Consider the following 110,476-nt stretch of genomic DNA (forward strand, 5'->3'; position numbering starts at 1 on the left):
GTGATCATGTTTTTAACATAGTCGGCGTGGCCCGGGCAGTCTACGTGTGCGTAGTGGCGAGTCGGGGTGTCATATTCAACGTGAGAAGTGTTGATGGTGATACCACGCGCTTTTTCTTCTGGTGCGTTATCGATCTGGTCGAATGCACGAGCAGCACCGCCGTAGGTTTTAGCCAGAACGGTAGTGATTGCAGCAGTCAGGGTAGTTTTACCATGGTCAACGTGGCCGATAGTACCAACGTTAACGTGCGGTTTTGTACGTTCAAATTTTTCTTTAGACACGGCTATATTCCTTACTATAGTGCTCTCCCCTTCGGAGAGAGCACGGGACTTAGGTTTTAATCCTGTGGATTACTTACCACGGGCTTCAATAACGGCCTGAGCAACGTTGTTAGGCGCATCATCATACTTCAGGAATTCCATGGTGTATGATGCACGACCTTTGGTCAGAGAACGCAGCTGAGTTGCATATCCGAACATTTCAGACAGCGGAACTTCAGCGTGGATCTTAACGCCAGTTACTTCAGATTCCTGACCACGCAGCATACCGCGACGACGGCTCAAGTCACCGATAACGTCACCGGTGTTCTCTTCAGGAGTTTCTACTTCAACCTTCATGATTGGCTCAAGCAGAACTGGTTTTGCTTTCTTAAAGCCTTCTTTAAAGGCAATAGACGCAGCCAGTTTAAACGCCAGTTCAGAGGAGTCAACGTCGTGGTAAGAACCGAAGTGCAGACGGATACCCATGTCAACAACTGGGTAGCCAGCCAGAGGGCCCGCTTTCAGCTGTTCCTGGATGCCTTTATCAACGGCTGGGATGTATTCGCCAGGAATTACACCACCTTTGATGTCGTTGATGAACTCGTAACCTTTCGGGTTAGAGCCCGGCTCCAGTGGGTACATGTCGATCACAACGTGACCGTACTGACCGCGACCACCAGACTGCTTAGCGTGTTTACCTTCAACATCGGTAACTTTCGCGCGAATCGCTTCGCGGTAAGCAACCTGAGGTTTACCCACGTTCGCTTCAACGTTGAATTCACGCTTCATACGGTCAACGATGATGTCCAGGTGCAGTTCACCCATACCAGCGATGATGGTCTGGTTAGATTCTTCATCAGTCCATACGCGGAATGATGGGTCTTCTTTCGCCAGACGGCCCAGAGCCAGACCCATTTTTTCCTGGTCAGCTTTGGTTTTTGGTTCAACCGCGATGGAGATTACCGGCTCTGGGAATTCCATACGCTCCAGAATGATCGGGTGATCCGGGTCACACAGGGTGTCACCAGTGGTCACGTCTTTCAGACCGATAGCTGCAGCGATGTCGCCCGCACGAACTTCTTTGATCTCTTCACGTTTGTTAGCGTGCATCTGTACGATACGGCCAAAACGCTCACGCGCCGCTTTCACGGAGTTCAGGATGGTGTCACCGGAGTTAACCACACCAGAGTAAACGCGGAAGAAGGTCAGGTTACCCACGAATGGGTCGGTAGCAATTTTGAACGCCAGTGCAGAGAACGGCTCGTCGTCGCTTGCGTGACGCTCAGCCGGAGTATCTTTACCGTCGTCCAGGATGCCGTTGATCGCAGGAACGTCAACCGGGGATGGCAGGTAGTCAACTACCGCATCCAGCATCGCCTGAACACCTTTGTTCTTGAACGCAGAACCACAGGTTACCAGGATGATTTCGTTGTTCAGAACACGCTGACGCAGAGCTTTTTTGATCTCTTCTTCAGTCAGTTCTTCACCACCCAGGTATTTCTCCATCAGCTCTTCAGAAGCTTCAGCAGCGGATTCGATCAGGTTCTGGTGCCATTCGTCAGCCAGGTCCTGCATCTCAGCCGGGATGTCTTCGTATTCGAAGGTCACGCCCTGGTCTGCGTCGTTCCAGTTGATGGCTTTCATTTTCACCAGGTCGATAACGCCGGTGAAGCCTTCTTCAGCACCAATTGCCAGCTGCAGCGGAACAGGGTTCGCGCCCAGACGGGTTTTGATCTGACCAACAACTTTCAGGAAGTTAGCACCCATACGGTCCATTTTGTTAACGAACGCGATGCGTGGAACTTTATATTTGTTCGCCTGACGCCATACGGTTTCAGACTGTGGCTGAACACCACCAACTGCGCAATAAACCATTACCGCGCCGTCGAGCACACGCATGGAACGTTCTACTTCGATGGTGAAGTCAACGTGCCCTGGGGTGTCGATGATGTTTACGCGATGCGGTTCGTACTGCTTAGCCATACCTGACCAGAATGCAGTAGTCGCTGCGGAGGTGATAGTGATACCACGCTCCTGCTCCTGTTCCATCCAGTCCATGGTGGCTGCGCCGTCATGAACTTCACCGATTTTATGGTTTACACCGGTGTAGAACAGAATACGTTCGGTAGTAGTGGTCTTACCGGCGTCGATGTGCGCACTGATACCGATGTTACGGTAGCGTGCGATGGGTGTTGTACGAGCCATTTGATTCCTCGTTTGTTTCTTTAGGCGTTCAGTTAAGTTACCCAGAGCGGGCGGCTTCTCTGAAGCGCCCGCCTGGTGACTAATACTCCGAAGGGATTACCAACGGTAGTGTGCGAACGCCTTGTTGGCTTCTGCCATACGGTGAACGTCTTCACGTTTCTTAACTGCAGTACCTTTGTTTTCTGCAGCATCAGAAAGTTCGTTCGCCAGACGCAGAGCCATGGATTTATCACCGCGTTTACGAGCAGCTTCAACGATCCAACGCATTGCCAGAGCATTACGACGAACCGGACGAACTTCAACTGGAACCTGATAAGTAGAACCACCAACGCGGCGGGACTTAACTTCTACAGTTGGGCGAACGTTGTCGAGAGCGACTTCGAAAGCTTCCAGTTCATTTTTACCAGAACGCTGAGCCAGGGTCTCAAGCGCGCTGTATACGATGGCTTCTGCAGTAGATTTTTTACCATCTACCATCAGGATATTTACAAATTTTGCCAGCAGTTCTGATCCGAACTTCGGATCTGGAAGAATTTTACGCTGACCAATGACGCGACGACGTGGCATGGGAATACTCCGTTGTTAATTCAGGATTGTCCAAAACTCTACGAGTTTAGTTTGACATTAAGATAAATCAGTTTGGCCTTACTTAACGGAGAACCATTAAGCCTTAGGACGCTTCACGCCGTACTTGGAGCGAGCCTGCTTACGGTCTTTAACACCTGAGCAGTCCAGCGCACCACGAACGGTGTGGTAACGAACACCCGGAAGGTCTTTAACACGACCGCCACGGATCAGGATCACGGAGTGCTCCTGCAGGTTGTGACCTTCACCACCGATGTAGGAAGTCACTTCGAAACCGTTAGTCAAACGCACACGGCATACTTTACGCAGTGCGGAGTTTGGTTTTTTAGGAGTGGTGGTATATACACGAGTACATACACCACGTTTCTGCGGGCAGGCTTCCAGTGCAGGCACGTTGCTTTTTGCAACTTTGCGTGCACGTGGTTTGCGTACCAGCTGGTTAACTGTTGCCATTAAATAGCTCCTGGTTTTAGCTTTTGCTTCGTAAACACGTAATAAAACGACCTCATACAATATGAGGACGCGAAATTTTAGGGCTACGTCGAAAAGGTGTCAAGAAATATACAGCGATCTCGGATCACCAGTTCATTTGACTGGCGTGCGTCACAGTAAGATTGACGAAATCAGTATAGCCAACCACGTCGATTTTGGCTGAAATTTGACCAGAAAGACCTCGCGCGTCCAGATCGTCCTTCAGCGCAGAGACTGTTATGGGGGCATTCGTGAGAATTTCAACGAAACGACTGCCTTCCAGAGCGGCAAGCACGCCGTCCTGAATGAGCAGCAAATCATCACCTTCGCGCAGCATGCTCAACAGTGTGTCGATATCACATTGCCACGGTGAGTGGCTCAGAATATGGAGCATGGTGGCCTCAGAACGTCAAAACGGTGTCGTAGTGGGAAAGGTGTTCACGCAGATCAGAGGAAGGTAAGATCGTCACATCCAGCATAAAAGACGACTTATCACTCAAACCGCGCGCCGTTAAGGAGTCGGCACAGACATAGCTGGTTTCGATATCGTAAAGCGGCAGCACTTTGAAGGTCGCGATGTAATCGCGCGCCAGGATGGCCTGAGGCTGTTGGCCCGCGAGCAGTTGAAACACCCCGTCCCCCAGAAAGAAGACGCCGATATCTTCTGTTAATGCCGATGTCGCAAGTAACGCATCCAGCCCTTCGCGGCCCGAGGCGCTACCGTGCGGTGCAGAAGTAAAAACAAATGCCACGCGCTTCATCAGAATTGCACCACTCTGTCGCAGGTTAGCGCCGCCTGAGCCAGCTCGCCCAGACCACTCAACGAAAAGCCAGGCTGAAGGTTAGCGCCCGATAACCCCAGGCGATCGGCTTCGGTTGCATCCGTCACGCCGCGACGCAGTGCCGCCGCCACGCAGATGTTCAGCTTAACGCCCTGCTTTTCATTTAACGCCTGCCACGCGCGGACCAGATCAAACTCATCGCTCGCCGGTGACGTGAACTGGTTCGCGTTATACACCCCTTCCCGATAGAAAAAGACGCTCGCCAGTTCATGTCCGGCCGCCAGTAGCGCATGCGCAAACTGCAGCGCGCTGCTGGCCTGCTGAGTGCCGTACGCCGGGCCTGTCACCATTAACGCAAAACGCATTACTTATCTTGCCCTACGAAGTCGCCGCTTTTGAACTGGCGGATGTAGAGGTAGACCGTATGCTTGGAGATATTCAGACGATCGGCCACCTGGTTAATGGCGTCTTTGATATCAAAAATCCCTTTCTCGTAGAGATTGAGTACGATCTGACGATTCTTGGCATTGTTCGAGACGTTGCGATCGGCATTCACCTCTTCAATCGTAAACTCAAGCGTTTGAGTCACCAGATCTTCTACGGAGGAGGCAAAGTTAACGGAGGAGCCAACGTCTGGCGTTTCAGGCGGAATAAAGGTGCTCATGATCTGCGAGAAAGGCACATCAAGGTTCATGTTGATGCACAGCAGCCCAATCACACGATGTTCGCGGTTTCGAATCGCGATAGTTTCTGATTTCATCAGCACGCCGCTTTTGGCGCGGGTGAAATAACATTTGGAGACGCTGCTGTCCGCGCCGGTCATGTCATGCAACATACGCAATGCAAGGTCGGTGATTGGCGAACCAATTTTACGGCCGGTATGCTCACCATTAGCAATGCGGATGGCGGAACACTTCAGATCTTGCAGGGAGTGCAATACGATTTCGCAGTGGGAACCAATGAGCATCGCTAACCCGTCCACCACCGCCTCATAGGATTTAAGAATATCGAAGTCGGTCTGGTCAAAAGGACGTTGATCCAGCAAATCAAGTTCACTGGTTTCGTTGGTTAAAAGCGACCTGGACATGAAAAAAACACTCCTTTTCAGGAGCCTGTCGTTAGGTTTTCAGGGCAGGCTCATTATCTACACGGACAACTAAATTAATACAGCGTACCAGACGCTTTCCAGTGTTAATTATATCTGCCCCGCAATAAAAAAACCGCCGCCTTAAAGGCGGCGGTTTTCATTACATTACTTCTTAGCGTCTGTCGCAGCTTTCTGATCTGCCTGCGCTTCCGGTTTCGCATCCGCTTTCGGTGCTGGTTTAATGTCCAGCAGCTCTACGTCGAAGACCAGCGTGGAGTTAGCCGGGATACCCGGAACGCCCGTTTTGCCGTAGGCCAGATCCGGTGGAATAACCAGCTTGATCTTGCCGCCTTTCTTGATGTTTTTCAGGCCTTCAGTCCAGCCAGGAATCACACCGTCCAGACGGAAGGAGAGCGGCTCACCGCGGGTGTAAGAGTTATCGAACTCTTTACCGTCGATCAGCGTACCTTTGTAGTTTACGACAACAGTATCGCTGTCTTTCGGCGCATCGCCGGTGCCTTCTTTCTCAACTTTGTACACCAGGCCAGTAGAGGAGGTCTTCACACCCTTCTCTTTAGCAAAGGTATCGCGGTAGGCTTTGCCTTTCGCTTCGTTGTCTTTCGCGTCCGCTTCCATCTTGGTCTGAGCGGCACCCTTCACGCGTGCTTCGAACGCCTGCAGCGTCTGCTCAATTTCCTGGTCAGACAGCTTGCTCTTATCCGCAAATGCGTCTTGTACGCCTGCGATCAGCTGGGCTTTATCCAGTTTGATGCCCAGTTTCTCTTGTTCTTTCAGAGAGTTTTCCATGTAACGACCCAGAGATGCGCCCAGTGCGTAGGCGGATTTCTGGTCGTCATTTTTGAACGCCGCTTTGCTGTCTGCAGTGGCAGCAGGCTTCGCAGCAGTATCAGCAGCGAATGACAGCGGCGCGTTCAGCGCAACAGCCATCGTCGTCGCCAGCAGCGTTACTTTAAACAGTGATTTCATCCATATCTCCAGGGCCTGGGGACTCTCACCCCAGCGTTAAACGTAAATGAGTGACGTACTATAAAACGTTGCAGAAGAAATCTACAGACAGACACTCCCAATTCTCACCACTTTTCAGACTATTTTTGTTTAAATAAGTTTCTTGCCAGCGGGATAGAGACTGCACTTAAGGATAAACTCAGTTAAACTGCGCCGCCGCTGGACCATCAGGTAAATCAGACATAAACGAGGTGAATGATGAAGGATACAACGATAGAAGCGAGAATGGCTGAGCTGGAAAGCCGCCTGGCTTTTCAGGACATCACCATCGAAGAGCTAAACCAGACCGTCACAGCACATGAACTCGAAATGGCGAAGCTGCGGGATCACATGCGTCTGCTGACGGAAAAGCTAAAGGCAACGCAGCCGTCAAACATTGCCTCTCAGTCTGAAGAGACACCACCACCTCATTATTGAGGCGTAAAAAAAGCGGGGTTCCCCCGCTTTTTTTATTTTCCGCTTAGCGGAATTAGTGGCAACCGCAGCCGCCGTTACCGCAACCACCTTTGCCATGGTCATGACCATGGTCGTGATCGTGGCCGTGACCACCGCAGCAGCCGTCGTGGCCGTGATCGTGGTCATGGTCGTGACCGTGCGCACCGTGAACGTGGCCATGAGCCAGCTCTTCTTCGGTCGCTTCACGGATCGCAACAACTTCTACGTTGAACTTCAGGTTCTGGCCAGCCAGCATGTGGTTGCCGTCAACCACAACGTGGTCGTCTTCAACTTCAGTGATTTCAACAGGCACTGGACCCTGGTCAGTTTCAGCCAGGAAGCGCATGCCAACCTGCAGTTCGTCAACGCCCATGAACACGTCTTTAGGAACGCGCTGAACCAGGTTGTCGTCATACTGACCGTAAGCGTCGTTCGCGCCGACAGCAACGTCGAATTTGTCGCCAACTTCATGACCTTCCAGCGCAGTTTCCAGGCCGGAAATCAGGGAACCGTGGCCATGCAGGTAGTCCAGCGGCGCACTCACCGGAGACTCATCAACCAACACACCGTCTTCTGTACGTACCTGATAGGCCAGGCTGACCACCAGGTCTTTTGCTACTTTCATGATATCTCCTGAGCGTGGGAAAATTGCTGGCGCAGATTGTAGCGGAAATCTGCACCCGTGTACCCTTTAGCTTAAAAAAACTCAGGGCATATCGCTAGTCCGGATGAAAAATGCCGATCACTTGCTCTTCTTTGCGAACATGATCGCGGGCCTCTTTATCGGCCTCACGCATCTGGTGACCACACTTAACACACTCAACGATATCAATATTATTTTCTCGCCACATCGCCAGAGTATCTTGCGCCTGGCAGGACGGGCATTTTGCACCTGCGATAAAGCGTTTACGGACAGCCATCTTTCGTTACCCTTCATTCAAATTCATCCCAGCCATCAAGCTGGCGTCGTTCCTGTTGCATCTCTCGCTGGAAGATCTCCTCCAGCTCGCGACGCGCTTCCCGCACGCGGGAGATCTGCGCCGTGTCGGTATGTACCGGCATCAGTTCGCGCAGCATTCGCATATCCAGCCGACGGAAGTGCATCTGGGCACGTTGCGCCTGATGAGGATGCATGCCCAGCGAGATCAACGCCTTACGGCCTAACTCCAGCGCACTGGAGAACGTCTCACGGGAGAAGTGTTTCACACCCGCCTGCAACAATTCGTGAGCTTCAACACGTCCCCGGGCACGCGCCAGTATATGCAAGTGCGGGAAGTGCTGTTGACACAGCTCCACCAGTTTCATCGTGTCTTCCGGATCGTTACAGGTGATCACGATGGACTCGGCGGCCTCAGCGCCCGCCGAGCGCAGCAGCTCAAGCTGGGTCGCGTCGCCGTAATAAACCTTGTAGCCATATTTACGCATCAGGTTAACCGCACTGATATCGCGTTCCAGCACCGTAATGCGCATCTTATTCGCCATCAACAGGCGACCAATCACCTGCCCGAAGCGGCCAAAGCCCACCACTATCACCTGGGGTTTATCGTCTTCTACCCATGGCGCTTCATCTTCATCGTCCGTCGGGTTTAAGCGGCGCGACAGCAGTTTATCCACCAGCTTCATCAGCAGCGGCGTGGTCATCATCGACAGCGTCACCGTCACCAGCAGCAGCGCCATCTGATCGTCCTTAAACAGCTTCTGAGAGGACGCGGCGGAAAACAGCACAAACGCGAACTCTCCCCCCTGGCTTAACACGCTGGCAAACTGCATACGTTCCGAACTGCGCAACCCGTAAATACGCGCCATGACGTACAGCACCAGCATTTTCACCGCCACCAGGATGGCGACGCTGACCACAACCCAGAGCAGATGGGTATAAAGCACACCGAGATTGAGCGCCATCCCCACCGAAATAAAGAACAACCCTAACAGGAGCCCTTTGAAGGGATCGATGGCAATTTCCAGTTCGTGACGATACTCGCTCTCCGCCAGCAGCACCCCGGCGATAAAAGTACCCAGCGCCATTGATAGCCCCAGCGCGTCCATAAACAGCGCCGAGCCAAGCACCAGCAACAGCGTCGCAGCGGTAAACACTTCACGCACGCCCGATGCGGCAATAAAGCGGAACACCGGACGCAACAAGAAGCGTCCGCCAATCAGCATGCCCGCAAAAGCCAGCACCTTCATGGAAATCTTTGCCCAGTCGAAGCTATCGTCGCCAGAACCCGCCAGCAGCGGCACCAGCGCCAGCGCCGGGATCACCGCTAAATCCTGAAACAGCAGCACCGAAAAGCCCAGCTGCCCGGCTTCATTGCGGTTCATCCCTTTGTCGCGCATCAGCTGCAACGCCATCGCCGTCGACGACATGGCGAGACCAATCCCGCCAATCACCGCGGCCTGCCAGGAAAAGTGGGTCAGCATTAGCAGGCCAGCCAGAATCGCGGCGCTGAACAACACCTGCGCGGCACCCACGCCAAAGATAGAGCGTCGGAGCTGCCACAATTTAGAGGGATTCAGTTCCAGACCGATGATGAACATCAGGAACACCACGCCTAGCTCGGAGAAATGGAGAATTTCATCCACATCGCTGATGAATCCCAGTCCCCAGGGACCAATGGCGATCCCCGCGAGCAAATATCCCAGTACCGCACCGATGCCGAGACGGGCGGCAAGCGGAACCGCGACGACGGCCGCAAATAAAAACAGTACCCCGGCGAGGAGCAAATTCGATCCTTCCATTAACGACCTCCTGCCGGAATCGGCGATGCCAGCCACTCGCCATAGGCTCTGGCGTGGCTGGCCAGTTCTTTCGGATCCTGACGCCGTGCCCAGTAGACAATGATCGGGCTCATCCAGTGCATACGGCACATCGCCGCCGTCAGCTCGAATGGCCGCAGGATATCGCTCATCGGATAACGGTTCAGCCCGTCGTGACGGTAAGCACTTTCGGGTTCACCGGTGGTGATCACGCTGCGCCAGTACTTTCCCGCCAGCTGGTTTCCCCCCACCCCACTGGAGAAGCCGCGGCTCAGCACGCGGTCCAGCCACTCTTTCAGCAGTGCCGGACAGCTATAGGTATAAAGCGGGTGCTGGAACACAATCACGTCATGCTGACGCAGCAGTTCCTGCTCGTACGGAATATCAATAAAGAAATCAGGATAGTGCGCGTAGAGATCGTGCACCGTAACGTTACTGAGCTGTGTGGCCGGCTTAAGCAGCACCCGGTTCGCCACCGAGTCCTGAGATTCCGGATGGGCATACAGCAGCAGCACTTTCGCTGTCTGAGACATCATTCCCCTCCCGGTCGTGTTTCTGTTTTTGTGTATCGTTGTTGTTTTGGGCTACCATGGCGGCCCGGTGCGGAAAATGGCCCACACCTTACATTATCATAATGACAAATTAACATAGTCGGAACATACGGCGCTTCTATGATTGTTTTCTCCTCGTTACAAATTCGTCGCGGCGTGCGCGTTCTGCTCGATAACGCCACTGCTACCATCAACCCGGGCCAAAAAGTGGGTCTGGTCGGCAAAAACGGCTGTGGCAAATCCACGCTGCTGGCGCTGCTGAAAAACGAGATTAGCGCGGATGGCGGAAGCTTTACTTATCCGGGAAACTGGCAGCTCGCCTGGGTGAACCAGGAGACGCCTGCCCTGAGCGAACCGGCCCTCGACTATGTTATCGACGGCGACCGTGAATACCGCAAACTCGAAGCGGAACTCCACGCCGCCAACGAGCGCAACGACGGTCACGCCATCGCCACCGTTCATGGCAAGCTGGACGCCATCGACGCGTGGACCATTCGCTCCCGCGCCTCCAGCCTGCTGCACGGCCTGGGCTTCAGCAATGAACAGCTGGAACGCCCGGTCAGCGACTTCTCCGGCGGCTGGCGTATGCGCCTCAACCTGGCGCAGGCGCTGATCTGCCGTTCTGATCTTTTGCTACTTGATGAACCGACTAACCACCTCGATCTCGATGCGGTTATTTGGCTGGAGAAGTGGCTTAAGAGCTATCAGGGCACTCTGATTCTGATCTCCCACGACCGCGACTTCCTCGATCCGGTGGTGGATAAAATCATTCATATCGAACAGCAAACGATGTTCGAATATACCGGCAACTACAGCTCTTTCGAGCGCCAGCGCGCGACGCGCCTGGCCCAGCAGCAGGCGATGTACGAAAGCCAGCAGCAGCGCGTGGCGCACCTGCAAAGCTTTGTGGATCGCTTTAAGGCCAAAGCCTCTAAAGCCAAGCAGGCCCAGAGCCGCATCAAGATGCTGGAACGCATGGAGATGATTGCCCCGGCGCACGTCGATAACCCGTTCCACTTCAATTTCCGCGAACCGGAAAGCCTGCCGAATCCACTGCTGAAAATGGAAAAAGTGAGCGCGGGCTATGGCGATCGCATTATTCTCGACTCCATCAAGCTCAACCTGGTGCCGGGTTCACGTATCGGTCTGCTGGGGCGTAACGGCGCCGGTAAATCAACGCTAATCAAACTCCTGGCGGGCGAACTTAACCCGGTCAGCGGCGAAATCGGCCTGGCGAAAGGCATTAAGCTTGGCTATTTCGCTCAGCATCAGCTGGAATTTTTACGCGCGGATGAATCGCCTATCCAGCACCTTGCGCGTCTGGCACCGCAGGAAATGGAGCAGAAGCTGCGCGATTACCTCGGCGGCTTCGGCTTCCAGGGCGATAAAGTCACCGAAAACACAGAGCGTTTCTCCGGCGGTGAAAAAGCCCGCCTGGTACTGGCGCTGATCGTCTGGCAGCGCCCGAACCTGCTGCTGCTCGATGAACCGACCAACCACCTGGATCTCGACATGCGTCAGGCGCTGACCGAAGCGCTGATTGAGTTCGAGGGCGCGCTGGTGGTGGTCTCGCACGATCGTCACCTGATCCGCTCCACCACAGACGATCTCTACCTGGTGCATGATGGCAAAGTTGAACCGTTCGACGGCGATCTGGAAGACTACCAGCAGTGGCTGACGGACGTGCAGAAGCAGGAAAACCAGCCGGACGAGTCGGCGAAAGACAATGCCAACAGCGCCCAGGCGCGTAAAGACCAGAAGCGCCGGGAAGCGGAGCTGCGCACCCAGACTCAGCCGCTGCGTAAAGAGATTGCCCGTCTGGAAAAAGAGATGGAGAAGCTCAACGCCACGCTTGCCACCGTTGAAGAGAAGCTGGGCGACAGCGGCCTGTACGATCAAAGCCGTAAAGCGGAGCTGACGGATTGCCTGCAAACGCAGGCAAAGACCAAGTCGAGCCTCGAAGCGTGCGAAATGGCATGGCTGGACGCGCAGGAACAGCTGGAAGCGATGCTGCAGGCCGACTAACACACCGGGAGGGTTATGCGTTTCGATACCACGAGCGAGATTACATTCCGCAAACTCAGCATCTTCATGACCTTCATGGAGAAAGGGAATATCGCCCGTACCGCCGAAACGCTCGGGCTGAGCGGTGTCAGCGTGCACCGCGCGCTGCACACGCTGGAAGAGAACGTGCGCTGCCCGCTTTTTACCCACAAGGGGCGCAATCTGATTGCGCTGCCTTCCGCCTGGACGCTGCTGGAATATTGCCAGGAAGTCATGCAGGTGATGGAGCGCGGGCTGGAAGAGTCGCGCAAAATCGCCGGTATCGGCCAGGGTCGGTTGCGCGTCGGTACGCTCTACTCGCTCACCCTGGAAACCGTACCGCGCCTGATTATGGGCATGAAATTACGCCGTCCGGATCTGGAGATGGATCTGACGATGGGCTCTAACGACACGTTGCTACACATGCTGGACGAAGGGTCGCTGGACGCCATATTGATCTCCATCTCCGAAAGCGATATCGACCGTAACAGCCTCGAAGTACTGCCCCTGTTTCACGACGACATTTTCCTTGCCGCGCCCGCGTCCGCCACGCTGAACGCCCATGGGCCAGCGGATCTTCGTGATTACAAACACCAGAAATTTGTCTCGCTGGCAGAAGGGTTTGCGACCTACGCCGGGTTTCAGGAGGCGTTTCATATCGCCGGATTCGAACCGGAGATCGTCACTCGCGTGAATGACATTTTCTCAATGCTGAGCCTGGTGCAGGCGGGGGTCGGTTTTACGCTGATGCCGGGGAGGATGAAGAAAGTGTATGAAAATTCGGTGCAGCTACTGAAGCTGGCGCAGCCGTATCAGATGCAGCAGTTGATCGCCATCGTCTTTGCCCGCAACCGCGAGCAGGATCCCAGCCTGCGCGCACTGGCCGCCGAAGGGCGGATGTATGCGCGCAGCTTGCAGGAAGGTGCCTGATGTTATTGCCCGGTGGCGGCTGCGCCTTACCGGGCGAAAAATCTACGCTCGAATCCGACCCGCCAGATGCACCGCCACATCCACCCCGCTGCGTTCCAGCGATATAGACTCCCCTTCCCACGCCGCCTGTCGCGTTAAGCAGGTCAGCACGCCGCCGGGCGGCATCTCAATAGCCAGTCGCGCGTCGCGTTCGTTGGCGGAAATGACTGCCTCCTGCCAGCGCACGGTGCGGGCCATATTCATCGCCAGATCGTCGGCGATCTTCTCCGGCTGCCACAGCACGCGGCCGGTGCTGCCGCTAAGATACGCTAAGCGTGGGCGAGAGAGCGTCACTTTTTCAAACGCCGCCACCAGCTTCTGCGCCGGCTCCGCCAGCAGCGCGCAGTGCGATGGTACGCTGACCGCCAGTCGTTTGGCCTTGCTCGCCCCTTTCGCCAGCGCGCGCTCGGCTACCTGCGCCATCCCGTCATCGCGTCCGGCGATCACAATCTGCGTTTCGGCGTTCAGGTTCGCGATATACGTGCCCGTGCCTTCGATAAGCTGTTCCACCTGCGACAGGGCCAACCCCATAATCGCCGTCAGGCCATAGCCGTGCGGATATGCCTGCTCCATTAAATCGCCACGCAGCGCGACCAGCCTAAGCGCGTCGGTGAAATCCAGCGCGCCCGCGATAACCGCCGCCGGGTATGCGCCAATGGACAGCCCGCTGACGATATCCGGCGTCACGCCGCGACGTTCAAGCTCGCGTGCCCAGGCCACGCCTGAAATCAACAGACAAAGTTGAACCGCGCGGGTGTGGCGTAACGAGGCTGCACTGTCCAGCGTATCGACTTCGCTTCCCAGTACCTTACGCGCCTGAGCCAACGCCGTTCCCGGCAGGTTATGCAGCATACCTTCATGCTGCGTGCCCTGCCCCGGAAAGGTAAACAGTATTTTCATTACTCCTCCCTGCGCCACGGGTCCGTTACCAGACGCGGTCCGCGGCGCGTTTTCAGCAGCGTTTTGCCGTCGCGCAGCCACTCCGCCAGCGCAAATCCCCCTTCGGGTGTATCGACCTGCGTATCCGCCCGGCACAATGCGCGGCTCAACTGCGACTGCCATGCGGTAAACGCATCAGGGGAAATCGGCTGAGGGGCGCGGATCACCAGGTCGAGATCGCTGTCGGCGTGGATAACCGGAATACCGGTCGCCAGCGCATAGCCAGTGCTGCCGGTAATGCCCCACGACCATGGCCACAGCTGCTGAGAAAGTTGTAGCGCCACCTGTACCGGTGGCTGCGTCACAAAGGGCGAGCGCAGCAGATCCGCCGTTACGCTCAGTGATTCGGGTGACACCACACGCGTTACGTGTTCTGGTTTCACCCATCCGGCTGCCCGCTGGTCGCGGCGCAGGCCGCGCACGCCAACGGGAATACGGCCAGCGTTATCAACATCACGCCGCACTACGACCGGCAAACCGGTATGCCAGGCCGCCTCCACCCAGTCGTCGGTGATGCCTTCCAGCGCGTCTCGCGCGGTAAGCCAGATGAGGTCGTGGGGGCGTAATGTTATGGTCATGATTACATTCCTGAGGTCAGCGAGATAAACAGCGGCAGCGACAGGATACACAGTACGGAGCTTAACAGCAGTACGGCTTCCGCATCCGGAGACTGCACGCCAAAGCGGTTACCGAACACCACACCGAAGAAGCCCGCAGAAAGCGCAATCATCAGGATAGCGGTGATCGCCACGGAACCGTGCAGACCAAAGAGTAAAACGATACCCCAGGCAATCGCAGGCTGAATCAGCAGCTTGGCGATAGTTGACGTGATCACCATGGTGTTGATCTGCAGCTTACGGGCAGAGAGGATCACCCCGGTCAGGAACAGCGCTGCAGCGGTCGCGGACAGCCCCAGCGGTTTAATCGCCGCCAGCACCAGTTCCGGCATTTTGATACCGATGGCGGACAAAATGACACCCAGCAGCGGGCCCATCACGATCGGTTTTTTAATCGAACGCCACATCAGCACCGGCAGCATGGAGAGCGTTGAGCCAGAGTTATTCCCTTCGGTGCGCGCTTTTTCACGTTCCAGAATGAGCAGGCAGAACGGGGTCATCAGCACCGAACCGCAGGCGATGGAGACCGCAACAGACAGTGATGTCGATGAACCTTCACCCAGCACGCTGCCCAGAATAGGCAGGCCGAGCGCCGCATAGTTTGGCAGGGCGACGGTCAGCGTCAGCACGGCGGCATCCTGCGGCGATTTTTTAAAGACGCCGGTGGCGAGGAAGTAGATGGCCGCATAGGTTATCCACATCGCCAGGGTCAGTACCAGAATCAGCGGCGACTGGGCCACAATGCCGGTCCACGGCGTTTGCACGGTGGCGCTGAACAGCGCGGCAGGCAGTGCAAAATCCATCACGAAAATATTAAGCAGGGAAACGTTTTTGTTATCGACCATCTTTGCCTTACCGGCCCAGAATCCCAGCAGCATGATGACGAAAATCGGTGCAAGAGCATGAACAATTACGTAAGTCATAATTCACCTGTAGTAAAAAAGTTTAAGCACTGGCGCGATGATTATTATTTTCAGGATGCAGGTTCCCGCGCGGACGTAACGGTTACGTCCGCGGTGTCGTGCATCTGGCAGGTCTCTTTTTACTTACCAGCTTGCCCGCATGCGTTCGCGTACGAGGGCAGAGCTGCGGCGGTTGTCAGCACCCAGACGATTGTTCAACGTGGTGTCCTGACGAGCGTCACTGATGGCCTGTTGCAGGGTGGTTTTCACCTGCGCCAGATCGTTATCGGAGGGGGCATCCGGGTTGCTGATGTCCAGCAGGTTTGAAAGCAGCCCCAGGGTGGCGTAGTTGCTGATGTCATAGGCCATCGGCGGAATGGTGGCCGCCAGTTTTTCCAGCGCGTCGACGGTTCGCAACGTAATGCGCGCCGCAGACTCTTTACCCATCGCGTGGATCAACACCCCTTTATCGTTGAAAGCAATCAGGCGATTAGCCTGGTAGCCATGCGCCAGAAATGCGCCGGACATCGCTTTACCGACGATAAGCCCAATCACCGGATGACCGGCCAGACGCGCATTCGCATACGCGGCGGCAGCCCCCGCCAGCGCCTGGTGGATACCAAACGCCTCTTCGCGACGGCCATAGGCCTGGCTTGGGACGTCAATCACCGCCACAATCGGACGCTTCATGGACTTACTGGCATCCTCGGCCACGGTTTCGCTCACCACTTTCGCCAGCGTCCAGCCCTCCAGCAGACCAACTTCCCCTTTCGCCGCGCGCGGGAAATGGTTGTGGGCATCCGGCACCACGGCAACAAAACGCACCGCCTCACCGTTCAGTTCGCCGTCTGCCGCCTGCACGGACGGGCAAAGCCCTTCCACACGTTTTACATTCGGCGCGAGCAGAGTCATCCAGAGTTCGCCACGGCTTATTGCGTTAGTCATCATTTCACCTCCCGGGCAAAAAGCGCGTTAATTTGTTCGGCATCGGCCTGTTTGCGGGTGTCGAAATTCGTCAGACGGTTCAGGTAATCGTCGTAGTTATCGGTGCGGTGTTTCGCGGGTACGCCCCTGGCAATCGCGTCGTTCATCGCCGCTTTCACCGCGTTGATACCGTCACCGACCAGCGCGTCAACCAGCCCGCTTTGATAGCGCACTTCGCCACCGGTCATGCTCCAGATAAACGGACGGTCACGGGAGTCGTACTCTTCAATCCCCGCTTCCTGCTCGATGACCTGCGGACCGTTCAGTCCGAGACGCGCTTCGCGGGTCACAATCAGGTAGCTGCACAGCGCCGCCGCGATGGACATCCCACCGAAGCAGCCCACGGTCCCTGCGACAATCCCGATAACGGGCGTGTAACGACGCAGGTCAACAATCGCCGCGTGGATATCGGCAATGGCGGCCAGACCCAGGTTCGCCTCCTGCAGACGAACGCCGCCGGTTTCGAGGCACAGCACAGCCTGAGTCGGAATGCCGTTGCGGTTATCTTCTGCCGCCAGCTCCAGCGCCGCCGCCATTTTGGCACCGGACACTTCACCCATGCTGCCGCCCTGGAACGCACCTTCAATGGCGACCACAACGGCTGGCTGACCGTTGATCGTGCCTTTCGCCACCACCATGCCGTCGTCCGCCTGCGGAACAATGCCCTGTGGCCCAAGCCACGGAGAGATAATGCCTTCAAACGGATCCAGCAGTTCGCGATAGCTACCCTCATCGAGCAGGGCCTGCGCACGCTGGCGTGCTTTCAATTCGATAAAGCTGCTGTCATCACGCATGGCTCACCCCCTCAAAAACCTGTTCGATACGAATGCGAGCCACGCCCGGCGTCGCGCCGAAATCATGAATGGTCAGTTTTCCTGCTGGCAGGCTACTGACCGTTTGCAGGCGGTTGAACAGTGCCTCCCAGCGACCCCGGCTGTTGTCGACGGAGGTGGTGATATCAATGGTTAACGTCTGGCCCGGTTCGGCGTTGAAGAGCACCTCCATATCCCCGGAACCGACTACCCCTGCCAGGGCCCTGCCGCTTAACGCGCGGCTGGCTGGCACGGTCAATGTGATTTTTTCCATAACATCCTCTTAATGCTTTGAATAAGGCGTTTCGACGCGATCGAGAAACAGCGTGGCAGCAAGCAGGTCAGCAGCGCCGCCTGGGGAGGCGTTTAGCGCCAGCATCTGACGGTCTAAGTTCGCCAGCGCCTGCTGGCCTGCAGCCGTTGCACAACCTCCGGCGTTCAGTACCGCACGGGCACCGTCCTGCATGGCGTCCAGCCCCTCCAGCCCGGCGCGCGACAGCACGCAGGTGTCGGTAAGCGACGTCATGATCGCCATCAGCGCGTCAAGCCTGGCGTGCGTTTCACTGCTGCCGTTGAGACGGCTCAGGCGAAGCTGCGGCAACGCGCGCTGCATAATGTGCGGGAACGCCTGCTGAGCCTCTTCGCGTGCACCCGGTACGCGGTAGCGGTGCGTGGCGCGAAGGCCTTTGCTGAACACTTTCGGCGCCGCCTCGTCAGGGAGTTTCGCCAGCTGCGCGGCGGTGCGGGCGACGTCGTGCGCCCTGGCTTCCCCGCCCAGCATCGCCACCGCGCTGACCAGCAACCCCAGCGCCCAAATCGCGCCGCGATGGGTGTTTACGCCACACGTTGCAGCCATCATCTGCTGCTCGCCTTCGCGACCAAGACGGCCAACGGTTTGCCGAAGCGCAATATCTGCCGGACGCAGCCAGCTTTGCTGCGCCAGCGCCTGAAACGTCGGGGTCAGGCTGCGCGCGGAGCGCTCCATCAGCGCAAGGGATAAATCGTGGTGCGCACCGTTCCCCCGACTGTCCACCAGACCGGGTTTCGGGCTTAATCGTGCTTCGTCAATCAGACACTGCGTGGCGGTTCGCGCCAGCCATTCGGCACCGCCTTCAACCTGAATCTGGGGCAGAAGTTTCATTACCAGCTCCGGAATTTCGCAGGTGGGTTGTACAGACCGCCGGACCATTCAACGAGGTCTGACACGCTGCCCGCCGCCAGCTGAGAGCGGGTGGCGTCGGTGCGGCGAATACCCATATCTTCCGGATAAACAACCTTGCCGCTCTGGCGCAGTTCCGCCACGCGTTTAGCATCCACGCCCAGGCCGATATCGGTAATCCCCGCCACAGCGGCGACCATGGCACGACGCTCCTCAAGATCTTTGGCGCGATAGAGGTAAGCAATCCCCTCTTCCGTCAGCACGTGCGTCACGTCGTCGCCGTATATCATGACCGGCGCCAGAGGCATCCCGGACGCTTTTGCCACGTCAACAGCATCAAGCTTTTCCACAAAGGTCGGCTTTACGCCCGCCTGGAAGGTTTCCACCATCTGCACGACCAGTTTTTTACCGCGCTGCATCGGGTCAGGTTCGGTGATCATGTTCAGCCAGGCCGGTGTAGCGTGGCGACGACCATGTGGGTCGTGCCCCATGTTTGGCGCACCGCCGAAGCCGGAAAGACGACCGCGTGTCACCGTTGAGGAGTTGGCGTAACCATCAACCTGCAGGGTTGAGCCGATAAACATATCGACCGCATACTGACCGGCCAGCTGACAGAACGCACGGTTGGAACGCATGGAGCCGTCGGCACCGGTAAAGAAGATGTCCGGACGGGCGCGGATGTACTCTTCCATCCCCAGTTCGCCGCCGAAGCAGTGCACGCTTTCCACCCAGCCGCTTTCAATTGCCGGGATCAGCGTTGGGTGCGGGTTCAGGGTCCAGTGCTTACAGATTTTGCCCTTCAGGCCGAGCTGTTCACCGTAGGTCGGCAGCAGCAGCTCAATCGCTGCGGTGTTAAAACCGATCCCGTGGTTGAGGGACTGCACCTGATGTTCCGCGTAGATGCCCTTAATCGCCATCATCGCCATCAGGATGTGTTCCTGTTTGATCAGGCGCGGGTCACGGGTAAACAGCGGTTCGATAAAGAATGGCTTGTCGGCAACGACAACATAGTCAATCCAGGAGCCCGGAATATCGACGCGCGGCAGGTCGCATTCGTCGTCCACCAGTTCATTCACCTGCGCAATCACAATCCCGTCGTGGAAGGCCGCGGCTTCCACCAGTGCCGGAGTATCTTCGGTGCTCGCCCCGGTGTAGAGGTTGCCTTTGCGGTCTGCTTTAAACCCCGCAATCAGCGCCACGTTGGGCGAGAGGTCGACGTAGAGGCGTGAATAGAGCTCGATATAGGTATGGATAGCGCCGATTTCGAGTTGACCATCTTCCAGCAACTGGGAGATTCGCAGGCTCTGCGTCCCGGAGAAGGAGAAGTCCAGCTTGCGGGCGATGCCTTTCTCAAAGATATCCAGATGCTCGCTACGGCCGACGCTCGGCATGATCATATGCAGATCGTGGACAATTTGCGGGTTCACTTCAGCCAGCGAGCGTGAAAGGAAATCGGCCTGCTTCTGGTTGTTACCTTCCAGAACGACCTTATCGCCAGGGGCGATCAGTTTTTCCAGCATGGCGACAAGGTCGCCGGTTGGCAGTACCTTGCCCTGCACCGGTACGGACGCCAGACGACGCGCTTTTTCGCTGCGTCGCGTGTTCCATTGCCGGGTGGGTGTTTGCCCAGATAACATTATTAACCTCCTGATTCAGCTAATCATTTTGATTTGCTTAACGTTGAGTAAAGTGTGCGCTCTGGTGGGAAAGGCATCAATTAAGCGTAGAGCGGAATCATTAGCCTGAGAGTAATAATCACGGTAAAGATTTGTGATCGGGATCAGTTCATGTTTCGGAAAACCAGGCTAAACGGGGTACAATTCGGAAAGTATCGTTAATTTCCGACAAGAATCAGCATCGCGCTTATGACCCAAATCATTCCAACAGACTTCGACATTGCAGCCGAAGACAGCACCGAGTTCGTGCCCATGCGCGGTGTGTCCAACTGCCATTTGCAGACCATGCTGCCACGGCTGATCCGCCGTAAGGTTCAGTTCACGCCGCACTGGCAGCGGCTTGACCTGCCAGACGGTGATTTTCTGGATCTCGCCTGGAGCGAAGACCCCGAGCAGGCACGTCATAAGCCGCGTCTGGTGGTTTTTCATGGTCTGGAAGGGAGTCTGCACAGCCCTTATGCGCATGGATTGATTGAGGCAGCAAAAGCGCGCGGCTGGCTCGGGGTGGTGATGCATTTTCGTGGCTGCAGCGGCGAGCCAAATCGTCAGAAACGCATCTATCACTCGGGTGAAACCGAAGACGGAACCTGGTTTTTACACTGGCTGCGGGAAAACTATGGCACCGTGCCAACGGCGGCCGTGGGGTATTCGCTGGGCGGAAATATGCTCGCCTGCCTGCTGGCCAAAGAGGGCGACAGCGTACCGCTCAATGCCGCAGTGATTGTCTCCGCGCCGTTTATGCTGGAGCAGTGCAGCTACCATATGGATAAAGGGTTTTCCCGCGTCTATCAGCGCTATCTGCTCAACCTGCTGAAAGCCAACGCCGCACGTAAGCTGAAGGCTTACCCGGATACCCTGCCGGTCAGCCTGCGCCAGTTGAAAAAGGTGCGCCGCATTCGTGAATTCGACGATCTGATCACCGCAAAAATTCACGGCTTCGCCGATGCGATCGACTATTACCGTCAGTGCAGCGCCATGCCGTTGCTCAGCAAAATCACCCAGCCGACGCTGATTATTCACGCCAAAGATGACCCCTTTATGGATCATCACTCTATTCCCGCGCAGGAATTCCTTCCCGACAATGTTCACTATCAGTTGACTGAACATGGCGGCCACGTTGGGTTTATTGGCGGGACGCTGCGCCGCCCGAAAATGTGGCTGGAGGCGCGTATTCCTGACTGGCTTACTCCTTATCTGGACGGTGCAAAATGATCATCCCCTGGCAGGATCTGTCTCCCGGAACGCTCGATAATCTGATCGAAAGCTTTGTATTACGTGAAGGCACCGATTATGGTGAACATGAACGCTCACTCGAGCAGAAGGTCAACGATGTTAAACGCCAGCTGAAAAGCGGCGACGTGGTGTTGGTGTGGTCAGAACTGCATGAGACGGTCAACATCATGCCCCGCAACGCGTTTCACGGCTGACCTTCCAACCTTTTCAGTCAGGGAGTTGCTATGTCTGCCAGACATCCCATTATTGCCGTTACGGGGTCGAGTGGTGCGGGAACGACCACCACCAGCCTCGCGTTTCGTAAGATTTTCGCCCAACTGAATCTCCGGGCGGCGGAGGTCGAAGGCGACAGTTTTCACCGCTATACGCGACCTGAAATGGACATGGCGATCCGTAAGGCGCGCGATCTGGGTAAACACATCAGCTATTTCGGTCCCGAAGCCAATGACTTTGGCCTTCTTGAGCAAACCTTCCTGGAGTACGGTCAGAGCGGCAAAGGGCAATCGCGTAAGTATCTGCATACCTATGATGAAGCTGTGCCGTGGAATCAGGTGCCGGGCACCTTTACCCCCTGGCAGCCGCTGCCGGAACCCACCGATGTGCTGTTTTATGAGGGATTACACGGCGGCGTAGTCACCCCACAGCATGACGTGGCGCGTCATGTGGATCTGCTGGTTGGCGTGGTGCCTATCGTAAACCTGGAGTGGATCCAGAAGCTGACGCGCGACATGAGCGAGCGCGGCCATTCGCGCGAAGCGGTGATGGATTCGGTGGTGCGCTCCATGGAAGACTACATCAACTACCTCACGCCACAGTTCTCCCGCACGCACATTAACTTCCAGCGCGTGCCGACGGTGGACACCTCTAACCCGTTCGCGGCGAAAACCATTCCGTCGCTGGACGAGAGCTTTGTGGTAATCCACTTCCGCAATCTCGAAGGCATTGATTACCCCTGGCTGCTGGCGATGCTGCAGGGCTCGTTTATTTCGCACATGAATACGTTAGTGGTACCAGGCGGAAAAATGGGGCTGGCGATGGAGCTCATCATGACGCCGCTGGTGGAGCGGTTGATGGAAGGGAAGCAGATTGCGTGAGTTGTTCTGCCCGGTGGCGCTGCGCTTACCGGGCCTGGGTTCATGCTTTTGTAGGGCGGGTCAGCGAAGCGCCACCCGCCAAAAGATTAAGCCTCGATCACTTCATACGAATGCGTGATTTTTACCGCTTTCTCCAGCATTAACGCCACAGAGCAGTATTTTTCCGCAGACAGATCCACCGCACGCGAAACCGCCGCGTCTTTCAGCGCTTTACCGGTGACCACAAAGTGCAGATTAATGTGGGTGAACAGGCGTGGCGCCTCTTCGCGACGTTCTGAGGTGAGTTTAACCTCGCAATCCGTCACGTCATGACGACCTTTTTGCAGAATCGACACCACGTCAATCGCGCTGCATCCACCCGCCGCCATCAGCACCATTTCCATTGGGCTGGGGGCTTTATCGCCGGAGTTACCGTCCATCAAAATCTGGTGCCCTGACGCGGATTCGCCCAGGAACGTTAAACCTTCAACCCATTTCACGCGCGCTTGCATATTCTTTAACTCCAACGTTGCATTTTCGGTGACAGATTACGCGTGCGTTACATTTCTCGCAACGGAAGGCGACCTGCATCATGCTGAAGCGAGACACCAGGAGACACGCGGCGAAAGCTATGCTAAAACACTCAGGATGCTACAGTAATACATTGACGTTACACATGTATGCAGAGGACATCAAACTTTACTGGCTGCGAAACGTTACGACAGCCGACTTCCCAGGGTATGGGTAAGAATTCGATTGCAACCCCAGAGTCCGGATGCATCTGATGACTCTGGTGACAGCTTATAACAGAGGATAACAGCGCATGGTGCTTGGCAAACCGCAAACAGACCCGACTCTCGAATGGTTCTTGTCTCATTGCCACATTCATAAGTACCCATCGAAGAGCACGCTGATTCACCAGGGTGAAAAAGCGGAAACGTTGTATTACATCGTCAAAGGCTCGGTGGCAGTGCTGATCAAAGATGAGGAAGGGAAAGAGATGATCCTTTCTTATCTGAACCAGGGCGATTTTATCGGTGAACTGGGCCTGTTTGAAGAAGGCCAGGAACGTAGCGCCTGGGTTCGTGCAAAGACAGCATGTGAAGTGGCTGAAATTTCTTACAAGAAATTCCGTCAGTTGATTCAGGTAAACCCTGACATCCTGATGCGTCTTTCTTCCCAGATGGCGCGTCGTCTGCAGGTCACATCCGAGAAAGTGGGTAACCTCGCCTTCCTGGACGTCACCGGTCGTATCGCGCAGACCCTGCTGAACCTGGCGAAACAGCCAGACGCCATGACCCACCCGGACGGCATGCAAATTAAAATTACCCGTCAGGAAATTGGTCAGATCGTCGGTTGCTCCCGCGAAACGGTGGGTCGTATCCTGAAAATGCTGGAAGATCAGAACCTGATCTCTGCCCACGGTAAAACCATCGTGGTCTACGGAACGCGTTAATTCCGCTCAAACGGCGTGCCATCGCAAGGTGTCACGCCGTTTTTGTCTCTATTCCCCATGTGGCGCAGGCTGATCTATCACCCGGAAGTTAATTACGCACTGCGACAAACGCTGGTGTTGTGCCTTCCTGTGGCCGTGGGCCTGCTTCTGGGACAACTCCAGCAGGGTCTGCTGTTTTCTCTCGTTCCCGCCTGCTGCAACATCGCCGGTCTGGACACGCCGCATAAACGCTTTTTCAAACGCCTGATCGTTGGCGGTTCGCTGTTTGCTGGCTGTAGCCTCGCCGTGCAGCTTTTACTGGCGCGCGATATTCCGCTGCCGCTGATCCTAACCGTACTGGCGATGAGCCTCGGTGTTACCGCAGAAATCAGTTCCCTGCACGCCCGCCTGCTTCCCGCTTCACTGATTGCCGCCATCTTCACACTGAGCCTCGCCGGGAATATGCCGGTGTGGGAGCCGCTGCTGATCTATGCCCTCGGCACGCTGTGGTACGGGCTGTTTAACTGGTTCTGGTTCTGGCTGTGGCGGGAACAGCCGCTGCGTGAATCTCTGAGCCTGTTGTATGTGCAGCTTGCGGATTACTGCGAAGCCAAATACACCTTGCTGACCCAGCATACCGACCCGGAAAAATCCTTACCGCCGCTGCTGACGCGCCAGCAAAAGGTGGTGGATCTGATAAGCCAGTGCTATCAGCAGCTGCATATGCTCGCCGCCAACAAGAATCACGAATATAAACGCCTGCTGCGCACTTTCCAGGTGGGGCTGGATCTGCAGGAGCATATCTCCGTGAGCCTTCATCACCCACAAGAGGTGCAAAAGCTGGTCGAGCGCAGCCACGCCGAGGCGGTGATCCGCTGGAATGCGCAGACCGTCTCCGCGCGCCTGCGGGTGCTGGCGGACGACATTCTCTATCACCGCTACCCCACGCGCTTTAACATGGATAAACAGCTCGGCGCGCTGGAGAAAATTGCTCGTCAGCATCCGGATAACCCGGTCGGCCAGTTTGCCGCCTGGCACTTCAGCCGCATTGCCCGCGTGCTGCGCACCCAGCGCCCGCTGTATCCCCGCGACCTGATGGCGGATAAGCAAAAACGTCTGCCGCTCCTGCCAGCACTCAGAAGCTATCTCTCGCTTAAGTCTTCTGCCCTGCGCAATGCCGCGCGGATTAGCGTTATGCTCAGTATCGCCAGTCTGATGGGCATGGCGCTGCATCTGCCTAAACCGTACTGGATCTTAATGACCGTGCTGTTTGTCACCCAGAACGGCTACGGCGCCACGCGGGTACGTATTCTGCACCGGGCAGGCGGCACGATGGCGGGGCTGATTATTGCGGGCGTAACGCTACACTTCCACGTTCCCGAGGGGTATACCCTGGCAGGGATGCTGGTGATTACGCTGGTGAGTTACCTGATTATCCGCAAAAACTACGGCTGGGCGATGGTGGGCTTTACGGTGACGGCGGTATATACCCTTCAGCTGCTTACGCTAAACGGCGAACAGTTTATCGTTGCCCGCCTGATCGATACGCTGATTGGCTGTCTGATTGCCTTTGGTGGCATGGTCTGGCTGTGGCCGCAGTGGCAAAGCGGATTGCTGCGCCAGAACGCCCACGACGCGCTGGAGGCTGACCAGCAGGCCATTCGTCTGATCCTGAGCGACGACCCGCAGCCCTCCCCGCTGGCGTATCAGCGGATGAAAGTTAATCAGGCGCACAACGCCCTGTTTAACTCGCTCAACCAGGCGATGCAGGAGCCAGGCTTTAACGCGCACTATCTGGCGGACATGAAGCTCTGGGTCACGCATAGCCAGTTTATCGTCGAGCATATTAACGCCATGACCACCCTGGCGCGCGAGCACACGATGCTGACGCCGGATCTGGCGCAGCGTTATTTGCAGTCGTGTGAAATCGCCCTGCAGAGGTGTCAGCAGCGTCTGGAGTATGACGCGCCGGGTGAGTCGGGGGATTCGAACATTCTGGAAGCGCCGGAAACGCTGACCCACGGGCCGATGAGCACCCTGGAGCAGCATTTGCAGCGCGTGCTGGGCCACCTGAACACCATGCACACCATTTCGTCGGTGGCATGGCGTCAGCGTCCGCATCATGGCATTTGGTTAACGCGCCGGTTAAAACGAACCGAGTATTAGCCTTTAACGATCTTCGCGACCGCCGCGGCAAAGCGGGTTAACCCGTCTTCAATGTCTTTATCTTCCACCACCAGCGACGGTGCGAAACGCATCACGTCTGGCCCCGCATTCAGCACCATTACCCCTTCGTGGGCGGCAGCATGCAGAAAATCGCGGGCGCGGCCTTTGTACTGTGGCGTGAGCTCGGCACCCATCAGCAGACCCATGCCACGGATTTCGCTGAACACATCATACTGGTCATTGATCTTTTGCAGATGTTTTACGAACAGCTCACGCTTCGTGTTCACGCCGTTCAGCACTTCCGGGGTATTGATGATATCAAATGCCGCACCCGCCACGGCGCTCGCCAGCGGGTTACCGCCATAGGTTGAGCCGTGCGAACCGACATGAAACGCAGAGGCGATCTCCTGAGTCGTCAGCACCGCACTCACCGGGAAACCACCGCCGAGCGCTTTGGCACTGGTCAAAATATCCGGCGTCACGCCGTAGTGCATATAAGCGAACAGATCGCCGGTACGTCCCATTCCGCACTGCACTTCATCAAACACCAGCAGCGCCTGATGCTCATCACACAGCGCGCGCAGCCCTTGCAGGAATTCCGGGGTGGCCGCCGTCACGCCGCCTTCGCCCTGAATTGGCTCCACGACTACCGCGCAGGTGTGGTCGTCCATCACCGCTTTCACCGCATGCAGATCGTTAAACGGCACATGGACGATGTCGGCCGGTTTTGGGCCAAAGCCGTCGGAATACTTCGGCTGGCCGCCGACGGAGACGGTAAAGAACGAGCGCCCGTGGAAGGCGTTGTGGAAGGCGATGATTTTGGTTTTGTACGGGCTGTGACGTGTCGTCGCGTAATAGCGCGCCAGCTTAAAGGCGGTTTCGTTGGCTTCGGTGCCGGAGTTCATAAACAGCACACGCTCGGCAAACGTGGCATCAATGATTTTGCGGCCCAGACGCAGCGCCGGCTCGTTGGTGAATACGTTACTGGTGTGCCACAGGGTTTCGCCCTGGGTTTTCAGCGCCTCCACCAGCGCAGGATGGCAATGACCCAGCGCCGTGACCGCAATACCGCCCGCGAAATCCACATACTCTTTTCCCTGCTGATCCCAGACGCGGCTGCCTTTCCCCTTAACCGGGATAAACTCAGCCGGTGCATAAATCGGCAGAATCACTTCATCGAATGTTGCGCGGGTAATTGCTGGTTGTTCAGTTGCCATGTCATGCCCATCCATTTTATGTCACATTGATTGTGAAAATATAATCACAAAATATGCATAAAAAATCACAGCAAGGCAACAGATATTCAGCGATGGAAGAAATTAGCCAGCAGGTCATGCCCTTGCTCGCTAAGGATACTTTCCGGATGGAATTGCACGCCCTCAAGATCCCACTCGCGGTGGCGAATCCCCATGATCTCCTGCGTATCGCTCCAGGCGGTCACCTCAAAACAGTCTGGCAGCGTCGGCGGGTCAATCACCAGCGAATGGTAGCGCGTCACGGTTAAGGGATTATTGAGCCCCGTGAATACCCCGGTACTGGTATGCGTGACCGGCGACGTTTTTCCGTGCATCACTTTCGCGGCACGCACGATGGTGGCGCCGAATACCTGGGCAATGGCCTGATGGCCCAGGCAGACGCCCAGAATGGGCAGCTTGCCAGCATAGCGCCGGATAACATCCAGAGACACGCCCGATTCCGACGGCGTGCAGGGGCCGGGTGAAATCACAATTTTCTGCGGAGCCAGCGTCGCAATATCGGCCAGAGTCACGTCATCGTTACGGCGGACAACCACCTCTGCTCCCAGCTCACAAAAATACTGGTAAAGGTTCCAGGTGAAGGAATCGTAGTTATCAATCAGCAGAATCATGGCGGCTCCCGAAAAAAATGCCGCCCTATTCTACTCAGATTCCCGCGCTTCGCTCACTACTTTGGCAAAGACAGCGTTCAGCGCAGTCAAATCGCCCGTGGCGCCGCTTCGGTTCGCCGCCACCCACTGCTCGGGATCGATACCCCGCCAGTCCAGCATATACCCGGCATGAATGGCCAGCTGCTCAAAGAAGACCCGTTGGGCAATACCATTGCCGCTCATAAAAGGATGCAGCATATTGATTTCACAGTAGTAGTGACTAACTCTGTTCACAAAGGTTTCTTTCTGAAGACCCACCAGATACTTTTCGCTTTCCAGGTCCGCCATCAATTCATTGCCCATCTTCTCGATGTACTCGAAGTGGCAGAAAGGAATGTCACCTTTAAAAATATCGTCGGTACGGTATTCGCCCGCCCGCTTCAGCTCTTTGCGATACAGATGGCGGTGAATAAGGCAAAGATGGGGTAAACCGGGCGCGGAAGGCCCGAGCTCCAGCGTCTCAATATGGGGTTCTGAAGGACCATGACCTTTTTCAAGGAGACAACTGGCCTGAAGATTGACGTTACGCTGCTGCTCCCAAATACGGGATTTTTGCTTGTCGGTGAGTTTTTTCACTTAACGCCTCCCTGAATAGTCCGTTTGCCACAAGTATAAGCAGCAAAACGCGCTTTCGCAGGGAGGGGGCATTACACGGGCGAGCGCCGCCCGTGTCAAAGAGGGTTACGGCAGTACTTTTGCGGAGAGGATCACGACCGGTTTGGACGGCACATTCTGGTACGGGCCGACGTCATGAGTAGGAACCTGAGAAATCTTATCCGCCACGTCCATCCCTTTCACAATTTTACCGAAGACCGCGTAACCGAAGTCGCGCTGGCCGTGGTCGAGGAAGGCGTTATCCGCCACGTTGAGGAAGAACTGGCTGGTGGCGCTGTCTTTATCCGCCGTACGTGCCATGGAAATCGTGCCGCGCTTGTTCAGCAAGCCGTTGTCCGCTTCATTTTTGATCGGCGGGTTCGGCTGCTTCTGCTGCATCTGCTCGTTGAAACCGCCGCCCTGAATCATGAAGCCAGGGATCACGCGGTGGAAAGTGGTGTTGTTATAAAAACCACTGTTCACATAGTCGAGGAAGTTTTTCACGGAAACCGGAGCTTTCTGGCTATTCAGTTCCAGCTCAATATTCCCGGCAGAGGTGGTCAGCAGAACGTGAGGGTCCCCTTTGGCTGCCAGCGCAGCAGGGGAAACGGCAGAAAGAGCAAACACAGCTGCGACAGCCGCCAGTGTTGATTTGAGCATGAGAATTCCTTAACAAAGCGCAGTATAAAAAGCGAATGGCTTGATTCTAAAGAGCAGTATGAACGGAGACCAGCCTTTTACCTAATTTTACGAAATTGAAACAGTTGTAACCACGCAAACGATTGGTTATGGCGTCTTTTTATGTGATAGAGATCACATAAAAAACTGCAATGAAGTTTAAATTTCTTTGAAAAGGTATGAATGGATCACTTTAATGTCTAAAATCTGCCCGCTCTCAGCGCCTTCCGGGCGCTTTTCTTTTTTTGAACAGGCCAGACATGACTAACAGCAATCGCATCAAGCTCACATGGATCAGCTTCTTCTCCTACGCCCTGACCGGCGCGTTGGTGATCGTCACCGGGATGGTGATGGGGAATATCGCAGACTACTTCCAGCTGCCCGTCTCCAGTATGAGTAACACCTTTACCTTCCTCAACGCCGGTATCCTCATCTCTATCTTCCTGAATGCCTGGCTGATGGAAATCGTGCCGCTGAAGACGCAGTTGCGTTTTGGTTTTGTGCTGATGGTCGCCGCCGTGGCGGGTCTGATGCTGAGTCACAGCATCGCGTTGTTCTCCGCCGCCATGTTCGTGCTCGGCCTGGTCAGCGGGATCACCATGTCGATCGGTACGTTCCTGATTACCCATATGTATGAAGGCCGTCAGCGCGGCGCGCGCCTGCTGTTCACCGACTCCTTCTTCAGCATGGCCGGGATGATTTTCCCGATGGTGGCCGCCGTTCTGCTGGCACGCAGCATTGAGTGGTACTGGGTCTATGCCTGTATCGGTCTGGTTTACGTAGCAATCTTTATTCTGACCTTCGGCTGTGAATTCCCGGTTCTGGGCAAAAAAGCGCAAACCAGCGCAGAACCCGTCGCGAAAGAGAAATGGGGCATCGGCGTACTGTTCCTCTCCATCGCCGCCCTGTGCTATATCCTCGGCCAGCTGGGCTTTATCTCCTGGGTACCGGAATACGCGAAAGGCCTGGGCATGAGCCTGAACGACGCGGGTAAACTGGTAAGCGATTTCTGGATGTCTTACATGTTCGGCATGTGGGCGTTTAGCTTCATCCTGCGCTTCTTCGATCTGCAGCGCATCCTGACGGTGCTGGCGGGCCTGGCAACCGTGCTGATGTATCTGTTCATCAACGGTTCCCCGGACAATATGCCGTGGTTCATTATGACCCTGGGCTTCTTCTCCAGCGCGATTTACACCTCTATCATCACGCTGGGCTCCCTGCAGACCAAAGTAGCTTCGCCGAAGCTGGTTAACTTCGTGCTGACCTGCGGTACCATCGGCACCATGCTCACCTTTGTGGTGACGGGGCCGATCGTTGCCCACAGCGGCCCGCTGGCGGCGCTGCACACCGCTAACGGTCTGTATGCCGTGGTGTTCATCATGTGCTTCGTGCTGGGCTTCGTGACTCGCCACCGCCAGCACAACGCGGTAGCGTCTCACTAACCTTCACGCCCCTTTGCGCTACGCAGAGGGGCTGTTTCTGGCAAAGCTGACCTCTTCACCCCCGATATCCATCTGGATCCACGTCTGCGCCAGCTGCGTCGTGGCAATCACCCGCCCCTGACGAATCGACCAGCGCACCGGCACCTGACAGCGCACCGCTTCGAACCCGCTTTCCGCAGGCAAAATCACCAGATTCGCCGGATTGCCCGTGGCAATACCGTAATCGCTCAGGCCAAAGGTACGGGCGCTGTTATGGGTGATCAGATCCAGGCCGCTGTCGATTTGCGGATAGCCCATCATCTGGCAGACGTGTAACCCCATGTGCAGCACCTGGAGCATATTGCCGGTTCCCAGCGGGTACCAGGGGTCAAAAACATCGTCATGACCAAAGCAGACATTAATGCCTGCTTCCTGGAGTTCCTTCACGCGCGTGATGCCGCGGCGCTTAGGATAGTCGTCAAAACGCCCCTGCAGGTGGATATTGACCAGCGGGTTAGCGACGAAGTTAATCCCCGACATCTTCAACAGGCGGAACAGGCGCGAGGTGTACGCACCGTTGTAGGAGTGCATGGCGGTAGTATGGCTGGCGGTCACGCGCGGACCGATGCTGGCCTCGTAGGCCAGGGTAGCCACCGTCTCGACAAACCGCGACTGTTCGTCGTCAATTTCATCGCAATGGATATCCAGCGGACGGTCATATTTCTTCGCCAGTGCAAAAGCAATATGCAGCGACTGGACGCCATACTCCCGGGTGAATTCGAAGTGCGGGATCGCCCCCACCACGTCGGCACCCAGTTTTAACGCCTCTTCCAGCAGCGCCGCGCCGTTCGGGTAAGAGAGAATACCCTCCTGGGGGAACGCGACGATTTGCAGCGTCACCCATGGGGCCACCTCCTGCTTCACTTCCAGCATGGCCTTCAGGGCGGTGAGCGTCGGGTCGGAGACATCCACATGGGTACGGACAAACTGAATGCCGTTGGCGATTTGCCACTTCAGCGTTTTCCAGGCGCGCGCTTTGACGTCGTCATGGCTGAGTAACGCTTTGCGCTCCGCCCAGCGTTCAATGCCCTCAAAGAGCGTGCCCGACTGATTCCAGTTCGGCTCGCCTGCCGTCTGGGTGGTATCAAGATGGATATGCGGCTCGATAAACGGTGGGATCGCCAGCCCACCGCGCGCGTTCAACACTTCATAACTTTCAGCGCGGGTGTCGTCCATTGGGGTGATGTCACCAAATCGCCCGTTCTCAATGGCGAGTTGCCATAGTCCTTCCCGGCCCGGTAAGCGAACATTCTGAACAAGCCAAAGCGGTGTTGTAGACATTTCTTATCCCCTGATCAACGCAACGTTGTTTAAGCATATTTTTGTTCAAAAATACGCCATTGCTTTGTACACAAAATCGACGCCCCCGAAAAGCCTGCGATTTCCATAACTTATAAAAATCCTGACAAATCAGCTGCATACCACCTAAGGAGTAGGCGAAGACGTATTTGATTTACATCAATAAGCGCCCCTGCTGAATCGTTAAGGTAGGCAGTAATAGAAAAGAAATCGAGGCAAAAATGAGCAAAGTCAGACTCGCTATCATCGGTAACGGCATGGTCGGCCATCGCTTTATTGAGGATCTTCTCGATAAAGCCGGTGCCGACCAGTTCGATATTACCGTGTTCTGTGAAGAACCCCGCAAGGCGTACGACCGTGTGCACTTGTCTTCCTACTTCTCCCATCATACCGCCGAAGAGCTCTCTTTAGTGCGTGAAGGTTTCTATGAGAAGCATGGCGTAAAAGTGCTGGTGGGCGAACGCGCCATCACCATCAACCGTCAGGAAAAAGTGATCCACTCCAGCGCCGGGCGTACGGTTTTTTACGACAAGCTGATCATGGCGACAGGCTCGTATCCGTGGATCCCGCCTATTAAAGGTTCTGAAACTCAGGATTGCTTCGTTTACCGTACGATTGAAGACCTCAACGCCATTGAATCCTGCGCACGCCGCAGCAAGCGCGGCGCCGTTGTCGGCGGCGGTCTGCTGGGCTTAGAAGCCGCGGGCGCGCTGAAAAACCTCGGCGTAGAAACCCACGTCATCGAATTTGCCCCGATGCTGATGGCCGAACAGCTCGACCACATGGGTGGCGACCAGCTTCGCCGTAAAATCGAAAGCATGGGCGTGAAAGTTCACACCAGCAAGAACACCAAAGAGATCGTGCAGGAAGGCACCGAAGCACGTAAAACCATGCGCTTTGCTGACGGCAGCGAGCTGGAAGTAGACTTTATCGTCTTCTCCACCGGTATTCGTCCACGCGACAAACTGGCAACCCAGTGCGGTCTGGCCGTCGCGCAGCGCGGCGGGATCATGATTAACGATACCTGCCAGACCTCCGACCCGGATATCTACGCGATTGGCGAATGCGCCAGCTGGAATAACCGCGTATACGGTCTCGTGGCGCCAGGCTACAAAATGGCGCAGGTCGCCGTGGACCATATTCTCGGCAGCGAAAACGCCTTCACCGGCGCGGATATGAGCGCCAAGCTGAAGCTGCTGGGCGTGGACGTGGGCGGTATCGGCGATGCGCATGGCCGCACGTCTGGCGCTCGCAGCTACGTCTATCTCGACGAAAGCAAAGAAGTCTACAAACGTCTTATCGTCAGTAAGGACAATAAAACCCTGCTCGGCGCAGTACTGGTAGGCGATACCAGCGACTTCGGTAACCTGCTCCAGCTGGTGCTCAACGCCATCGAGCTGCCGGAAAACCCGGACGCGCTGATCCTCCCGGCGCACGCCTCAAGCGGTAAACCGTCCATCGGCGTGGATAAACTGCCGGACAGCGCGCAGATTTGCTCCTGCTTCGACGTCACCAAAGGCATGCTGATCTCTGCCATCAACAAGGGCTGCCATACCGTAGCCGCGCTGAAAGCCGAAACTAAAGCCGGTACCGGCTGTGGCGGATGTATTCCACTGGTGACTCAGGTGCTGAACGCCGAGCTGGCGAAACAGGGCATCGAAGTGAACAACAACCTGTGCGAGCATTTTGCTTACTCTCGCCAGGAGCTGTATCACCTGATCCGTGTGGAAGGCATTAAGTCCTTCGACGAACTGCTGGCGAAACACGGCCAGGGTTACGGCTGTGAAGTGTGTAAACCGACCGTCGGCTCCCTGCTGGCCTCCTGCTGGAATGAATACGTGCTCAAACCCGAGCACACGCCGCTGCAGGATACCAATGACAACTTCCTGGCGAACATTCAGAAAGACGGCACCTACTCCGTCATTCCACGTTCCGCCGGTGGCGAAATCACGCCGGAAGGGCTGGTCGCGGTGGGCCGGATCGCCCGCGAATTTAACCTGTACACCAAAATTACCGGTTCACAACGTATCGGGCTGTTTGGGGCGCAGAAAGACGACCTGCCAGAAATCTGGCGCCAACTGATTGAAGCAGGCTTCGAAACCGGCCACGCGTATGCCAAAGCGTTGCGTATGGCGAAAACCTGCGTGGGCAGCACCTGGTGCCGCTACGGCGTGGGCGACAGCGTCGGCTTCGGCGTGGAGCTGGAAAACCGCTACAAGGGCATCCGTACCCCGCACAAAATGAAGTTCGGCGTCTCCGGCTGTACCCGTGAATGTGCCGAAGCGCAGGGTAAAGACGTGGGTATTATCGCCACCGAAAAAGGCTGGAACCTGTACGTCTGCGGTAACGGCGGGATGAAACCACGCCATGCAGACCTGCTGGCAGCGGATCTTGACCACGACACGCTGATTAAGTACCTCGACCGCTTCATGATGTTCTACATCCGTACCGCCGATAAGCTGACCCGTACAGCGTCCTGGCTGGATAACCTGGAAGGCGGCATTGATTATCTGAAAGCGGTGATCATCGACGACAAGTTGGGCCTGAACGAGCATCTGGAAGCAGAGATGGCTCGCCTGCGCGAGGCAGTGATCTGCGAGTGGACCGAAACCGTGAATACCCCTGCGGCGCAGACACGCTTCAAACACTTTATCAACAGCACCCAGCGCGACCCGAACGTGCAGGTGGTGCCAGAGCGCGAGCAGCATCGCCCGGCAACACCGTATGAACGCATTCCAGTCACGCTGGTGGAGGAAAACGCATGAGCCAGTGGGTAAACATTTGCGAGATTAACGACATTCTGCCTGCCACCGGCGTGTGTGCGCTGCTGGGTAACGAGCAGGTCGCGATTTTCCGTCCCCGTCACGATGAACAGGTTTTTGCCATCAGCAATATCGACCCGTTCTTCGAGGCCAGCGTGCTCTCCCGTGGCCTGATTGCCGAGCACCAGGGTGAACTGTGGGTCGCCAGCCCGCTGAAAAAGCAGCGTTTCCGTTTAACCGACGGACGCTGCATGGAAGATGAAAGCGTCTCCGTGAAGCACTATGACGTCCGCGTGAAGGACGGCAAGGTGCAGCTCAAAGCGTAACCCCCCGCCTTTTCAATAGGAAAGGCTTATGACCCCTTATGGGTAACGGCAGGAAAAACCGTATATTTTCGGCGATTCCTGCTGTTATCCTGACGTCAATGCTTACCCCCTCCTTGAATGCTGTGAGGTATCGTCGTGGACCACCTGCCGATTTTTTGTCAATTACGCCATCGCGACTGCCTGCTTGTGGGCGGCGGCGATGTGGCTGAGCGCAAGGCGCGCCTGCTGCTGGAAGCGGGGGCCCGACTGACCGTGAATGCTCTCACCTTCACCCCGCAGTTTGACGTCTGGGCCCAGGAAGGGATGCTCACGCGGGTACAAGGAGAGTTTGATGAATCCCTGCTGGATACCTGCTGGCTGACCATTGCCGCAACGGATGACGATGCCGTGAATCAGCGCGTCAGCGATGCCTGCGAAGCGCGGCGTATCTTCTGCAACGTGGTAGATGCGCCGAAAGAAGCCAGCTTTATCATGCCGTCGATTATCGACCGCTCACCGCTGATGATTGCGGTGTCATCCGGTGGACGCTCTCCTGTTCTCGCCCGCCTGCTGCGGGAAAAACTGGAAGCCGTGCTGCCGCAGCATCTTGGTCAGATTGCCCACTATGCCGGACAACTTCGTTCCCGCGTGAAGCAAACCTTCGCGACCGTAGGGGAGCGCCGTCGCTTCTGGGAAAAGTTCTTTGTGAACGACAGGCTGGCGCAGTCGCTGGCGAACCAGGACACAAAAGCGGTGGAAGAGACGACCGAACAGTTACTGAACGAACCGCTGGATCACCGTGGTGAAGTGGTGCTGGTCGGCGCGGGTCCTGGCGATGCAGGCTTACTGACGCTGAAAGGCCTGCAACAGATCCAGCAGGCGGATATCGTGGTCTACGACCGCCTGGTCTCCGATGACATCATGAACCTGGTGCGTCGCGACGCCGATCGCGTCTTCGTCGGCAAGCGCGCGGGCTACCACTGCGTACCGCAGGAAGAGATTAACCAGATCCTGCTGCGCGAGGCGCAGAAAGGTAAGCGCGTGGTGCGTCTGAAAGGCGGCGATCCGTTTATCTTTGGTCGCGGCGGCGAAGAGCTGGAAACCCTGTGCAACGCAGGTATTCCGTTCTCCGTGGTGCCAGGGATTACGGCGGCGTCCGGCTGCTCAGCCTACTCCGGCATCCCGCTGACCCACCGCGATTACGCGCAGAGCGTGCGTCTGGTGACGGGCCACCTCAAAACCGGCAGCGAACTGGACTGGCATAACCTGGCCGCTGAAAAGCAGACGCTGGTCTTCTACATGGGGCTGAATCAGGCCGCCACCATTCAGGCGAAACTGCTGGAGCACGGCATGGAGGCAGATATGCCCGTTGCGCTGGTTGAAAACGGTACCGCCATTACGCAGCGTGTTGTCGATGGTGTGCTGACTCAACTCGGCGAGCTGGCGCAGCAGGTTGAAAGTCCGGCGTTGATTGTGGTGGGTCGCGTGGTTGAATTACGCGATAAGCTGAACTGGTTCTCGAATCACTGACACATATTTTTCCTTCTTCGAGTAGTCCTTAAGCGGACTACTCCCCTCTAACGGCTACCGCTAACATACCGCCCGCATAGTGGAACTTTTCCATTTATTCCCTCGTATTACATCCAATTTTTTAGACAAGGAATGCGTATGTTCAAGCTGGCAAAAGCCGCCGTTCTGGTTGGCCTGTTATCGACCCTGACGGCCTGTACCGGTCACGTTCAAAACACCAAAAATAACTGCAGCTACGATTATCTGCTGCACCCGGCGATCTCCATTTCGAAGATCATCGGTGGTTGCGGACAGGCGGCACAGCAGTAAGCCGTTTTCAGGCGTAAAAAAACCGGGATTTCCCGGTTTTTTAGTTTTGGGAAGTGCGGCCTGATGCCCTCACCCTTACCCTCTCCCACAGAGAGAGGGAACAAACCCTAAAAACGGTAACGTGGTTACCGTTTTGCTTTGTACCTATGGTTTACCCACAAATCCAATCGCTTCATACACCGCTTTGAGGGTTTCTGACGCGCGCGCGCTGGCTTTTTCCGCGCCGTCTTTCATCACCTTCTGCAGGAAAGCTTCGTCGTTACGGTAGCGGTGATAACGCTCCTGCAACTCGGTCAACATGCCGGAAACGGCGTCTGCCACTTCACCTTTCAGGTGACCATACATCTTGCCTTCGAAGTGCTGCTCCAGCTCTGGAATGCTCTGGCCGGTGACACCGGAGAGAATATCCAGCAGGTTGGAAACGCCCGCTTTATTCTGCACGTCGTAGCGCACCACTGGCGGCTCGTCGGAGTCGGTCACCGCACGCTTAAGCTTTTTAACCACGGATTTCGGATCTTCCAGCAGGCCGATAACGTTGTTGCGGTTATCGTCTGACTTGGACATCTTCTTGGTCGGTTCCAGCAGCGACATGACGCGTGCGCCCGATTTCGGAATAAACGGCTCTGGTACTTTAAACACCTCGCCATAAAGCGCGTTGAAGCGCTGGGCGATATCGCGGCTCAGCTCCAGGTGCTGTTTCTGGTCTTCGCCGACAGGAACCTGGTTGGTCTGGTACAGCAGAATGTCAGCCGCCATCAGCACCGGATAGTCAAACAGACCGGCGTTGATGTTTTCAGAATAGCGTGCGGATTTATCCTTGAACTGGGTCATGCGGCTCAGTTCACCGAAGTAGGTGTAGCAGTTCAGCGCCCAGCCCAGCTGTGCGTGCTCTGGTACATGTGACTGAACGAAAATGGTGCTCTTCTCAGGATCGATGCCGCAGGCCAGATAGAGGGCTAGGGTGTCCAGGGTGGCTTTGCGCAGCTTCTCAGGATCCTGACGCGCAGTGATAGCATGAAGGTCCACGATGCAGTAAATGCAATGGTAGTCATCCTGCATGCTGACCCACTGACGCAACGCACCCATGTAGTTACCAATGGTCAATTCACCTGACGGCTGTGCGCCACTAAATACGATGGGCTTAGTCATTATTCAATTCCTGATGTTCACTGTGCGAAAGCCCGAGTGCGGGCAACAAATCTTTGAAGTGGTCGAACACAACATCCGGCTCACTCAGCGTAATGGCCTCACCGTAGTTGTAGCCATAGGTCAATCCGACGGAAGGACATCCTGCCGCGCGGGCAGCCAGAATATCATTGCGGGAATCCCCGACAAAGAGCAGCTCCGCAGGTGTTAAGGATAATTTTCCTGCCACCAGCAACAGCGGTTCCGGATGCGGCTTTTTGTTTTGCACATCATCGCCGCCCACAATCACGGAGAAATATTTCGCGATATCCAGCGCGTCGAGAAGAGGGGCAACAAACGGCGTGGGTTTATTGGTCACCAGCCCAAGCGGGATGCCTTTGGCATGCAGCGCGCTCAGGGTTTCCTGGACGTCCGGGAAGAGAAAACTCCCCTCTTCAACGGTCTCTTCATAGAAACGATTGAACAGTTTGCGCAGAATACGCAGCTGCTCATCCTGAGGGATATCCGCGTGATCGACGCTCGGTTTGCCCTGCGCGGAACGCTGCGACGCGCGCTCCTGACGAGCCCACGTTAACGCGCGCTCCATCAGCACATCGGCACCGTTGCCAATCCACGTCACAACACGTTCTTCGCCCGCAACGGGCAGCTCAAGGGCATACAGCGCCTGATCCACGGCGCTCGTTAAGCCCGGCGCGCTGTCAACCAGCGTGCCGTCGAGGTCGAACGCTACACCCCGAATTGCCTGCAATTTATCCATGACTTACCTTCGCCAGCTCGCGGCGCATTTCATCAATGACTTTTTTGTAATCCGGTTGGTCGAAAATGGCCGACCCGGCAACGAACATATCCGCGCCCGCTGCCGCAATTTCACCAATGTTATTCACTTTCACACCGCCGTCCACTTCCAGGCGAATATCGTAGCCTGACTCATCAATACGACGGCGCACTTCGCGCAGCTTGTCCAGCGTATGAGGGATGAACGACTGACCGCCAAAGCCCGGGTTAACAGACATCAGCAAAATGACGTCCAGTTTATCCATGACATGATCGAGATAGCTCAACGGCGTGGCCGGGTTAAACACCAGACCCGCCTTACAGCCATTCTCTTTGATCAGCTGCAGGGTGCGGTCCACATGTTCAGAGGCTTCCGGATGGAAAGTGATGATGCTGGCCCCCGCCGCGGCGAAGTCTGGCACGATTCGGTCGACCGGCTTCACCATCAGGTGAACGTCGATCGGCGCGGTGATGCCGTAGTTACGCAGCGCCTTGAGCACCATTGGGCCAATCGTCAGGTTGGGGACATAGTGGTTATCCATAACGTCGAAATGGACGACATCTGCGCCAGCCGCGAGAGCTTTAGCCGTGTCTTCACCCAGGCGGGCAAAATCGGCCGACAGAATTGAGGGAGCAATCAAAAACTGTTTCATCCGCATCTCCTTGAAATGTGTTTACCGGCGGGCAAAACGGCTCAGGGGCGATAAAGAGCCAGGAGTTCGTCCACCTTTTTACGTGTGCCGCCGTTGCTGCTAATGCTACGTCGCACTTTAACCTGAAAATGCTTCGCGGCTTTATACCATTCGCGCGTATCAGGCGTATCGTGATTCGAAATTAACACCGGAATTCTTTTGCTGACCAGCTTTTCCGCCATCTCCGCCAGACGCGCCTGTTCGGCCGGGCTGAAGCTGTTGGTATGGTAGGCGGTGAAATTCGCCGTCGCCGACAGCGGGGCGTACGGAGGGTCACAGTAAACCACCGAATTTACGCCCGCCAGTTCCATACACTCCTCATAGGAGAGACAGTGGAACTCTGCATTCTGCGCTTTTGCAGCAAAGTGATATAACTCGTCCTGCGGGAAGTACGGGCGCTTATAACGACCAAACGGCACGTTGAATTCACCACGCAGATTATACCGGCACAGGCCGTTGTAACCATGACGGTTGAGATAGAGGAACAACAGAGCGCGGCGGAACGGATCCTGGCTCTGATTAAACTCCGTGCGGAACCGATAGTAGACGTCAGGGTTGTTGTTCTCAGGCGTAAACAGCTTACGCGCCTCTTCCACATACTCATCGGTACGCAGTTTGACGATGTTATAGAGGCTGATAAGGTCGCTGTTGATATCCGCGAGGATATAACGAGAAAAATCGGTGTTCAGGAACACCGATCCTGCACCCACGAAGGGCTCGATAAGACACTCGCCTTTTGGCAGGTGCTTTTTAATATCATCGAGCAGGGGGTATTTCCCCCCTGCCCATTTCAGAAAAGCGCGATTTTTTTTCATGCTGACTAACTGATTACACCTTCTCCGGCTGTGGAGAAAGCTCCGACAGCATCCTGCGCTTTAAACATTACTTCAGATCGGCCTGAACCTGATGAATCGGCTTCGCCCATGGGTTTTTAGCCTGAACATCTGCAGGCAGCGACGCCACGGCACGTTTCGCTTCATCTTTGGATGCATAAACCCCGCTAACCAACACATACCACGGTTGACCGTTTCGGGTCGTCTGATAAACCACGTAGTTTTTCAGATTTGATTTCTTCGCCCAACCGTTGAGGTTGTCATAGTTAGACGAACTGCTCAACTGCAGCGTGTAGTTGCTGGATGGCGCAGATTTCAGCGAGCTGACGTTGCCTGCGGTTTTGCCTGCTGTCGTGCTGGAAGCCGTCGCGGCAGGCGCAGTGGTGGCCGCCGGTGCCGTTGTGGTCGCCGTCGCTTTCGGTGCAGTCTGCGTGACTGGCGCTTTGGCCGGCTCGTTCACGGCAGCTGTAGCCGTGTGTTTCGGCTGTGTCGGTGCGGCTTTCACTTCAGGCGCTTTGACTACGGCCTGAGGTTTGGTTTCACGCTTAGGCTCAATCACCGCCTGCTTACGTTCAGGACGTGTCGCCGTTTGCGTCTGACGCGGCTTGGTTTCCGTCGCCGCAGTTTGCGGCTGAGCGTTACCACCGCGAATCGGCGCAACGGTTGCAGGTTCAGTTGGCAGCGTAGAGTTCACCACAACGTTATCAACCTGCTGCTGGTTCTGTGGCTGCGTCAGTGCATTGTTCAGGTCTCCCTGAACTTCTACACGCTGCTGGCCTTCAGGCGTAACGGGAGCCTGGCCCTGAGCTGGGGTTGATGACACAGGCGGCATGGAAACATCCTGCGGCGTCGTGGTGTTGCTGGCAGTCTGCTCAGCGGAAGTGGTGCCCGGCGCTGGCTGCGCACCGTTCGCCTGATCCGTCGCATCGTTACCGGAAAGATTAATGCTCTTCTCAGTAGAAGCCGTCTGCTCGGTTGAGTTCGTTGACGGTGCTTTCAGCGCGGAGCCAATGCCAACAATCAGCAGCACAAGCACCAAAACGCCAAGGCCCATCATAATATACTGGCGGGAAGCCGGTTTCTGCGCAGCGGCTTTTTTACGTTTACGCGGGCGACGCTCTACAGGCTGTTCGTCCATTGAATCTTCTTCGGACTCATAATCCTCTTCTTCTCGCTCATCACGCGCGTTGCGGCTACGCGAAGGGCGACGATCGTCTGCATCCAGTTCAACATCGTCAAAGTTGATCTGCGGCTCGTTATCACGTTCTGAAGATTGACGAGAACGACCAGTACGACGATCGCTGGGATCGGGTTTCAGCTCGTCTTCTGGTTTGAATTCATCCATTTAACACCCCACTCAAAGGCTTATGCCTACGTCTTTGCATTTCGCCTGAAGCTAAACGACCACCGGTAAAAGTGGCCTGACCTTTCTAGTTGTTACGCCTGCTGACAATCAGCGATAGCGCCAAGAACGACATCGTGCGACACTCCGCCGCGCACTTCACTCTTCCCTATTGCAAGCGGGAGTACAAGACGCATCTCACCTGCCAATACTTTTTTATCGCGCATCATGTGGGGTAAATACGCTTGCGCCGACATCTCCTGCGGCCCGGTTACCGGCAAACCTGCACGTTCAAGCAGCGCAATGATACGTGCCGTCTCTTCCGGTTTAAACTGACCCAGACGTTCAGAGGTGCGGGCTGCCATGACCATTCCGGCTGCGACGGCTTCACCGTGCAACCAGTTGCCGTAACCCATTTCGGCTTCAATGGCGTGACCAAACGTATGCCCAAGATTCAGTAAAGCACGTAAGCCGGTTTCACGCTCGTCTGCGGCGACAACTTCTGCTTTCAGTTCACAACAACGACGAATGCAGTATGCCAGTTTTGCTTCATCCAGGCGCAACAACGCATCCATATTCTCTTCCAGCCAGTTAAAGAACTCGCCATCCAGAATAATGCCGTATTTGATCACTTCAGCCAGACCCGAAGCCAGCTCGCGCGTCGGCAGGGTTTTCAGACAGTCGAGATCCACCACGACCGATGCGGGTTGGTAGAACGCGCCAATCATGTTTTTGCCGAGCGGATGGTTGACTGCGGTTTTGCCGCCGACAGAGGAGTCGACCTGTGACAGCAACGTGGTCGGGATTTGAATAAAACGAACGCCACGTTGATAACTTGCGGCCGCAAAGCCGGTCAGATCGCCCACAACACCGCCGCCCAGGGCAAGCAGTGTTGTATCGCGACCATGCGGTTTTTGCAGCAATGCGGTAAAGACGGTATCCAGTACCGTCAGGCTTTTATACTGCTCGCCATCGGGCAGAATCACACTGTCGAATTTAACGCCTGCCTGCTCAAGCAGGTGGCGTACGCGGTCGAGATAAAGCGGAGCCAGCGTCTCATTGGTGACCAGCATCGCCTGATCACCCGCTTTTAGTGGTAAAAAGGAAGCTGGGTCGTTAAACAAACCAGCCGCGATGGTGATAGGGTAACTACGTTCCCCGAGAGTAACTGTAATCCTCTCCATGACGCGACATCCACCTTTAATGCTTTACCCGCAGGCGAGTGTATATAAAGCCAGAATCAGTTGCTTTCCAGCATATGAATAATCTGGTTTGCAACCACTTTAGCGCTCTGATCGTCAGTGCGAATGGTCACATCGGCAATCTCTTCGTACAGCGGATTGCGTTCATCGGCCAACGCTTCCAGAACTTCGCGAGGTGGCGTTTCAACCTGCAGCAGCGGGCGCTTTTTATCGCGCTGCGTACGTGCCAGCTGTTTCTCAATGGTCGTCTCAAGATAGACCACTACGCCACGGGCGGAGAGACGGTTGCGGGTTTCGCGAGATTTCACAGAGCCGCCGCCTGTTGCCAGTACGATGCCCTGTTTTTCCGTGAGTTCGTTGATCACTTTTTCTTCTCGGTCACGGAAACCTTCTTCGCCTTCTACATCGAAAACCCAGCCCACATCAGCTCCGGTTCGTTTCTCAATCTCTTGATCAGAATCGTAAAATTCCATATTGAGTTGTTGAGCTAACTGACGCCCAATAGTGCTTTTGCCGGCACCCATAGGCCCAACCAGAAAGATATTGCGTTTCTCTGCCATTTTATCGGTACTACTAAGACTATTCGTTAATGGTAATCCCCGCTTCGCAGACACCCGGCGTAGCAGGACATGAACTGAAACCTCATATGCAATAGAGCGAGAGTCAGACTAAAAATTATCTCAATACTCCGGCTTGTTTGGCAACTGATTAAATCACCACGCCGGTCGCATAAGGTAATAAGACGTAAGTCCAACTCAAATCGGTACTCCTTGTATGCTAATTCATGCCCCACGTCAAACATCTGCAACAAACTGAATGCAAAATCATTGCGGGGATCGTTACCCGTCAGTGAATAGCCACCAGACGTGGTGTAATAAACACCACTAACTCACGCCGTTCATTGTCTTTTCCATCATGGCGAAAAAGTTGTCCCAGCCAGGGGATGCGGCTAAGCCCGGGTACGCCGTCACTGCCGGTTTTATTCTTTTGCGAGAAAATCCCGCCCAGCGCCAGCGTTTCTCCACTTTTGACCTCCACCTGGGTTTCTATCTCCTGCTTGTCGATGGCCAGCGTTTCACCGTCAGCCTGCTGCAACACCTGTCCCGGCATGTTTTCACTGATGTGTAATTTCAGTCGCACGCGTCCACCGGGCAATACCACCGGCGTGACCTCCATTCCGAGTACTGCCTCTTTAAACTCCACCGAGGTCGCGCCGCTTTCGCCGCTTGAGACCTGATACGGGATCTCACTGCCCTGCTTGATGCTTGCCGGTTGCATATGCGAGGCCAGCAGCCGGGGGCTGGCGATGATATCGACCTGCTGTTTTTGTTCCAGCGCAGATAACTCCAGATCCAGCAGCCTGCCGTTAATCCGCCCGATGTTAAACCCCACATGGCTGGTTGCGCTGGCCACGGACAGATCGCTGCCAAGCGTCGTAATCTGTCCAACCCTGCCCGCCTCGGTAGCGTCAGCGAGATTCCATTTCACGCCCAGCTCACGGAGGCTTTTTTCATTAATGGTGACAATGTGCGCCGCCAGCTCAACCTGCTCGACGGGAATATCCATCTGCAACGCCCACTGCTGCAGCGCTTCCAGCGCGGCCGCGTTATCTCTGACCAGCAGGCGGTTGGTACGTTTGTCGACCGATACACTCCCCTTTGGACTCAGAAGCTTTTCCGCGGCTTTTTGCAGTTCCCCGGCATCCGCATATGAAAAAGGGAGGCTTTGCGAGACCAGCGGTGCATCAAGCTGTCGACGCGCCCGCTCCTGCTCTAAACGTTCCCGCCGATCGCGCAGCCATGCCGGGGTATGAACATAAAAAATGCTGCGCTCCTCGTGCAAAACGAGCCCGGCGCTGGCAACGACCGTCTGCAATGCTTGCCGCCAGGGGACGCCCGTCAGATTAAGCGAGAGCGTGCCGCTGACATCGGGCGATATCACCAGATTACGGTTCTCCTGCGTAACCAGTGCCTGGAGCACCTGGGCCACAGGAACATCATCCACCACCAGCGTGACCGGCTTTGGCGCGGCGGCCCACAGCGGGTGGCTGAACGCCAGCAGCAACAGCACTATCCTTAACGTCATTTGTATCCTTTCCTTCTCGTTGCCACGTCCATTGCCCGGGTTCACATGTCTCCCCCACGGCAATGACCAGTTCCGTTTCATTGATGGCGGTTATCTGCCAGCCCGCCGGAAAACGATCGTGCATTTTCATACGATGCCAGCGCTGTTGCCCGTCCTGTAAAATAGCCAGTCGCTGCTGTCCTGCTACCATTCCGCGGTAGTGCCACTGCGCCAGCTCGCCCGTAGCGCAAGGGTCATCCGGCGGACGAAACGGATCGCGCATGCCGGTCAATAACAGCACGGAACAAACCAGCAGGCACTTCGCGCTATTTCGCATGTTCCAGCTCCAGCCGCAGGCGTAACACCGTACTTTGGGGCGAAATCGTAAAAGCAGCGACCTGCACATCCCGCTGTGCCAGCCGGGAAAAGAGTGCGGGGATCGCCTGCCACGCCGATTCCAGCGCCAGTTCGCCGCCGTTCTGCAACGGCTTCCAGTGCAGGAGCGTTGTTCCTTCACCCTGAAAATCGAGCGGCGAAAATGGCATCATCTCCCGTGCCGTCTGGGTTTCCGGACGAAGCGCTGTCTTACTGGCGGAAGGCCACAGCGACGCGTTAGTCCGCACCTCCTGGACCAGCTGCTGCTGTCGCTCTGTACACTCCCTCTCAACTGGCCGAAGCACCGTGCTCCATGCTGCCAGTCCCACAAGGAAAATCCCCAGACACATGCAGATCAGCCGACACCAGGGGCGGCTATCACACCAGCGTTCTAACAGAGTCTCCACGCGCTACCCCTCGCTTTTCAGGTGCAGAGTGAACATCCAGCGCCCCTGGCTATCCTGCCGAAGCTCCCCTTCAGGCCCGGGCGTAAAGCCGGCGAGTTGTCTCACCCCGTTGCGTAGCGCAGAGAGAGCCGGAAGGGTGGAGGCATACCCGATCATCATCAGCGCGGGAGGCTGATAACGCAGCTCTGTCAGCCAGACCTGTGGGGGCATGGCGCGGGAAAGTGATTCCAGCACCGGTTGCCATGCGTGTCGTTGCAGCGTGCCCGCAGGCTTCTGCGTCACGGTGGTCAGTTTCTGGCGAGACATAAGGCCACGCTGCACGGACTGGGTTCCCACAAGCTGACTTTGCAGCGCGCGCAGCGTTACCTGATGGTTCATTCGCAGACTGAAAACGATCATGAGGATCAGCAGCGACGTGCTGATAAACATGCCGCCCCAGAAACGCAGGCATCGCGCGCGACGCTGCTGACGCCAGGGCAGGAAATTGGTGACGTTCATTCAGGCTCCTCACTCATAGCCAGTGCCAGCGCGACGGTAAAGTCAGCTCCGCATTCGGGGAGAGGAGCATGGCAGCGTTGCAGGGTTTCCCATGGCGTCCGTTGGGTATCAAACAGCGCGATGTCGTTCGGGTTGAGGGCCAGCAGCGCCGCCAGCTCAGTGACGTTTTCTGCTTCCGTGGTGTATCGACGTCCCCACTGGTGGCGCATGGCCCACAGCCATTGATGCTGATCCCGCCAGGCGACGCACGGCGTCGGTGCTACCGCAGGGAGCAGGTTCCCCAGCGCGCTGGCATCCGGGGTGATGGTCGCCAGCCGCAAATGCAGTGTTTTCGCCAGCGCCAGCAGCGTTTCAACCTCCTTGTTTTGTGCGGCAGTGACGTGATACGTATTGCTGAACGTATCCTGGGTGTAATCGAAACAGAGGGTATCTGCGGACATCTCCAGTTCGCGCGAGAGCGACGCGCCCAGCCATGAGAGCTGTTCGCTGTCGCGCAGCGCAACCGCCGGGCGGGGAAGCGACCTTTGCAGAGTGCGCGCGGCTGGGAATGAGAGATAGACCCGGTGATAATGCGGCAGCGTCTTTCGCCAGTCGCGCAACGCATCAACCAGCTGTTCCGGCTGGCAAATTTTGCCGTCACGAATCGTGCCTTCAGCAAGAGTGAATGCCCACCAGCGGCGTAAACACCAGCCGCCTCTCTCCCGGGCCAGCGCCGCAATCAGCACCCTATCCTGTTGAATATGAACGCCCGTTTGCCATGTTTTGAAAGCCATACTTCACGATCTCCTTATCGCCCGTCGCCGTGACGGCTATATCAATGAATCAGGCTTGCCTTTATACTACCGCGCGATTGTTTAGAAACTGCCCAAGTGAAACCAAATGGGAAATCTCCGGTGAAGTTCGTAAAGTATTTATTCATCCTTGCAGTCTGTTGCATTCTGCTGGGAGCAGGCTCGATTTACGGTTTGTACAAATATATTGAGCCACAGCTACCTGATGTCGCCACGCTTCGCGATGTGCGGCTCCAGATCCCGATGCAAGTCTATAGCGCCGATGGCGAATTGATGGCGCAGTATGGCGAGAAGCGTCGTATCCCGCTGACCTTAAACCAAATTCCGCCCGTGATGGTGAAAGCCTTTATCGCCACCGAGGACAGCCGTTTTTACGAGCACCACGGTGTCGATCCGGTGGGGATTTTCCGCGCCGCGAGCATTGCGTTGTTCTCTGGTCATGCCTCCCAGGGGGCAAGTACCATTACGCAGCAGCTGGCGCGTAACTTCTTCCTCAGCCCTGAAAAAACGCTGATACGTAAGATCAAAGAGGTGTTCCTGGCGATCCGTATTGAGCAGTTGCTGAGCAAGGACGAAATCCTTGAGCTGTACCTCAATAAAATCTACCTGGGCTACCGTGCTTATGGCGTGGGGGCTGCGGCACAGGTGTATTTCGGTAAACCGGTGGATCAACTCACCTTAAGCGAAATGGCCACCATCGCCGGTCTGCCTAAAGCGCCTTCTACGTTTAACCCGCTCTATTCGCTCGATCGCGCCACCTCGCGTCGTAACGTCGTCCTGTCACGTATGCTGAGCGAAGGCTATATCAGCCAGAGCGAGTACGACCAGGCGCGCAACGATGTCATTGACGCCAACTACCACGCCCCTGAGATCGCCTTCTCTGCGCCTTACCTGACCGAAATGGTGCGCCAGGAGATGGTGAGCCGTTATGGCGACAAGGCCTATGAAGATGGCTATCGCGTGTACACCACCGTCACTCGCAAAGTGCAGCAGGCGGCTCAGGAGGCGGTGCGCAACAACGTGATGGACTACGACATGCGTCACGGCTATCGCGGCCCGTCAAACGTGCTCTGGAAAGTGGGTGAAAGCGCGTGGGACAGCAAAAAAATCACCAGCACGCTGAGGGCGCTGCCAACCTATGGCCCGCTCCTCCCTGCTGTCGTGACGCAGGCCAATCCTCAGGAAGCCGTTGCGACCCTGGCGGATGGCACTTCCGTCTCCCTGCGTATGGACGGGATGCGTTGGGCACGACCTTACCGTTCGGACACTCTGCAAGGGCCAACCCCGCGTAAAGTCACCGATGTGGTACAGACCGGACAGCAAATCTGGGTGCGTAAGGTGGGCGATGCCTGGTGGCTGGCGCAGGTCCCTGACGTCAACTCGGCCCTGGTCTCGATCAACCCACAGAATGGTGCGGTCATGGCGCTGGTTGGCGGGTTCGATTTCAACCAGAGCAAGTTCAACCGCGCGACTCAGGCACTGCGTCAGGTTGGCTCCAACATCAAGCCGTTCCTCTACACCGCGGCGATGGATAAGGGCTTAACCCTTGCCAGCATCCTTAACGACGTGCCTATCTCCCGCTGGGACGCTGGTGCCGGTTCCGACTGGCAGCCGAAAAACTCGCCTGCGGAATATGCCGGCCCTATTCGTCTTCGTCAGGGTCTGGGACAGTCGAAAAACGTGGTGATGGTACGTGCCATGCGCGCAATGGGCGTTGACTATGCGGCAGAGTATCTGCAGCGTTTCGGCTTCCCGGCGCAGAACATCGTTCGCACCGAGTCGCTGGCGTTAGGCTCCGCTTCCTTTACGCCGCTTCAGGTCGCACGTGGATACTCGGTGATGGCCAACGGTGGCTTCCTGGTTGACCCGTTCTTCATCAGTAAAATCGAGAACGATCAGGGCGGCGTGCTGTTTGAGGCAAAACCGAAAATTGCCTGCCCTGAGTGTGATATCCCGGTCATTTACGGCAATACACCGAAATCCGAGGTGCTTGAAAACAAGGACATGGAAGACCCTGCCGTGTCTCAGGAGCAGCCGAATATCGTTGTACCGCAGCCACAGCTGGAGCAGGCTAACCAGTCGCTGGTTGCACAGACCGGCGCGCAGGAGTATGCCCCGCATGTGATCAACACGCCTCTGTCATTCCTGATCAAGAGCGCGCTGAACACCAACATCTTCGGTGAACCAGGCTGGCAGGGTACCGGCTGGCGTGCGGGACGCGATTTACAGCGCCATGATATCGGCGGTAAAACGGGTACCACTAACAGCTCGAAAGATGCATGGTTCTCCGGCTACGGTCCGGGCGTAGTGACCTCGGTGTGGATCGGTTTCGACGATCATCGCCGTGACTTAGGTCGTACCACGGCATCCGGCGCGATTAAAGATCAGATTTCCGGCTACGAAGGCGGCGCGAAAAGCGCACAACCGGCGTGGGATGCGTACATGAAATCCGTTCTTGAAGGCGTACCAGAGCAGCCATTAACGCCACCGCCGGGTGTGGTCACGGTCAATATCGACCGTAGCACCGGACAGCTCGCTAATGGCGGTAATAGCCGCGCCGAGTATTTCATCGAAGGCACGCAGCCAACCACGCAGGCGGTGCATGAGGTGGGTACAGAGATTATTGATAACGGCGAAACGCACGAGCTGTTCTAAGCATAAAAATGCCCGGTAAAAACCGGGCAAAGAATCCCAGGCCGGGTAAGGCGAAGCCGCCACCCGGCTTTTTTTATGACCTACAACCGCCCCTGCCCCTTCAACCATTCCCGAACCAGGAACAACGCGCTCACGTTGCGGGCCTCGTTAAAGTCTGGGTCTTCCAGCAGATCCATCAGATGCGCCAGCGGCCAGCGCACCTGCGGCAGCGGTTCCGGCTCATCTCCCTCCAGCGATTCAGGGTAGAGATCTTCAGCCACCACAATATTCATTTTGCTGGAAAAATAGGACGGCGCCATGCTCAGTTTTTTCAGGAACGACAGCTCATTCGCACCAAAACCCACCTCTTCTTTCAGCTCACGGTTTGCCGCTTCAAAGACCGTTTCGCCCGGGTCGATCAGTCCTTTGGAGAACCCAAGTTCGTAAGATTCTGTTCCCACGGCGTATTCGCGGATCAAAATCAGATGATCGTCGACGATAGGGACAATCATCACCGCTTCGCGCGAAGAGGGGCGCATACGTTCATAAACACGACGCACACCGTTGCTGAACTCCAGGTCCACACTTTCAACATTAAACAGGCGCGATTTGGCGACAGTTTCAACATTCAGAATGGTGGGTTTTTGTAGTGGTTTGCTCATCTTGATGGGGTCTTAACAGTGTGAACTGGCTTTATTGTGCGATATGCCGCACGGTTTCGGCAATGTCAATCGCTCTTTATTTACATTTATGCAACGTAGCTGGGATCAATCCTCAATTCAAAACAAATGTCAAGAGGTTGAAATGTTTCCAGGAATTTGCTGATATCGCGCCATAAGAGGCTTTGCTATCATCACCGGTCACTGGGATGCGCTTCAGAATGCTCAAGTTCGACTCCATACTTGCCGATAGCCAGCCACAGACTCTCATTCAATGTAAAGGTGCTACTGATTACACCTGTAAGAAGATTAGTAAGATGGGGAAAGCATGAGCACCATTTTGATTGTTCTCGCTGCTATGCTGGCCAGCGCATTGATTGCAGGGTGGCTGTACTGGCGACGCGCACAGCGCCGTTACCGGCTGCCTTTTTTAAATGCCTTCGCGGGTGCGACCACCCGTAAACTCGCGCAAGATGAGCGCGATGCAGTTGAAAACTATCTCGAAACGCTGAACCGTACCCAGTTATCGCCTGGGCCGACGGGAGCCACAGCTGCGCCTGTCGCACTGAAACTTAACGCGCAGAGCGACACCGTGCTCTGCGTGACGCGTTCCATTACTCGCTACGGTATCACAACGGACGACCCCAACAAGTGGCGCTACTATCTTGATTCCGTCGAGGTACATCTGCCCCCCTCCTGGGAACAGTACATTAACGACGAAAACAGCGTTGAGCTGATTCATACCGATTCGCTGCCGCTGGTTATCTCGCTTAACGGTCATACCCTGAGTGAATATCTTCACGAAGCTCCGCGTTTTGCGCTGGAACGCGCGAGTTCAACACAGGCCTCCATTCGTGGCGAAGAGACCGAGCAGATCGAACTGCTGAACATTCGTCAGGAAACGCATGAAGAATACGCCCTGAGCCGTCCGGACGGCATCCGTGAAGCCATTCTGATCGTTGCCGCTTTCCTGCTCTTTTTTGTCTGCCTGCTGACGCCGGACGTCTTTGTTCCGTGGCTGGCGGGGGGCGCTGTGCTGCTTCTGGCTGCCGGACTGTGGGGGCTTTTTGCACCGCCGGCCAAAACCTCGTTGCGGGAGATCCACTGCCTGCGCGGCACACCAAAGCGCTGGGGTCTGTTCGGTGAAAACGATCAGGAGCATCTCAACAATATTTCGCTCGGTATTATCGACCTTATCTATCCGCGCCACTGGCAACCGTGGATCGCGCAGGATTTAGGGCAGAAAACCGATATTGATATCTACCTTGACCGCCACGTTGTGCGTCAGGGACGCTTCCTGTCTCTGCATGATGAAGTGAAAAATTTCCCGCTTCAGCACTGGCTCCGTAGCACGGTCATTGCTGGCGGCGCCGCGCTGGTGTTTATCATGCTGCTGCTTTTCGTGCCGCTGGATATGCCCATCAAATTCACCCTGTCGTGGATTAAAGGCGCGCAGACCATCGAAGCGACCAGCGTCAACCAGCTGGATGAAGCAGGGGTACGGGTGGGCGATACGCTGCGCCTGAAGGGAACCGGGATGTGTAATATCCACAGCCCGGGCGGATGGAACACGCGGCAGAGCTCGCCTTTCATGCCGTTCGACTGCTCGCAAATTATCTGGAACGACGCGCCGCCGCTGCCATTACCGGAATCCGAAGTGGTGAATAAAGCCACGGCGCTGACCCAGACGGTTAACCGCCAGCTGCACCCGAAAGCGGATGACGATTCACGCGTCAGCCCTGCGCTGCGTTCTGCCATCCAGAAGTCAGGCATGGTTCTCCTGGATGACTTTGGCGATATCGTTCTCAAAACCCAGGATTTATGTTCCTCGCAGGATGAGTGCATACGCCTCAAAAACGCGCTGGTTAACCTGGGGAACAGCAAAGACTGGGACTCACTGGTCAAACGCGCCGAAGCGGGACGACTGGACGGTGTCAACGTCCTGCTGCGCCCGGTAAGCGCCGAATCGCTGGATAACCTGGTCGCCACGTCGACATCGCCGTTTATGATGCGCGAAACCACCCGTGCGGCGCAGGCGCTCAACAGCCCGGCACCGGGCGGCTTTGTGATTGTCAGCGATGAGGGCAGCGACCTGGTCGATCAGCCTTACCCGCAGGTGGCGCTTTATGACTATCCGGCACAGGAGCAGTGGGGTCAGTTCCAGCGTCTGGCGCAGATGCTGATGCAAACCCCCTTCAGCGCCGAAGGGATTGTCACCAGTATTTATACCGATGCCAACGGCACCCGTCATATCGGCCTGCACCGGATGCCGGATAGCGCAGGATTGTGGCGATACATTGGCACCTCTCTGCTGATGATCGCCATGCTTATCGCCATTGTCTGGAACGGTATTATGGCGCTGCGCCGCTATCAACGCTCGCGCACCCGTCTTGCTGAGATCCAGCAATATTATGAAAATTGCCTTAATCCCAAGCTGATCCCCTCCTCCGAGAGCCTGATCTGATAACCTCGTTGCGCGACAAGATGTGCTACCCTGTCGCGCACGTTTCTTCTGGCTGGAGTTCCCCCTTATGCATCTTGATATCGACTGGCAGCAGGTCGACACCGTTCTGCTGGATATGGACGGCACGCTGCTCGATCTCGCCTTTGATAACTATTTCTGGCAAAAGCTGGTACCGGAAACCTACGGCGAACAGCAGGGTATCTCCCCGGCAGAAGCACAGGCATTCATTCGTTCGCAATATAGCGCAGTGCAACATACGCTAAACTGGTACTGTCTTGACTACTGGAGCGAGCGCCTCGGTTTGGATATTTGTGCCATGACCACCGCCCAGGGCCCGCGCGCGGTACTGCGCGAAGATACGGTTCCGTTCCTGGACGCGCTGAAAGCCAGCGGCAAGCGCCGTATTTTGCTGACCAACGCGCATCCACATAATCTGGCCGTGAAGCTGGAGCACACGGGGCTGGCATCGCACCTTGATTTATTGCTTTCTACCCACACATTTGGTTATCCGAAAGAGGATCAGCGGTTGTGGCATGCGGTGAAGGAAGAGACCGGCTTGCAGCCGGAACGCACGCTGTTCATTGACGACAGCGAGCCCATTCTGGATTCCGCGGCAACGTTTGGCATTCGCTATTGTCTGGGCGTCACCAATCCTGACTCTGGCCTGGCTGAAAAACGCTATCTGCGACATCCTGGACTGAACGACTACCGCCAGATGATCCCCTCACTGACCGTGAAGGAGACGCCATGAAAGAAAAACCCTCTGACGGGGTAAGACTGGATAAATGGCTGTGGGCGGCCCGTTTTTATAAAACGCGCGCCCTTGCCCGCGAGATGGTTGACGGCGGTAAAGTGCATTACAACGGCCAGCGCAGCAAGCCGAGCAAGCTGGTTGAGCTGAACGCCACCTTAACGCTACGCCAGGGCAACGATGAAAAAACGGTGGTGATTAAAGCCATTACCGAACAACGTCGGCCCGCATCGGAAGCCGCACTGCTTTATGAAGAGACGGCGGAAAGCGTTGAGAAACGCGAGAAGACCGCGCTGGCGCGCAAAATGAATGCGCTAACCATGCCCCACCCGGACCGGCGGCCGGATAAAAAAGAGCGCCGCGATCTGATGAAATTTAAACACGGTGAGACAGAGTAACCCTCACCCGCACGAGAGATGAAAATGGCCCAACACGACCAATTACACCGCTATCTGTTTGAACAATTCGCCGTGCGCGGCGAACTGGTCACCGTATCCGAAACCTGGAAACAGATTCTGGAAAACCACAATTACCCGCTGCCGGTGAAGACCCTGTTGGGCGAACTGCTGGTTGCCACCAGCCTGCTGACCGCGACGCTGAAATTTGCCGGTGATATTACCGTGCAGTTGCAGGGTGACGGCCCAATGACGCTGGCAGTGATCAACGGCAATAACCAGCAGCAGATGCGCGGCGTCGCACGCGTTCAGGGCGATGTGCCTGAAAATGCAGACCTCAAAACGCTGGTGGGGAATGGCTACCTGGTGATCACCATCTCCCCTGAGGAAGGTGAACGCTATCAGGGCGTGGTCGGCCTCGAAGGGGATACCCTGGCAGCCTGCCTGGAAGATTACTTCATGCGTTCTGAACAGCTGCCGACGCGTCTGTTCATCCGCACCGGTGAAGTGGATGGTCAGCCTGCTGCGGGCGGTATGCTGCTGCAAGTTCTGCCAGCCCAGGACGCACAGACCAATGACTTCGAGCACCTGGCGACGCTGACCGAAACCGTCAAAGCCGAAGAGCTGTTTAACCTGTCGGCGACTGACGTGCTGTGGCGTCTGTACCACGAAGAAGAAGTGACCGTTTACGACCCGCAGGCAGTGGAGTTCAAATGCACCTGTTCTCGCGAACGCTGCGCGGGTGCGCTGAAAACCCTGCCAGATGAAGAGATCGACAGCATCATGGCGGAAGACGGCGAAATTGATATGCACTGTGACTACTGCGGTACGCACTATGTGTTCAATTCAATGGATATCGCTGAGATCCGCAACAACGCCTCCCCGGCGGATCCGCAGGTTCACTAACACCCTTCCCTCTCCCCATCCTGTTCTCTCTCCCTGTGGGAGAGGGAACTGGGTGAGGGCAAAAAACCTCGCTTAAGCTGAATCGTTTTCCGTATGTAACTCTTACGTAATTTTCTTACGTGTATGCGATTACATTCACATTCTCTCCGATAAAATCACCAGCCTTTAACCTTTTCGGAACATTTTCCCCAACCAAAAAGCGATTCCTGCGATAATCCGCCTGCACTGTGACTGGAGTCGCAGCGTTTTCCGTTAGTAAGGGTTTTGTCCAGATGCGTAAATCTATGAGCCCCGTCGCGGTTAACAACCCCAGAAAAACCCTACAATTTCAGGCGGTACATATTGGCTAAGGAGCAGTGATATGCGTGTTACTGGTTTAACCCCGCAAGATCTCAAGGCTTATGGTATTCACGACGTCCAGGAAGTCGTCTACAACCCCGACTACGATACGCTGTATCAGGAAGAGCTCAATCCAGCACTGGAAGGATACGAGCGCGGTGTGTTGACGAATCTTGGTGCTATCGCCGTCGATACTGGTATTTTTACCGGTCGTTCGCCGAAAGATAAGTATATCGTCCGAGACGAAACCACCCGCGATACGCTGTGGTGGGCTGACAAAGGCAAAGGGAAGAACGACAACAAACCGCTCTCCCCGGAAACCTGGCAGCATCTGAAAGGGCTCGTCACCCATCAACTTTCTGGCAAGCGTCTGTTTATCGTAGACGCTTTCTGTGGCGCTAACGCCGACACCCGTCTCTCCGTACGTTTCATTACCGAAGTAGCCTGGCAGGCGCATTTCGTGAAGAACATGTTTATTCGTCCAACCGATGAAGAGCTGCAGGACTTCACGCCTGACTTCATCGTAATGAACGGTGCGAAATGCACTAACCCGCAGTGGAAAGAGCAGGGCCTGAACTCCGAAAACTTTGTCGCCTTCAACCTGACCGAGCGTATCCAGCTGATCGGCGGTACCTGGTACGGCGGCGAGATGAAGAAAGGGATGTTCTCGGTTATGAACTACCTGCTGCCACTGCGCGGCATCGCGTCCATGCACTGCTCGGCGAACGTCGGCGAGAAAGGCGATGTGGCGGTGTTCTTCGGCCTGTCCGGCACAGGGAAAACCACCCTCTCCACCGACCCGAAACGTCGTCTGATTGGCGATGACGAACACGGCTGGGACGATGACGGCGTGTTTAACTTTGAAGGCGGCTGCTACGCGAAGACCATTCGCCTGTCAGAAGAGGCTGAGCCGGATATCTTCCACGCAATCCGTCGCGATGCGCTGCTGGAAAACGTCACCGTACGTGCCGACGGCTCTATCGACTTTGACGACGCCTCGAAAACCGAAAACACGCGCGTGTCATACCCGATCTACCACATCGACAACATCGTGAAGCCGGTGTCAAAAGCGGGTCATGCTACGAAGGTGATTTTCCTGACGGCGGATGCCTTTGGCGTGCTGCCTCCGGTATCTCGCCTGACCGCCAGCCAGACGCAGTACCACTTCCTCTCTGGCTTTACGGCCAAACTGGCGGGTACCGAGCGCGGCGTGACGGAGCCAACCCCAACCTTCTCCGCCTGCTTCGGCGCAGCATTCCTGTCGCTGCACCCGACGCAGTACGCTGAAGTGCTGGTGAAACGCATGCAGGCGTCTGGCGCGCAGGCCTACCTGGTGAACACCGGCTGGAACGGGACTGGCAAACGTATCTCTATCAAGGATACTCGCGCCATTATCGACGCCATTCTGGATGGTTCTCTCGATAACGCCGAAACCTTCACGCTGCCGATGTTTGACCTGGCCATTCCAACGTCGCTGCCGGGTGTGGATACGCATATCCTCGACCCGCGCAATACGTACGGTTCGCCGGAACAGTGGCGCGAGAAGGCAGAATCGCTGGCGAAGCTGTTTATTGAGAACTTCGAGAAATATACCGATACACCAGCGGGCGAAGCGCTGGTGAGTGCGGGACCGAAGCTGTAGCCCTTCTCCCTCTCCCTGTGGGAGAGGGCCAGGGTGAGGGCATCAGGCCGCAGAGGTCGCATGTTGTCGGGTGGCGGCTTCGCCTTACCCGACCTACAAAAAAGGTGGCTTTTGCCACCTTTTTTTAACTCTCTTTCACCTGTCCGCGCGTCACCGGCACCGGTAACCAGGCGCGAATGCTCAGCCCACCCCGCTCGCTGGTGCCGATCTCCAGCAATCCGTTATGGTTATCGATAATACGCTGCACAATCGCCAGGCCTAAGCCCGTACCACTGGTGCTGCGCGCACTGTCGCCACGCACAAACGGCTGGAACAGATGCTTACGCTGCTCGGGCTTAATACCCGGACCGTCATCTTCCACCTGGAACCAGGCGCGGTTGAGTTCAGACCCGCTGCTGACTTTAATCCAGCCGTTGCCGTAGCGCGCCGCGTTGACCACCATGTTCGCCACCGCACGCTTAATGGAGAGCGGGTGCATACGGACCTGAATTTCACCGGCCTGAAGGGCAGTATCAATTTCACGTTCATAACCACTTTCCGCGGCCACCACTTCACCCAGCACCGCGTTCAGATCCGCCATCTCCATCGGCATCTCCTGCCCGGTACGGAGATAGTCGATGAACTGCTCAATGATGGCGTTACACTCTTCGATGTCCTTGTTGATGGACTCGGCGAGATAACCATCTTCTTCGCCCATCATCTCCGTTGCCAGACGGATACGCGTCAACGGCGTGCGCAGGTCATGACTGACGCCCGCCATCAGCAGCGTACGGTCATCCGCCAGCTGCTTCACGCCTGCGGCCATGTGGTTAAAGGCCCGCGTCACAGAACGCACTTCCGAGGCGCCATACTCGCGCAGCGGGGGAGGAATAATGCCTTTACCGACCTGCAGCGCAGCGTGCTCCAGGTCGACCAGCGGTCGGTTCTGTATACGGATAAACAGCCAGGCCCCGCCTATCGCCAGCAGCATAATGGCGAGCGTATAGCGGAACAGCGGCGAGAAATCGCCCTGATGGATTTCCGTCAGCGGAACGCGCACCCAGATGTTGGGTGACAGCCAGGTTTTCAGCCAGACGACAGGCGAGCTTTTGTTAACCTCAACGCGGACTTCCGTTGGGCCACCCAGCTGCTGCGCCATCTGCTGGCTAAGAAATTCGTAGTGCTGCGCCCAGCGCAAACCCGCGTCTTCTGCCGCCTCATTCGAGTAGAGCGAAATGCCCAGTTCACGGTAGATTTCACGGCGAAACGCCGGGGGAACGACCAGTTGCGTGCCGTCCTCCAGTTGCAGTTTATCGGTCATTAGCATACGGACTTCGTATGCCAGGACCTTATTAAACTGCTGGAGGCTCGGCAAAATCGCAAAGTTCAAAACCACCAGGTAGGTCGTCACCAGGCTGACGAACAGCAAGGTGACGATCAGTAACAGGGTGCGGGCAAATGAGCTTCGCGGCGAGAAGCGCATTCGCCTCATGCTTTAGAGCCGTCCGGGACAAACACGTAGCCCAGACCCCATACGGTCTGAATATAACGAGGATGCGCCGGATCTTCTTCCACCATGCGGCGCAGACGGGAGATCTGCACGTCGATGGAGCGTTCCATTGCGGAGTATTCGCGACCACGCGCCAGGTTCATCAGCTTGTCACGGGAAAGCGGCTCACGCGGGTGGCTGACCAGCGCTTTCAGCACCGCAAACTCACCGCTGGTGAGCGGCATTGGCTCATCTTCACGGAACATCTCACGCGTACCGAGGTTCAGCTTGAACTTGCCGAAGGCAATCACCGCTTCTTCCTGCGACGGTGCGCCAGGCAGCTCGTTCGCCTGACGACGCAGCACGGCACGAATACGCGCCAGCAGTTCACGCGGGTTAAACGGTTTTGGAATGTAGTCATCTGCGCCGATTTCGAGGCCCACGATACGGTCAACTTCTTCACCCTTCGCGGTCACCATGATGATCGGCATCGGGTTACTCTGGCTACGCAGACGACGGCAGATAGAGAGCCCGTCCTCGCCCGGCAGCATCAGGTCGAGAACCATCAGATGGAAAGATTCACGGGTTAGCAGACGATCCATCTGCTCAGCGTTCGCGACGCTACGAACCTGGAAGCCCTGCTCGGTCAGATAACGCTCCAGCAGCGCACGCAGGCGCATGTCGTCATCCACGACCAGAATTTTGTAGTTCTCTTGCATTGTGTGTACTCCCAAAGGTTCGGATAGTCTTTGTGACAGCGTATTCTAAAAAAGTGCACGTATTCGACCAGCGAAATCTGGTATAAATTCTAGTCGAAATTGTTACAAAGCATATTTAACAGCAGCTTATCTGCTCATTTCATCACATAAATCATTATTAATCCTGTCTGTTACACTGTGTGGTACGTATTGTGCGCCAGACAGAAAACAGGCAGCAAAGGCTTTACCATGAAAACGCCCCTGATCACCCGCGAAGGGTACGAAAAACTCAAAAAAGAGATGGATTACCTGTGGCGAGAAGAGCGCCCTGAAGTAACCAAAAAGGTGACCTGGGCGGCAAGCCTGGGCGATCGCAGCGAAAATGCTGACTACCAGTACAACAAAAAGCGACTGCGTGAGATTGACCGTCGGGTACGCTACCTGACCAAGTGCCTTGAGAACCTGAAAATTGTCGATTACTCCCCGCAGCAGGAGGGCAAAGTGTTCTTCGGCGCGTGGGTGGAGATTGAAAACGACGACGGTGACACCCTGCGTTTTCGCATTGTCGGCTACGATGAAATTTTTGGTCGTAAGGATTACATCTCCATCGACTCCCCGATGGCCCGCGCGCTGCTGAAAAAGGAAGTGGGTGATTTGGCCGTCGTTCAGACTCCCGCCGGTGAAGCCAGCTGGTACGTCAATGAGATCGTCTACGTAAAATAGTCCGAGAGCGCCCTCCCCGGCTGGCATTTTGCCGTGTCAGCCCGTATAACTATCCCCTGATTTTTCGACTCAACAGATGATAAAGCCATGATGAAAGATTCGCTCTGCCGCATTATTGCGGGTGAACTTCAGGCCAGAGCCGAACAGGTAGAAGCTGCCGTTCGCCTGCTTGATGAAGGGAACACCGTGCCGTTTATTGCACGTTATCGTAAGGAAGTCACCGGCGGTCTGGATGACACGCAGCTGCGTAACCTGGAAACCCGTCTGGGATACCTGCGTGAACTGGAAGACCGTCGTCAGGCGATCCTCAAATCCATTGGCGAACAGGGCAAGCTGACCAGCGAACTGGAAAGCGCCATTAACGGCACCCTGAGCAAAACCGAACTCGAAGATCTCTATCTGCCTTACAAACCGAAGCGCCGCACGCGCGGGCAGATCGCGATTGAAGCAGGCCTTGAGCCGCTGGCCGACCTGCTGTGGAATGAGCCGTCCCACCATCCGGAAACTGAGGCGGCGAAATTCATCGATGCCGACAAAGGCGTCGCGGACACCAAGGCCGCCCTCGACGGTGCGCGTTACATTCTGATGGAACGCTTTGCCGAAGACGCCGCCCTGCTGGCTAAAGTGCGTGATTACCTGTGGAAGAATGCGCACATCGTCTCTACCGTCGTGGCGGGGAAAGAGGACGAAGGCGCGAAATTCCGCGACTACTTCGATCACCACGAACCGATATCTACCACCCCATCACACCGTGCGCTGGCAATGTTCCGCGGCCGCAACGAAGGTGTGCTGCAGCTCTCTCTGAACGCTGATCCGCAGTTTGACGAGCCGCCGAAAGAGAGCCACTGCGAGCAGATCATCATTGACCATCTCGGCCTGCACCTTAACAACGCTCCGGCAGACAGCTGGCGCAAAGGCGTGGTGAGCTGGACCTGGCGCATCAAGGTGCTGATGCACCTCGAAACCGAGCTGATGGGCACCGTGCGCGAGCGCGCCGAAGATGAAGCGATCAACGTTTTCGCCCGTAACCTGCATGACCTGCTGATGGCGGCGCCTGCTGGCCTGCGCGCGACCATGGGTCTCGATCCGGGCCTGCGTACCGGCGTGAAAGTGGCGGTGGTTGACGGCACCGGCAAGCTGGTCGCCACTGACACCATCTATCCGCACACCGGACAGGCAGCGAAAGCGGCTGTCGTGGTTGCCGCTCTGTGTGAAAAATACAACGTCGAGCTGGTCGCCATCGGTAACGGTACGGCGTCCCGCGAGACTGAACGTTTCTTCCTCGACGTGCAGAAGCAGTTCCCGAAAGTCACGGCGCAGAAGGTGATCGTCAGCGAAGCGGGCGCATCAGTCTATTCCGCCTCCGAGCTGGCGGCGCAGGAATTCCCGGACCTGGACGTTTCATTGCGCGGCGCGGTCTCTATCGCCCGTCGTTTGCAGGATCCGCTGGCGGAGCTGGTGAAAATTGATCCGAAATCCATCGGCGTGGGCCAGTACCAGCACGATGTGAGCCAGACTCAGCTGGCACGCAAGCTGGATGCGGTCGTAGAAGACTGCGTAAACGCCGTCGGTGTTGACCTGAATACCGCCTCCGTGCCGCTGCTGACCCGCGTGGCGGGCTTAACCCGCATGATGGCGCAGAACATCGTCGCCTGGCGTGATGAGAACGGCCAGTTCCAGAACCGTCAGCAGCTGCTGAAGGTGAGCCGTCTGGGGCCGAAAGCGTTTGAGCAATGCGCGGGCTTCCTGCGCATCAACCACGGCGATAACCCGCTGGATGCCTCCACCGTTCACCCGGAAGCCTACCCGGTGGTGGAACGTATTCTGGCCGCCACCCAGCAGGCGCTAAAGGACCTGATGGGCGATAGCAGTGCCCTGCGCAACCTCAAAGCGGTGGATTTCACCGACGATAAATTTGGTGTGCCAACCGTCACCGATATCATCAAAGAGCTGGAAAAACCGGGCCGCGATCCGCGTCCTGAGTTCAAAACGGCGACCTTTGCTGACGGCATCGAGACCATGAACGATCTGCTGCCCGGCATGGTGCTGGAAGGTGCGGTAACTAACGTCACCAACTTCGGCGCGTTTGTGGATATCGGCGTGCATCAGGATGGCCTGGTTCACATCTCTTCTCTCGCCGACAAGTTCGTTGAAGACCCGCACACCGTGGTCAAAGCGGGCGACATCGTGAAGGTGAAAGTACTGGAAGTGGACCTGCAGCGCAAACGTATCGCCCTGACCATGCGTCTGGACGAGCAGCCAGGCGACACCAACGCGCGTCGTGGCGGAAACGGTGGCGCTCGTGACTCTCAGCGCCCGGCCGCGAAAGCGGCAAAACCGCGCGGGCGTGATGCTCAGCCAGCGGGCAATAGCGCGATGATGGATGCGCTGGCGGCCGCGATGGGCAAGAAGCGCTAAGTGATAAACGCCCGGTGGCGCTACGCTTACCGGGCCTACGGTTTTGTAGGCCGGGCAAACGCAGTGCCGCCCGGCAAGCAGGCCGCAAAGAATTAAAACAAATAGAGTGCATCCATATTTAAACCACTAATTATCACTTCATTAACAAATAACCCTCTTCTCTTTATCTCCGCATTTCAGCAAATATTGAGCAAGGTCAAACAGGCCGTAAATTAATACACCAAACAACATTCCGTCACAGTTTTATTATTGCTGATAAAAACTATTCTCATTATCATCCCATAGTAGATAATTTAACCTTTCGTGGAAGCAGGCGTTATGCAATTCACTCCAGACAGTGCGTGGAAGATTACCGGTTTTACCCGCGAAATTAGCCCGGCCTATCGGCAAAAGCTGCTCTCGCTGGGCATGCTGCCCGGCTCGTCATTCCAGGTGGTGCGCGTGGCGCCGTTAGGCGATCCGGTTCACATTGAAACCCGACGCGTGAATCTGGTCCTGCGTAAAAAAGACCTCGCATTAATAGAAGTCGAAGCCTTATCCCGATAACGAGCCAGCGGTTTCAGTGAGTCTAAAAAATGAAAAAATTAACTATTGGCTTAATTGGCAATCCTAATTCCGGCAAGACCACGCTATTTAACCAGCTCACGGGCGCGCGCCAGCGCGTCGGTAACTGGGCAGGCGTAACCGTTGAACGTAAAGAAGGCCAGTTCACGACAACGGATCATCAGGTCACTCTGGTTGACCTTCCCGGCACCTATTCCTTGACCACCATTTCGTCGCAGACCTCGCTCGATGAGCAAATTGCCTGCCACTACATTCTGAGCGGCGACGCGGATCTGCTGATCAACGTGGTCGACGCCTCCAACCTCGAGCGCAACCTCTACCTGACGCTGCAACTGCTGGAGCTGGGTATTCCCTGCATCGTGGCGCTCAACATGCTCGACATTGCAGAGAAACAAAAGCTGCGCATCGACGTCGATGCCCTCTCCGCGCGCCTGGGTTGCCCGGTAGTGCCGCTGGTCTCAACGCGCGCTCGCGGGATTGATGCCCTGAAGCTGGCGATTGACCGTCACACGGGAAATCACGACGTTGAGCTGGTGCATTACGCCCGCCCGCTGCTGCGCGAAGCCGATCTGCTGGCGCAGGAGATGGACAAAAGCATGCCTGCAAAACAGCGCCAGTGGCTCGGCCTGCAGATGCTGGAAGGCGATATCTATAGCCGCGCCTGTGCCGGACATGCGGCAGATAAACTGGACGCGACGGTGGCCCGTCTCAGCGACGAGCTGGACGACCCGGCGCTGCATATCGCCGATGCACGATACCAGGCCATCGCCTCGATTTGCGACGTGGTCAGTAATGCCCTGACGGCGGAACCCAGCCGCTTTACGGCGGCGGTGGATAAGATTGTACTCAACCGCTTCCTCGGTTTGCCGATCTTCCTGCTGGTGATGTACGTGATGTTCCTGCTCGCCATCAACATCGGCGGCGCACTCCAGCCGATTTTTGACGCCGGTTCCGTCGCGATCTTTGTACACGGGATTCAGTGGGTGGGTTACACCCTGCACTTCCCGGAGTGGCTAACCATTTTCCTCGCTCAGGGGCTCGGCGGGGGCATTAACACCGTTCTGCCGCTGGTACCGCAGATCGGCATGATGTATCTGTTCCTCTCGTTCCTGGACGATTCAGGTTATATGGCGCGCGCCGCGTTCGTCATGGACCGCCTGATGCAGGCCCTGGGTCTGCCCGGCAAATCCTTCGTACCGCTGATTGTCGGCTTCGGCTGTAACGTGCCGTCGGTCATGGGTGCCCGTACCCTGGATGCTCCGCGTGAACGCCTGATGACCATTATGATGGCGCCGTTTATGTCCTGCGGTGCGCGTCTGGCCATCTTCGCCGTCTTTGCGGCCGCCTTCTTTGGTCAGCAGGGCGCGCTGGCTGTCTTCTCGCTGTATGTTCTGGGCATCGTGATGGCGATCCTGACCGGTTTAATGCTCAAGCACACGATTATGCGCGGTGAAGCCTCACCGTTTGTCATGGAGCTGCCGGTCTATCACGTTCCACACCTGAAAAGCCTGGTGATCCAGACCTGGCAACGCCTGAAAGGGTTTGTGCTGCGTGCTGGTAAGGTGATTGTCATCGTCAGCATTTTCCTGAGCGCGCTGAACAGCTTCACCCTCAGCGGTCAGGCAGCAGATAACATCAACGATTCTGCCCTCGCCTCCGTCAGCCGCATCATCACGCCGGTCTTCAAACCGATTGGCGTGCATGAGGATAACTGGCAGGCGACCGTGGGCCTGTTCACCGGTGCGATGGCGAAAGAGGTGGTTGTCGGCACCCTGAACACGCTCTACACCGCGGAGAACATCCAGGAACAGGAATTTAATCCGGCAGCGTTTCACCTCGGTGATGAACTGCTGGGTGCCGTCGAGGAGACCTGGCAGAGCCTGAAAGATACCTTCAGCCTGAGCGTGCTGGCGAACCCGATTGAGGCCAGCAAAGGCGACGGTGAAATGGCGACGGGTGCCATGGGCGTGATGGGCGAGAAATTTGGTAGCGCATCTGCGGCCTACAGCTATCTCATCTTTGTTCTGCTCTATATTCCGTGCATCTCCGTCATGGGAGCGATTGCGCGTGAATCCAGTCGCGGCTGGATGGGCTTCTCCATTCTATGGGGGCTGAATATCGCTTACTCGCTGGCGACGCTGTTTTATCAGACCGTTAATTTCAGTCAGCACCCACGCTACAGCCTGGTTTGTATCCTCGCGGTTGTCCTGTTTAACGTGATGGTTCTCGGCCTGCTGCGCCGGGCACGCAGCCGCGTCGATATCGACCTGCTGGCAATTCGTAAAACCGCCGCGACCTGCTGCAACAGCCCGGCGGGCGACTGTCACTAAGGAGCACACCATGGCGTCATTGATTCAGGTGCGTGACATGCTGGCTCTGCAGGGCCGGATGGAGGCGAAACAGCTGAGCCTCAGCCTACATACGCCCCAGCCGATGATCGATGCCATGCTGGAACGCCTTGAAGCCATGGGTAAAGCCGTGCGGATCCAGGAGGAGGCAGAGGGTTGCCTCTCTGGCAGTTGTAAAAGTTGTCCGGAAGGAAAGGCTTGCCTGAGGGAGTGGTGGGCACTGCGCTAATACTGCACTCATAAAGCCGGGCATCGCTGCCCGGCTTTATCATATTACTTATAGACGTCCGCGGTGGCGCGTACGTTTTTGGTCTGTTTTTCTGCACTGGTGACGACGTAATACGTCCCGCCCAGCTCATCCGCTTTCTTCGACAGCTCTTTTCTTGCATCCATCGGCGCGGTGGTGTCAGACGTAGAAATCTCACCGATTTTCGTCAGATTCATGCCGGCAACTTTATCTTTTTCCAGCTCTTTTGCCGCAAAGACGCCAAATGACAGTGACCCAATAACCAGAGAAGTGACAATACCTGTAACAAGTTTCATAGCCTGACTCTCCATAGGATTGTTGTTTTGATCATCGTAGGCATAACAACCGCAACGACATCTGGAGTATGGTTGCGGTGTGTTACTTTTTCCAGGCTGGATAGAAAATAATCAGTCTAAACGTTGACTTAACGCAATGAGTGCTGAACAAAATTCCGTCGGATGAGAGATAAACGGGGCATGCGCGGCTTTGGCAATGATCTGCGATTCGCTGTCCGGCCATAGGGAGTCCAGCAAGGGCACCACTTTGCGCGGCACCAGCCCGTCAAGATAACCATAGATACGCAGATGCGGCATCGTCAGCGCGGCCAGCGGCACACGGAGATCGACCGTTTTCAGAATTTCAAGGCCGCCGTTGAGCACCTCAACGTCCGGCATCGGCAAAGAGAGCACCACCTGCTTCAGCGCTCTGGCATCCTGTCGCGCGGTTTCGGTGCCCATCGTCTGTAGCGCGAGGAACCGCTCTACGGTCCGCTGGAAATCGTCACTCAGCTGCTGCTGGAAACCCGCCAGCACGTCAGGCTTTATGCCGGGCCACGTCTCCTGCGCGCTAAAGCAGGGCGATGAGGCCACCGTCACCAGCGCGTTTACGCGCTCGGGCCAGGAAAGCGCAATCTGGCTTGCCACCAGCCCGCCCAGACTCCAGCCCAGCCAGATGGCATGTTGTGGCGCCGCGTTCAGCACCTCCTGCGCCATCTCTTCGAGCGTCATCGCACCATAACCATGGCTACGGCCATACCCCGGTAGATCAACCAGATGTAACGTAAATTGCGAGGCAAGTTCCTCGTTTATGCAATGCCATACTTCTGCATTCAGGCCCCATCCGTGCAGCAGCACAAGATGGCAATTTCCTGTCCCAACGGTCTGCCACCACAGCGTCTTCATCAGTTACTGTTCTCTTTTTTCACATGGAGGTTGAATATGCTAACAGTGCCCGGCTTGTGCTGGCTATGCAAAATGCCGCTTGCCCTTAGCGCCTGGGGCGTCTGTTCCGTCTGCACGCGTTCGCTGGAAAGGCGTATCACCACCTGCCCACAATGTGGTTTACCCGCCGCGAACCGCTATTTACCCTGTGGCCGCTGCCTGAAAAAACCCCCGCCGTGGAGCGCACTGGTGGCTGTGGATGATTACGTTCGGCCGCTGAGCAGGCTGATTCACGCCCTGAAGTTTTCCGGCCAGAGTTCGCTGGCACCGCCCCTTGCCCGCCTGTTATTGCTGGCGGTTTTACAGGCACGGCGAACCCGCGCCCTGCCGAAAATTGATATGGTGGTCAATGTTCCCCTGTATCGCCATCGCCACTGGCGGCGTGGTTACAATCAGAGCGACCTGCTCTGCCGTCCGCTCGCCCGCTGGCTCGGCTGTCGATACACTGCCAGCGCACTCACCCGCGTACATGCCACCGCCGTTCAGCATCAGCTCAACGCCCGGCTGCGCAAAAGAAACCTCAAAAATGCCTTTCGCCTTGAATTGGCGGTTAACGGCCTCCATATCGCGATTGTGGATGATGTCGTCACCACAGGCAGTACCGTTGCTGAACTTTCCCGACTGCTTTTGCGAAGCGGCGCCGCGTCGGTTCAGGTATGGTGTCTGTGCCGTACCTTGTAGCCCTTCTTCAATGGGCGTATGATTATACCCAGGTAATTTAGTCAACTATTAGGCCAAAGCTATGATCCGTATTTCCGATTCTGCACAAGCGCACTTTGCCAAACTGCTGGCAAATCAGGAAGAAGGGACGCAGATCCGCGTGTTTGTGATCAACCCAGGCACGCCGAATGCAGAATGCGGTGTCTCTTATTGTCCACCAGACGCTGTGGAAGCAACTGACACTGCCCTTAAGTTTGAACAGCTCACCGCTTATGTTGATGAGCTGAGCGCGCCGTATCTTGAAGATGCGGAGATCGACTTCGTCACCGACCAACTGGGCTCTCAGCTGACCCTGAAAGCGCCGAACGCCAAAATGCGTAAAGTCTCAGACGATGCCCCGCTGATGGAGCGCGTTGAATATCTGCTGCAATCCCAGATCAACCCCCAGCTGGCGGGTCATGGTGGTCGCGTTTCCCTGATGGAAATCACGGAAGACGGCCTGGCGATCCTGCAGTTTGGTGGCGGCTGTAACGGTTGTTCTATGGTCGATGTGACGCTGAAAGAAGGGATCGAGAAGCAGCTGCTGAACGAGTTCCCGGAACTGAAAGGCGTACGTGACCTGACCGAGCACCAGCGCGGCGAGCATTCTTACTACTAAGCCGTCTGCCTTTGCCCGGTGGCGCTGCGCTTACCGGGCCTACAAAACAGTTACTGCATTCGAATCGCAGGCCGGGTCAGGCGAAGCCGCCACCCGGCTTTTGTTTTCCCGCCGCGCCTCCTCTATATGTTGACCTGCGTCTCATAATTCACATTTTGCCTGCCTGGGTGATTCTCAACCACGCCATGTTACCCGTATCATTCTCGTGGGCACTAAGCACACTCATAACAGCCGACTAAACTTAATGGTTTGCAAGGCATCAGTATTAGTGCCGTTACTTCTCTGTTCCCAGTTGGGACAATCGGAATGTGTCGTTGAAACAATGACGTTACCCATAACAATTCAAAGGCCAGGTAAATCATGCCATTAGTCATCGTTGCTATCGGTGTTGTGTTATTACTGCTCTTGATGATCCGTTTCAAAATGAACGGATTTATCGCTCTGGTTCTGGTGGCACTTGCAGTCGGTCTGATGCAGGGTATGCCGCTGGTTAAAGTTATCAGCTCCATTAAAGCCGGTGTCGGCGGCACGCTCGGCAGCCTGGCGCTGATCATGGGCTTCGGTGCCATGCTCGGCAAAATGCTGGCAGACTGTGGCGGCGCGCAGCGTATTGCCACCACGCTTATCGACAAATTTGGTAAGAAGAACATTCAGTGGGCGGTGGTATTGACCGGTTTTACCGTCGGTTTCGCGCTGTTCTATGAAGTGGGCTTCGTGCTGATGCTGCCACTGGTGTTCACCATCGCAGCGGCGGCTAACATTCCGCTGCTGTTTGTGGGTGTGCCAATGGCTGCGGCGCTGTCCGTGACCCACGGCTTCCTGCCACCTCACCCGGGCCCAACGGCAATCGCCACCATCTTCCACGCCGATATGGGTAAAACCCTGCTGTTCGGTACGATTCTGGCAATCCCGACCGTGATTCTGGCAGGCCCGGTATATGCCCGCTTCCTGAAAGGTATCGATAAGCCAATTCCGGAAGGTCTGTACAGCGCGAAAACCTTCACCGAAGAAGAGATGCCTGGCTTTGGCGTCAGCGTCTGGACCTCACTGGTACCGGTGATCCTGATGGCGATGCGCGCCGTGGCAGAGATGATCCTGCCGAAAGGTCATGCGTTCCTGGGCGTGGCAGAATTCCTGGGCGATCCGGTCATGGCTACGCTGATTGCCGTCCTGATCGCGATGTTCACCTTCGGTCTGAACCGGGGTCGTTCAATGGATCAGATCAACGACACATTGACCTCTTCCATCAAAATTATTGCCATGATGCTCCTGATCATCGGCGGTGGCGGTGCGTTCAAGCAGGTGCTGGTTGACAGCGGCGTGGACAAATACATCGCTGCGATGATGCATGAAACCAACGTGTCGCCGCTCCTGATGGCCTGGTCTATTGCCGCGGTTCTGCGTATTGCGCTGGGTTCTGCAACCGTTGCTGCGATTACTGCAGGCGGTATCGTTGCGCCGCTGATTGCCACCACGGGCGTCAGTCCTGAGCTGATGGTTATCGCGGTCGGTTCCGGTAGCGTGATTTTCTCTCACGTGAACGACCCGGGCTTCTGGCTGTTTAAGGAGTACTTCAACCTGACCATCGGTGAAACCATCAAGTCCTGGTCCGCGCTGGAAACCATTATTTCGGTGTGTGGCCTGGTTGGGGTGCTGCTGTTGAATATGGTGGTTTGATGTCATAAGTCGGGTGGCGGCTTCGCCTTACCCGACCTACTGGCTCCATGTAGGCCCGGTAAGCGTAGCGCCACCGGGCAATAAAAAACCCGCCACTGGCGGGTTTTTTATCACTTCTTAGCAGCCGCTTTTCGCCGCTTATCCAAATCCTTAATCAGCCTGTTCACCCCGTCATCGGCAAACATCTTCTCAAGCGTTGTGGACAATTTGCGACGCCAGTTCTTGTACTGATAGCTGGTGCCCGGAATGTTCACCGGCTCCGCCATATCAATCCAGTCTTCCGGCTGAAGGCCAAGCAGAGCGCTGTTGCTGTCGGCAATATAGCGCTGCAAACCGCGGTTGAGCGTTGGCGTCATCGCCATCAGCGACGCCTTGTGACCGGCGCGCTTCGGCAGGCAGCCATGCTTATGCAGCGCATCCAGCAGCCCCTGCTTCGCCAGCTCGCGATCCTGATACAGCCCGCGCAGAACCTCTTCATCAGGATAGAGACCCAGCGTTTTCCCGAGCGTCAGATCGCCGCTTTCCCAGTAACCTCTGAGCGTAGGAAGATCATGCGTCGTCGCGACTGCCATTGACTGTTCTGGATACGCTTTCGGCGCGCGGAAGGTTTTCTCATGGTCGTTTTCAAAATAGAGCACTTTATAGGAGTACACGCCGCTGTCGCGGAGCTTGCTGACAATTTCCACCGGCACGGTACCGAGATCTTCCCCGATCACCATACACTGGTGACGCTTACTCTCCAGGGCCAGGATCGACAGCAGATCGTCTACCGGATACTGGACGTACGCGCCGTGATCGGCCGTTTCACCGTAAGGGATCCACCACAGGCGCAGTACGGACATGACGTGGTCAATACGCAGCGCGCCACAGTTTTGCATGTTCGCACGCAGCAGGTCGATAAACGGCTCGTAGGCGCGCGCCGCCATCACGTGCGGATCCATCGGCGGCAAGCCCCAGTTCTGACCGAGCGGCCCAAGGATATCCGGCGGCGCACCGACGGACGCTTTCAGGCAGTAAAGCTCACGGTCACACCAGGTTTCCGCGCCGCCTTCTGCCACACCGACGGCCAGGTCGCGATACAGGCCGATCGGCATGTTATAGCCCTGGCTTACCTGCCAGCAGGCGGCAAACTGGCTGTAGGCCAGCCACTGCAGCCACAGATAGAAGTCCACCTCGTCGGCATGCGTTTTACAGAAGGCTTTGACTTCCGGGGTATCCACGGACTGGTACGCTTCCGGCCAGACCGGCCAGCCCCAGCGCATTTCGTCCTCTTTCACCTGATGCGCGTGCAGCGCATCGAATGCCGCCTGCCAGTAGAGGCTTTCGCCTTCCTGCGCCACAAACTGGCGGAAGGCCGCCATCTGATCGTCATTGCGCTTAGCAAAGCCTTTCCAGGCCAGACGCAGCGCCGCCATTTTTAGCGCGGTCACAGTAGCGTAATCGACCCAGTCCGCTTCGCGGGCCTGTTTCAGCATCTGCTTCGTGGTCTCAAGCTTCCACCACGCCTGCGCGTCTTTACTGTTTTTAAAATCATCCAACGCGTTAACGTCGATATAAATGACGTTCAGCCAGCGACGGGAGGACGGGCTGTACGGGCTGGCGCTTTCCGGGTTCGCCGGATAGAGCGCGTGGATCGGGTTGAGGCCGATGAACGCGCCGCCGCGCTCACCCACGGAGGCCAGCATATTCTTCAGATCGCCAAAATCGCCGATGCCCCAGTTGCTGTCGGAACGCAGCGTGTAGAGCTGCACGCAGGCGCCCCACAGCTTTTTACCTTCGAGCAGCGCCTGCGGCTCATAGCAGCGTTTTGGCGCGACGATCACCCGGCAGTGAAAACGCTGCTCGTCCTGGGTGAGCGTCAGGCTGTGATAGCCCTCCGGCAGTTTCGCCGGAAGGTTAAACGCTTTGCCGCCGGTGGCGTGGCCTTTATGCTGATGCCCCTCTTCGGTGGTGAGCAGCCAGCTAAACTCGCCGCGCCCCTCCACCGTTAGCGACATTTTTTTGCCCGCAGTAAAGACCTTTACGTTTGGCACCGGTAGTGCCGACGCTTTCGCGTCGGCTTTGTGCATGGCATTCAGCAAACGTCTTTTGGTGTCCGCACCAATAGACTGCGGTTTGCCGTGCGCATTGATGTAACTGAGGCTAATTCCCGCCGCCTGCGCGGCACTGTCCAGACGTTTACTCTCCATCGCGCTTCCTTAGCGTTTTGCCTGCCAGATACGAGCCTGATAATCACGGATTGAGCGGTCAGAGCTGAACATACCGCAGCGCGCCGTGTTCAGAATGCATGCCCGGGTCCACGCGTCCTGGTCGCGATACAGCACGTCGACCTGCTTTTGCGCGTCCACATAGGCGGTGAAATCGGCCATCACCAGATACGGGTCACCGCCATGCTTGTCCATGCTGTGCAGCATCTGGTCAAACGCGTGCTTGTCACCGTCGCTGTATTTACCGCTCTCCAGCTCTTTCAGCACCGCATCCAGCACTTTGTCTTTCTTACGCCATTTCACCGGGTCGTAGCCTTTGGCCTTGATGGCTTTCACCTCTTCCACGGTATGACCGAAGATGAAGATATTCTCTTCACCGACCTGCTCAGCGATTTCGACGTTCGCACCGTCCAGCGTGCCAACGGTCAGCGCACCGTTCAGCGCCAGCTTCATGTTACCGGTGCCGGAGGCCTCTTTCCCTGCGGTCGAGATCTGCTCGGAAATATCCGCCGCCGGGATCAGCATTTCAGCCGCCGAGACGCAGTAATCCGGCAGGAACACCACCTTCAGCTTGTCGCCCACATTCGGATCGTTGTTGATCGCCGCCGCCACTTTATTAATGGCGAGGATGATATTTTTCGCCAGGTAGTAGCCCGGTGCCGCTTTCGCACCGAACAGGAACACGCGCGGCACGCGGTCGGCCTGCGGGTTCTCGCGGATCTCTTTATACAGCGCCAGGATGTGCAGCAGGTTAAGGTGCTGACGTTTGTACTCATGCAGGCGCTTGATCTGGATATCGAAAATGGCATTCGGGTTGATCTCAATCCCGGTGCGCGCTTTCACAAACGCCCCCAGACGAACTTTGTTCTCCAGCTTGATGGCACGGTACTGCTCGCGGAACTTCGCGTCATCCGCGTATTTTTCCAGGTTGATGAGCTGGTCCAGATCGTTGGCCCACTCTTTCTTCAGGGTCTTATCCAGCAGATCGGCCAGCAGCGGGTTGCACTGCTTGATCCAGCGACGCGGCGTGATGCCGTTGGTCACGTTGTGGAATTTGGTCGGCCACAGCTGGTGATATTCCGGGAACAGATCTTTGACGACCAGATCCGAGTGAAGGGCCGCTACGCCGTTCACCGCAAAGCCGCTCACCACGCACATGTTCGCCATGCGAACCTGCTTATCGTGGACCACTGCCAGCTTCGCCCAGACCGCTTTATTGCCTGGCCAGGTTTTATCCACCAGGGTTTTAAACCGATCGTTAATCTTGTTGATGATCTGCATATGGCGCGGCAGCAGCGCTTTCACCAGCTTCTCATCCCAGCACTCCAGCGCTTCCGGCATCAGGGTGTGGTTGGTGTAGGCGAAGGTGCGGCTGGTAATCGCCCAGGCGTCATCCCAGCTCAGCTGATGCTCGTCGATCAGCACGCGCAGCAGTTCAGGAATGGCGATGGTCGGGTGCGTGTCGTTGAGCTGAATCACTTCGAAGTCCGGCAGCTGTGCCAGCTTGCGGCCCGCCAGGTGATGACGGCGCAGAATGTCCGCCACGGAGCAGGCGCACTGGAAATACTGCTGCATCAGACGCAGTTTTTTACCCGCCAGATGGTTGTCGTTCGGGTAGAGGACTTTGGTCAGCTTCTCGGCGTCGATACCCTGCTGCTCGGCACGCAGGAAATCGCCGTCGTTGAATTTGGTCAGGTTGAACGGATGAGCGTGCTTCGCCTGCCACAGGCGCAGCGGCTGCGCCACGCCGTTACGGTAGCCAAGCACCGGCAGATCCCAGGCTTCACCGGTGATGGTGAAAGCCGGTTCCCAGAGGCCTTGCTTTGTGACTTTCCCACCGATGCCGACCTGCACGTCCAGCTGCGCATTGTGGCGGAACCACGGGTAGGTATTGCGGTGCCAGTCATCTGGCGCTTCCATCTGGTGACCATCAGCGAACGACTGACGGAACAGGCCATACTGATAGTTCAGGCCATAGCCAATGGCGGACTGGCCAACCGTTGCCATGGAGTCAAGGAAGCAGGCCGCCAGGCGACCCAGACCACCGTTACCGAGAGCCGGGTCAATCTCTTCTTCCAGCAGGTCAGTCAGGTTGATGTCGTGCGCTTTCAGCACATCACCCACCTCCTGATACCAGCCAAGGTTCAGCAGATTGTTGCCCGTCAGGCGGCCAATCAGGAATTCCATCGAGATATAGTTGACGTGACGCTGGCCTTTGACGGGCTTCGCCACGGGTTGAGCATCCAGCTGCTCTGCGAGCGCCCCGCTCACCGCCTGCCACCACTGGTGAGGCGTCATCTCGTTTGCAGCATGAAGGCCAAAACGCTGCCACTGACGCGTCAGGGCAGCCTGGAATTGAGCTTTGTTGAAGGTAGGCTGTGACATAGGGGATCGGCATCCTTTAGAAAGAAAACACAAGTTGGCGCTAGTGTGCCTGGCTCATTTCACCTCTTCCTCATCCTGTGGGGGATTAGACAGGGAGGAGTAGCGGGGATGAGCATAAAAGTGTGATCGAGGCCACTCTCAGAGCATAGCCTGAGTGTGCCCGGAAGAGGAAAACGTCACCGGGAAGAATGTCAAAGAAATGAAATGCAGTTTCGGACGAAATTAATCCGCGCTGAAATGATTACTTACGTAGAATAATATTTCTGCAATTGGGTCATATCTAAGGAGATTATTAAGCTCACTGAACTTTACCCGGACTTTATTAAATTTGGCGTCACTATCCCTTTCTGAAACCAGTTTCAGCATAACCGCAAGAGAACCATACAAGCCAGCACTGGCGCGGCGTCACAGCCCTTTCAGGAAAGTTCCATCATCTGCCTGAATGTTTTGTGACAGAGTGCAAATTCAGAGCCACCAAATCCAGACATAACTTGCAATAGTTCTCTATCTGTCCGACCTTATAGCTATTAATTACGAAGCGCAAAAAAAATAAAATCTCTCGTTCCCCACAGTGAAGTGAAACCTATGTTGATTCCGTCTAAATTAAGTCGCCCGGTTCGTCTCGACCATACAGTGGTCCGCGAGCGTCTGCTGGCTAAACTTTCCGGCGCGCATAATTTCCGACTGGCGCTGGTTACGAGCCCTGCAGGTTATGGAAAAACAACGCTAATTTCGCAATGGGCCGCAGGTAAGAGCGATCTTGGCTGGTACTCCCTTGATGAGGGCGATAACCAGCAAGAGCGTTTTGCCAGCTATCTGATTGCTGCCATTCAACAGGCCACGAATGGACACTGCGTCGCCAGTGAGGTGATGGTGCAAAAGCGCCAGTACGCCAGCCTGTCCTCCCTTTTCTCTCAGCTGTTCATTGAACTGGCTGAATGGCATCGTCCGCTTTATGTGGTGATTGATGATTATCATCTGATTTCAAATCCGGTTATCCACAAGTCGATGCGTTTCTTCCTGCGCCATCAACCGGAAAACCTGACCCTGGTGGTGCTGTCGCGCAACCTGCCGCAGCTGGGCATTGCCAACCTGCGCGTGCGCGATCAGCTGCTGGAGATTGGCAGCCAGCAGTTGGCCTTTACCCATCAGGAAGCGAAACAGTTCTTCGACTGTCGCCTGACCTCGCCGATTGAGGCCGCTGAAAGCAGCCGCCTGTGCGATGACGTCGCGGGCTGGGCCACGGCGTTGCAGCTGATTGCCCTCTCTGCGCGGCAAAACAACAGCCCGACACACCAGTCGGCACGGCGTCTGGCCGGTATCAACGCCAGCCATCTCTCTGATTATCTGGTGGACGAGGTGCTGGACAGCGTTGATCCTTCAACCCGTCATTTCCTGCTGAAAAGCTCCCTGCTGCGTTCGATGAACGACGCGCTGATCGTGCGCGTTACCGGCTGTGAAAACGGCCAGTTACAGTTGGAAGAGATTGAACGTCAGGGCCTGTTCCTGACACGCATGGACGATCCCGGCGAGTGGTTCAGCTACCATCCCTTGTTTGGTAGCTTCCTGCGCCAGCGCTGTCAGTGGGAGCTTGCCACAGAACTGCCGGAAATCCATCGGGCCGCCGCTGAAAGCTGGATGGCGCAAGGCTTCCCGAGCGAGGCCATTCACCACGCGCTGGCTGCCGGTGACGCCAGTATGCTGCGCGATATTCTGCTCAACCACGCGTGGGGGCTGTTTAACCACAGCGAACTGACGCTGCTGGAAGAGTCGCTGAAAGCCCTGCCGTGGGAGAGCCTGCTTGAGAACCCGCGTCTGGTTCTGCTGCAGGCTTGGCTGATGCAAAGCCAGCACCGCTACAGTGAGGTCAATACCCTGCTGGCGCGTGCCGAGCAGGAGATGGAAAGTGAAATGGATACTACCCTGCACGGCGAATTTAACGCCCTGCGGGCGCAGGTCGCAATTAACGACGGCGATCCGGATGAAGCGGAACGGCTGGCGATGGTCGCGCTGGATGAGCTGCCGCTGGCTAATTTCTACAGCCGCATCGTGGCGACCTCGGTACACGGGGAAGTACTGCACTGCAAGGGCGAGCTGACGCGCTCCCTTTCCCTGATGCAGCAAACCGAGCAGATGGCGCGCCGCCATGATGTGTGGCACTACGCCCTGTGGAGTCTGATTCAGCAAAGTGAAATTTTATTCGCTCAGGGGTTCCTGCAGGCTGCCTGGGAAAATCAGGAAAAAGCGTTCCAGCTGATTCGTGAACAGCATCTGGAACAGCTGCCGATGCACGAGTTCCTGTTGCGCATTCGCGCTCAGCTGCTGTGGGCATGGTCGCGCCTCGATGAAGCAGAAAGCTGCGCCCGTCAGGGTGTGAACGTGCTTTCTGGCTTCCAGCCGCAGCAGCAGTTGCAGTGCCTGGCGCTGCTGGTGCAGTGCTCGCTGGCGCGCGGCGATCTCGATAACGCCCGCAATCACCTTAACCGTCTGGAAAACCTGCTCGGCAACGGCCAGTACCACAGCGACTGGGTGTCAAACGCCGATAAGGTCCGGGTGATTTACTGGCAGATGACGGGGGATAAAAAATCCGCCGCCAACTGGCTGCGTCATACGCCAAAACCAGAGTTTGCCAATAACCACTTCCTGCAAAGCCAGTGGCGCAACATCGCCCGCGTGCAGATCCTGCTGGGTGACTTCGAGCCTGCCGAGATCGTACTGGAAGAGTTAAACGAAAACGCCCGTAGCCTGCGCCTGATGAGCGATCTGAACCGCAACCTGCTGCTGCTTAACCAGCTTTACTGGCAGGCGGGACGCAAAAATGACGCCCAGCGCGTGCTGCTGGAAGCGCTGCAGCTGGCGAACCGTACCGGGTTTATCAGCCACTTTGTGATTGAAGGTGAAGTGATGGCGCAACAGCTGCGCCAGCTGATTCAGCTGAATACCCTGCCGGAGCTGGATCAGCATCGTGCTCAGCGTATTCTGCGCGAGATTAACCAGCATCATCGCCACAAATTTGCGCATTTTGATGAGAACTTCGTTGAACGTCTGTTAAACCATCCGGAAGTGCCGGAGCTTATTCGCACCAGCCCGCTCACCCAGCGGGAATGGCAGGTGCTGGGGCTGATCTATTCCGGCTACAGCAACGAGCAGATTGCCGGTGAGCTGGCGGTGGCGGCGACCACCATCAAAACGCACATTCGTAATCTGTATCAGAAGCTGGGTGTGGCGCATCGTCAGGATGCGGTACAGCATGCGCAGCAGCTATTGAAGATGATGGGGTATGGCGTTTAGGTTTTGTGCGGCCTGATGCCCTCACCCCGGCCCTCTCCCACAGGGAGAGGGAGAACAATTTGTAGGTCGGGTAAGCGCAGCGCCACCCGACACAATTCCTGGCACAATTCCTAGCACAATTCCTAGCACAATTCTAACTGCAAATTATTATCTTTAATCACCTGCATCACGCCCGCTGGCGGCATCGCGTCGGTGTAGACCGCATCCACAATGCTGATGCTGCCCATGTTCACCATCGCGTTACGGCCAAACTTCGAATGATCCACCACCAGCATCACGTGGCGTGAATTTTCAATAATCGCGCGCTTGGTGCGCACCTCGTGGTAATCAAACTCCAGCAGCGAGCCGTCGCTGTCGATACCGCTGATCCCCAGAATGCCGAAGTCGAGGCGGAACTGAGAGATAAAGTCGAGGGTCGCTTCACCGATAATGCCCCCGTCGCGGCTGCGCAGTTCTCCACCGGCGAGGATGATCCGGAAATCGTCTTTCTGCATCAGAGTGTTGGCGACGTTCAGGTTGTTAGTGACCACGCGCAGGTTCTCGTGATCCAGCAGCGCGTGAGCAACCGCTTCCGGCGTGGTACCGATGTCAATAAACAGCGTCGCCCCGTTTGGGATTTGGCTCGCCACTTTACGGGCTATGCGTTCTTTTTCCGCCGTCTGCGTGGCTTTACGGTCATGCCAGGAGGTGTTGACCGAGCTGGACGGCAGCGCCGCCCCGCCGTGGTGGCGCAAAATACGGTTCTGATCGGCCAGATCGTTCAGGTCACGACGGATCGTTTGCGGGCTGACGGCAAACTGCTCGACGAGCTCTTCGGTGCTGACGTATCCCTGTTTTTTGACCAGTTCGATAATGGCGTCATGACGTTGTGTTTGTTTCATCAATTATCCCTGAGAATTATGTTCGTTTTCGCGCATGGAGCGTGTCGGCAAGCGCCATTGCCAGCCCGACCGCCAGGCCGGTGACGTGCGCACCATTGGCGATAGACATACCAAACAGATCAAACCATCCGGCAATTAGCCATATTAACGCAAAGGCTATTAATCCGCGTTGTAAATAGATGCCGCTTTCCGGGTCGCGCTCTCCGCGAAGCCAGACATAGCCCATCAGGGCGTAGACGACGCCCGACAGCCCACCGAACCACGGGCCGCTGAATTTATGCTGCACGTAGCCGCTCAACAGGGCGCTAATCACGGTGATCACGATCAGCTTACCGCTGCCGAGTCGCTTCTCGACAATCCCGCCGAGATACCACCACCACAGCAGGTTGAAGAGAATATGCATCACTGAGAAGTGCATCAGCGCATGGGTGAAGTAGCGCCAGACGTCAAACTCCAGAGAGGGGTCGTACGGCCACGCCAGGGCGATCATCACGCTCTGGTCGCCCACCACGTTCATGATAATGAAGACGATAATACAGGCGGCCATCAGCAGCAGCGTAAACGGCCCTGCGCGCTCGCGAATCGTGGCAAGAAAAGGGAAACGACTGTAATGCAATCCGCTGCCCGTCTGGCCGGATTGCCAGCTTGCCGCCAGATAGCGCGGGTCGCCAGGATTCTCAAGAAAACGCGCCAGCTCCTCGTTTACCCGCCCGGCCTGGCTCTCATCGGCCAGCCAGACATCGGTCTGCGTATGTTGCTGAATGGTCAGAATAACGCCCTGCGTTGCCATATAGTCGACAAACGCCTGGGCGACGCGCGGATTGGTAAAAGAGGTGATCATCAACATGGGCAGCGGTCGCTTATTTCCACACAAAAGGGAACAGTATAGCGGGATTAGCGCTCAAAGGCGTATTCCACTTCTGCCGGGAAATGACGATGCCAGGCATCGAAGCCGCCGTCGACGCTGTACACCGCGTCGTAGCCCTGCTGAAGCAGATACTGCGCCGCGCCTTTGCTGCTGTTGCCGTGGTAACACATCACCATCACTGGCGTATCGAAGTCGTTATCGCGCATAAACGCGCCCAGCGTGTCGTTGGTGAGATGGAACGCGCCCGGCGTATGGCCCATCGCAAAACTCTGGGGATCGCGGATATCCACCAGCACCGCCGTTCCCTGGTGCATCTTCTGATGGGCTTCTTCTACGTTAATACATTCAAACTGATCCATGGTGTTCTCTTTACAGGGGTCAACGACACAATTTTACCCCGTAGTGTACGTCCTGGCGGCGGGTAAACGCCATTATGTTATCCATATCACTCTAAATTGTTTTTTTGATGTTACCAAAAGCGCGTTCCTTTGCTATTATGAGCGATATCGAACATTTTTGAGCTTTAACGAAAGTGCATGAGGGTGTTATGGAAACCAAAGATCTGATTGTGATAGGCGGTGGCATCAACGGTGCCGGTATTGCGGTCGATGCCGCAGGACGCGGTTTATCCGTGCTGATGCTGGAAGCTAACGATCTCGCCTGCGCGACGTCGTCCGCCAGCTCCAAGCTGATCCACGGTGGCCTGCGCTACCTGGAACACTACGAATTCCGCCTGGTCAGTGAAGCGCTGGCCGAACGTGAAGTGCTGCTAAAAATGGCGCCGCATCTGGCGATCCCGATGCGTTTCCGTCTGCCCCATCGCCCGCACCTGCGTCCGGCGTGGATGATCCGAATTGGTCTGTTTATGTACGATCATCTGGGTAAACGCACCAGCCTGCCGGGTTCGAACGGTTTGCGTTTTGGCTCAGAATCGGTCCTGAAGCCTGAAATCGTGCGCGGTTTCGAATATTCCGACTGCTGGGTGGACGATGCACGTCTGGTGCTGGCGAATGCGCAGATGGTGGAGAAGAAAGGTGGCGAGGTGAAAACCCGTACCCGCGCTACCGCCGCGCGTCGTGAAAACGGCCTGTGGATCGTCGAAGCAGAAGACATTGATACCGGCGAGAAATTCAGCTGGAAAGCGCGCGGTCTGGTGAACGCCACCGGTCCGTGGGTGAAGCAGTTCTTCGACGACGGCATGCATCTGCCTTCGCCGTACGGCATCCGCCTGATCAAGGGCAGCCATATTGTGGTGCCGCGCGTACACACGCAAAAACAAGCGTACATTCTGCAGAACGAAGATAAGCGCATCGTGTTTGTGATCCCATGGATGGACGAATTCTCGATCATCGGCACCACCGACGTGGAGTACAAAGGCGATCCGAAAAACGTTGAGATCGACGAGAGCGAAGTGAACTACCTCCTTAAAGTGTATAACGCACACTTTAAGAAACAGCTGTCCCGCGATGACGTGGTCTGGACTTACTCCGGCGTGCGTCCGCTGTGCGATGACGAGTCTGACTCACCGCAGGCCATCACCCGCGACTATACGCTCGATATTCACGACGTAGACGGCCAGGCGCCGCTGCTGTCGGTGTTTGGCGGCAAGCTCACCACCTACCGCAAGCTGGCGGAGCACGCGCTGGAAAAACTGGCCCCGTACTATAAGGGCATTGGCCCGGCATGGACCAAAGGCGCGGTATTGCCCGGCGGTGATATCGGCGACAACCGCGACGATTATGCCGCGAAGCTGCGCCGTCGCTTCCCGTTCATTACCGAAGGCATGGCGCGCCACTACGCCCGCACCTACGGCAGCAATACCGAGCTGTTCCTCGGTGATGCGAAGGACATTGCGGATCTGGGCGAGCATTTCGGTCACGAGCTGTACGAAGCCGAGCTGCGTTACCTGGTCGAGCACGAGTGGGTTCGCCGCCTGGACGACGCCATCTGGCGCCGTACCAAAGAAGGGATGTGGCTGAATGCCGAACAGCAGTCGCGTGTGGCGCAGTGGCTGCAGCAGCATGCGGGAAAGCGTGAGCTGTCGTTAGCGTCGTAATTGAAAAAAAGCCGGGTGGCGGCTCCGCCTTACCCGGCCTACTCGATCCCGTAGGCCCGGTAAGCGCAGCGCCACCGGGCTTTGTTTTTACAGCCTAACCGGATCAATATGCCAGATAGTCTCGGCATACTCCTTGATGGTCCTGTCGGACGAGAAATACCCCATATTGGCGATGTTATGCATCGCAGCACTGGTCCACTTCTCCTGCTGACGGTACAGTTCGTCCACCTTATCCTGACAGTCCACGTAGCTGCGATAATCCGCCAGCACCTGGTAGTGATCGCCAAAGTTAATCAGCGAATCCACCAGATCGCGATAGCGGCCCGGCTCGTCCGGGCTGAACACACCGGTTGCGATCTGCGTCAGTACCTGACGTAACTCTTCATCTTTTTCATAGAACTCACGCGGCGAGTAGCCTTTCTTGCGCAGCGCCTCCACTTCTTCCGTGGTGTTCCCGAAGATAAAGATGTTCTCAGCCCCTACGTGCTCCAGCATCTCAACGTTCGCCCCGTCCAGGGTGCCAATGGTCAGCGCACCGTTGAGGGCAAACTTCATGTTACTGGTCCCGGAGGCTTCCGTACCTGCCGTCGAAATCTGCTCAGAGAGATCCGCCGCCGGGATGATCAGCTGCGCCAGGCTTACGCTGTAGTTCGGGATGAACACCACCTTCAGCTTGTCGCCAATATCCGGATCCAGGTTGACGACCTTCGCCACATCGTTGATGAGATGGATAATGTGCTTCGCCATGTAATAGGCGGAAGCGGCTTTACCGGCGAAGATTTTCACGCGCGGCACCCACTCGGCCGTCGGGTCGGCCTTAATCCGGTTGTAGTGGGTAATCACATGCAGCACGTTCATCAGCTGACGCTTGTACTCGTGAATACGTTTGATCTGCACGTCAAACAACGCTTTCGGGTTGGCGACCACGTTCAGATGCAGCGCAAGGTAAACCGACAAACGCTTTTTGTTCAGCAGCTTGGCTTCGCGCACGGCTTTGTTCACCGTCGGGAAATCAATGTGCTGTTCCAGCTCGCTCAGCTGGCTCAGGTCGGTGCGCCAGGTGCGGCCAATGTTCTGATCCAGCACGTCAGAAAGCGGCTGGTTCGCCAGCGCCAGCCAGCGACGCGGCGTGACGCCGTTGGTCACGTTGCAGAAACGCGTCGGGAAGATCTTCGCGAAATCCGCAAACAGCGACTGCACCATCAGGTTTGAGTGGAGCTCAGACACGCCGTTTACCTTGTGGCTGATCACTACCGCCAGCCAGGCCATGCGTACGCGACGACCGTTGGATTCATCAATGATCGACGCCCGGCTCAGCAGGCCGGTATCGTTCGGGTACTGCTCCTGCAGCGTCTTGAGGAAGTAGTCGTTAATCTCGAAGATAATCTGCAGATGGCGCGGCAGGATTTTGCCGAGCATATCCACCGGCCAGGTTTCCAGCGCTTCGCTCATCAGCGTGTGGTTGGTGTACGAGAACACCTGGCAGGTCACCTCGAATGCCTCATCCCAGCTGAACTTATGCTCGTCGATAAGCAAGCGCATCAGCTCTGGAATAGAGAGCACCGGGTGCGTGTCGTTGAGGTGAATCGCGGTTTTCTCCGCCAGATTGGCGTAGGTTTTGTGCAGCTGGTGATGGCGGCTGAGGATATCCTGAATCGTCGCCGAGACGAGGAAATACTCCTGGCGCAGGCGCAGCTCACGGCCGGAGTAGGTTGAGTCATCCGGATAGAGGACGCGGGACACGTTTTCAGAGTGGTTTTTATCTTCCACCGCGGCGAAATAGTCACCCTGATTGAATTTACCGAGATTAATCTCGCTACTGGCCTGGGCGCTCCACAGGCGCAGCGTGTTGGTGGCATCGGTGTCATAGCCGGGGATAATCTGGTCGTAGGCCACGGCCAGGATCTCTTCGGTCTCCACCCAGCGGGATTTTTTGCCTTCCTGCTGAATACGCCCGCCAAAGCGCACCTTGTAGCGGGTATTGTGACGCTTGAACTCCCACGGGTTGCCATACTCCAGCCAGTAGTCCGGCGACTCTTTCTGACGCCCGTCGACGATGTTCTGCTTGAACATGCCGTAGTCGTAGCGAATGCCGTACCCGCGTCCCGGCAGCGCCAGGGTCGCCAGCGAGTCGAGGAAGCAGGCGGCAAGACGCCCCAGGCCGCCATTGCCAAGGCCCGGGTCGTTCTCTTCGTCAATCAGCTCTTCTAAATCCAGCCCCATCTCTTCGAGGGCGGTTTTAACGTCGTCGTAAATGCCGAGCGACAGCAGCGCGTTGGAGAGCGTGCGGCCAATCAAAAATTCCATCGACAGGTAGTAAACCTGACGCGTTTCCTGCGAGAGCTGGGCGCGGTTTGATCGCAGCCAGCGTTCAACTAAACGGTCGCGCACCGCAAACAGAGTGGCGTTCAGCCACTCGTGTTTGTTGGCGATGACCGGATCTTTCCCGATGGTGAACATCAGCTTATAGGCGATGGAGTGCTTTAACGCCTCAACGCTGAGCGTGGGTGAAGAGTAGCTAAATGGAGCATTCATATCAGTAACTTCGCCTCGTTACATCAAGCGTTGATAAAGATCGCGGTACGACTGCGCCGCAACGTGCCAGCTAAAGTCCATGGACATCGCCTGACGTTGTACGTAACGCCACAGCGACGGACGGGACCACAAGACGAAAGCACGCCGAATCGCCCGAAGCAGCGACCAGGCATTACTGTCTTCAAAAACAAACCCGCTGGCGATACCGTCCGCCAGGTTTTCCAGTGAGCTATCGGACACCGTATCCGCCAGCCCGCCCGTGCGGCGTACCAGCGGCAGGGTGCCGTATTTCAGGCCATAGAGCTGCGTCAGGCCGCAGGGCTCGAAGCGGCTTGGCACCAGAATGACGTCTGCGCCGCCCATAATGCGGTGCGAAAATGCCTCGTGGTAACCAATCTGCACGCCCACCTGCCCCGGGTGTTCCGCTGCCGCCGCGAGGAAACCTTCCTGCAGCACCGGGTCGCCTGCGCCGAGCAGCGCCAGCTGTCCGCCCTGCTCGAGCAAGCCGGGCAGCGCCTCCAGCACCAGGTCCAGCCCTTTCTGGCTGGTCAGGCGGCTCACCACCGCGAAGAGCGGCACTTTGTCGTTGACCTTCAGCCCCATTGCAATCTGCAGCTGGCGTTTGTTTTCCGCTTTGTCTTCCACGGAATCGCGACCATAGCGTGCCGCCAGCAAGAGATCGGTTTCCGGACTCCAGATCTGTTCATCCACGCCGTTCAGAATGCCCGACAGGCGGCCTTCCCGATGGCGCTGTTGCAGTAGCCCTTCCATGCCGTAGCCAAACTCCGGCTGGGTGATTTCTCGCGCATAGGTTGGGCTGACCGCCGTGATGTGATCGGCGTAGTACAGCCCCGCCTTCAGGAACGAAATCTGCCCCTTAAACTCCAGCCCGTGCATGTTAAAGAACGACCATGGCAGATCGATGTCATTCATATGATGCGCGTAGTACATCCCCTGATAGGCGAGGTTATGCACCGTAAAGACCGATTTTGCCGGTTGACCGCGCGCGGCGAGATACGCCGGAGCCAGCCCGGCATGCCAGTCGTGCGCGTGCACCACATCCGGACGCCAGAACGGATCCAGCCCCGTCGCCATTTCTGCCCCGACCCAGCCGAGCAGCGCAAAGCGCAGCACGTTGTCGGTATAGGCGAACAGGTTCGTATCATGATACGGGCTGCCCGGTCGGTCGTATAAGTGTGGCGCGTCGATCAGGTAAATCCCTACGCCATTGTAATGTCCAAACAGCAGGGTGATGCGTCCGGCAAACGTCTCACGGCGGGTCACAACCTTTGCATCAGGAATGCCGCGCCGGATATCCGGGAAGGCAGGCAGCAGGACTCGGGTATCCACGCCTCCGGCGATTTGTGCCGCCGGTAATGCACCAAGAACATCCGCCAGACCGCCCGTTTTTAACAACGGGAACATCTCAGAACATACGTGTAAAACCTGCATCATCGCTCCTGTTTGATCTGCAGCTTCCGCAACATTTCCCGTGTGACTAACACGATCCCCTCTTCCGAACGGTAGAAACGACGCGCGTCTTCTTCCGCGTTTTCACCGATGACCATCCCCTCAGGGATGACGCAGGCGCGGTCGATCACGCAACGACGCAGACGACACGAACGCCCTACCCAGACATCCGGCAATAAGACCGCCGAATCGATATTACAGAATGAATTTATCCGCACGCGCGGGAACAGCACGGACTGCACCACCACCGAACCGGAGATAATGCACCCGCCAGAGACCAGCGAGTTCAGCGTCATACCGTGGCTGCCGGAGCGGTCCTGCACGAATTTGGCCGGCGGCAAGGATTCCATGTGGGTACGAATCGGCCAGTTCTGGTCGTACATATCCAGCTCAGGCGTGACTGAGGCCAGATCGAGGTTCGCTTTCCAGTACGCTTCCAGCGTGCCCACATCGCGCCAGTAAGGCTCGGCATTCGGGTCTGACTGCACGCAGGACAGCGGGAAAGGATGTGCATACGCCATGCCAGCTTTGGTGATTTTCGGGATGATGTCTTTACCGAAGTCGTGGCTGGAGTTTTCGTCTTTGTCGTCGTCTTCCAGCAGCTCATAAAGATAATCTGCATCAAAGACATAGATCCCCATGCTGGCGAGGGATTTGGTGTCATCGCCCGGCATGGTTGGCGGGTTCGCCGGTTTTTCGACGAAGTCGATGATTTTATCGTCGGCGTCCACGTGCATCACGCCAAACGCCGTCGCCTCGGCAACGGGCACCGGCAGACACGCCACGGTGCAGCGCGCCCCTTTTTCGACGTGGTCGATGAGCATGTGGGAGTAATCTTGCTTGTAGATGTGATCCCCGGCGAGGATCACAATGTATTCCGCGTTATAGCGACGAATGATGTCGAGGTTCTGCGTCACCGCATCCGCCGTCCCGCGATACCAGTTCTCGCCGTGAACACGTTGCTGAGCAGGAAGGAGATCGACAAACTCGTTCATCTCTTCACTGAAGAATGACCAGCCGCGCTGAATATGCTGAACCAGCGTGTGCGACTGATATTGCGTAATGACGCCAATACGGCGAATGCCTGAGTTCAGGCAGTTGGAGAGCGCAAAGTCGATGATGCGGAACTTACCACCAAAGTGAACGGCCGGCTTGGCGCGCTTGATGGTCAAATCTTTCAGACGGGTACCACGCCCGCCCGCAAGTATCAGGGCAACCGTTTTTAATGGTAGCTGGCGTGCCAACATTAAGGGATCGTTCTTCTCTAATCTAACCATGACTAACTCCTTTTTTATCATCTTTGGAATACGCACACTCCGTGCGCAGGCCCGTGCCAGACAGCCATTACTACCGGATTATCCGCTCCGGCAAAGGGGGGAACAGCGCGCCATTCCCCGTCAGGTAAAACAATCTCTGCGACGTCATCCGTCGCGTTCAGCGTCACCAGCCACTTATCCGACAGCAGGATTTGCAGACAGGTGATGCCGTGTTGCCACTCTTGCGCACTCAACGGTTGCGCGTCTTTATTCAGCCAGCGAACGTTGCCGTCGCCCTCTTCCCACCAGCGATCGGCGTTGAGCGCGGGGATCTGCTGGCGAAGGTGGATCAGCGCTGCGGTGAAATGGGTCAGTCCACTGTTCGCCTCACCCCAGTCGAGCCAGGTCAGGGTATTGTCCTGGCAATAGGCGTTATTGTTGCCGTGCTGACTGTGGCCGTGCTCATCGCCCGCCAGCAGCATCGGCGTGCCCTGCGATAACAAAAGCGTCGTCAGCAGCGCATGAACGCTGGCGCGACGCCGCTCAATCACGTCCAGGCTCCCGCCTAATCCTTCTATACCATGATTAAAGCTATGGTTATTGTTAGTCCCATCGCGATTCTCTTCGCCGTTCGCTTCATTGTGTTTCTGATTGAAACAAACGCAGTCGCGCAGCGTAAAACCGTCGTGCGCCGTCACCAGATTAATGGTGGCCGACGGCCGTTTGCCGTCGCGCCTGAAGAGATCGCTGGAGGCGGCAAAGCGCCCGGCGAACTCCCCCAGTGACAGATCGCGCGCCAGCCAGAAGCGGCGCATGGCATCGCGATAATGGTCGTTCCACTCGGCAAACAGCGGCGGGAAATTCCCCACCTGATAGCCACCCTCACCGATGTCCCACGGCTCGGCGATCAGTTTCACCTGCGAGAGCACCGGGCAATTTTTGATGGCCTCAAACAGCGGAGCCTGCTGGCTGAATGCCGGCGTGCGTCCCATAACGGGCGCCAGGTCGAAACGAAAACCGTCGACGTGGAACGTCTCAACCCAGTATTTCAGGCATTCATAAGCAAAATGCGTGACCGCCGGATGGCTGAGGTTGAGGGTGTTACCGCAGCCGGTCCAGTTCTCGTAATCGCCATCCTCTCTGATCCAATAATAGCTACGGTTATCAATTCCGCGCATGGAGAGCGTCGGGCCGTCGAGATCGCTTTCAGCGCTATGGTTCAGCACCACGTCCAGAATGACCTCAATGCCCGCCGCGTGCAGCGCCTTCACCGCATCACGAAACTCGTCCCGCGCCGTCTCCGGATGGGCGGCGTAGCGGGGTTCAAGGGCAAACATCGCCAGCGGGTTGTAGCCCCAGTAGTTGCTCAGCCCCAGCCGCTGCAGACGGGGTTCATTGGCGAAATGGGCGACGGGGAGCAGTTCCAGCGCGGTGATACCGAGGTGTTTCAGATAGGCAATCATCGTCGGATGGCCGAGTGCCTGATAGGTGCCGCGCATCGCGTTGGGGATCGACGGGTGCAGCCAGGTCAGCCCTTTGACATGCGCTTCATAAATCACGGTGTTGCCCCACGGCGTGCGCGGCGGAGCATCGTCTTCCCAGTCGTAGAGGTCGTTCACCACCACGCTTTTGGGCACGACCGGCGCGCTGTCGCGGTGGTCGGGCTCACCGTAGCCGACGTGAAACAGCGGGTCGTCTTTAAACTCGCCATCGACGCGGTGCGCGCACGGGTCAATCAACAGCTTCGCCGGGTTAAACCAGTGCCCCTGAGCCGGTTGCCACGGACCGTGTACGCGAAAACCGTAATGCATCCCCGGACGCCCACCGGACAGGTACCCGTGCCAGATATCCCCTGTGCGAGACGGTAAATCGTAACGGTGCTCGTTACCTTCCCCGTCAAACACACAAAGTTCCACCCGCTCCGCGTGAGCGGAAAAGAGCGTGAAGTTCACGCCCTTACCGTCAAAACGCGCGCCGAGCGGTTCGGGATGACCTGCCGTAAGCTGCGTCATTCACCCTCCCGCATCAGCCAGATAGTGCCAAGCGGCGGCAGCGTCAGGCTCAGGGAGTTTGGCCGCCCGTGGCTTTCGATGGCGTCGCTCTGCACCAGCCCGCCGTTACCGGCGTTGCTGCCGTGGTAGTGCATGGAATCGGTATTCAGAATTTCGCGCCATTTCCCCGGCTGGTTAATGCCAAAGCGGTAGTGTTCGCGCGGTACCGGCGTGAAGTTACTGGCGACGATGATTTCGTTGCCGGCTTTATCACGACGCACAAAGACAAATACCGAACGCTCATGGTCGTCCACTACCAGCCACTCGAAGCCGTAGGGGTCGAAATCCAGCTCGTGGAGGGCTTTGTGATGGCGATAGGTCAGGTTCAGGTCACGCACCAGACGCTGCACGCCGTGGTGCCAGTTGTCGCCGCCTTCCAGCAAATGCCAGTCGAGACTGGAGTCGTGGTTCCACTCGCGCCCCTGGGCAAATTCATTGCCCATAAACAGCAGTTTTTTACCCGGGAAGGCAAACATCCAGCCGTAGTAGGCGCGCAGGTTGGCAAACTTCTGCCACGCATCGCCCGGCATACGGTCGAGAATGGATTTTTTGCCGTGCACCACTTCATCGTGCGACAGCGGCAGCATGAAGTTTTCGGTGTAGTTATAGAGCAAGCCGAAGGTGAGCTTGTCGTGATGGTACTGACGGTACACCGGGTCGAGCTTCATGTAGTCGAGCGTGTCGTGCATCCAGCCCAGGTTCCACTTATACCAGAACCCCAGACCGCCTGATGACGGGGGTCGGGAGACGCCTGCAAAGTCCGTCGACTCCTCCGCCATGGTAACCGCACCCTCGACCTGCTCACCGATAATACGGTTAGTGCTGCGCAGGAATTCAATCGCTTCCAGGTTTTCGCGGCCGCCATACTCGTTCGGGATCCACTCGCCCTCTTTGCGGCTGTAGTCGCGGTAGATCATTGACGCCACCGCATCCACGCGCAGGGCATCAATGCCGAAGCGCTCAATCCAGTACAGGGCATTGCCGACCAGATAGTTCGCGACTTCACGACGACCATAGTTGTAGATCAGCGTGTTCCAGTCCTGGTGATAGCCTTCGCGCGGGTCGCTGTGCTCGTACAGTTTTGTGCCGTCAAACTCTGCCAGCGCAAAGTCATCAGAAGGGAAATGACCAGGCACCCAGTCGAGGATCACGTTCATCCCGGCGGCGTGCGCGGCATTAATGAAATAGCGGAAGTCATCGCGCGTGCCGAAGCGGCGTGTTGGGGCATACAGCCCGGTTGGCTGGTAGCCCCAGCTGCCGTCGAACGGATGCTCGTTAACCGGCAGCAGTTCGAGGTGGGTAAAGCCCATCCATTTAGCGTACGGCACCAGCTGGTCGGCGAGTTCCCGGTAGCTCAGCCAGAAGTTGTTATCGGTGTGGCGGCGCCAGGAGCCGAGATGCACTTCATAGACGGAGATCGGCGCATCAAAGCGGTTGGCCTGTTTACGCTCTTCCGTCTGGACCACCTTCTCCGGCAGGCCGCAAATCAGCGACGCCGTGTCCGGACGCATCTGCGCCTCGAAAGCATACGGGTCGGCTTTAATGCGCAGCTTGCCGTGAGCATCGATCATTTCGAATTTGTAGAGCTGGCCGTTATGCGCCCCCGGGATAAACAGCTCCCAGATGCCCGTCTCCCGGCGCAGACGCATCGGATGGCGACGACCGTCCCAGTAGTTGAACTGCCCGACAACGGAGACGCGCTGGGCGTTAGGCGCCCACACCGCAAAACGCGTGCCGGTGATGCCGTCCATGGTATCCGCATGAGCACCCAGCGTTTCATAAGGGCGCAGATGCGTACCTTCAGACAGCAGCCAGGCGTCCATCTCTTTTAAGAGCGGACCGAAGCTGTAAGGATCATCAATCAGGTTTTGCTGGCCGTGCCAGATAACGGCGAGTTGATAACGAAAGGGGTTTTTACGACGGGGCATGATGCCCGAGAAGAAGCCACGCGAGTCGAGGCATTCAAGATTGGCCACCTTGCGGCCGGTTTTGGGCTCAATGACCCACACTTCGGTCGCATCCGGTAACAACGCCCGAACTTCCAGCCCGGCCTCTGTACGGTGCATCCCCAGCACGGAAAAGGGGTCGGCAAAATGACCCGCAATAAGCGCATTAATCACGTCTCTATCCACACGATCGGACATGGTATTCATCCTGTTTTTTATGTCGTCCTTTTTTAGCGCCTGGGACGACTTTAATGTGACCTGACGGGTATCCACTCAGTCCCGTCCTAACCTCAGGTAAGAAATGACTCTTCCTTAAAGCATAGCCAACGCTCTACATGACTCCTGATAAAAAATAAGACATACGCGTGTTACTCCATGTAGTACGCAAAAAAAGGGGGTGAAAATCACCCCCGGTCATTAACAAATTATTACGCCAGCTGGCGTAGCATGCGGCGCAGCGGTTCGGCGGCGCCCCACAGGAGCTGGTCACCGACGGTGAACGCGGAGAGGTACTCCGGCCCCATGTTCAGCTTACGCAGACGGCCAACCGGCGTGGTCAGCGTGCCGGTGACGGCAGCCGGGGTCAGCTCACGCATGGTGATATCGCGATCGTTTGGTACCACTTTCGCCCACGGGTTGTGCGCGGCCAGCAGCTCTTCCACGGTCGGAATAGACACATCTTTTTTCAGTTTAATGGTGAAGGCCTGGCTGTGGCAGCGCAGTGCGCCGATACGCACGCACAGACCGTCAACCGGAATGGTGTTCGCGGTATTGAGGATTTTGTTGGTCTCAGCCTGACCTTTCCACTCTTCGCGGGTCTGGCCGTTATCCAGCTGTTTGTCGATCCACGGGATCAGGCCACCGGCCAGCGGTACGCCAAAGTTATCCACCGGCAGCGCGCCGCTGCGGGTCAGATCGGTGACTTTACGCTCGATATCGAGGATCGCGGATGCCGGGTTTGCCAGCTCGGTTGCGACGCTGTGGTGCAGCTGGCCCATCTGGGTCAGCAGCTCGCGCATATGACGCGCGCCGCCGCCGGACGCGGCCTGGTAGGTCGCCACGGAAACCCATTCAACCAGATCCTGCGCAAACAGGCCGCCAAGGGACATCAGCATCAGGCTGACGGTGCAGTTACCACCGACAAAGGTTTTCACACCGTTGTTCAGGCCATCGGTGATCACGCCCTGGTTAACCGGGTCGAGAATAATGATGGCATCGTCTTTCATGCGCAGCGAAGAGGCCGCGTCAATCCAGTAGCCCTGCCAGCCGCTTTCACGCAGCTTTGGATAGATTTCGTTGGTATAATCGCCGCCCTGGCAGGTCACAATAATATCAAGTGCCTTCAACGCTTCCAGATCGTAAGCATCCTGCAACGTGCCTGTGGTACCACCAAAGGACGGTGCAGCCTGGCCGAGCTGGGAAGTGGAGAAGAAGACCGGGCGGATAGCGTCGAAATCGCGCTCTTCAACCATGCGTTGCATGAGTACAGAGCCGACCATACCGCGCCAGCCGATGAAACCAACGTTTTTCATAGCATTTTTTTCCTGCTGAGGGTGTGTGCTGATTGTGCAAGCCAGTATTGAACTGGGATATGCTTCACATTACAAAATGCTGCCAAAGTCGCAAGCGAAATTAATCGATGATTGCCCGGCAATCAGAAATACAGCTAATTATCATAATAACCATAGAGATGTTCAGGGATAATTTACATGAGTGAAATCATTTCCGCAGCGGTTTTATTGATCCTGATAATGGATCCACTGGGCAACCTGCCTATCTTCATGTCGGTGCTGAAGCACACTGAGCCGAAGCGCCGCCGGGCGATCATGATCCGCGAGCTGCTCATCGCCCTGCTGGTGATGTTTATCTTCCTGTTTGCGGGAGAAAAGATCCTCGCCTTCCTGAACCTGCGCGCAGAAACGGTCTCCATTTCCGGCGGGATTATTCTGTTCCTGATTGCCATTAAGATGATTTTCCCGAGCGCCGAAGGGAGCAGCAGCGGCCTGCCCGCGGGCGAAGAGCCGTTTATCGTACCGCTGGCGATTCCCCTCGTCGCCGGGCCGACCATTCTGGCCACCCTGATGCTGCTGTCACATCAGTATCCGAATCAAATGAGCCACCTGGTGATTGCCCTGCTTATCGCCTGGGGCGGGACATTTATCATCCTGCTGCAATCGTCGCTGTTCCTGCGCCTGCTGGGGGAGAAAGGGGTTAACGCGCTGGAGCGCCTGATGGGGCTGATTCTGGTGATGATGGCGACGCAGATGTTCCTGGACGGGATCCGCGCGTGGATGAAAGGCTAGGTAAAAGCAAAATGGCCACGCAGTGGCCATTTTTAGTGTTTGCCCCCTCTCCCCGTGGGAGAGGGCCGGGGTGAGGGCATCAGACCGCAGCGGCGGACCACCTACCCCTTACGAATCAAATACCGGTACGGCAGCGCTTCTGTCTGCTGCGCCACAAGCTCATGCTCCATAAAGGTACAAAACCCGGGAATATCGCGGGTCGTGGCCGGGTCGTCGGCAATAATCAGCAGCGTTTCACCGGGCTGCATGTTACGCACGGTCTTGCGTACCATCATTACCGGCTCCGGGCAGCGAAGGCCCTGAGCATCAAGGGTATGGTCTGGGCTGGAAAACAGGTCGGTCATGGTCTTCTCGGTCTGGTAAAAACGGCTGTAGTTTACGCCCGGTGGCGGACAATGCAAACCAGGTTAACGATTGCGCAAAAATCAACCATTGCAATGTCCAGCCAAAGCAGTATCATGCTGCGGTTTTTATTGGGTTCCCTCACCCCAACGTATAAAAAGGTCACAATATGACGCAGTTCTCTGAATCACAGCGCGTTAAAGCGTTGTTCTGGCTTTCGCTTTTTCATTTACTGGTGATCACGTCCAGTAACTATCTGGTGCAGCTCCCCATCTCCATCTTTGGTTTTCATACCACCTGGGGCGCGTTCAGTTTTCCGTTTATTTTCCTCGCCACGGATTTGACCGTGCGTATTTTTGGCGCACCGCTGGCCCGCCGCATTATTTTTGCGGTCATGCTTCCGGCGCTGTTCATCTCATACGTGGTGTCGTCCCTGTTTTATATGGGAAGCTGGCAGGGCGTTGAGGCGCTGACGCACTTCAACCTGTTTGTCGCCCGTATCGCCGCGGCAAGCTTTATGGCCTACGCGCTGGGGCAGATCCTTGACGTGCACGTGTTTAACCGTCTGCGCCAGAACCATCGCTGGTGGATGGCGCCTACCGCCTCGACGCTATTCGGTAACGTGAGCGATACGCTGGCCTTCTTCTTCATCGCTTTCTGGCGCAGCCCGGATGCCTTTATGGCCGAGCACTGGATGGAAATTGCGCTGGTGGACTACTGCTTCAAGGTCCTCATCAGCATTGTCTTCTTCCTGCCAATGTACGGCGTGCTGCTGAATATGCTGCTGAAAAGGCTGGCAGATAAATCTGAAATCACGGCATTGCAGGCTGGTTAAGGGTTCGCTTTATCAGTTGTGATAAGATGGACGAATGAGCCGTTATGGCCGTTTATCGAAAGGAAGAAGTCAATGCGCAATCTGGTTAAATATGTCGGGATTGGCCTGCTGGTTGTGGGTCTTGCAGCCTGTGATAACAGCGACACGAAAACGCCTGCTCAGGGCGCATCCGCAGAGAGCAACGCGACCGGCCAGCCGGTGAATCTGATGGATGGCAAACTCAGTTTCTCTCTGCCAGCCGATATGACTGACCAGAGCGGCAAGCTGGGTACCCAGGCGAACAACATGCACGTTTACTCCGACGCAACCGGTCAGAAAGCGGTCATTGTGATTGTGGGCGACGATACCAGCGAAGACCTGGCCGTCCTGTCTAAACGTCTGGAAGATCAGCAGCGCGGCCGCGATCCGCAGCTGCAGGTGGTGACCAATAAATCCATCGAGCTGAAAGGCCACACGCTGCAACAGCTGGACAGCATCATCTCTGCCAAAGGCCAGACCGCTTACTCTTCTGTGGTGCTGGGCAAGATGGATAACAAACTGCTGACCCTGCAGATCACCCTGCCAGCGGAAGATCAGCAGAAAGCGCAGACGGCGGCTGAAAACATCATTAACACCATCGTGATCCAGTAACCTTCACGATGATGACGTGGCCTCCGGTGCTTGCACCGGGGGCCATTTTTTTAGCCGCCACGTCAGTAACAAGGCAATTATCACCAGACCCGCTGCGGCAAGATAAATCACCGGTACCCCTGCCCAGGCCATCACCAGCCCCGCCAGCGGCCCGGTAATGCCTAACGACATATCCATAAATACCGTATAGGTCGCCAGCGCCGCGCCCTGGTTCTGCTGCGGCACCGCTTTCACCGCCACCACGCCCAGCGCCGGGAAGACCAGCGAGAAACCGGCCCCCGCAAGGAAGACACCCATTTTCGCCATCCAGGGTGCACTGGCGATACCGGTCAACAGCAGCCCGACTATCTCGACCGCAAAGCAGATCATCGCCACATTCAGCCCACCCAGACGGTTGATGCCGTTCGGGAAAAGCAGGCGCGCGCCAACAAACGCCACGCTAAAGAGGGTTAACGCAAAGGCCGCGCCCTCCCAGCCTTTGGCGTCATAGAACAGGGTAATGAAGGTCGCAATGACGCCGAAGCCGGTCGTCGCCAGGGCCAGTGCCATACCGTACGGCCATACGCGGCCCAGCACAGCCCGAAACGGCAGTGGCTTGCCCTTGCTGGCCTTTACTTTCGGGCGCGGCAGGGCAAACAGAATCGCCAGAAGCGCGACCACCATAATGGTGATGGCGAGTCCATAGAGCCCGCCAAAGGCATAACAGGCCACGCCGAGCGGTGCACCGAGCGCCATCGCGCCGTAGGTAACAATTCCGTTCCAGGAGATCACCCGGCCAATGTGTGATGCGCCGACAACGCCCACGCCCCATAGCGTGGAGCCGGTTCCCGCCAGACTTTGCCCAATACCGAGGATGACGCGGCCCAGGCAGAGGAGCGTCAGACTGACCAGCGGCCAGGCGCTGGTTGTGGCCGCCAGCAGGTAGCTCAGGCCACTGAGGAAACAGCCGCACAACCCCACCACGACGATGCTTTTTGGTCCGAACATGTCCGCGTAGCGCCCGGCATGCGGCCGGCTTAACAGCGTGGCGAAATACTGCAGGCTAATCACCAGCCCCGCCCAGAATGCGCTAAACCCCATTACGTCATGGACATAGCCCGGCAAGACCGCCAGCGGCAGACCAATGGTCAGATAACTGGCAAAGTTGAAAATGACGACGGAAACAATACGCAGATTGAGGCGCAATCCGCTCAGCGCCGGTTCAGCGGCAGGTTCGGGCATGGAGTTAGACCTGAATTTTTTGCAACAGTGTTTCACTATTACCACGACGCCATCAGAAAATCAGCCCCGACTTTCAGATTATCGGTGCCAGACGAAGCGGAAGCCAGGCACTACACTTAATGCGTCATCTTACTAAGGAACGCGCATGATCTCCCCCCAGCCCGATAAAGCAGGACTCCACATTTTATTAAAACTCGCCTGTCTGGTGGTTATCCTCGCGGGTATTCATGCTGCCGCTGACATTATCGTCCAGCTTCTGCTGGCACTCTTTTTTGCCATTGTTCTCAATCCGCTGGTGACCTGGTTTTTACGCCGGGGCGTTAGCCGCCCGGTGGCCATCACTATTGTGGTGATTGTAATGCTGATTGGCCTGACGGCACTCTTCGGCGTACTGGCCGCATCGCTGAGCGAATTCTCCACCATGCTGCCGCAGTACAATAAAGAGCTGACGCGCAAAATCATCGCCCTGCAGGAGATGATGCCCTTTCTTAACCTGCATATCTCGCCAGAACGGATGCTGCGCAGGATGGATTCAGAGAAAGTCATGACCTACGCCACCACGCTGATGACCGGTCTTTCCGGCGCGATGGCCAGCATTTTGCTGCTGGTCATGACGGTGGTGTTCATGCTGTTCGAAGTCCGTCATGTGCCCTACAAGCTGCGTTTTGCATTAAATAACCCGCAAATCCATATTGCCGGTTTACACCGCGCGCTGAAGGGCGTGTCCAAATATCTGGCGCTGAAAACGCTATTGAGCGTATGGACCGGGATCATTGTCTGGCTGGGGCTGATGCTGATGGGCGTCCAGTTCGCCCTGATGTGGGGGGTGCTGGCATTTCTGCTGAACTACGTTCCCAACATTGGCGCCGTACTCTCCGCCGTGCCGCCGATGATTCAGGCGTTTCTGTTTAATGGATTTTATGAATGTATGCTGGTCGGCGCGCTGTTCCTCGTTGTGCATATGGTGCTGGGGAATATTCTAGAGCCGCGCATGATGGGGCACCGGCTGGGCATGTCGACGCTGGTGGTATTTTTATCCTTACTGATTTGGGGATGGCTGCTGGGCCCGGTTGGGATGCTGCTGTCGGTTCCGCTGACCAGCGTATGTAAAATCTGGATGGAGACCACCAAAGGGGGCAGCAAGCTGGCGATCCTGCTGGGGCCGGGACGACCCAAAAGCCGGTTGCCGGGCTAAGCCGCTGGTCGGGTTAGCCATTATCGGGGACAATAGATTATAGTAATGGTTTCGCCGCGCAACTTTGCGACTCTCTGTTTGACTGAAGGCCAGACGTTATATGTACCAGGTTTTTCTGGGAAAAATCTCCTCGCTGAGCACCAACCGCTGGGCTGAAGCGCTCTCCCGACACGCGCCCGAAGGCGCCCATCGCGCGCGCTGGCTCGCTGGACGCGGGTTGCTTTCGCGTCTGTTGGCGCCGACGCCACTCCCGGAGATTATCCACAACGAACAGGGGAAACCCCTTTTTGCCGGCGACTATCCGCTGTGGTTCAGCCTTAGCCACTCGGGAGATGAGATTGCGTTAATTATCAGTGACGAAGGTGACGTGGGCTGTTCCCTGGAACGTATTCGCCCGCAGGATAACTGGCGCACGCTCGCCAATGCCGTCTTCAGCGGCGCCGAGCATGAAGAGCTGGAGAAGGAAACGCCAGAGCGCCAGCTTACGGCATTCTGGCGTATCTGGACGCGAAAGGAAGCGATCGTTAAACAGTGCGGCGGTCACGCCTGGCAAATGGTTAGCATTGACAGTACCGCCAGCGCGTTTCATTCAGTCAGCCACTGCCGCATAGACTCGCTGAGCCTTGCGGTCTGTACCGCAACACCCTTCGAACTCAGCGCCGGCCTGATCCATTCTGCTGACGACGTGCTGGCCTAAAAATCGTTAATACACCCAGCATAATAAACCCGACGCCCACCAGCCCGTGCCAGGAGAAGTGTTCCCCCCAGCCGGGCAGGACGATTGCCGCGGCCCACACCAGAATATAACTGAGGCTCAGCAAGGCATATGCTTTGCTGAGCGCCATGCGATGCAGCGCCAGATACCAGCAGCCCATAGAGGCCACATACCCCATCAACCCCAGCAGCAGCGCGCCCGTGCCGGATGAGAAGTGCCACAGCGCGGAGATAAGCGCCAGAACATCGCTGACCGGCGGCAGTGCCTGCATGGCATCGCGCAGCAACAGCTGTGCGGCGCTGACTAACAGCACGCTGCATAACGCCCAGAACGCGCCTTTCACAGGCTTCCTCCCAGCACGATAATCCCAATGATGATAAACCCGACCCCCAGCCAGTGGTGCGCAGCAACGTGTTCGCGCCAGAATACTTTTGCCGCCAGCGTTACCCAGACAAAGTTGAGGCTCAGCATAGGATAGGCGACGCCAACGGGCAGGCGTTGCAGCACCACCAGCCAGACCAGCATTCCGCTACCCAGCGCCAGCCCTGCCAGACCCAGCCACAACATAATGTGCGCGCCGCGCCGCCCGGCTTTCGCCGGACGGGTGGCCTGTTTCTGGCATAACTGCCCCGCGCAGCTGAGCAAGCTTGCCAGTACCAGCCAGGTCCAGGTCATCACTTCGGCAGATACTCCAGCAAGGCAAACCGTCCCTGGATATAGAGATTGTCCGGCTGCGGTAAATTCGCCCGTGAGATATCGTCACGTTTTGACAGCAGAACCACCAGCGACACACGCCCCTGCTGACGATGCGTCGCCAGCCACTGCGCGAAGTCATCTTTGTCGACGTAACGATCTTTCACATCGGGATAATCCAGCCCGTAACGCAGTTCGCCGCTCTGACCAAACAGCGTAATGTCATTACGCTTCAGCTCCCACGCCAGACCCGCGGCCACGCCAACGTTATTGGCCAGCACAAATCGGCTTTCCTGAAGCGGCTCGCGCACGGTATCGACCAGCGACTGCGGCTGTTTGGAATCCACCACCAGGTTAGGAATGGCAAAACCAATCAGCAATGCCAGGCCTGCAGGACACAAGGCTGCCAGCCACCAGCGCTGCTGACTCTGTCTGAACGTAAACCAGCCCACCGCGGCCCAGAGGAGGAACGCCACCACTGCACAGAACACTTTGTACAGTTCGACCGGCGTCCAGACCGGATGCTTAGCCAGCCCCCATGGCGAGACCACCAGCGCCGCAATCACGCCGATCACCCCAAACGCCAGGTTAATCCCACCGTTAATGCGCAACGCTCTCGCACCTTTTTCCGCCGCGAGGCAGGCATAGCGCGCCATCAGGATAGCCAGCGGGGCAAAACAGGGCAGGATGTAGGTCGGCAGTTTGCCTTTGGCGATGCTGAAGAACAGCAGCGGCATCACCACCCAGCCCAGCAGATAGAATCCTCCCCCCGCGCTTTGTCTGTCATTCCAGCCGAGACGACACGCGCCCGGCAACAGTGCCAGCCACGGCAGACTGCCCGCGAGCAGGAACGGCAGGTAATACCAGAACGGGGCTTTATGCTGGGCGTCGCTCTGGGCAAAACGCTGAATATGTTCAACCCAGAAGAAGTAACGCCAGAAATCAGGCTCCCGATGCGCAATCGCCAGCGCCCACGGCAGGACAATCAGCACGCAGCTCAGGATCGCGAGCCAGCCAAAAATCAGCACCTCTTTCCAGCGCTTCTGGACGATCACCCACGGCAGCACGCCAATCACCGGAACGGCCAGCGCCAGGAAGCCTTTGGTCATCACCCCCATCCCGCAGGCCAGCCCAAGCAGCACATAGCCACCCGCTTTTCCGGCCACGGTTTGGGCCTGCGAGGCCAGCCAGAAGCTGCACATCGCCGCCACCAGCCACAGGGTGATGATAGGATCTAGCACCGCATACGTGCCGATACCGTACACCAGGAACAGGGTCAGGAAGATAAGGCCGGAGAAAATGGCTACTCGCTTATCCCGCCAGAGACGCCAGGCCATCCAGATCACCAGCAGCGCCGTTAACCCGGTGGAGAATATCGCCCCGGCGCGTACGGCAAAGTTGGTGTGCCCGAACAGCAACTGCCCGAGACTGTTGATCCAGTAGCCAGCAATCGGTTTTTCAAAGTAACGCAGCCCCAGAAAATGCGGGACGATCCAGTCACCCGATGCCAGCATTTCGCGGCTGATTTCCGCATAGCGCGTTTCGTCAGGCTGCCACAGCAGGCGGACATCGACAGGAATGAGGTAGTAAACGATAAACAGTGCGAGAAGCGCTAAGCCATAACGGGCTGTTTTCATGGGACCGGACTCACGGTGTGTTGATGGCCAAGCCAGCCTTCCCGGCCAGCCAGTTCATTACGGACAATTTTTCCCACAGGCAGGGTGCTGAGGTCGTCGGGCAGCAGCTCGCTCAACGGGCAGAATTCAATGCCCTCCTGAGCGGCCAGGGTCAGCAACGCATCGAAATCATGCTGATACGCAATCCCCTCTACTTCTGCATGAATGGTATACACCGGCGTACCCGTATCGCGATGCATACGGTCCAGAATATAACGATTAAATTCTTCCGCCTTCACCTCGCGTCCGACCACTTCATCCCAGGTGGGAAGCGTGACCGGAATTTGCACCGTACCGTAGTGATTTTCGCCTAACAGCGGCAAAAACGGCCCGGTTCCACGGCAATCGCTGTTGTAGCGAAACGCAAAGGCTTCTTTGGCCTTTACGACCCGTTGATCCGCACGCCATCCTGCCACGGCGGAACAGCGCACGGGCTGACCGGTGATGGCCTCCAGCTCCAGCATTCCACGCTCAATTTCACGGGAGAGACGCGGGATATCCCAGACGCCTGCCCACGCCTGCCAGGCGTGGTGATCCCAGGCATGCAGGCCGACCTCATGCTGCTGCGCCGCCTCAAGGATAACCGCTTCGTTACCCGCGCCGATGCGTCTACCGGGCCAGGCGGTGCCGGCCAGCAGAATATCCCAGCCGTAGAGAGATGCTGCGCGTGAGCGCAGCATTTTGAACAGAAATGCCGGTTTAATCAGACGCCATAAATGGCGTCCCATGTTGTCAGGCCCCACGCTGAAGAAGATGCTGGCACGCACACCGTGCTTGCTCAGCAGTTCCAGCAGCCTGGGGACGCCGTCACGCGTTCCCCTGAAGGTGTCGACATCAATGCGTAAACCGACTTTTTTCATGAGACCTGTTCCGACAGCTCCACGGTGCGCAGGAAGAAATCGAGCGTCTCGTCAATGGTTTGCTCCATCTTCACCGTCGGTGTCCAGTTCAGGCAGCGCTTCGCATTGCGAATGCTCGGCTTACGATGCTCAACGTCCTGGTAGCCTTTACCGTAGTAGCTGCTGCTTTCCACTTCACGGAAACCGGCAAACGGTGGGAATTTATCGCGCAGCGGATGGCGCTCAAAGCTGGCCAGCAGCATCTCAGCCAGTTCGCGAATGCTCGCTTCGTTGTCAGGGTTCCCGATGTTGATGATTTGACCGTTGCAGCGGTTATCTTTGTTTTCGATGATGCGGAACAGCGCTTCGATACCGTCGCTGATATCCGTGAAGCAGCGTTTCTGTTTGCCGCCTTCAATAAGCTTAATCGGTGAGCCTTCCACCAGGTTCAGGATCAGCTGGGTGATCGCACGGGAGCTACCGATACGCGCCGCGTTCAGGTTATCCAGACGCGGGCCCATCCAGTTGAACGGACGGAACAGGGTAAAGCGCAGCCCCTCTTTCTCACCGTAGGCCCAAATCACGCGGTCCAGCAGCTGTTTGGAGACAGAGTAGATCCAGCGCTGTTTGTTGATCGGCCCGACCACCAGGTTAGAGGTGTCTTCGTCGAAGTTTTTGTCGGTACACATGCCGTACACTTCAGAGGTGGACGGGAAGATGATGCGCTTGTCGTATTTCACGCAGTCGCGAATGATCTTCAGGTTCTCCTCGAAGTCCAGCTCGAACACGCGCAGCGGGTTACGGGTGTACTCGATAGGCGTGGCGATGGCGACCAGCGGCAGCACCACGTCACATTTTTTAATGTGGTATTCAATCCACTCGGAATGGATGCTGATATCCCCTTCCACGAAATGGAAGCGTGGGTTGTCGAGGAAACGACTGATCGCATCCGCGCCAATATCCAGGCCATAGATTTCGTAGTTATCGTCTTTGAGCAGGCGTTCAGTCAGATGGTTACCGATAAAGCCGTTTACGCCGAGGATCAGCACGCGGGTACGGCGTTTAACGGCAACCACCGGGGCGCTTGTGATCAGCGCCCCGGCGACCAGACCCAGAGACTGGGCCAGCTGCGTGCCCTGCACGTAAAGACCGCTGTCGGTTTGCCCGGTAATAATCTCCAGCGCCTGCTCGCCGCAGCTCACAATCAGCGGGGAGACGGAGACAACGGTGCCCGGTTTTGCCGCCGGGATGTCGTCGCGCACGCGGGATTTCCAGACGATAAATTTGCTCACGCCCGCAAAGCTGTATGCCCCCGGCCACGGGTCGGTCACGGCGCGCACCAGGTTGTGCAGCTGGCGGGCGGGTTGGTTCCAGTCCAGGCGGCCATCCTCCGGCGTGCGGCGACCAAAGGTACTTGCTTTGCTCTCATCCTGCGCGGTCTCGCTGAAGGTGCCGTTCAGGATAGCTGGCAGCGCGTCGCGCAGCAGGCTTTGTGCCACGGTGCAAAGTTTCTGGTGCAGCTTCAGCGCCGTTTCATCCGCATCGATTGCCACGCGGTGCTGGGCAATGATGGCCCCCGCATCCGCACGGTGGACCATCCGGTGCAGGGTCACGCCCGTTTCCGTTTCGCCGTTCACCAGCACCCAGTTCAGCGGCGCGCGCCCACGGTAGGCTGGCAGCAGTGAGCCGTGAAGGTTAAATGCTCCTTTTGCGGCCAGGCCGAGGATCTCGTCGCAGATCAGGTTGCGATAGTAAAACGAGAAGAGGACATCAGGGGCAAGCGCGCGGATGCGCTCCACCCACAGCGGATGGTTCACGTCGTCCGGGGCATAAACCGGAATCCCCCGCTCGGCGGCGATGCGCGCCACTGAGCTGAAAAAGTGATTTTCGCCCGCCGTGTCCGGATGGGTAAAGATTGCCGCTATGTCATAGCCCGCTTCCAGCAGGGCCAGCGTGCCCGTGCACCCCATATCGTGATAGGCAAATACAACAGCTTTCATGGGTGGATTTCCTCTTGAGATGCTTTGTGTTCCTGACGGACAACACGTTGAATAAAGTAGCGCGGACGTGCGCGGACATCGTTATAAATTCGGCCAATGTATTCACCGAGCAGGCCCATGCCGACAAACTGGGCACCGATGAACATAAACAGCACGGCAAAAAGCATGAAGACCCCTTCCGCCGCCCACTGCGGGCCAAAGACCAGCCGCAGCACCACCAGCAGGACGGAGAGCGCGAACCCCGCCAGCGCGATGATGCTGCCGAAAACGCTCAGCAGACGCAGCGGCGTGGTGGTCAGGCAGGTGATGAGGTCGTACATCAGGTTGATGAGACGCATAAAGCTGTACTTTGATTCCCCGTGCTCGCGCTCGGCGTGCAGAACCGGAATTTCCGTTGCCTTACGGGCAAAGGTATTCGCCAGAATCGGAATAAACGTGCTGCGCTCGTGGCAATGCAGCATGGCGTCGACAATATGACGGCGGTAGGCGCGCAGCATGCAGCCGTAATCGCCCATCGCTTTACCGGTCGTACGCTGGATAAGACGGTTGATCGTGCGTGAGGCCAGCTTGCGGAACAGGCTGTCCTGACGGTTCTGACGCACCGTGCCGACCACGTCATAGCCTTCATCGGCTTTCGCCACCAGGCGTGGGATCTCCTCCGGCGGGTTTTGCAGATCCGCGTCCAGAGTGATGATCAGATCGCCCGTAACGTGGCTAAATCCGGCCATGATCGCCGAGTGCTGGCCGTAGTTACGGTTCAGCAGCACGGCAACAATATGGCTGCCTTCAGCCTGGGCAGCATCGGTCAGCATCATTGCGGAGTCATCGCTACTGCCATCGTCCACCAGCAAAATTTCATACGCTTTGCCCAGCGTCTCGCAGGCGGCCGTCGTGCGGCGAATCAGTTCAGGCAGGCTCTCCTGTTCGTTATAAACAGGAATGACGACGGAAACTTTTTGTACGGGTGGTGCACTGAACATATCAATGTCCTGCAAGCTGATGGAGCGCGGTAATGACGCGGGTTGTGTCGTCATGAGTCATGTCCGGAAAAAGAGGGAGAGAACAAATACGCGCGCTATTCCATTCCGAATTCGGGAGCGATACATCAGGAAAACGCTCGCGGTAGTATTTTTGAGTGTGCGCCGCGCGGAAGTGCAGGCCGGTACCAATGCCCTTCTCCTTCAGCGCCGCCATCAGGTTATCGCGTGAAATCCCACAGCGGGCTTCATCAACGCGAATAATAAACAGGTGCCAGGCGTGAACGTGCGGCCATGCCGGGATGGTCAGCGGCTGGAACGGCGTATCGGCCAGCTCCCGCAGATAGCGTTGCGCGATTTCCTCACGGCGTTTGTTGGCCTCTTTTAATTTGCCCAACTGCACCAGCGCCAGCGCGGCGTTAATATCCGCCAGGTTGTATTTATAGCCCGGCGAGATCACTTCAGCCTGCGGTGCACGACCGTGCGTCTGGCGGTCATAGGCATCCACCCCCAGGCCGTGGAATTTCAGACTGCGGATCCGCGCAGCAAGCTGAGCGTTATCCGTGACAACTAAACCGCCTTCTGCAGAGGTCATATTTTTAATGGCGTGGAAGGAAAAAATCGCCGTCCCTTTCCAGCCCACATGGCGGTTCTTGTAATAGGTTCCGGCGGCATGGGCAGCATCTTCAATAACGGGAATACCGTGACGTTCGCCAATGGCATGAATCGCGTCGATGTCACACGGTGCGCCAGCATAATGGACGGGGATAATGGCTTTAGTACGCGAGGTTATCGCCGCTTCAACGGCGTCAGGCGTCACCATCAACGTGTCGTTGTCCACATCAATCATCACCGGTGTGGCACCCAGCAACACGATCATATTTAGCGTGGAAACCCAGGTCTGGGAGGGGGTGATCACTTCATCGCCGGGGCCAATATTCAGCGCCATCAGCGTGACATGCATGCCCGCGGTGGCAGAACAGACGGCAATCGCATGCTGATTGCCCGTCAGATGACAAAATGCCTCTTCAAGCTCCTGATTTTTAGGCCCCGTGGTGATCCAGCCCGACATCAAAACGTCCTGAACCGCCGCCATTTCTTCGGCACCCATTGAGGGTCGCGAAAAGGGCAGAAAATCACTCATTATTAATTTCCTTGCAATAAAAATGGCACGTTTTTGATATTAACCAAATGCCGGTCCGTTTATTTCAACGAACCATAAACTCATATCAAAATAGCTTTCATTTCTTAGGGAAAAATTAAGACAACGTTTATAACGTTATAGAACTACTAGCAGACACTTTAAAAACAATAAGTTAAATTAATATTAAATATTTTTTATTGTGACCTTCACAACGTTTTGCCAGGAAATGATTTAAACCAAACATCAACAAACAAAAAAAATCCCGGCCATTTCAAAATAATATGAAATAGCCGGGAACTTTTCTTTTTAGTTAATTGTCGCGCTTATTTTAAGTTTTCTGGAAAGTTTTCAGGTAACTCGCTGGCCGCACAGGCAATCACGCTGTCATCATTTGGACCACAGTCGCGCACAAAGGTGATTGTCGCGAATTCATCAATCACTTCTGTGGGATATGCCGGACCGGCATCGCGATAGCTATTCATCAGCGGAATATGATCGTTCTGGAAACAGACGGTTTTTTCCGGATTGTTCATTACCCAGCGCGGGAAGAAGATGGTGCCGTGGAACAGGTTGTCGCCCAGGTTAACAATCAGGCTCACGTCAGTACCGGTTGGCTCTGTCCAGGAGATTTTATAGATGCTCTCCCCGACGCGAACGATATACGCCTGCTGATCTTTTACCCAACGGTTTCCGACCAGGCCGCTGTGAATACGGTAGTCGAGGGTGTTTTCATTTTTGACGTAAATCTCGTAGTTCCAGCCGTTATCGTAGGTATAAACCAGATGTTTGCCAACGAAGCCGCTTAAGTCATGCTTGTCGAAGTTGCTCATGATGTGTCTCCTTTGTTTTGATGAACGTATCGTACCCCTTCAAAAAATGAATGAATAACGCTATGTTTGAATCAAATTAATTCAAAAATTAGATATGTCATGCATAAAACAACTCTTGAACAGTGGTCACTCCTGGAAAAAGTGGTCGAGGCCGGGAGTTTTGCCAAAGCGGCAGAACAGACACACCGCAGCCAGTCTTCCGTCAGTTACAACCTCTCTTTACTCCAGGAGCGCCTGGGCATTGCGCTGCTGGTGGTGGAAGGGAGACGGGCAGTCCTCACGCCCGCAGGAGAATTATTGCTGAATCAGGTAAAACCGCTGCTGAAAGCGTTCTCTTATGTTGAGACGCGCGCCGCGACGCTGCATAGCGGCATGCGCACCCGAGTCGATCTGATCGTAGACAGTATTTTTCCCCGCCGCAGGCTGTTCGCGATTTTAAGACAATTCCAGCAACGGTATCCGCAAACCCAGGTGCGCCTTACCGAGGTGCTGGAAAATAGCCGCGCGGACACGATAAACGACGAAGCGGACGTAATGGTCCTGACCCGCCGCCAGGACATTACCGGGCTTGGCGAGTGGCTGATGAATATCGACTTTGTCGCCGTGGCGCATTACCAGCATCCGCTCTTTTGTCTTGATGCACCGCTTAATGATGAGATGCTGCGCCCGTGGCCGCTTATCCAGATTGCGGACAGCCAGAACGCCGCGCGGGCTGCCGGCGAGTCGTGGACGTTCTCCACCATTGATGCTGCCATAGAGGCGGTTGTCTCTCAGGTCGGCTACGGCTGGCTGCCAGAGGAACGCATCCAGCCCCTGCTGGAGCAAGGCTTACTGAAAATCCTTCCGCTGAACCACGGTGTCCGCCGGGCCACGCCGCTGCATTTGATCGTGAAACGTACCCTCGCCCCGCTGGATGAGCAGGTTGAAACCCTGCTGCGCCTTTTTAGCCAGGAGCCGTCATCACCACCTGCTACGCTTTAAGGTCCGAACGCTAAAACGATAAGGAGCAGAAGATGAAAATCGACTTTGCGGGGAAAGTGGCGCTGGTGACTGCCTCAACCGGCGGTATCGGGTTCGCCATTGCCAGAGGCCTGGCGGAAAGCGGCGCGGAAGTGATCGTGAATGGCCGCAGCATCGACTCGGTGAACAAGGGTATTCAGCAGTTACAGCAGGTTGTACCCGGCGTACAGGTGCGTGCCGCCATTGCCGATCTCAGTACGGCAGAAGGGGTGGAGTCGCTGCTGAAGGTCGCAAGTGATGTCGATATTCTGGTGAACAACGCCGGAATTTACGGCCCGCAGGACTTCTATAGCATCGACGATGAAACCTGGGAGCGTTACTGGCAGACCAACGTGATGTCCGGCGTGCGTCTTTCCCGCGCTCTGCTGCCAGGCATGGTGAAAAAAGGCTGGGGACGGGTGGTGTTTATCTCTTCCGAATCGGCATGCAATATTCCGGCGGATATGATCCACTACGGGGTGACCAAAACGGCACAGCTCTCGCTCGCGCGCGGGCTGGCGAAGTTCGTGGCGGGAAGCGGCGTGACGGTGAACAGCGTACTGCCGGGGCCCACCCTGTCGGACGGTTTCGCTGAAATGATGAAAGATGAAATCGAGAAAACCGGGAAATCGCTGGAGCAGCTGGCGAAAGAATTTGTCATGGCCAACCGCCCCAGCTCGGTTATCCAGCGTGCGGCCACGGTAGAAGAGGTGGCCAATATGGTGATTTATGTCTGTTCGCCTCAGGCCTCCGCCACCTCGGGCGCAGCGTTGCGCGTTGACGGTGGCGTGGTGGATGACATCATCTGATCCCGTTACGCCGCACTGCCCGTCACGCGGCGGGCCGTGATGTAATGTGCTTGCCAGTAGTCATCGGTCAGGGTTGACACCGTCACCCCCTGGCTGCTGGAGGCGTGAATAAACCGGTTGTCACCGATGTAGACACCGACATGCTTTCGGTTTGGCCCCGTCTGGAAGAAGACCAGGTCGCCGGCCTTAAGACGGTACTGCGCCACCTGCACGCCGCGATGGATTTGCTCGCTGGTCGTGCGCGGCAAATTAAGATTCGCCGCATCGCTGAACAGGTGCTGCATCAGTGCAGAGCAATCCACGCCGCGGTGGCTCGTGCCGCCCCACTGATACTGGGTTCCCTTCCACTTCTGGTATTGATCGAGAATGCGCGAGCGCAGCGGGCCCGTTTCCTGATGAAACAGCGCCGATTTCGCGGGTGATTCCGCAAACGCAGAATTCATCGAGATCATCGATGCAGGCAGTTGAAAACTCATTGCAGAAAACGAAGCAAAACTGAGTGTGAGGATTGAAATAAGCGATCTTAACGTCATATCAAAAATTGTGGCTTAGAGTGAATTTTTCCTTACGCGTGGGGGCCAAAGTTCCCCCGAAATATCTTTCGATGTGGCGATAATATAGACAGTTCATTTTTTCACCAACGACTATCGAGGCCAAAAATGGACTCACTTTTAGACCGCAAGATCGTGAAAAAAAGAGTGGTGATGTAAGGACTGTTCAGATAAAGCAGGTAAACTGATCCGCAGAATGTGTATTTCAGCTAAGACGTATTTATGACCAATATGATTGCCGACGAGACGGTGGCTAAATCCAGCGTGCTCTCTGTCTTTGATTTTGATGGGACACTAACGCACCACGATAGCTTTATCCCTTTCCTGCGTTTTGCCTTTGGGAAACGCTACTTCGCAGGCCGCCTGGTGCGCATGGCGTTACCTACGCTGCACTGCGTTCGCCGCAAGCTGACCCGGGATGAGCTCAAGGAAGTGCTGATCAAAACATTCCTGACGGGAGTGGATGAGCACTGGCTGCGCCAGCAGGCGGAAGCATTTTGCGAAAAATACTGGAACAAGCTGATGCGCCCCGAAGGGGTTCTGGCCGTGGCGGCGGAGGTGAATTCCGGTGCGGAGGTGACGATCTGTTCTGCCTCTCCGGCGCTGGTGCTTCAGCCCTGGGCGGATAAGCTCGGTATTAAGCTGATTGGCACCCAGCTGGAAGTGAAAGACGGCAAGCTGACAGGACGCATCACCGGCAATAACTGCCGCTGTGCCCAGAAAGTCGCAAGACTGGAAAAAGTGTATGGCGATCTGAAGGCCTATCACCTGCGCGCCTGGGGAGATACCCGCGGCGACCACGAGCTGCTGGCCGCGGCGCAGGATCCTCACTGGCGGCATTTCCACCACCCGCGCAAGCGCCGGAATTCGCCGATTAAGGGTTAGGTGCGGTCTGGTGCCCTCACCCCAGCCCTCTCCCACGGGGAGAGGGAGAAAGGCAAAGCATCAGGCCTCACGTTTCCCAGGGAACATCACGCTCGCAATAATCCCCAGCGCCAGCACGCCTAAGACCACAAACAGGCTCGCCGTCGCGCCAATGCTGTACCCGTGATGCCAGAAGTGATCGGTGGCATTTAACCCCAGCTTGAACGCCACGAAGAACAGCAGCAACACCACGGCTTTCTCAAGGTGGACCAGATACTGCTTCAACGCTTCCAGCACAAAGTAGAGGGTACGCAGGCCGAGAATGGCGAACATCATGGCGCTATAGATAATCAGCGGCTCGCGGCTCACGGCAATAATGGCCGGTACGGAGTCAAATGCGAACATCACGTCAGAAAGTTCCACCACTGCCACGCAAAGCAGCAGCGGCGTCGCGTAGCGTTTCGCCTTCTTCACGCGCCCGACCATGACGTCCTGGTTTTCCGGCTTTTCAAGCTCCGCATCCACCTCTTTCTGGGTCAGGATAAAGGCATTGCTGCTGATTTTCGGCCAGACCGGATAGAAGCGCTTCACCAGGCGGTACGCGAGATGGCCGGAGTAATCTTCCACTTCGTCACTCTCTTCATTGCGTTTGAGCATCATCACCGCCGTCCAGCCGACAACCAGCGCAAAAATGACCTCCACGTACGGCCCCAGGCTCAGCAGGCTGGTTCCGATCGCCACGAAAATACCGCGGAAAACAATCGCCCCCAGCACACCCCAGTAGAGCACGCGGTGACGGTACTTATCCGGCACGCCGAACCAGGCGAAAATCGCCATCATCACAAAAAGGTTATCGACGGAAAGCACCTCTTCCAGCGCATAGCCGGTGAGGAACAGGCTCGCCATCTCTGCACCGTGGTGGACATACAGGAACCCGGCGAACGCCATCGCCATCATGACCCAGAAGATGGACCACATCGCCGCGCTTTTCAGCGAGACAGGTTTATCGTGACGGTGCATAAAGAGGTCGATAAACATCGCCCCAACGGCCATCACCACAAAGACAACAACGGTTTCCGTCGGGAAACCGAGATGAGCAGCTGACATACACAACCCTTTTTTGGATACAAAACACCATGCAGACAATAAAAAGCGCGAGCCCGTTAAGGGCACAGCACGCAAAAAAAATAAATATTAACTGTTCTTTTCGGCTGTGTAGAGACATTAAAGTTGTATCCTTTAACCTGAAAAAGACTTTAAAGTTGTAAAGTTTTAAAAAAA

General features: G+C 56.4%; 104 protein-coding genes. 37 read left to right on the forward strand and 67 right to left on the reverse strand.

What is annotated here, in order from left to right; translation table 11 throughout:
• From ACOTXR_RS18555 to fkpA, 9 genes are all read right to left on the reverse strand, one after another.
• Positions 1 to 281: GTP-binding protein (locus ACOTXR_RS18555; RefSeq protein ID WP_001707331.1), on the reverse strand; the 281-nt coding region annotated here is incomplete at its 3' end.
• A 69-nt stretch (positions 282 to 350) separates the two neighbouring features.
• Positions 351 to 2,465, reverse strand: a complete 2,115-nt coding sequence (fusA, locus tag ACOTXR_RS18560) for an elongation factor G (RefSeq protein WP_014885485.1) — start codon at positions 2,463 to 2,465, stop codon at positions 351 to 353.
• A 96-nt stretch (positions 2,466 to 2,561) separates the two neighbouring features.
• Complete coding sequence (gene rpsG, locus ACOTXR_RS18565; protein WP_003861706.1) at positions 2,562 to 3,032, reverse strand: 30S ribosomal protein S7; 471 nt, start codon at positions 3,030 to 3,032, stop codon at positions 2,562 to 2,564.
• Between the two features lie 96 nt (positions 3,033 to 3,128).
• Positions 3,129 to 3,503, reverse strand: coding sequence for a 30S ribosomal protein S12 (gene rpsL / locus ACOTXR_RS18570; protein ID WP_000246815.1), 375 nt, complete (start codon positions 3,501 to 3,503; stop codon positions 3,129 to 3,131).
• Positions 3,504 to 3,627: 124 nt separating this feature from the next.
• Positions 3,628 to 3,915, reverse strand: coding sequence for a sulfurtransferase complex subunit TusB (gene tusB / locus ACOTXR_RS18575; protein WP_014885486.1), 288 nt, complete (start codon positions 3,913 to 3,915; stop codon positions 3,628 to 3,630).
• Positions 3,916 to 3,922: 7 nt separating this feature from the next.
• Positions 3,923 to 4,282: a sulfurtransferase complex subunit TusC gene (gene tusC, locus ACOTXR_RS18580; protein ID WP_058690259.1), complete on the reverse strand. Its 360-nt coding sequence runs from the start codon at positions 4,280 to 4,282 to the stop codon at positions 3,923 to 3,925.
• Complete coding sequence (gene tusD, locus ACOTXR_RS18585) at positions 4,282 to 4,668, reverse strand: sulfurtransferase complex subunit TusD (RefSeq protein WP_058690260.1); 387 nt, start codon at positions 4,666 to 4,668, stop codon at positions 4,282 to 4,284. The genes tusC and tusD overlap by 1 nt, the downstream gene beginning before the upstream one ends.
• On the reverse strand, positions 4,668 to 5,390 hold the full coding sequence (locus ACOTXR_RS18590) for a helix-turn-helix transcriptional regulator (RefSeq protein WP_014885489.1): 723 nt from the start codon (positions 5,388 to 5,390) through the stop codon (positions 4,668 to 4,670). The genes tusD and ACOTXR_RS18590 overlap by 1 nt, the downstream gene beginning before the upstream one ends.
• A 165-nt stretch (positions 5,391 to 5,555) precedes the next feature.
• A complete protein-coding gene (fkpA, locus tag ACOTXR_RS18595) occupies positions 5,556 to 6,377 on the reverse strand; it encodes an FKBP-type peptidyl-prolyl cis-trans isomerase (RefSeq protein ID WP_023331457.1) in 822 nt (273 codons plus the stop codon).
• 237 nt (positions 6,378 to 6,614) lie between these two features.
• On the opposite strand from fkpA, the gene ACOTXR_RS18600 reads away from it, so the two are divergent.
• Positions 6,615 to 6,833 (forward strand): protein SlyX, encoded by a 219-nt coding sequence (locus ACOTXR_RS18600; RefSeq protein WP_008503009.1) that lies wholly within the window; start codon positions 6,615 to 6,617, stop codon positions 6,831 to 6,833.
• A 52-nt stretch (positions 6,834 to 6,885) separates the two neighbouring features.
• Here ACOTXR_RS18600 and slyD read toward each other — a convergent pair whose 3' ends face one another.
• The 4 genes from slyD to kefG form a co-directional block, all read right to left on the reverse strand.
• Positions 6,886 to 7,476, reverse strand: coding sequence for a peptidylprolyl isomerase (gene slyD / locus ACOTXR_RS18605; protein WP_014885491.1), 591 nt, complete (start codon positions 7,474 to 7,476; stop codon positions 6,886 to 6,888).
• Between the two features lie 94 nt (positions 7,477 to 7,570).
• Entirely contained in the window at positions 7,571 to 7,771 is a 201-nt protein-coding gene (locus tag ACOTXR_RS18610) for a YheV family putative zinc ribbon protein (protein WP_003861689.1), read from the reverse strand.
• A 13-nt stretch (positions 7,772 to 7,784) separates the two neighbouring features.
• Positions 7,785 to 9,590: a glutathione-regulated potassium-efflux system protein KefB gene (gene kefB / locus ACOTXR_RS18615; RefSeq protein WP_014885492.1), complete on the reverse strand. Its 1,806-nt coding sequence runs from the start codon at positions 9,588 to 9,590 to the stop codon at positions 7,785 to 7,787.
• On the reverse strand, positions 9,590 to 10,144 hold the full coding sequence (gene kefG, locus ACOTXR_RS18620) for a glutathione-regulated potassium-efflux system ancillary protein KefG (RefSeq protein WP_021242220.1): 555 nt from the start codon (positions 10,142 to 10,144) through the stop codon (positions 9,590 to 9,592). The genes kefB and kefG overlap by 1 nt, the downstream gene beginning before the upstream one ends.
• A gap of 135 nt (positions 10,145 to 10,279) precedes the next feature.
• Here kefG and ACOTXR_RS18625 point away from each other — a divergent pair, with 135 nt between their 5' ends.
• A complete protein-coding gene (locus ACOTXR_RS18625) occupies positions 10,280 to 12,184 on the forward strand; it encodes an ABC transporter ATP-binding protein (protein ID WP_023331460.1) in 1,905 nt (634 codons plus the stop codon).
• Positions 12,185 to 12,199: 15 nt separating this feature from the next.
• Positions 12,200 to 13,132, forward strand: coding sequence for a LysR family transcriptional regulator (locus ACOTXR_RS18630; protein ID WP_058690261.1), 933 nt, complete (start codon positions 12,200 to 12,202; stop codon positions 13,130 to 13,132).
• 42 nt (positions 13,133 to 13,174) lie between these two features.
• On the opposite strand, the gene mdcH is transcribed toward ACOTXR_RS18630, so the two are convergent.
• The 8 genes from mdcH to mdcA form a co-directional block, all read right to left on the reverse strand.
• Entirely contained in the window at positions 13,175 to 14,071 is an 897-nt protein-coding gene (gene mdcH, locus ACOTXR_RS18635; RefSeq protein WP_058690262.1) for a malonate decarboxylase subunit epsilon, read from the reverse strand.
• Positions 14,071 to 14,688, reverse strand: a complete 618-nt coding sequence (locus ACOTXR_RS18640) for a malonate decarboxylase holo-ACP synthase (RefSeq protein WP_058690263.1) — start codon at positions 14,686 to 14,688, stop codon at positions 14,071 to 14,073. Before ACOTXR_RS18640 ends, mdcH begins: the two co-directional genes overlap by 1 nt.
• Before the next feature lie 2 nt (positions 14,689 to 14,690).
• Positions 14,691 to 15,650: an AEC family transporter gene (locus ACOTXR_RS18645; protein WP_023331468.1), complete on the reverse strand. Its 960-nt coding sequence runs from the start codon at positions 15,648 to 15,650 to the stop codon at positions 14,691 to 14,693.
• 123 nt (positions 15,651 to 15,773) lie between these two features.
• On the reverse strand, positions 15,774 to 16,574 hold the full coding sequence (gene mdcE, locus ACOTXR_RS18650) for a biotin-independent malonate decarboxylase subunit gamma (protein ID WP_058690287.1): 801 nt from the start codon (positions 16,572 to 16,574) through the stop codon (positions 15,774 to 15,776).
• Positions 16,574 to 17,407 carry a biotin-independent malonate decarboxylase subunit beta gene (locus ACOTXR_RS18655; protein ID WP_014885503.1) on the reverse strand — a complete coding sequence of 278 codons (834 nt, stop codon included), beginning with the start codon at positions 17,405 to 17,407 and terminating at the stop codon, positions 16,574 to 16,576. The genes mdcE and ACOTXR_RS18655 overlap by 1 nt, the downstream gene beginning before the upstream one ends.
• A complete protein-coding gene (gene mdcC, locus ACOTXR_RS18660) occupies positions 17,400 to 17,699 on the reverse strand; it encodes a malonate decarboxylase acyl carrier protein (protein ID WP_058690264.1) in 300 nt (99 codons plus the stop codon). Before mdcC ends, ACOTXR_RS18655 begins: the two co-directional genes overlap by 8 nt.
• 9 nt (positions 17,700 to 17,708) lie before the next feature.
• Positions 17,709 to 18,566 (reverse strand): triphosphoribosyl-dephospho-CoA synthase, encoded by an 858-nt coding sequence (locus ACOTXR_RS18665; RefSeq protein ID WP_023337899.1) that lies wholly within the window; start codon positions 18,564 to 18,566, stop codon positions 17,709 to 17,711.
• On the reverse strand, positions 18,566 to 20,221 hold the full coding sequence (gene mdcA, locus ACOTXR_RS18670; protein WP_058690265.1) for a malonate decarboxylase subunit alpha: 1,656 nt from the start codon (positions 20,219 to 20,221) through the stop codon (positions 18,566 to 18,568). Before mdcA ends, ACOTXR_RS18665 begins: the two co-directional genes overlap by 1 nt.
• A 228-nt stretch (positions 20,222 to 20,449) precedes the next feature.
• Between mdcA and ACOTXR_RS18675 the strand changes: the two genes are divergently transcribed.
• Genes ACOTXR_RS18675 through ACOTXR_RS18685 form a run of 3 tightly spaced genes read left to right on the forward strand, consistent with a single transcriptional unit; the run spans position 20,450 to position 22,587 of the window.
• Positions 20,450 to 21,472 carry a hydrolase gene (locus ACOTXR_RS18675; RefSeq protein ID WP_023331471.1) on the forward strand — a complete coding sequence of 341 codons (1,023 nt, stop codon included), beginning with the start codon at positions 20,450 to 20,452 and terminating at the stop codon, positions 21,470 to 21,472.
• Positions 21,469 to 21,687: a YheU family protein gene (locus ACOTXR_RS18680; protein ID WP_058690266.1), complete on the forward strand. Its 219-nt coding sequence runs from the start codon at positions 21,469 to 21,471 to the stop codon at positions 21,685 to 21,687. Before ACOTXR_RS18675 ends, ACOTXR_RS18680 begins: the two co-directional genes overlap by 4 nt.
• Positions 21,688 to 21,717: 30 nt before the next feature.
• On the forward strand, positions 21,718 to 22,587 hold the full coding sequence (locus tag ACOTXR_RS18685) for a phosphoribulokinase (protein ID WP_014885508.1): 870 nt from the start codon (positions 21,718 to 21,720) through the stop codon (positions 22,585 to 22,587).
• A gap of 86 nt (positions 22,588 to 22,673) precedes the next feature.
• Here the strand turns inward: ACOTXR_RS18685 and ACOTXR_RS18690 are convergent, their stop codons facing one another.
• Positions 22,674 to 23,078, reverse strand: a complete 405-nt coding sequence (locus tag ACOTXR_RS18690) for an OsmC family protein (RefSeq protein WP_014885509.1) — start codon at positions 23,076 to 23,078, stop codon at positions 22,674 to 22,676.
• Between the two features lie 311 nt (positions 23,079 to 23,389).
• Between ACOTXR_RS18690 and crp the strand changes: the two genes are divergently transcribed.
• Positions 23,390 to 24,022, forward strand: a complete 633-nt coding sequence (gene crp, locus ACOTXR_RS18695) for a cAMP-activated global transcriptional regulator CRP (RefSeq protein WP_000242758.1) — start codon at positions 23,390 to 23,392, stop codon at positions 24,020 to 24,022.
• Between the two features lie 57 nt (positions 24,023 to 24,079).
• Positions 24,080 to 26,167 carry a YccS/YhfK family putative transporter gene (locus ACOTXR_RS18700; RefSeq protein ID WP_045268735.1) on the forward strand — a complete coding sequence of 696 codons (2,088 nt, stop codon included), beginning with the start codon at positions 24,080 to 24,082 and terminating at the stop codon, positions 26,165 to 26,167.
• Here the strand turns inward: ACOTXR_RS18700 and argD are convergent.
• The 4 genes from argD to ppiA form a co-directional block, all read right to left on the reverse strand.
• Positions 26,164 to 27,384 carry a bifunctional acetylornithine/succinyldiaminopimelate transaminase gene (gene argD, locus ACOTXR_RS18705; protein WP_172971182.1) on the reverse strand — a complete coding sequence of 407 codons (1,221 nt, stop codon included), beginning with the start codon at positions 27,382 to 27,384 and terminating at the stop codon, positions 26,164 to 26,166. The two genes, ACOTXR_RS18700 and argD, sit on opposite strands and share 4 nt — an antisense overlap.
• An 86-nt stretch (positions 27,385 to 27,470) precedes the next feature.
• Positions 27,471 to 28,034: an aminodeoxychorismate synthase component 2 gene (gene pabA / locus ACOTXR_RS18710; RefSeq protein WP_058690268.1), complete on the reverse strand. Its 564-nt coding sequence runs from the start codon at positions 28,032 to 28,034 to the stop codon at positions 27,471 to 27,473.
• 30 nt (positions 28,035 to 28,064) lie between these two features.
• Positions 28,065 to 28,649: a putative adenosine monophosphate-protein transferase Fic gene (locus ACOTXR_RS18715; RefSeq protein WP_014885513.1), complete on the reverse strand. Its 585-nt coding sequence runs from the start codon at positions 28,647 to 28,649 to the stop codon at positions 28,065 to 28,067.
• Between the two features lie 105 nt (positions 28,650 to 28,754).
• Positions 28,755 to 29,327 (reverse strand): peptidylprolyl isomerase A, encoded by a 573-nt coding sequence (ppiA, locus tag ACOTXR_RS18720; protein ID WP_014885514.1) that lies wholly within the window; start codon positions 29,325 to 29,327, stop codon positions 28,755 to 28,757.
• 278 nt (positions 29,328 to 29,605) lie between these two features.
• On the opposite strand from ppiA, the gene tsgA reads away from it, so the two are divergent.
• Positions 29,606 to 30,787, forward strand: coding sequence for an MFS transporter TsgA (gene tsgA / locus ACOTXR_RS18725; protein ID WP_023331476.1), 1,182 nt, complete (start codon positions 29,606 to 29,608; stop codon positions 30,785 to 30,787).
• An 18-nt stretch (positions 30,788 to 30,805) separates the two neighbouring features.
• Here the strand turns inward: tsgA and ACOTXR_RS18730 are convergent, their stop codons facing one another.
• Entirely contained in the window at positions 30,806 to 32,107 is a 1,302-nt protein-coding gene (locus tag ACOTXR_RS18730; RefSeq protein ID WP_058690269.1) for a cytosine deaminase, read from the reverse strand.
• A 239-nt stretch (positions 32,108 to 32,346) separates the two neighbouring features.
• On the opposite strand from ACOTXR_RS18730, the gene nirB reads away from it, so the two are divergent.
• The 4 genes from nirB to ACOTXR_RS18750 all read left to right on the forward strand — a co-directional run bounded on the left by nirB (position 32,347) and on the right by ACOTXR_RS18750 (position 37,031).
• Positions 32,347 to 34,890 carry a nitrite reductase large subunit NirB gene (gene nirB / locus ACOTXR_RS18735; RefSeq protein ID WP_058690270.1) on the forward strand — a complete coding sequence of 848 codons (2,544 nt, stop codon included), beginning with the start codon at positions 32,347 to 32,349 and terminating at the stop codon, positions 34,888 to 34,890.
• Positions 34,887 to 35,213 (forward strand): nitrite reductase small subunit NirD, encoded by a 327-nt coding sequence (gene nirD / locus ACOTXR_RS18740; RefSeq protein WP_014885518.1) that lies wholly within the window; start codon positions 34,887 to 34,889, stop codon positions 35,211 to 35,213. The genes nirB and nirD overlap by 4 nt, the downstream gene beginning before the upstream one ends.
• Positions 35,214 to 35,348: 135 nt before the next feature.
• A complete protein-coding gene (gene cysG / locus ACOTXR_RS18745) occupies positions 35,349 to 36,722 on the forward strand; it encodes a siroheme synthase CysG (protein ID WP_014885519.1) in 1,374 nt (457 codons plus the stop codon).
• Positions 36,723 to 36,860: 138 nt separating this feature from the next.
• The gene (locus ACOTXR_RS18750; RefSeq protein ID WP_014885520.1) at positions 36,861 to 37,031 is read left to right on the forward strand and encodes a YhfL family protein; all 171 of its coding nucleotides are present in this window, start codon (positions 36,861 to 36,863) and stop codon (positions 37,029 to 37,031) included.
• A gap of 144 nt (positions 37,032 to 37,175) precedes the next feature.
• Here ACOTXR_RS18750 and trpS read toward each other — a convergent pair whose 3' ends face one another.
• The 12 genes from trpS to ACOTXR_RS18810 form a co-directional block, all read right to left on the reverse strand.
• Positions 37,176 to 38,180, reverse strand: coding sequence for a tryptophan--tRNA ligase (trpS, locus tag ACOTXR_RS18755; RefSeq protein WP_014885521.1), 1,005 nt, complete (start codon positions 38,178 to 38,180; stop codon positions 37,176 to 37,178).
• Positions 38,173 to 38,934 (reverse strand): phosphoglycolate phosphatase, encoded by a 762-nt coding sequence (gene gph, locus ACOTXR_RS18760; RefSeq protein ID WP_023337906.1) that lies wholly within the window; start codon positions 38,932 to 38,934, stop codon positions 38,173 to 38,175. Before gph ends, trpS begins: the two co-directional genes overlap by 8 nt.
• Positions 38,927 to 39,604: a ribulose-phosphate 3-epimerase gene (gene rpe / locus ACOTXR_RS18765; protein ID WP_014885523.1), complete on the reverse strand. Its 678-nt coding sequence runs from the start codon at positions 39,602 to 39,604 to the stop codon at positions 38,927 to 38,929. The genes gph and rpe overlap by 8 nt, the downstream gene beginning before the upstream one ends.
• Before the next feature lie 41 nt (positions 39,605 to 39,645).
• Positions 39,646 to 40,458, reverse strand: a complete 813-nt coding sequence (gene dam / locus ACOTXR_RS18770) for an adenine-specific DNA-methyltransferase (protein WP_014885524.1) — start codon at positions 40,456 to 40,458, stop codon at positions 39,646 to 39,648.
• Positions 40,459 to 40,525: 67 nt separating this feature from the next.
• Positions 40,526 to 41,821, reverse strand: coding sequence for a cell division protein DamX (gene damX, locus ACOTXR_RS18775; RefSeq protein WP_058690272.1), 1,296 nt, complete (start codon positions 41,819 to 41,821; stop codon positions 40,526 to 40,528).
• Positions 41,822 to 41,913: 92 nt separating this feature from the next.
• The gene (aroB, locus tag ACOTXR_RS18780) at positions 41,914 to 43,002 is read right to left on the reverse strand and encodes a 3-dehydroquinate synthase (RefSeq protein WP_058690273.1); all 1,089 of its coding nucleotides are present in this window, start codon (positions 43,000 to 43,002) and stop codon (positions 41,914 to 41,916) included.
• A gap of 56 nt (positions 43,003 to 43,058) precedes the next feature.
• Positions 43,059 to 43,580, reverse strand: a complete 522-nt coding sequence (gene aroK / locus ACOTXR_RS18785) for a shikimate kinase AroK (protein ID WP_003861630.1) — start codon at positions 43,578 to 43,580, stop codon at positions 43,059 to 43,061.
• Positions 43,581 to 43,866: 286 nt separating this feature from the next.
• Complete coding sequence (gene hofQ, locus ACOTXR_RS18790) at positions 43,867 to 45,105, reverse strand: DNA uptake porin HofQ (RefSeq protein WP_023338839.1); 1,239 nt, start codon at positions 45,103 to 45,105, stop codon at positions 43,867 to 43,869.
• Positions 45,017 to 45,421, reverse strand: a complete 405-nt coding sequence (locus ACOTXR_RS18795) for a HofP DNA utilization family protein (protein ID WP_045268727.1) — start codon at positions 45,419 to 45,421, stop codon at positions 45,017 to 45,019. Before ACOTXR_RS18795 ends, hofQ begins: the two co-directional genes overlap by 89 nt.
• Positions 45,411 to 45,866 (reverse strand): hypothetical protein, encoded by a 456-nt coding sequence (locus tag ACOTXR_RS18800; protein WP_023331483.1) that lies wholly within the window; start codon positions 45,864 to 45,866, stop codon positions 45,411 to 45,413. The genes ACOTXR_RS18795 and ACOTXR_RS18800 overlap by 11 nt, the downstream gene beginning before the upstream one ends.
• A gap of 3 nt (positions 45,867 to 45,869) precedes the next feature.
• Positions 45,870 to 46,364, reverse strand: coding sequence for a PilN domain-containing protein (locus tag ACOTXR_RS18805; RefSeq protein ID WP_023331484.1), 495 nt, complete (start codon positions 46,362 to 46,364; stop codon positions 45,870 to 45,872).
• Positions 46,361 to 47,137 (reverse strand): hypothetical protein, encoded by a 777-nt coding sequence (locus tag ACOTXR_RS18810; protein WP_023331485.1) that lies wholly within the window; start codon positions 47,135 to 47,137, stop codon positions 46,361 to 46,363. The genes ACOTXR_RS18805 and ACOTXR_RS18810 overlap by 4 nt, the downstream gene beginning before the upstream one ends.
• A gap of 120 nt (positions 47,138 to 47,257) precedes the next feature.
• On the opposite strand from ACOTXR_RS18810, the gene mrcA reads away from it, so the two are divergent.
• Positions 47,258 to 49,810 (forward strand): peptidoglycan glycosyltransferase/peptidoglycan DD-transpeptidase MrcA, encoded by a 2,553-nt coding sequence (gene mrcA, locus ACOTXR_RS18815; protein WP_014885532.1) that lies wholly within the window; start codon positions 47,258 to 47,260, stop codon positions 49,808 to 49,810.
• An 80-nt stretch (positions 49,811 to 49,890) separates the two neighbouring features.
• Here mrcA and nudE read toward each other — a convergent pair whose 3' ends face one another.
• On the reverse strand, positions 49,891 to 50,451 hold the full coding sequence (gene nudE / locus ACOTXR_RS18820) for an ADP compounds hydrolase NudE (RefSeq protein WP_008503041.1): 561 nt from the start codon (positions 50,449 to 50,451) through the stop codon (positions 49,891 to 49,893).
• Positions 50,452 to 50,776: 325 nt separating this feature from the next.
• Here nudE and ACOTXR_RS18825 point away from each other — a divergent pair, with 325 nt between their 5' ends.
• The 5 genes from ACOTXR_RS18825 (at position 50,777) to pckA (ending at position 56,945) form a co-directional block, all read left to right on the forward strand.
• Entirely contained in the window at positions 50,777 to 52,912 is a 2,136-nt protein-coding gene (locus ACOTXR_RS18825) for an intracellular growth attenuator family protein (RefSeq protein WP_014885533.1), read from the forward strand.
• A 67-nt stretch (positions 52,913 to 52,979) separates the two neighbouring features.
• Positions 52,980 to 53,663, forward strand: coding sequence for a GMP/IMP nucleotidase (gene yrfG / locus ACOTXR_RS18830; protein ID WP_014885534.1), 684 nt, complete (start codon positions 52,980 to 52,982; stop codon positions 53,661 to 53,663).
• Positions 53,660 to 54,061, forward strand: coding sequence for a ribosome-associated heat shock protein Hsp15 (gene hslR / locus ACOTXR_RS18835; protein WP_014885535.1), 402 nt, complete (start codon positions 53,660 to 53,662; stop codon positions 54,059 to 54,061). The genes yrfG and hslR overlap by 4 nt, the downstream gene beginning before the upstream one ends.
• A gap of 18 nt (positions 54,062 to 54,079) precedes the next feature.
• The gene (gene hslO / locus ACOTXR_RS18840) at positions 54,080 to 54,964 is read left to right on the forward strand and encodes an Hsp33 family molecular chaperone HslO (RefSeq protein WP_162184515.1); all 885 of its coding nucleotides are present in this window, start codon (positions 54,080 to 54,082) and stop codon (positions 54,962 to 54,964) included.
• Positions 54,965 to 55,325: 361 nt separating this feature from the next.
• Positions 55,326 to 56,945: a phosphoenolpyruvate carboxykinase (ATP) gene (gene pckA, locus ACOTXR_RS18845; RefSeq protein WP_023331490.1), complete on the forward strand. Its 1,620-nt coding sequence runs from the start codon at positions 55,326 to 55,328 to the stop codon at positions 56,943 to 56,945.
• A gap of 124 nt (positions 56,946 to 57,069) precedes the next feature.
• Here pckA and envZ read toward each other — a convergent pair whose 3' ends face one another.
• Entirely contained in the window at positions 57,070 to 58,416 is a 1,347-nt protein-coding gene (gene envZ / locus ACOTXR_RS18850) for a two-component system sensor histidine kinase EnvZ (RefSeq protein WP_014885538.1), read from the reverse strand.
• Complete coding sequence (ompR, locus tag ACOTXR_RS18855; RefSeq protein WP_001157751.1) at positions 58,413 to 59,132, reverse strand: two-component system response regulator OmpR; 720 nt, start codon at positions 59,130 to 59,132, stop codon at positions 58,413 to 58,415. The genes envZ and ompR overlap by 4 nt, the downstream gene beginning before the upstream one ends.
• Before the next feature lie 228 nt (positions 59,133 to 59,360).
• Between ompR and greB the strand changes: the two genes are divergently transcribed.
• The 5 genes from greB (at position 59,361) to feoC (ending at position 65,393) form a co-directional block, all read left to right on the forward strand.
• Complete coding sequence (gene greB, locus ACOTXR_RS18860; RefSeq protein ID WP_014885539.1) at positions 59,361 to 59,834, forward strand: transcription elongation factor GreB; 474 nt, start codon at positions 59,361 to 59,363, stop codon at positions 59,832 to 59,834.
• 87 nt (positions 59,835 to 59,921) lie between these two features.
• Positions 59,922 to 62,252 (forward strand): Tex family protein, encoded by a 2,331-nt coding sequence (locus ACOTXR_RS18865; RefSeq protein WP_045135552.1) that lies wholly within the window; start codon positions 59,922 to 59,924, stop codon positions 62,250 to 62,252.
• Between the two features lie 318 nt (positions 62,253 to 62,570).
• Positions 62,571 to 62,798, forward strand: a complete 228-nt coding sequence (gene feoA, locus ACOTXR_RS18870) for a ferrous iron transporter A (RefSeq protein WP_008503050.1) — start codon at positions 62,571 to 62,573, stop codon at positions 62,796 to 62,798.
• 29 nt (positions 62,799 to 62,827) lie between these two features.
• Positions 62,828 to 65,146 carry a Fe(2+) transporter permease subunit FeoB gene (feoB, locus tag ACOTXR_RS18875; RefSeq protein WP_421767066.1) on the forward strand — a complete coding sequence of 773 codons (2,319 nt, stop codon included), beginning with the start codon at positions 62,828 to 62,830 and terminating at the stop codon, positions 65,144 to 65,146.
• Between the two features lie 10 nt (positions 65,147 to 65,156).
• Entirely contained in the window at positions 65,157 to 65,393 is a 237-nt protein-coding gene (feoC, locus tag ACOTXR_RS18880; protein WP_014885542.1) for a [Fe-S]-dependent transcriptional repressor FeoC, read from the forward strand.
• A gap of 44 nt (positions 65,394 to 65,437) precedes the next feature.
• Here feoC and ACOTXR_RS18885 read toward each other — a convergent pair whose 3' ends face one another.
• Both ACOTXR_RS18885 and bioH read right to left on the reverse strand, forming a co-directional pair.
• Positions 65,438 to 65,707, reverse strand: a complete 270-nt coding sequence (locus ACOTXR_RS18885) for a YdgH/BhsA/McbA-like domain containing protein (RefSeq protein WP_023309499.1) — start codon at positions 65,705 to 65,707, stop codon at positions 65,438 to 65,440.
• Positions 65,708 to 65,818: 111 nt separating this feature from the next.
• The gene (bioH, locus tag ACOTXR_RS18890; protein WP_058690275.1) at positions 65,819 to 66,592 is read right to left on the reverse strand and encodes a pimeloyl-ACP methyl ester esterase BioH; all 774 of its coding nucleotides are present in this window, start codon (positions 66,590 to 66,592) and stop codon (positions 65,819 to 65,821) included.
• Between the two features lie 36 nt (positions 66,593 to 66,628).
• Here bioH and gntX point away from each other — a divergent pair, with 36 nt between their 5' ends.
• From gntX to gntT, 3 genes are all read left to right on the forward strand, one after another.
• Positions 66,629 to 67,312 carry a DNA utilization protein GntX gene (gntX, locus tag ACOTXR_RS18895; protein ID WP_058690276.1) on the forward strand — a complete coding sequence of 228 codons (684 nt, stop codon included), beginning with the start codon at positions 66,629 to 66,631 and terminating at the stop codon, positions 67,310 to 67,312.
• A gap of 61 nt (positions 67,313 to 67,373) precedes the next feature.
• Positions 67,374 to 67,949 (forward strand): Fe-S biogenesis protein NfuA, encoded by a 576-nt coding sequence (nfuA, locus tag ACOTXR_RS18900; protein WP_003861601.1) that lies wholly within the window; start codon positions 67,374 to 67,376, stop codon positions 67,947 to 67,949.
• 360 nt (positions 67,950 to 68,309) lie between these two features.
• Complete coding sequence (gene gntT, locus ACOTXR_RS18905; protein WP_014885546.1) at positions 68,310 to 69,626, forward strand: gluconate transporter; 1,317 nt, start codon at positions 68,310 to 68,312, stop codon at positions 69,624 to 69,626.
• 110 nt (positions 69,627 to 69,736) lie between these two features.
• On the opposite strand, the gene malQ is transcribed toward gntT, so the two are convergent.
• On the reverse strand, positions 69,737 to 71,815 hold the full coding sequence (malQ, locus tag ACOTXR_RS18910; RefSeq protein WP_050862876.1) for a 4-alpha-glucanotransferase: 2,079 nt from the start codon (positions 71,813 to 71,815) through the stop codon (positions 69,737 to 69,739).
• Between the two features lie 9 nt (positions 71,816 to 71,824).
• A complete protein-coding gene (gene malP / locus ACOTXR_RS18915) occupies positions 71,825 to 74,218 on the reverse strand; it encodes a maltodextrin phosphorylase (protein ID WP_058690277.1) in 2,394 nt (797 codons plus the stop codon).
• A 585-nt stretch (positions 74,219 to 74,803) separates the two neighbouring features.
• Here malP and malT point away from each other — a divergent pair.
• A complete protein-coding gene (gene malT, locus ACOTXR_RS18920) occupies positions 74,804 to 77,509 on the forward strand; it encodes an HTH-type transcriptional regulator MalT (RefSeq protein WP_058690278.1) in 2,706 nt (901 codons plus the stop codon).
• 122 nt (positions 77,510 to 77,631) lie between these two features.
• On the opposite strand, the gene ACOTXR_RS18925 is transcribed toward malT, so the two are convergent.
• From ACOTXR_RS18925 to glpE, 3 genes are read right to left on the reverse strand one after another with little or no spacing between them, the layout of a single operon-like run.
• Complete coding sequence (locus ACOTXR_RS18925; RefSeq protein ID WP_014885550.1) at positions 77,632 to 78,390, reverse strand: DeoR/GlpR family transcriptional regulator; 759 nt, start codon at positions 78,388 to 78,390, stop codon at positions 77,632 to 77,634.
• Positions 78,391 to 78,406: 16 nt separating this feature from the next.
• Positions 78,407 to 79,237: a rhomboid family intramembrane serine protease GlpG gene (gene glpG / locus ACOTXR_RS18930; protein ID WP_014885551.1), complete on the reverse strand. Its 831-nt coding sequence runs from the start codon at positions 79,235 to 79,237 to the stop codon at positions 78,407 to 78,409.
• 47 nt (positions 79,238 to 79,284) lie between these two features.
• The gene (gene glpE, locus ACOTXR_RS18935; protein ID WP_014885552.1) at positions 79,285 to 79,617 is read right to left on the reverse strand and encodes a thiosulfate sulfurtransferase GlpE; all 333 of its coding nucleotides are present in this window, start codon (positions 79,615 to 79,617) and stop codon (positions 79,285 to 79,287) included.
• 188 nt (positions 79,618 to 79,805) lie between these two features.
• Between glpE and glpD the strand changes: the two genes are divergently transcribed.
• Positions 79,806 to 81,314 (forward strand): glycerol-3-phosphate dehydrogenase, encoded by a 1,509-nt coding sequence (gene glpD, locus ACOTXR_RS18940; RefSeq protein ID WP_014885553.1) that lies wholly within the window; start codon positions 79,806 to 79,808, stop codon positions 81,312 to 81,314.
• Between the two features lie 87 nt (positions 81,315 to 81,401).
• Here the strand turns inward: glpD and glgP are convergent, their stop codons facing one another.
• The 6 genes from glgP to asd all read right to left on the reverse strand — a co-directional run bounded on the left by glgP (position 81,402) and on the right by asd (position 92,104).
• Complete coding sequence (gene glgP / locus ACOTXR_RS18945) at positions 81,402 to 83,849, reverse strand: glycogen phosphorylase (RefSeq protein ID WP_045135454.1); 2,448 nt, start codon at positions 83,847 to 83,849, stop codon at positions 81,402 to 81,404.
• Positions 83,850 to 83,867: 18 nt separating this feature from the next.
• A complete protein-coding gene (glgA, locus tag ACOTXR_RS18950; protein ID WP_058690280.1) occupies positions 83,868 to 85,301 on the reverse strand; it encodes a glycogen synthase GlgA in 1,434 nt (477 codons plus the stop codon).
• Positions 85,301 to 86,596, reverse strand: a complete 1,296-nt coding sequence (gene glgC / locus ACOTXR_RS18955) for a glucose-1-phosphate adenylyltransferase (protein ID WP_023337914.1) — start codon at positions 86,594 to 86,596, stop codon at positions 85,301 to 85,303. Before glgC ends, glgA begins: the two co-directional genes overlap by 1 nt.
• 17 nt (positions 86,597 to 86,613) lie before the next feature.
• Positions 86,614 to 88,587, reverse strand: a complete 1,974-nt coding sequence (gene glgX / locus ACOTXR_RS18960; protein ID WP_058690281.1) for a glycogen debranching protein GlgX — start codon at positions 88,585 to 88,587, stop codon at positions 86,614 to 86,616.
• The gene (glgB, locus tag ACOTXR_RS18965) at positions 88,584 to 90,770 is read right to left on the reverse strand and encodes a 1,4-alpha-glucan branching enzyme (RefSeq protein ID WP_058690282.1); all 2,187 of its coding nucleotides are present in this window, start codon (positions 90,768 to 90,770) and stop codon (positions 88,584 to 88,586) included. The genes glgX and glgB overlap by 4 nt, the downstream gene beginning before the upstream one ends.
• Before the next feature lie 230 nt (positions 90,771 to 91,000).
• Positions 91,001 to 92,104: an aspartate-semialdehyde dehydrogenase gene (gene asd / locus ACOTXR_RS18970; RefSeq protein WP_023331502.1), complete on the reverse strand. Its 1,104-nt coding sequence runs from the start codon at positions 92,102 to 92,104 to the stop codon at positions 91,001 to 91,003.
• A 177-nt stretch (positions 92,105 to 92,281) separates the two neighbouring features.
• Between asd and yhgN the strand changes: the two genes are divergently transcribed.
• The gene (gene yhgN / locus ACOTXR_RS18975; RefSeq protein ID WP_003861574.1) at positions 92,282 to 92,875 is read left to right on the forward strand and encodes an NAAT family transporter YhgN; all 594 of its coding nucleotides are present in this window, start codon (positions 92,282 to 92,284) and stop codon (positions 92,873 to 92,875) included.
• Between the two features lie 101 nt (positions 92,876 to 92,976).
• Here the strand turns inward: yhgN and tusA are convergent, their stop codons facing one another.
• Positions 92,977 to 93,219 carry a sulfurtransferase TusA gene (gene tusA / locus ACOTXR_RS18980; protein WP_014885560.1) on the reverse strand — a complete coding sequence of 81 codons (243 nt, stop codon included), beginning with the start codon at positions 93,217 to 93,219 and terminating at the stop codon, positions 92,977 to 92,979.
• Between the two features lie 167 nt (positions 93,220 to 93,386).
• Between tusA and ACOTXR_RS18985 the strand changes: the two genes are divergently transcribed.
• Both ACOTXR_RS18985 and ACOTXR_RS18990 read left to right on the forward strand, forming a co-directional pair.
• Positions 93,387 to 94,052, forward strand: coding sequence for a 7-cyano-7-deazaguanine/7-aminomethyl-7-deazaguanine transporter (locus tag ACOTXR_RS18985; RefSeq protein WP_014885561.1), 666 nt, complete (start codon positions 93,387 to 93,389; stop codon positions 94,050 to 94,052).
• A gap of 72 nt (positions 94,053 to 94,124) precedes the next feature.
• Positions 94,125 to 94,682, forward strand: a complete 558-nt coding sequence (locus ACOTXR_RS18990; protein WP_058690283.1) for a DcrB family lipoprotein — start codon at positions 94,125 to 94,127, stop codon at positions 94,680 to 94,682.
• Positions 94,683 to 94,685: 3 nt separating this feature from the next.
• Here the strand turns inward: ACOTXR_RS18990 and ACOTXR_RS18995 are convergent, their stop codons facing one another.
• On the reverse strand, positions 94,686 to 95,903 hold the full coding sequence (locus ACOTXR_RS18995) for an MFS transporter (protein ID WP_045135451.1): 1,218 nt from the start codon (positions 95,901 to 95,903) through the stop codon (positions 94,686 to 94,688).
• A gap of 145 nt (positions 95,904 to 96,048) precedes the next feature.
• Between ACOTXR_RS18995 and ACOTXR_RS19000 the strand changes: the two genes are divergently transcribed.
• Positions 96,049 to 97,098, forward strand: coding sequence for an AI-2E family transporter (locus ACOTXR_RS19000; RefSeq protein WP_014885564.1), 1,050 nt, complete (start codon positions 96,049 to 96,051; stop codon positions 97,096 to 97,098).
• 100 nt (positions 97,099 to 97,198) lie between these two features.
• Complete coding sequence (acpT, locus tag ACOTXR_RS19005; RefSeq protein WP_045135449.1) at positions 97,199 to 97,795, forward strand: 4'-phosphopantetheinyl transferase AcpT; 597 nt, start codon at positions 97,199 to 97,201, stop codon at positions 97,793 to 97,795.
• Here the strand turns inward: acpT and arnF are convergent.
• The 8 genes from arnF to ACOTXR_RS19045 form a co-directional block, all read right to left on the reverse strand.
• On the reverse strand, positions 97,752 to 98,156 hold the full coding sequence (gene arnF, locus ACOTXR_RS19010) for a 4-amino-4-deoxy-L-arabinose-phosphoundecaprenol flippase subunit ArnF (RefSeq protein ID WP_014885566.1): 405 nt from the start codon (positions 98,154 to 98,156) through the stop codon (positions 97,752 to 97,754). The two genes, acpT and arnF, sit on opposite strands and share 44 nt — an antisense overlap.
• Positions 98,153 to 98,488: a 4-amino-4-deoxy-L-arabinose-phosphoundecaprenol flippase subunit ArnE gene (arnE, locus tag ACOTXR_RS19015; protein ID WP_014885567.1), complete on the reverse strand. Its 336-nt coding sequence runs from the start codon at positions 98,486 to 98,488 to the stop codon at positions 98,153 to 98,155. Before arnE ends, arnF begins: the two co-directional genes overlap by 4 nt.
• The gene (gene arnT / locus ACOTXR_RS19020) at positions 98,488 to 100,143 is read right to left on the reverse strand and encodes a lipid IV(A) 4-amino-4-deoxy-L-arabinosyltransferase (RefSeq protein ID WP_045268720.1); all 1,656 of its coding nucleotides are present in this window, start codon (positions 100,141 to 100,143) and stop codon (positions 98,488 to 98,490) included. The genes arnE and arnT overlap by 1 nt, the downstream gene beginning before the upstream one ends.
• Positions 100,140 to 101,042, reverse strand: a complete 903-nt coding sequence (arnD, locus tag ACOTXR_RS19025) for a 4-deoxy-4-formamido-L-arabinose-phosphoundecaprenol deformylase (protein WP_014885569.1) — start codon at positions 101,040 to 101,042, stop codon at positions 100,140 to 100,142. The genes arnT and arnD overlap by 4 nt, the downstream gene beginning before the upstream one ends.
• Positions 101,039 to 103,021, reverse strand: a complete 1,983-nt coding sequence (gene arnA / locus ACOTXR_RS19030) for a bifunctional UDP-4-amino-4-deoxy-L-arabinose formyltransferase/UDP-glucuronic acid oxidase ArnA (protein WP_045268719.1) — start codon at positions 103,019 to 103,021, stop codon at positions 101,039 to 101,041. The genes arnD and arnA overlap by 4 nt, the downstream gene beginning before the upstream one ends.
• Positions 103,018 to 104,001, reverse strand: a complete 984-nt coding sequence (gene arnC, locus ACOTXR_RS19035; RefSeq protein ID WP_045135446.1) for an undecaprenyl-phosphate 4-deoxy-4-formamido-L-arabinose transferase — start codon at positions 103,999 to 104,001, stop codon at positions 103,018 to 103,020. The genes arnA and arnC overlap by 4 nt, the downstream gene beginning before the upstream one ends.
• Position 104,002: 1 nt before the next feature.
• Positions 104,003 to 105,142, reverse strand: coding sequence for a UDP-4-amino-4-deoxy-L-arabinose aminotransferase (arnB, locus tag ACOTXR_RS19040; RefSeq protein WP_058690285.1), 1,140 nt, complete (start codon positions 105,140 to 105,142; stop codon positions 104,003 to 104,005).
• Between the two features lie 323 nt (positions 105,143 to 105,465).
• Complete coding sequence (locus tag ACOTXR_RS19045; protein WP_014885573.1) at positions 105,466 to 105,972, reverse strand: phenolic acid decarboxylase; 507 nt, start codon at positions 105,970 to 105,972, stop codon at positions 105,466 to 105,468.
• Positions 105,973 to 106,071: 99 nt separating this feature from the next.
• On the opposite strand from ACOTXR_RS19045, the gene ACOTXR_RS19050 reads away from it, so the two are divergent.
• Positions 106,072 to 106,953, forward strand: coding sequence for a LysR family transcriptional regulator (locus ACOTXR_RS19050; RefSeq protein WP_014885574.1), 882 nt, complete (start codon positions 106,072 to 106,074; stop codon positions 106,951 to 106,953).
• Positions 106,954 to 106,985: 32 nt separating this feature from the next.
• On the forward strand, positions 106,986 to 107,780 hold the full coding sequence (locus ACOTXR_RS19055; RefSeq protein WP_058690286.1) for an SDR family NAD(P)-dependent oxidoreductase: 795 nt from the start codon (positions 106,986 to 106,988) through the stop codon (positions 107,778 to 107,780).
• A 5-nt stretch (positions 107,781 to 107,785) separates the two neighbouring features.
• Here the strand turns inward: ACOTXR_RS19055 and ACOTXR_RS19060 are convergent, their stop codons facing one another.
• Complete coding sequence (locus tag ACOTXR_RS19060; protein WP_014885576.1) at positions 107,786 to 108,232, reverse strand: NlpC/P60 family protein; 447 nt, start codon at positions 108,230 to 108,232, stop codon at positions 107,786 to 107,788.
• A gap of 321 nt (positions 108,233 to 108,553) precedes the next feature.
• Here ACOTXR_RS19060 and ACOTXR_RS19065 point away from each other — a divergent pair, with 321 nt between their 5' ends.
• The gene (locus tag ACOTXR_RS19065) at positions 108,554 to 109,216 is read left to right on the forward strand and encodes an HAD family hydrolase (protein ID WP_072093626.1); all 663 of its coding nucleotides are present in this window, start codon (positions 108,554 to 108,556) and stop codon (positions 109,214 to 109,216) included.
• 60 nt (positions 109,217 to 109,276) lie between these two features.
• On the opposite strand, the gene ACOTXR_RS19070 is transcribed toward ACOTXR_RS19065, so the two are convergent.
• Positions 109,277 to 110,302, reverse strand: coding sequence for a TerC/Alx family metal homeostasis membrane protein (locus tag ACOTXR_RS19070; protein ID WP_014885578.1), 1,026 nt, complete (start codon positions 110,300 to 110,302; stop codon positions 109,277 to 109,279).
• Between the last annotated feature and the right edge of the window lie 174 nt (positions 110,303 to 110,476).

Origin of the sequence: Enterobacter cloacae complex sp. IR53030 (assembly GCF_049238365.1) — a bacterium.
GTDB lineage: Bacteria > Pseudomonadota > Gammaproteobacteria > Enterobacterales > Enterobacteriaceae > Enterobacter > Enterobacter kobei.

Coding starts and splice junctions, on each gene's coding strand:
- fusA (WP_014885485.1), bottom strand. CDS start 2,465: ATGGCTCGTACAACACCCATCGCACGCTACCGTAACATCGGTATCAGT.
- rpsG (WP_003861706.1), bottom strand. CDS start 3,032: ATGCCACGTCGTCGCGTCATTGGTCAGCGTAAAATTCTTCCAGATCCG.
- rpsL (WP_000246815.1), bottom strand. CDS start 3,503: ATGGCAACAGTTAACCAGCTGGTACGCAAACCACGTGCACGCAAAGTT.
- tusB (WP_014885486.1), bottom strand. CDS start 3,915: ATGCTCCATATTCTGAGCCACTCACCGTGGCAATGTGATATCGACACA.
- tusC (WP_058690259.1), bottom strand. CDS start 4,282: ATGAAGCGCGTGGCATTTGTTTTTACTTCTGCACCGCACGGTAGCGCC.
- tusD (WP_058690260.1), bottom strand. CDS start 4,668: ATGCGTTTTGCGTTAATGGTGACAGGCCCGGCGTACGGCACTCAGCAG.
- ACOTXR_RS18590 (WP_014885489.1), bottom strand. CDS start 5,390: ATGTCCAGGTCGCTTTTAACCAACGAAACCAGTGAACTTGATTTGCTG.
- fkpA (WP_023331457.1), bottom strand. CDS start 6,377: ATGAAATCACTGTTTAAAGTAACGCTGCTGGCGACGACGATGGCTGTT.
- ACOTXR_RS18600 (WP_008503009.1), top strand. CDS start 6,615: ATGAAGGATACAACGATAGAAGCGAGAATGGCTGAGCTGGAAAGCCGC.
- slyD (WP_014885491.1), bottom strand. CDS start 7,476: ATGAAAGTAGCAAAAGACCTGGTGGTCAGCCTGGCCTATCAGGTACGT.
- ACOTXR_RS18610 (WP_003861689.1), bottom strand. CDS start 7,771: ATGGCTGTCCGTAAACGCTTTATCGCAGGTGCAAAATGCCCGTCCTGC.
- kefB (WP_014885492.1), bottom strand. CDS start 9,590: ATGGAAGGATCGAATTTGCTCCTCGCCGGGGTACTGTTTTTATTTGCG.
- kefG (WP_021242220.1), bottom strand. CDS start 10,144: ATGATGTCTCAGACAGCGAAAGTGCTGCTGCTGTATGCCCATCCGGAA.
- ACOTXR_RS18625 (WP_023331460.1), top strand. CDS start 10,280: ATGATTGTTTTCTCCTCGTTACAAATTCGTCGCGGCGTGCGCGTTCTG.
- ACOTXR_RS18630 (WP_058690261.1), top strand. CDS start 12,200: ATGCGTTTCGATACCACGAGCGAGATTACATTCCGCAAACTCAGCATC.
- mdcH (WP_058690262.1), bottom strand. CDS start 14,071: ATGAAAATACTGTTTACCTTTCCGGGGCAGGGCACGCAGCATGAAGGT.
- ACOTXR_RS18640 (WP_058690263.1), bottom strand. CDS start 14,688: ATGACCATAACATTACGCCCCCACGACCTCATCTGGCTTACCGCGCGA.
- ACOTXR_RS18645 (WP_023331468.1), bottom strand. CDS start 15,650: ATGACTTACGTAATTGTTCATGCTCTTGCACCGATTTTCGTCATCATG.
- mdcE (WP_058690287.1), bottom strand. CDS start 16,574: ATGACTAACGCAATAAGCCGTGGCGAACTCTGGATGACTCTGCTCGCG.
- ACOTXR_RS18655 (WP_014885503.1), bottom strand. CDS start 17,407: ATGCGTGATGACAGCAGCTTTATCGAATTGAAAGCACGCCAGCGTGCG.
- mdcC (WP_058690264.1), bottom strand. CDS start 17,699: ATGGAAAAAATCACATTGACCGTGCCAGCCAGCCGCGCGTTAAGCGGC.
- ACOTXR_RS18665 (WP_023337899.1), bottom strand. CDS start 18,566: ATGAAACTTCTGCCCCAGATTCAGGTTGAAGGCGGTGCCGAATGGCTG.
- mdcA (WP_058690265.1), bottom strand. CDS start 20,221: ATGTTATCTGGGCAAACACCCACCCGGCAATGGAACACGCGACGCAGC.
- ACOTXR_RS18675 (WP_023331471.1), top strand. CDS start 20,450: ATGACCCAAATCATTCCAACAGACTTCGACATTGCAGCCGAAGACAGC.
- ACOTXR_RS18680 (WP_058690266.1), top strand. CDS start 21,469: ATGATCATCCCCTGGCAGGATCTGTCTCCCGGAACGCTCGATAATCTG.
- ACOTXR_RS18685 (WP_014885508.1), top strand. CDS start 21,718: ATGTCTGCCAGACATCCCATTATTGCCGTTACGGGGTCGAGTGGTGCG.
- ACOTXR_RS18690 (WP_014885509.1), bottom strand. CDS start 23,078: ATGCAAGCGCGCGTGAAATGGGTTGAAGGTTTAACGTTCCTGGGCGAA.
- crp (WP_000242758.1), top strand. CDS start 23,390: ATGGTGCTTGGCAAACCGCAAACAGACCCGACTCTCGAATGGTTCTTG.
- ACOTXR_RS18700 (WP_045268735.1), top strand. CDS start 24,080: ATGTGGCGCAGGCTGATCTATCACCCGGAAGTTAATTACGCACTGCGA.
- argD (WP_172971182.1), bottom strand. CDS start 27,384: ATGGCAACTGAACAACCAGCAATTACCCGCGCAACATTCGATGAAGTG.
- pabA (WP_058690268.1), bottom strand. CDS start 28,034: ATGATTCTGCTGATTGATAACTACGATTCCTTCACCTGGAACCTTTAC.
- ppiA (WP_014885514.1), bottom strand. CDS start 29,327: ATGCTCAAATCAACACTGGCGGCTGTCGCAGCTGTGTTTGCTCTTTCT.
- tsgA (WP_023331476.1), top strand. CDS start 29,606: ATGACTAACAGCAATCGCATCAAGCTCACATGGATCAGCTTCTTCTCC.
- ACOTXR_RS18730 (WP_058690269.1), bottom strand. CDS start 32,107: ATGTCTACAACACCGCTTTGGCTTGTTCAGAATGTTCGCTTACCGGGC.
- nirB (WP_058690270.1), top strand. CDS start 32,347: ATGAGCAAAGTCAGACTCGCTATCATCGGTAACGGCATGGTCGGCCAT.
- nirD (WP_014885518.1), top strand. CDS start 34,887: ATGAGCCAGTGGGTAAACATTTGCGAGATTAACGACATTCTGCCTGCC.
- ACOTXR_RS18750 (WP_014885520.1), top strand. CDS start 36,861: ATGTTCAAGCTGGCAAAAGCCGCCGTTCTGGTTGGCCTGTTATCGACC.
- trpS (WP_014885521.1), bottom strand. CDS start 38,180: ATGACTAAGCCCATCGTATTTAGTGGCGCACAGCCGTCAGGTGAATTG.
- gph (WP_023337906.1), bottom strand. CDS start 38,934: ATGGATAAATTGCAGGCAATTCGGGGTGTAGCGTTCGACCTCGACGGC.
- rpe (WP_014885523.1), bottom strand. CDS start 39,604: ATGAAACAGTTTTTGATTGCTCCCTCAATTCTGTCGGCCGATTTTGCC.
- dam (WP_014885524.1), bottom strand. CDS start 40,458: ATGAAAAAAAATCGCGCTTTTCTGAAATGGGCAGGGGGGAAATACCCC.
- damX (WP_058690272.1), bottom strand. CDS start 41,821: ATGGATGAATTCAAACCAGAAGACGAGCTGAAACCCGATCCCAGCGAT.
- aroB (WP_058690273.1), bottom strand. CDS start 43,002: ATGGAGAGGATTACAGTTACTCTCGGGGAACGTAGTTACCCTATCACC.
- aroK (WP_003861630.1), bottom strand. CDS start 43,580: ATGGCAGAGAAACGCAATATCTTTCTGGTTGGGCCTATGGGTGCCGGC.
- hofQ (WP_023338839.1), bottom strand. CDS start 45,105: ATGACGTTAAGGATAGTGCTGTTGCTGCTGGCGTTCAGCCACCCGCTG.
- ACOTXR_RS18795 (WP_045268727.1), bottom strand. CDS start 45,421: ATGCGAAATAGCGCGAAGTGCCTGCTGGTTTGTTCCGTGCTGTTATTG.
- ACOTXR_RS18805 (WP_023331484.1), bottom strand. CDS start 46,364: ATGAACGTCACCAATTTCCTGCCCTGGCGTCAGCAGCGTCGCGCGCGA.
- ACOTXR_RS18810 (WP_023331485.1), bottom strand. CDS start 47,137: ATGGCTTTCAAAACATGGCAAACGGGCGTTCATATTCAACAGGATAGG.
- nudE (WP_008503041.1), bottom strand. CDS start 50,451: ATGAGCAAACCACTACAAAAACCCACCATTCTGAATGTTGAAACTGTC.
- ACOTXR_RS18825 (WP_014885533.1), top strand. CDS start 50,777: ATGAGCACCATTTTGATTGTTCTCGCTGCTATGCTGGCCAGCGCATTG.
- yrfG (WP_014885534.1), top strand. CDS start 52,980: ATGCATCTTGATATCGACTGGCAGCAGGTCGACACCGTTCTGCTGGAT.
- hslR (WP_014885535.1), top strand. CDS start 53,660: ATGAAAGAAAAACCCTCTGACGGGGTAAGACTGGATAAATGGCTGTGG.
- hslO (WP_162184515.1), top strand. CDS start 54,080: ATGAAAATGGCCCAACACGACCAATTACACCGCTATCTGTTTGAACAA.
- pckA (WP_023331490.1), top strand. CDS start 55,326: ATGCGTGTTACTGGTTTAACCCCGCAAGATCTCAAGGCTTATGGTATT.
- envZ (WP_014885538.1), bottom strand. CDS start 58,416: ATGAGGCGAATGCGCTTCTCGCCGCGAAGCTCATTTGCCCGCACCCTG.
- ompR (WP_001157751.1), bottom strand. CDS start 59,132: ATGCAAGAGAACTACAAAATTCTGGTCGTGGATGACGACATGCGCCTG.
- greB (WP_014885539.1), top strand. CDS start 59,361: ATGAAAACGCCCCTGATCACCCGCGAAGGGTACGAAAAACTCAAAAAA.
- ACOTXR_RS18865 (WP_045135552.1), top strand. CDS start 59,922: ATGATGAAAGATTCGCTCTGCCGCATTATTGCGGGTGAACTTCAGGCC.
- feoA (WP_008503050.1), top strand. CDS start 62,571: ATGCAATTCACTCCAGACAGTGCGTGGAAGATTACCGGTTTTACCCGC.
- feoB (WP_421767066.1), top strand. CDS start 62,828: ATGAAAAAATTAACTATTGGCTTAATTGGCAATCCTAATTCCGGCAAG.
- feoC (WP_014885542.1), top strand. CDS start 65,157: ATGGCGTCATTGATTCAGGTGCGTGACATGCTGGCTCTGCAGGGCCGG.
- ACOTXR_RS18885 (WP_023309499.1), bottom strand. CDS start 65,707: ATGAAACTTGTTACAGGTATTGTCACTTCTCTGGTTATTGGGTCACTG.
- bioH (WP_058690275.1), bottom strand. CDS start 66,592: ATGAAGACGCTGTGGTGGCAGACCGTTGGGACAGGAAATTGCCATCTT.
- gntX (WP_058690276.1), top strand. CDS start 66,629: ATGCTAACAGTGCCCGGCTTGTGCTGGCTATGCAAAATGCCGCTTGCC.
- nfuA (WP_003861601.1), top strand. CDS start 67,374: ATGATCCGTATTTCCGATTCTGCACAAGCGCACTTTGCCAAACTGCTG.
- gntT (WP_014885546.1), top strand. CDS start 68,310: ATGCCATTAGTCATCGTTGCTATCGGTGTTGTGTTATTACTGCTCTTG.
- malQ (WP_050862876.1), bottom strand. CDS start 71,815: ATGGAGAGTAAACGTCTGGACAGTGCCGCGCAGGCGGCGGGAATTAGC.
- malP (WP_058690277.1), bottom strand. CDS start 74,218: ATGTCACAGCCTACCTTCAACAAAGCTCAATTCCAGGCTGCCCTGACG.
- malT (WP_058690278.1), top strand. CDS start 74,804: ATGTTGATTCCGTCTAAATTAAGTCGCCCGGTTCGTCTCGACCATACA.
- ACOTXR_RS18925 (WP_014885550.1), bottom strand. CDS start 78,390: ATGAAACAAACACAACGTCATGACGCCATTATCGAACTGGTCAAAAAA.
- glpG (WP_014885551.1), bottom strand. CDS start 79,237: ATGTTGATGATCACCTCTTTTACCAATCCGCGCGTCGCCCAGGCGTTT.
- glpE (WP_014885552.1), bottom strand. CDS start 79,617: ATGGATCAGTTTGAATGTATTAACGTAGAAGAAGCCCATCAGAAGATG.
- glpD (WP_014885553.1), top strand. CDS start 79,806: ATGGAAACCAAAGATCTGATTGTGATAGGCGGTGGCATCAACGGTGCC.
- glgP (WP_045135454.1), bottom strand. CDS start 83,849: ATGAATGCTCCATTTAGCTACTCTTCACCCACGCTCAGCGTTGAGGCG.
- glgA (WP_058690280.1), bottom strand. CDS start 85,301: ATGCAGGTTTTACACGTATGTTCTGAGATGTTCCCGTTGTTAAAAACG.
- glgC (WP_023337914.1), bottom strand. CDS start 86,596: ATGGTTAGATTAGAGAAGAACGATCCCTTAATGTTGGCACGCCAGCTA.
- glgX (WP_058690281.1), bottom strand. CDS start 88,587: ATGACGCAGCTTACGGCAGGTCATCCCGAACCGCTCGGCGCGCGTTTT.
- glgB (WP_058690282.1), bottom strand. CDS start 90,770: ATGTCCGATCGTGTGGATAGAGACGTGATTAATGCGCTTATTGCGGGT.
- asd (WP_023331502.1), bottom strand. CDS start 92,104: ATGAAAAACGTTGGTTTCATCGGCTGGCGCGGTATGGTCGGCTCTGTA.
- yhgN (WP_003861574.1), top strand. CDS start 92,282: ATGAGTGAAATCATTTCCGCAGCGGTTTTATTGATCCTGATAATGGAT.
- tusA (WP_014885560.1), bottom strand. CDS start 93,219: ATGACCGACCTGTTTTCCAGCCCAGACCATACCCTTGATGCTCAGGGC.
- ACOTXR_RS18985 (WP_014885561.1), top strand. CDS start 93,387: ATGACGCAGTTCTCTGAATCACAGCGCGTTAAAGCGTTGTTCTGGCTT.
- ACOTXR_RS18990 (WP_058690283.1), top strand. CDS start 94,125: ATGCGCAATCTGGTTAAATATGTCGGGATTGGCCTGCTGGTTGTGGGT.
- ACOTXR_RS18995 (WP_045135451.1), bottom strand. CDS start 95,903: ATGCCCGAACCTGCCGCTGAACCGGCGCTGAGCGGATTGCGCCTCAAT.
- ACOTXR_RS19000 (WP_014885564.1), top strand. CDS start 96,049: ATGATCTCCCCCCAGCCCGATAAAGCAGGACTCCACATTTTATTAAAA.
- acpT (WP_045135449.1), top strand. CDS start 97,199: ATGTACCAGGTTTTTCTGGGAAAAATCTCCTCGCTGAGCACCAACCGC.
- arnE (WP_014885567.1), bottom strand. CDS start 98,488: ATGACCTGGACCTGGCTGGTACTGGCAAGCTTGCTCAGCTGCGCGGGG.
- arnT (WP_045268720.1), bottom strand. CDS start 100,143: ATGAAAACAGCCCGTTATGGCTTAGCGCTTCTCGCACTGTTTATCGTT.
- arnD (WP_014885569.1), bottom strand. CDS start 101,042: ATGAAAAAAGTCGGTTTACGCATTGATGTCGACACCTTCAGGGGAACG.
- arnA (WP_045268719.1), bottom strand. CDS start 103,021: ATGAAAGCTGTTGTATTTGCCTATCACGATATGGGGTGCACGGGCACG.
- arnC (WP_045135446.1), bottom strand. CDS start 104,001: ATGTTCAGTGCACCACCCGTACAAAAAGTTTCCGTCGTCATTCCTGTT.
- arnB (WP_058690285.1), bottom strand. CDS start 105,142: ATGAGTGATTTTCTGCCCTTTTCGCGACCCTCAATGGGTGCCGAAGAA.
- ACOTXR_RS19045 (WP_014885573.1), bottom strand. CDS start 105,972: ATGAGCAACTTCGACAAGCATGACTTAAGCGGCTTCGTTGGCAAACAT.
- ACOTXR_RS19050 (WP_014885574.1), top strand. CDS start 106,072: ATGCATAAAACAACTCTTGAACAGTGGTCACTCCTGGAAAAAGTGGTC.
- ACOTXR_RS19055 (WP_058690286.1), top strand. CDS start 106,986: ATGAAAATCGACTTTGCGGGGAAAGTGGCGCTGGTGACTGCCTCAACC.
- ACOTXR_RS19060 (WP_014885576.1), bottom strand. CDS start 108,232: ATGATCTCGATGAATTCTGCGTTTGCGGAATCACCCGCGAAATCGGCG.
- ACOTXR_RS19065 (WP_072093626.1), top strand. CDS start 108,554: ATGACCAATATGATTGCCGACGAGACGGTGGCTAAATCCAGCGTGCTC.
- ACOTXR_RS19070 (WP_014885578.1), bottom strand. CDS start 110,302: ATGTCAGCTGCTCATCTCGGTTTCCCGACGGAAACCGTTGTTGTCTTT.